This is a genomic window from Nostoc sp., from assembly GCF_036917615.1.
Lineage (GTDB): Bacteria > Cyanobacteriota > Cyanobacteriia > Cyanobacteriales > Nostocaceae > Nostoc.
On the sequence record NZ_JBALCZ010000069.1, the window covers coordinates 1 to 115,343 of the forward strand.

At 42.5% G+C, this 115,343-nt stretch carries 114 protein-coding genes and 5 pseudogenes (1 of these 119 running past the window's edge); 71 read left to right on the forward strand and 48 right to left on the reverse strand.

Going from position 1 to position 115,343, the window contains the following annotated elements; translation table 11 throughout:
• Positions 1-388: 388 nt before the first annotated feature.
• The 3 genes from V7K85_RS24705 to V7K85_RS24715 all read right to left on the reverse strand — a co-directional run bounded on the left by V7K85_RS24705 (position 389) and on the right by V7K85_RS24715 (position 3,257).
• Positions 389-1,144 (reverse strand): Uma2 family endonuclease, encoded by a 756-nt coding sequence (locus V7K85_RS24705; RefSeq protein WP_334817481.1) that lies wholly within the window; start codon positions 1,142-1,144, stop codon positions 389-391.
• A gap of 390 nt (positions 1,145-1,534) precedes the next feature.
• Complete coding sequence (fghA, locus tag V7K85_RS24710) at positions 1,535-2,380, reverse strand: S-formylglutathione hydrolase (protein WP_334817483.1); 846 nt, start codon at positions 2,378-2,380, stop codon at positions 1,535-1,537.
• An 85-nt stretch (positions 2,381-2,465) separates the two neighbouring features.
• Entirely contained in the window at positions 2,466-3,257 is a 792-nt protein-coding gene (locus V7K85_RS24715; RefSeq protein ID WP_334817485.1) for an ion transporter, read from the reverse strand.
• An 87-nt stretch (positions 3,258-3,344) separates the two neighbouring features.
• On the opposite strand from V7K85_RS24715, the gene V7K85_RS24720 reads away from it, so the two are divergent.
• Entirely contained in the window at positions 3,345-3,770 is a 426-nt protein-coding gene (locus tag V7K85_RS24720) for a nucleoside deaminase (protein WP_334817824.1), read from the forward strand.
• A 176-nt stretch (positions 3,771-3,946) separates the two neighbouring features.
• On the opposite strand, the gene V7K85_RS24725 is transcribed toward V7K85_RS24720, so the two are convergent.
• The 3 genes from V7K85_RS24725 to V7K85_RS24735 all read right to left on the reverse strand — a co-directional run bounded on the left by V7K85_RS24725 (position 3,947) and on the right by V7K85_RS24735 (position 6,635).
• Positions 3,947-4,450, reverse strand: a complete 504-nt coding sequence (locus tag V7K85_RS24725) for an O-acetyl-ADP-ribose deacetylase (RefSeq protein ID WP_334817487.1) — start codon at positions 4,448-4,450, stop codon at positions 3,947-3,949.
• A gap of 257 nt (positions 4,451-4,707) precedes the next feature.
• Positions 4,708-5,370 carry a response regulator transcription factor gene (locus tag V7K85_RS24730; RefSeq protein WP_334817489.1) on the reverse strand — a complete coding sequence of 221 codons (663 nt, stop codon included), beginning with the start codon at positions 5,368-5,370 and terminating at the stop codon, positions 4,708-4,710.
• Positions 5,370-6,635, reverse strand: coding sequence for a sensor histidine kinase (locus V7K85_RS24735; protein WP_334817491.1), 1,266 nt, complete (start codon positions 6,633-6,635; stop codon positions 5,370-5,372). The genes V7K85_RS24730 and V7K85_RS24735 overlap by 1 nt, the downstream gene beginning before the upstream one ends.
• 412 nt (positions 6,636-7,047) lie before the next feature.
• Here V7K85_RS24735 and V7K85_RS24740 point away from each other — a divergent pair, with 412 nt between their 5' ends.
• From V7K85_RS24740 to V7K85_RS24755, 4 genes are all read left to right on the forward strand, one after another.
• Complete coding sequence (locus V7K85_RS24740) at positions 7,048-7,566, forward strand: Spy/CpxP family protein refolding chaperone (protein ID WP_334817493.1); 519 nt, start codon at positions 7,048-7,050, stop codon at positions 7,564-7,566.
• Between the two features lie 73 nt (positions 7,567-7,639).
• Positions 7,640-7,795 (forward strand): hypothetical protein, encoded by a 156-nt coding sequence (locus tag V7K85_RS24745; protein WP_334817495.1) that lies wholly within the window; start codon positions 7,640-7,642, stop codon positions 7,793-7,795.
• 178 nt (positions 7,796-7,973) lie between these two features.
• Positions 7,974-8,216, forward strand: a complete 243-nt coding sequence (gene sipA, locus V7K85_RS24750; RefSeq protein ID WP_334817497.1) for a regulatory protein SipA — start codon at positions 7,974-7,976, stop codon at positions 8,214-8,216.
• Positions 8,217-8,273: 57 nt separating this feature from the next.
• The gene (locus V7K85_RS24755) at positions 8,274-8,831 is read left to right on the forward strand and encodes a peroxiredoxin (protein ID WP_334817826.1); all 558 of its coding nucleotides are present in this window, start codon (positions 8,274-8,276) and stop codon (positions 8,829-8,831) included.
• A 243-nt stretch (positions 8,832-9,074) separates the two neighbouring features.
• Here V7K85_RS24755 and V7K85_RS24760 read toward each other — a convergent pair whose 3' ends face one another.
• The 7 genes and pseudogenes from V7K85_RS24760 to V7K85_RS24785 all read right to left on the reverse strand — a co-directional run bounded on the left by V7K85_RS24760 (position 9,075) and on the right by V7K85_RS24785 (position 14,382).
• A complete protein-coding gene (locus V7K85_RS24760) occupies positions 9,075-9,710 on the reverse strand; it encodes a nucleotidyltransferase family protein (RefSeq protein ID WP_334817499.1) in 636 nt (211 codons plus the stop codon).
• Between the two features lie 12 nt (positions 9,711-9,722).
• Positions 9,723-10,880, reverse strand: a complete 1,158-nt coding sequence (locus tag V7K85_RS24765) for an XdhC family protein (protein WP_334817501.1) — start codon at positions 10,878-10,880, stop codon at positions 9,723-9,725.
• 33 nt (positions 10,881-10,913) lie between these two features.
• Entirely contained in the window at positions 10,914-11,063 is a 150-nt protein-coding gene (locus V7K85_RS24770) for a hypothetical protein (protein ID WP_334817503.1), read from the reverse strand.
• Positions 11,064-11,243: 180 nt separating this feature from the next.
• The gene (locus tag V7K85_RS24775; protein ID WP_334817505.1) at positions 11,244-12,074 is read right to left on the reverse strand and encodes a hypothetical protein; all 831 of its coding nucleotides are present in this window, start codon (positions 12,072-12,074) and stop codon (positions 11,244-11,246) included.
• Between the two features lie 48 nt (positions 12,075-12,122).
• Entirely contained in the window at positions 12,123-12,668 is a 546-nt protein-coding gene (locus V7K85_RS24780) for a hypothetical protein (RefSeq protein ID WP_334817507.1), read from the reverse strand.
• A 498-nt stretch (positions 12,669-13,166) separates the two neighbouring features.
• Positions 13,167-13,352 (reverse strand): annotated as a pseudogene (locus V7K85_RS36655) (Tn3 family transposase); the annotation flags it as partial.
• Between the two features lie 46 nt (positions 13,353-13,398).
• On the reverse strand, positions 13,399-14,382 hold the full coding sequence (locus V7K85_RS24785) for an AraC family transcriptional regulator (RefSeq protein ID WP_334817828.1): 984 nt from the start codon (positions 14,380-14,382) through the stop codon (positions 13,399-13,401).
• Between the two features lie 304 nt (positions 14,383-14,686).
• On the opposite strand from V7K85_RS24785, the gene V7K85_RS24790 reads away from it, so the two are divergent.
• From V7K85_RS24790 to V7K85_RS24810, 5 genes are all read left to right on the forward strand, one after another.
• On the forward strand, positions 14,687-15,082 hold the full coding sequence (locus V7K85_RS24790) for a (R)-mandelonitrile lyase (protein ID WP_334817509.1): 396 nt from the start codon (positions 14,687-14,689) through the stop codon (positions 15,080-15,082).
• 161 nt (positions 15,083-15,243) lie between these two features.
• Entirely contained in the window at positions 15,244-15,630 is a 387-nt protein-coding gene (locus tag V7K85_RS24795) for an SDR family oxidoreductase (RefSeq protein WP_334817511.1), read from the forward strand.
• Complete coding sequence (locus tag V7K85_RS24800; protein WP_334817513.1) at positions 15,549-15,788, forward strand: hypothetical protein; 240 nt, start codon at positions 15,549-15,551, stop codon at positions 15,786-15,788. Before V7K85_RS24795 ends, V7K85_RS24800 begins: the two co-directional genes overlap by 82 nt.
• Positions 15,782-16,048, forward strand: coding sequence for a hypothetical protein (locus V7K85_RS24805; RefSeq protein ID WP_334817515.1), 267 nt, complete (start codon positions 15,782-15,784; stop codon positions 16,046-16,048). Before V7K85_RS24800 ends, V7K85_RS24805 begins: the two co-directional genes overlap by 7 nt.
• The gene (locus V7K85_RS24810) at positions 15,979-16,986 is read left to right on the forward strand and encodes an aldo/keto reductase (protein WP_334817517.1); all 1,008 of its coding nucleotides are present in this window, start codon (positions 15,979-15,981) and stop codon (positions 16,984-16,986) included. The genes V7K85_RS24805 and V7K85_RS24810 overlap by 70 nt, the downstream gene beginning before the upstream one ends.
• On the opposite strand, the gene V7K85_RS36660 is transcribed toward V7K85_RS24810, so the two are convergent.
• The 6 genes from V7K85_RS36660 to V7K85_RS24840 form a co-directional block, all read right to left on the reverse strand.
• Positions 16,876-17,274 (reverse strand): MFS transporter, encoded by a 399-nt coding sequence (locus V7K85_RS36660; RefSeq protein WP_442940620.1) that lies wholly within the window; start codon positions 17,272-17,274, stop codon positions 16,876-16,878. The genes V7K85_RS24810 and V7K85_RS36660 overlap by 111 nt on opposite strands.
• A 14-nt stretch (positions 17,275-17,288) precedes the next feature.
• On the reverse strand, positions 17,289-17,570 hold the full coding sequence (locus V7K85_RS24820; protein ID WP_334817521.1) for an MFS transporter: 282 nt from the start codon (positions 17,568-17,570) through the stop codon (positions 17,289-17,291).
• A gap of 33 nt (positions 17,571-17,603) precedes the next feature.
• Positions 17,604-18,920 carry a Gfo/Idh/MocA family protein gene (locus V7K85_RS24825; RefSeq protein WP_334817523.1) on the reverse strand — a complete coding sequence of 439 codons (1,317 nt, stop codon included), beginning with the start codon at positions 18,918-18,920 and terminating at the stop codon, positions 17,604-17,606.
• Positions 18,921-19,286: 366 nt separating this feature from the next.
• Positions 19,287-19,964 carry a DUF4142 domain-containing protein gene (locus V7K85_RS24830; protein ID WP_334817525.1) on the reverse strand — a complete coding sequence of 226 codons (678 nt, stop codon included), beginning with the start codon at positions 19,962-19,964 and terminating at the stop codon, positions 19,287-19,289.
• 150 nt (positions 19,965-20,114) lie between these two features.
• Complete coding sequence (locus V7K85_RS24835; RefSeq protein WP_334817527.1) at positions 20,115-21,002, reverse strand: NAD(P)-dependent oxidoreductase; 888 nt, start codon at positions 21,000-21,002, stop codon at positions 20,115-20,117.
• A 328-nt stretch (positions 21,003-21,330) separates the two neighbouring features.
• Complete coding sequence (locus tag V7K85_RS24840) at positions 21,331-22,398, reverse strand: aldo/keto reductase (protein ID WP_334817529.1); 1,068 nt, start codon at positions 22,396-22,398, stop codon at positions 21,331-21,333.
• 411 nt (positions 22,399-22,809) lie between these two features.
• Here V7K85_RS24840 and V7K85_RS24845 point away from each other — a divergent pair, with 411 nt between their 5' ends.
• Both V7K85_RS24845 and V7K85_RS24850 read left to right on the forward strand, forming a co-directional pair.
• Positions 22,810-22,938: a hypothetical protein gene (locus V7K85_RS24845; RefSeq protein ID WP_334817531.1), complete on the forward strand. Its 129-nt coding sequence runs from the start codon at positions 22,810-22,812 to the stop codon at positions 22,936-22,938.
• A 38-nt stretch (positions 22,939-22,976) separates the two neighbouring features.
• Positions 22,977-24,026: an aldo/keto reductase gene (locus tag V7K85_RS24850; protein ID WP_334817533.1), complete on the forward strand. Its 1,050-nt coding sequence runs from the start codon at positions 22,977-22,979 to the stop codon at positions 24,024-24,026.
• A gap of 34 nt (positions 24,027-24,060) precedes the next feature.
• Here V7K85_RS24850 and V7K85_RS24855 read toward each other — a convergent pair whose 3' ends face one another.
• From V7K85_RS24855 to V7K85_RS24890, 8 genes are all read right to left on the reverse strand, one after another.
• The gene (locus V7K85_RS24855; RefSeq protein ID WP_334817535.1) at positions 24,061-24,957 is read right to left on the reverse strand and encodes an SDR family oxidoreductase; all 897 of its coding nucleotides are present in this window, start codon (positions 24,955-24,957) and stop codon (positions 24,061-24,063) included.
• Positions 24,958-25,336: 379 nt separating this feature from the next.
• Complete coding sequence (locus tag V7K85_RS24860; RefSeq protein ID WP_334817536.1) at positions 25,337-25,903, reverse strand: PEP-CTERM sorting domain-containing protein; 567 nt, start codon at positions 25,901-25,903, stop codon at positions 25,337-25,339.
• 500 nt (positions 25,904-26,403) lie between these two features.
• Complete coding sequence (locus tag V7K85_RS24865) at positions 26,404-27,333, reverse strand: cation diffusion facilitator family transporter (protein ID WP_334817538.1); 930 nt, start codon at positions 27,331-27,333, stop codon at positions 26,404-26,406.
• 190 nt (positions 27,334-27,523) lie between these two features.
• Entirely contained in the window at positions 27,524-29,737 is a 2,214-nt protein-coding gene (locus V7K85_RS24870) for a xanthine dehydrogenase family protein molybdopterin-binding subunit (protein ID WP_334817540.1), read from the reverse strand.
• Entirely contained in the window at positions 29,734-30,717 is a 984-nt protein-coding gene (locus V7K85_RS24875; protein WP_334817543.1) for an FAD binding domain-containing protein, read from the reverse strand. The genes V7K85_RS24870 and V7K85_RS24875 overlap by 4 nt, the downstream gene beginning before the upstream one ends.
• Entirely contained in the window at positions 30,704-31,327 is a 624-nt protein-coding gene (locus V7K85_RS24880; RefSeq protein WP_334817545.1) for a (2Fe-2S)-binding protein, read from the reverse strand. Before V7K85_RS24880 ends, V7K85_RS24875 begins: the two co-directional genes overlap by 14 nt.
• 767 nt (positions 31,328-32,094) lie before the next feature.
• The gene (locus V7K85_RS24885; protein WP_334817547.1) at positions 32,095-33,570 is read right to left on the reverse strand and encodes a pentapeptide repeat-containing protein; all 1,476 of its coding nucleotides are present in this window, start codon (positions 33,568-33,570) and stop codon (positions 32,095-32,097) included.
• Positions 33,571-33,776: 206 nt separating this feature from the next.
• A complete protein-coding gene (locus tag V7K85_RS24890; RefSeq protein ID WP_334817550.1) occupies positions 33,777-34,031 on the reverse strand; it encodes a hypothetical protein in 255 nt (84 codons plus the stop codon).
• A 259-nt stretch (positions 34,032-34,290) separates the two neighbouring features.
• Here V7K85_RS24890 and V7K85_RS24895 point away from each other — a divergent pair, with 259 nt between their 5' ends.
• Positions 34,291-35,529, forward strand: coding sequence for an RNA-guided endonuclease InsQ/TnpB family protein (locus V7K85_RS24895; RefSeq protein ID WP_334817552.1), 1,239 nt, complete (start codon positions 34,291-34,293; stop codon positions 35,527-35,529).
• 5 nt (positions 35,530-35,534) lie between these two features.
• Here V7K85_RS24895 and V7K85_RS24900 read toward each other — a convergent pair whose 3' ends face one another.
• Positions 35,535-36,278: a pentapeptide repeat-containing protein gene (locus tag V7K85_RS24900; protein ID WP_334817554.1), complete on the reverse strand. Its 744-nt coding sequence runs from the start codon at positions 36,276-36,278 to the stop codon at positions 35,535-35,537.
• Positions 36,279-36,534: 256 nt separating this feature from the next.
• Here V7K85_RS24900 and V7K85_RS24905 point away from each other — a divergent pair.
• Positions 36,535-37,119: pseudogene (locus tag V7K85_RS24905) on the forward strand (FAD-dependent oxidoreductase); the annotation flags it as partial.
• A gap of 177 nt (positions 37,120-37,296) precedes the next feature.
• Here the strand turns inward: V7K85_RS24905 and V7K85_RS24910 are convergent.
• Positions 37,297-39,117 (reverse strand): tetratricopeptide repeat protein, encoded by a 1,821-nt coding sequence (locus V7K85_RS24910; RefSeq protein WP_334817557.1) that lies wholly within the window; start codon positions 39,115-39,117, stop codon positions 37,297-37,299.
• Positions 39,118-39,393: 276 nt separating this feature from the next.
• Between V7K85_RS24910 and V7K85_RS24915 the strand changes: the two genes are divergently transcribed.
• The 13 genes and pseudogenes from V7K85_RS24915 (at position 39,394) to V7K85_RS24975 (ending at position 54,273) form a co-directional block, all read left to right on the forward strand.
• Entirely contained in the window at positions 39,394-41,184 is a 1,791-nt protein-coding gene (locus V7K85_RS24915) for a hypothetical protein (protein ID WP_334817559.1), read from the forward strand.
• 27 nt (positions 41,185-41,211) lie between these two features.
• A pseudogene (locus tag V7K85_RS24920) lies at positions 41,212-42,094 on the forward strand (hypothetical protein).
• A gap of 249 nt (positions 42,095-42,343) precedes the next feature.
• Positions 42,344-42,541, forward strand: a complete 198-nt coding sequence (locus V7K85_RS24925) for a SemiSWEET transporter (RefSeq protein WP_334817830.1) — start codon at positions 42,344-42,346, stop codon at positions 42,539-42,541.
• A gap of 128 nt (positions 42,542-42,669) precedes the next feature.
• On the forward strand, positions 42,670-44,316 hold the full coding sequence (locus V7K85_RS24930) for a B12-binding domain-containing radical SAM protein (RefSeq protein ID WP_334817561.1): 1,647 nt from the start codon (positions 42,670-42,672) through the stop codon (positions 44,314-44,316).
• Between the two features lie 11 nt (positions 44,317-44,327).
• Positions 44,328-44,516: a CPXCG motif-containing cysteine-rich protein gene (locus V7K85_RS24935; RefSeq protein ID WP_190728608.1), complete on the forward strand. Its 189-nt coding sequence runs from the start codon at positions 44,328-44,330 to the stop codon at positions 44,514-44,516.
• Between the two features lie 19 nt (positions 44,517-44,535).
• Positions 44,536-44,982: an SRPBCC family protein gene (locus V7K85_RS24940; protein WP_334817564.1), complete on the forward strand. Its 447-nt coding sequence runs from the start codon at positions 44,536-44,538 to the stop codon at positions 44,980-44,982.
• Positions 44,983-45,432: 450 nt separating this feature from the next.
• Positions 45,433-45,566, forward strand: a pseudogene (locus tag V7K85_RS24945) (chlorophyll a/b-binding protein).
• A 343-nt stretch (positions 45,567-45,909) separates the two neighbouring features.
• Positions 45,910-46,671, forward strand: a complete 762-nt coding sequence (crtW, locus tag V7K85_RS24950) for a beta-carotene ketolase CrtW (RefSeq protein WP_334817566.1) — start codon at positions 45,910-45,912, stop codon at positions 46,669-46,671.
• A gap of 300 nt (positions 46,672-46,971) precedes the next feature.
• Complete coding sequence (gene cofG, locus V7K85_RS24955) at positions 46,972-47,943, forward strand: 7,8-didemethyl-8-hydroxy-5-deazariboflavin synthase subunit CofG (protein WP_334817569.1); 972 nt, start codon at positions 46,972-46,974, stop codon at positions 47,941-47,943.
• Between the two features lie 93 nt (positions 47,944-48,036).
• On the forward strand, positions 48,037-48,516 hold the full coding sequence (locus V7K85_RS24960; RefSeq protein ID WP_334817571.1) for a hypothetical protein: 480 nt from the start codon (positions 48,037-48,039) through the stop codon (positions 48,514-48,516).
• On the forward strand, positions 48,509-50,734 hold the full coding sequence (locus V7K85_RS24965) for a Z1 domain-containing protein (protein WP_334817573.1): 2,226 nt from the start codon (positions 48,509-48,511) through the stop codon (positions 50,732-50,734). Before V7K85_RS24960 ends, V7K85_RS24965 begins: the two co-directional genes overlap by 8 nt.
• 238 nt (positions 50,735-50,972) lie before the next feature.
• Complete coding sequence (hflX, locus tag V7K85_RS24970) at positions 50,973-52,718, forward strand: GTPase HflX (protein ID WP_334817833.1); 1,746 nt, start codon at positions 50,973-50,975, stop codon at positions 52,716-52,718.
• A 652-nt stretch (positions 52,719-53,370) separates the two neighbouring features.
• A complete protein-coding gene (locus V7K85_RS24975) occupies positions 53,371-54,273 on the forward strand; it encodes an exosortase-dependent surface protein XDP2 (protein ID WP_334817575.1) in 903 nt (300 codons plus the stop codon).
• Here the strand turns inward: V7K85_RS24975 and V7K85_RS24980 are convergent.
• On the reverse strand, positions 54,270-54,431 hold the full coding sequence (locus tag V7K85_RS24980) for a hypothetical protein (protein WP_334817578.1): 162 nt from the start codon (positions 54,429-54,431) through the stop codon (positions 54,270-54,272). The genes V7K85_RS24975 and V7K85_RS24980 overlap by 4 nt on opposite strands.
• Before the next feature lie 395 nt (positions 54,432-54,826).
• Between V7K85_RS24980 and grxC the strand changes: the two genes are divergently transcribed.
• The 3 genes from grxC to V7K85_RS24995 all read left to right on the forward strand — a co-directional run bounded on the left by grxC (position 54,827) and on the right by V7K85_RS24995 (position 56,653).
• Positions 54,827-55,099 (forward strand): glutaredoxin 3, encoded by a 273-nt coding sequence (gene grxC, locus V7K85_RS24985; RefSeq protein WP_334817580.1) that lies wholly within the window; start codon positions 54,827-54,829, stop codon positions 55,097-55,099.
• A gap of 241 nt (positions 55,100-55,340) precedes the next feature.
• A complete protein-coding gene (gene gshB / locus V7K85_RS24990) occupies positions 55,341-56,315 on the forward strand; it encodes a glutathione synthase (RefSeq protein WP_334817582.1) in 975 nt (324 codons plus the stop codon).
• A 131-nt stretch (positions 56,316-56,446) separates the two neighbouring features.
• Positions 56,447-56,653 carry a hypothetical protein gene (locus V7K85_RS24995; RefSeq protein ID WP_334817584.1) on the forward strand — a complete coding sequence of 69 codons (207 nt, stop codon included), beginning with the start codon at positions 56,447-56,449 and terminating at the stop codon, positions 56,651-56,653.
• Between the two features lie 245 nt (positions 56,654-56,898).
• Here the strand turns inward: V7K85_RS24995 and ftsZ are convergent, their stop codons facing one another.
• The 3 genes from ftsZ to V7K85_RS25010 all read right to left on the reverse strand — a co-directional run bounded on the left by ftsZ (position 56,899) and on the right by V7K85_RS25010 (position 60,115).
• On the reverse strand, positions 56,899-58,209 hold the full coding sequence (gene ftsZ, locus V7K85_RS25000) for a cell division protein FtsZ (RefSeq protein WP_334817586.1): 1,311 nt from the start codon (positions 58,207-58,209) through the stop codon (positions 56,899-56,901).
• A 60-nt stretch (positions 58,210-58,269) separates the two neighbouring features.
• Positions 58,270-58,557 (reverse strand): hypothetical protein, encoded by a 288-nt coding sequence (locus V7K85_RS25005; protein ID WP_334817588.1) that lies wholly within the window; start codon positions 58,555-58,557, stop codon positions 58,270-58,272.
• A 724-nt stretch (positions 58,558-59,281) separates the two neighbouring features.
• A complete protein-coding gene (locus V7K85_RS25010) occupies positions 59,282-60,115 on the reverse strand; it encodes a cell division protein FtsQ/DivIB (protein ID WP_334817590.1) in 834 nt (277 codons plus the stop codon).
• 688 nt (positions 60,116-60,803) lie between these two features.
• On the opposite strand from V7K85_RS25010, the gene V7K85_RS25015 reads away from it, so the two are divergent.
• Both V7K85_RS25015 and V7K85_RS25020 read left to right on the forward strand, forming a co-directional pair.
• Positions 60,804-62,135 (forward strand): P-loop NTPase fold protein, encoded by a 1,332-nt coding sequence (locus V7K85_RS25015; RefSeq protein WP_334817592.1) that lies wholly within the window; start codon positions 60,804-60,806, stop codon positions 62,133-62,135.
• A 106-nt stretch (positions 62,136-62,241) separates the two neighbouring features.
• Positions 62,242-67,284: an nSTAND1 domain-containing NTPase gene (locus V7K85_RS25020; protein WP_334817595.1), complete on the forward strand. Its 5,043-nt coding sequence runs from the start codon at positions 62,242-62,244 to the stop codon at positions 67,282-67,284.
• Between the two features lie 318 nt (positions 67,285-67,602).
• Here the strand turns inward: V7K85_RS25020 and V7K85_RS25025 are convergent, their stop codons facing one another.
• Positions 67,603-67,950 (reverse strand): hypothetical protein, encoded by a 348-nt coding sequence (locus tag V7K85_RS25025; RefSeq protein WP_334817597.1) that lies wholly within the window; start codon positions 67,948-67,950, stop codon positions 67,603-67,605.
• Positions 67,951-69,010: 1,060 nt separating this feature from the next.
• On the opposite strand from V7K85_RS25025, the gene V7K85_RS25030 reads away from it, so the two are divergent.
• The 5 genes and pseudogenes from V7K85_RS25030 to V7K85_RS25050 all read left to right on the forward strand — a co-directional run.
• On the forward strand, positions 69,011-69,844 hold the full coding sequence (locus V7K85_RS25030) for a photosystem II manganese-stabilizing polypeptide (RefSeq protein ID WP_334817599.1): 834 nt from the start codon (positions 69,011-69,013) through the stop codon (positions 69,842-69,844).
• Between the two features lie 766 nt (positions 69,845-70,610).
• Entirely contained in the window at positions 70,611-71,387 is a 777-nt protein-coding gene (locus tag V7K85_RS25035) for an RNA polymerase sigma factor SigF (RefSeq protein WP_334817601.1), read from the forward strand.
• A gap of 166 nt (positions 71,388-71,553) precedes the next feature.
• Positions 71,554-72,450 (forward strand): hypothetical protein, encoded by an 897-nt coding sequence (locus tag V7K85_RS25040; RefSeq protein ID WP_334817603.1) that lies wholly within the window; start codon positions 71,554-71,556, stop codon positions 72,448-72,450.
• 2 nt (positions 72,451-72,452) lie between these two features.
• Positions 72,453-72,698 carry a hypothetical protein gene (locus V7K85_RS25045; RefSeq protein ID WP_334817605.1) on the forward strand — a complete coding sequence of 82 codons (246 nt, stop codon included), beginning with the start codon at positions 72,453-72,455 and terminating at the stop codon, positions 72,696-72,698.
• Between the two features lie 312 nt (positions 72,699-73,010).
• Positions 73,011-73,571, forward strand: a pseudogene (locus V7K85_RS25050) (ATP-binding cassette domain-containing protein); the annotation flags it as partial.
• A 2-nt stretch (positions 73,572-73,573) separates the two neighbouring features.
• Here V7K85_RS25050 and V7K85_RS25055 read toward each other — a convergent pair.
• Complete coding sequence (locus V7K85_RS25055) at positions 73,574-74,254, reverse strand: tetratricopeptide repeat protein (RefSeq protein ID WP_334817607.1); 681 nt, start codon at positions 74,252-74,254, stop codon at positions 73,574-73,576.
• A gap of 501 nt (positions 74,255-74,755) precedes the next feature.
• Between V7K85_RS25055 and V7K85_RS25060 the strand changes: the two genes are divergently transcribed.
• From V7K85_RS25060 to V7K85_RS25070, 3 genes are all read left to right on the forward strand, one after another.
• Entirely contained in the window at positions 74,756-74,926 is a 171-nt protein-coding gene (locus V7K85_RS25060; RefSeq protein ID WP_334817609.1) for a hypothetical protein, read from the forward strand.
• A 40-nt stretch (positions 74,927-74,966) separates the two neighbouring features.
• The gene (locus V7K85_RS25065; protein WP_109009512.1) at positions 74,967-75,293 is read left to right on the forward strand and encodes a YbjQ family protein; all 327 of its coding nucleotides are present in this window, start codon (positions 74,967-74,969) and stop codon (positions 75,291-75,293) included.
• Between the two features lie 518 nt (positions 75,294-75,811).
• Positions 75,812-76,444 (forward strand): hypothetical protein, encoded by a 633-nt coding sequence (locus tag V7K85_RS25070; protein WP_334817611.1) that lies wholly within the window; start codon positions 75,812-75,814, stop codon positions 76,442-76,444.
• 289 nt (positions 76,445-76,733) lie between these two features.
• Here V7K85_RS25070 and V7K85_RS25075 read toward each other — a convergent pair whose 3' ends face one another.
• Both V7K85_RS25075 and sufR read right to left on the reverse strand, forming a co-directional pair.
• Positions 76,734-76,994, reverse strand: coding sequence for a hypothetical protein (locus V7K85_RS25075; protein WP_334724529.1), 261 nt, complete (start codon positions 76,992-76,994; stop codon positions 76,734-76,736).
• Between the two features lie 88 nt (positions 76,995-77,082).
• Entirely contained in the window at positions 77,083-77,781 is a 699-nt protein-coding gene (sufR, locus tag V7K85_RS25080; RefSeq protein ID WP_334817613.1) for an iron-sulfur cluster biosynthesis transcriptional regulator SufR, read from the reverse strand.
• A 238-nt stretch (positions 77,782-78,019) separates the two neighbouring features.
• Here sufR and sufB point away from each other — a divergent pair, with 238 nt between their 5' ends.
• The 4 genes from sufB (at position 78,020) to V7K85_RS25100 (ending at position 83,105) form a co-directional block, all read left to right on the forward strand.
• The gene (sufB, locus tag V7K85_RS25085; RefSeq protein ID WP_334817615.1) at positions 78,020-79,459 is read left to right on the forward strand and encodes a Fe-S cluster assembly protein SufB; all 1,440 of its coding nucleotides are present in this window, start codon (positions 78,020-78,022) and stop codon (positions 79,457-79,459) included.
• 126 nt (positions 79,460-79,585) lie between these two features.
• Positions 79,586-80,374, forward strand: coding sequence for a Fe-S cluster assembly ATPase SufC (gene sufC, locus V7K85_RS25090; RefSeq protein WP_334817835.1), 789 nt, complete (start codon positions 79,586-79,588; stop codon positions 80,372-80,374).
• On the forward strand, positions 80,374-81,747 hold the full coding sequence (gene sufD / locus V7K85_RS25095; protein ID WP_334817617.1) for a Fe-S cluster assembly protein SufD: 1,374 nt from the start codon (positions 80,374-80,376) through the stop codon (positions 81,745-81,747). The genes sufC and sufD overlap by 1 nt, the downstream gene beginning before the upstream one ends.
• Positions 81,748-81,842: 95 nt before the next feature.
• A complete protein-coding gene (locus V7K85_RS25100) occupies positions 81,843-83,105 on the forward strand; it encodes a cysteine desulfurase (RefSeq protein ID WP_334817618.1) in 1,263 nt (420 codons plus the stop codon).
• 69 nt (positions 83,106-83,174) lie between these two features.
• On the opposite strand, the gene V7K85_RS25105 is transcribed toward V7K85_RS25100, so the two are convergent.
• A complete protein-coding gene (locus V7K85_RS25105; protein ID WP_334817620.1) occupies positions 83,175-83,303 on the reverse strand; it encodes a hypothetical protein in 129 nt (42 codons plus the stop codon).
• A 760-nt stretch (positions 83,304-84,063) separates the two neighbouring features.
• On the opposite strand from V7K85_RS25105, the gene V7K85_RS25110 reads away from it, so the two are divergent.
• From V7K85_RS25110 to V7K85_RS25135, 6 genes are all read left to right on the forward strand, one after another.
• Entirely contained in the window at positions 84,064-84,738 is a 675-nt protein-coding gene (locus V7K85_RS25110; protein ID WP_334817623.1) for a PEP-CTERM sorting domain-containing protein, read from the forward strand.
• Positions 84,739-85,089: 351 nt separating this feature from the next.
• A complete protein-coding gene (locus V7K85_RS25115; RefSeq protein WP_334817625.1) occupies positions 85,090-85,728 on the forward strand; it encodes a histidine phosphatase family protein in 639 nt (212 codons plus the stop codon).
• Positions 85,729-85,907: 179 nt separating this feature from the next.
• Positions 85,908-86,165 carry a hypothetical protein gene (locus V7K85_RS25120; protein WP_334817627.1) on the forward strand — a complete coding sequence of 86 codons (258 nt, stop codon included), beginning with the start codon at positions 85,908-85,910 and terminating at the stop codon, positions 86,163-86,165.
• Between the two features lie 966 nt (positions 86,166-87,131).
• Entirely contained in the window at positions 87,132-87,917 is a 786-nt protein-coding gene (locus V7K85_RS25125; protein WP_334817629.1) for a hypothetical protein, read from the forward strand.
• Positions 87,914-88,579, forward strand: coding sequence for a hypothetical protein (locus V7K85_RS25130; RefSeq protein WP_334817631.1), 666 nt, complete (start codon positions 87,914-87,916; stop codon positions 88,577-88,579). Before V7K85_RS25125 ends, V7K85_RS25130 begins: the two co-directional genes overlap by 4 nt.
• A 487-nt stretch (positions 88,580-89,066) precedes the next feature.
• Positions 89,067-90,194, forward strand: coding sequence for a succinylglutamate desuccinylase/aspartoacylase domain-containing protein (locus tag V7K85_RS25135; RefSeq protein ID WP_334817633.1), 1,128 nt, complete (start codon positions 89,067-89,069; stop codon positions 90,192-90,194).
• A gap of 101 nt (positions 90,195-90,295) precedes the next feature.
• Here the strand turns inward: V7K85_RS25135 and V7K85_RS25140 are convergent, their stop codons facing one another.
• Complete coding sequence (locus V7K85_RS25140) at positions 90,296-91,378, reverse strand: ATP-dependent 6-phosphofructokinase (protein WP_334817837.1); 1,083 nt, start codon at positions 91,376-91,378, stop codon at positions 90,296-90,298.
• A 282-nt stretch (positions 91,379-91,660) separates the two neighbouring features.
• Here V7K85_RS25140 and era point away from each other — a divergent pair, with 282 nt between their 5' ends.
• The 4 genes from era to V7K85_RS36665 all read left to right on the forward strand — a co-directional run bounded on the left by era (position 91,661) and on the right by V7K85_RS36665 (position 94,316).
• Positions 91,661-92,635, forward strand: a complete 975-nt coding sequence (era, locus tag V7K85_RS25145) for a GTPase Era (RefSeq protein ID WP_334817634.1) — start codon at positions 91,661-91,663, stop codon at positions 92,633-92,635.
• Between the two features lie 100 nt (positions 92,636-92,735).
• Positions 92,736-93,413 carry a response regulator transcription factor gene (locus tag V7K85_RS25150; RefSeq protein WP_334817636.1) on the forward strand — a complete coding sequence of 226 codons (678 nt, stop codon included), beginning with the start codon at positions 92,736-92,738 and terminating at the stop codon, positions 93,411-93,413.
• Positions 93,414-93,576: 163 nt separating this feature from the next.
• Positions 93,577-93,846 carry a UPF0175 family protein gene (locus V7K85_RS25155; RefSeq protein ID WP_334817638.1) on the forward strand — a complete coding sequence of 90 codons (270 nt, stop codon included), beginning with the start codon at positions 93,577-93,579 and terminating at the stop codon, positions 93,844-93,846.
• 326 nt (positions 93,847-94,172) lie between these two features.
• On the forward strand, positions 94,173-94,316 hold the full coding sequence (locus tag V7K85_RS36665; RefSeq protein WP_442940621.1) for a DUF3368 domain-containing protein: 144 nt from the start codon (positions 94,173-94,175) through the stop codon (positions 94,314-94,316).
• 26 nt (positions 94,317-94,342) lie between these two features.
• On the opposite strand, the gene V7K85_RS25160 is transcribed toward V7K85_RS36665, so the two are convergent.
• Positions 94,343-94,471, reverse strand: coding sequence for a hypothetical protein (locus V7K85_RS25160; protein ID WP_334817640.1), 129 nt, complete (start codon positions 94,469-94,471; stop codon positions 94,343-94,345).
• Positions 94,472-94,715: 244 nt separating this feature from the next.
• Positions 94,716-94,955: a hypothetical protein gene (locus V7K85_RS25165; protein WP_334817642.1), complete on the reverse strand. Its 240-nt coding sequence runs from the start codon at positions 94,953-94,955 to the stop codon at positions 94,716-94,718.
• 349 nt (positions 94,956-95,304) lie between these two features.
• Between V7K85_RS25165 and V7K85_RS25170 the strand changes: the two genes are divergently transcribed.
• On the forward strand, positions 95,305-95,745 hold the full coding sequence (locus V7K85_RS25170; protein ID WP_334817643.1) for a hypothetical protein: 441 nt from the start codon (positions 95,305-95,307) through the stop codon (positions 95,743-95,745).
• A 459-nt stretch (positions 95,746-96,204) separates the two neighbouring features.
• Here V7K85_RS25170 and V7K85_RS25175 read toward each other — a convergent pair whose 3' ends face one another.
• Positions 96,205-96,294 (reverse strand): hypothetical protein, encoded by a 90-nt coding sequence (locus V7K85_RS25175; protein ID WP_334817645.1) that lies wholly within the window; start codon positions 96,292-96,294, stop codon positions 96,205-96,207.
• Between the two features lie 255 nt (positions 96,295-96,549).
• On the opposite strand from V7K85_RS25175, the gene V7K85_RS25180 reads away from it, so the two are divergent.
• A complete protein-coding gene (locus V7K85_RS25180) occupies positions 96,550-97,023 on the forward strand; it encodes a TspO/MBR family protein (protein ID WP_334817647.1) in 474 nt (157 codons plus the stop codon).
• A gap of 89 nt (positions 97,024-97,112) precedes the next feature.
• Positions 97,113-97,586, forward strand: coding sequence for a TspO/MBR family protein (locus tag V7K85_RS25185; RefSeq protein WP_334817649.1), 474 nt, complete (start codon positions 97,113-97,115; stop codon positions 97,584-97,586).
• Between the two features lie 134 nt (positions 97,587-97,720).
• Here the strand turns inward: V7K85_RS25185 and V7K85_RS25190 are convergent, their stop codons facing one another.
• Entirely contained in the window at positions 97,721-98,593 is an 873-nt protein-coding gene (locus V7K85_RS25190) for a glycosyltransferase (RefSeq protein ID WP_334817651.1), read from the reverse strand.
• Between the two features lie 161 nt (positions 98,594-98,754).
• On the reverse strand, positions 98,755-99,477 hold the full coding sequence (locus V7K85_RS25195) for a M15 family metallopeptidase (protein ID WP_334817653.1): 723 nt from the start codon (positions 99,475-99,477) through the stop codon (positions 98,755-98,757).
• A gap of 374 nt (positions 99,478-99,851) precedes the next feature.
• On the opposite strand from V7K85_RS25195, the gene V7K85_RS25200 reads away from it, so the two are divergent.
• The 8 genes from V7K85_RS25200 to V7K85_RS25235 all read left to right on the forward strand — a co-directional run bounded on the left by V7K85_RS25200 (position 99,852) and on the right by V7K85_RS25235 (position 109,888).
• Entirely contained in the window at positions 99,852-100,163 is a 312-nt protein-coding gene (locus tag V7K85_RS25200) for a CU044_2847 family protein (protein ID WP_334817655.1), read from the forward strand.
• 60 nt (positions 100,164-100,223) lie between these two features.
• A complete protein-coding gene (locus tag V7K85_RS25205; RefSeq protein ID WP_334817657.1) occupies positions 100,224-101,630 on the forward strand; it encodes a trypsin-like peptidase domain-containing protein in 1,407 nt (468 codons plus the stop codon).
• Between the two features lie 207 nt (positions 101,631-101,837).
• Positions 101,838-104,813, forward strand: coding sequence for an AAA family ATPase (locus tag V7K85_RS25210; RefSeq protein WP_334817659.1), 2,976 nt, complete (start codon positions 101,838-101,840; stop codon positions 104,811-104,813).
• Between the two features lie 243 nt (positions 104,814-105,056).
• Positions 105,057-106,559 carry an aminotransferase class I/II-fold pyridoxal phosphate-dependent enzyme gene (locus tag V7K85_RS25215; RefSeq protein WP_334817660.1) on the forward strand — a complete coding sequence of 501 codons (1,503 nt, stop codon included), beginning with the start codon at positions 105,057-105,059 and terminating at the stop codon, positions 106,557-106,559.
• Positions 106,560-106,653: 94 nt separating this feature from the next.
• A complete protein-coding gene (locus V7K85_RS25220; protein ID WP_334817661.1) occupies positions 106,654-107,151 on the forward strand; it encodes a DUF2059 domain-containing protein in 498 nt (165 codons plus the stop codon).
• 241 nt (positions 107,152-107,392) lie between these two features.
• Positions 107,393-108,412 carry an ABC transporter ATP-binding protein gene (locus tag V7K85_RS25225; protein ID WP_334817663.1) on the forward strand — a complete coding sequence of 340 codons (1,020 nt, stop codon included), beginning with the start codon at positions 107,393-107,395 and terminating at the stop codon, positions 108,410-108,412.
• 153 nt (positions 108,413-108,565) lie between these two features.
• Positions 108,566-109,456, forward strand: coding sequence for an ABC transporter permease (locus V7K85_RS25230; RefSeq protein WP_334817665.1), 891 nt, complete (start codon positions 108,566-108,568; stop codon positions 109,454-109,456).
• Positions 109,457-109,489: 33 nt separating this feature from the next.
• Positions 109,490-109,888, forward strand: coding sequence for a hypothetical protein (locus V7K85_RS25235; RefSeq protein WP_334817668.1), 399 nt, complete (start codon positions 109,490-109,492; stop codon positions 109,886-109,888).
• A gap of 76 nt (positions 109,889-109,964) precedes the next feature.
• On the opposite strand, the gene V7K85_RS25240 is transcribed toward V7K85_RS25235, so the two are convergent.
• Positions 109,965-110,402: a peroxiredoxin gene (locus V7K85_RS25240; RefSeq protein ID WP_334817670.1), complete on the reverse strand. Its 438-nt coding sequence runs from the start codon at positions 110,400-110,402 to the stop codon at positions 109,965-109,967.
• 194 nt (positions 110,403-110,596) lie between these two features.
• Between V7K85_RS25240 and V7K85_RS25245 the strand changes: the two genes are divergently transcribed.
• The 6 genes from V7K85_RS25245 to V7K85_RS25270 all read left to right on the forward strand — a co-directional run bounded on the left by V7K85_RS25245 (position 110,597) and on the right by V7K85_RS25270 (position 114,205).
• Entirely contained in the window at positions 110,597-111,001 is a 405-nt protein-coding gene (locus tag V7K85_RS25245) for an Npun_F0494 family protein (protein ID WP_334817672.1), read from the forward strand.
• 266 nt (positions 111,002-111,267) lie between these two features.
• A complete protein-coding gene (gene cobQ / locus V7K85_RS25250) occupies positions 111,268-112,746 on the forward strand; it encodes a cobyric acid synthase CobQ (protein ID WP_334817674.1) in 1,479 nt (492 codons plus the stop codon).
• Positions 112,747-112,876: 130 nt separating this feature from the next.
• A complete protein-coding gene (locus V7K85_RS25255) occupies positions 112,877-113,113 on the forward strand; it encodes a 2Fe-2S iron-sulfur cluster-binding protein (RefSeq protein WP_334817676.1) in 237 nt (78 codons plus the stop codon).
• 113 nt (positions 113,114-113,226) lie between these two features.
• On the forward strand, positions 113,227-113,529 hold the full coding sequence (locus tag V7K85_RS25260; RefSeq protein WP_334817678.1) for a type II toxin-antitoxin system RelE/ParE family toxin: 303 nt from the start codon (positions 113,227-113,229) through the stop codon (positions 113,527-113,529).
• Between the two features lie 11 nt (positions 113,530-113,540).
• The gene (locus V7K85_RS25265) at positions 113,541-113,852 is read left to right on the forward strand and encodes a HigA family addiction module antitoxin (protein ID WP_334817680.1); all 312 of its coding nucleotides are present in this window, start codon (positions 113,541-113,543) and stop codon (positions 113,850-113,852) included.
• A gap of 134 nt (positions 113,853-113,986) precedes the next feature.
• Entirely contained in the window at positions 113,987-114,205 is a 219-nt protein-coding gene (locus tag V7K85_RS25270; RefSeq protein WP_334817682.1) for a type II toxin-antitoxin system HicB family antitoxin, read from the forward strand.
• On the opposite strand, the gene V7K85_RS25275 is transcribed toward V7K85_RS25270, so the two are convergent.
• The 3 genes from V7K85_RS25275 to zds all read right to left on the reverse strand — a co-directional run.
• Positions 114,187-114,471 carry a hypothetical protein gene (locus tag V7K85_RS25275; protein ID WP_334817684.1) on the reverse strand — a complete coding sequence of 95 codons (285 nt, stop codon included), beginning with the start codon at positions 114,469-114,471 and terminating at the stop codon, positions 114,187-114,189. The genes V7K85_RS25270 and V7K85_RS25275 overlap by 19 nt on opposite strands.
• A gap of 215 nt (positions 114,472-114,686) precedes the next feature.
• A complete protein-coding gene (locus tag V7K85_RS25280; protein ID WP_334817686.1) occupies positions 114,687-115,130 on the reverse strand; it encodes an SRPBCC family protein in 444 nt (147 codons plus the stop codon).
• Positions 115,131-115,172: 42 nt separating this feature from the next.
• A protein-coding gene (gene zds, locus V7K85_RS25285) for a 9,9'-di-cis-zeta-carotene desaturase (RefSeq protein ID WP_334817688.1) crosses the window boundary here: on the reverse strand, positions 115,173-115,343 show its end. Its footprint extends 1,266 nt past the window's final position; 171 of the gene's 1,437 nt are visible here — the last part of the coding sequence; its start codon lies off the right edge, out of view; its stop codon occupies positions 115,173-115,175.

Genomic DNA, 115,343 nt, shown 5'->3' on the forward strand with positions numbered 1-115,343 from the left:
AAAATAGCGATCGCAGCAAAGCGTCCACTGCTCTTAAGGCATTAATGCCTGTAATCATTATGGAGTATAGGTTAGAGCTTTTCTTAGTGCCATTCAGCTATAGACAAAGGGATTATCGTCAATCACCCGAATCTCAAACAACTCAATCCTACCCGCGATGCAACACGCGCTGAGGTAACTGTGATGGTATACCAAGCTTTGGTAGACGCTGGTCGTCTAGTGGCGATTGACTCAGCTTATATTGTGAGTGCTTGATTGACAAAATAGTTTGTTTTGCAAAATCGGATGATTTTTCTAGAGGCAATTCATGAATTGCCCCTAGAAAAGGATTCTAAATTAGAGTCAGAGCAAATTCATACTTAATTTCAACAAACGCGGTTTTTAGTTTCTACTCGAACGGGGGCAAATTATTCGGGTCAATACCCTGAGATTGCAAATAAGCAATCAGTCGTTCCTTTTGCTGGCGTTCTTGTTCGGCGCGTTGGCGTTCTTGTTCAATCTGTTCCACAGCCCAAGGTAATAAATTACCAGCTTTATCCCACCAGCGCAACCAATAACCAGTGCGAGCTTCTTTTCTTCCTTGCCATGTTCCCAAAAACAAGCCCATAACATCAATCCAATGACGACCATTTTCGTCAGGTTGCTTTAACTCATAGCGTCTATTTTCCAGTTGATAAAATTCCAATAAACCGCCATCTGGTTCAAAAATTATGTAGATGGGAATCTGCAAAATTTGCTCGTAGAAAAACCATTTCCCTGGTGGATAAGTTCGCTTTACCGAATATTCTCCACCCTCAGTGTCGGATAAAAATTCGATAGCGATCGCTGGGATATCTCCTTCTAAATTTGGTGTATAACTTTTACGATTGCCCACAACTTGATTAACCGAGGGCACATAAACCCAGTCAGGTGCTTTGGCAATAAATTGCCCGTTAACTGTCGCACAAAGACCAAAGTTTGAAGCTATCAACATCTGGGGTTGGATGAATCCACTGATTTCTAGGCTTTCACGTAAAGCACCAGCCAAAAGTGGTTGACCCGTATTTTCCACTGGTTCATCCTCTAGTTGAAAATCCTTGGGTAAGGCTTCCCAAGAGATTACCAGTTCAGTTTGGGATTTGGCTTCACTGAGTTGGGTTGCCATAAACACAGCATGAATTTATTTTTGATTTTATCGCTTCTAGGACGGTATGAAGGCGATACCAGTATCAAAAAAAGGGGCAAAAAACCCGCCCCTCTATATACTGCTGCGGGTATTGATGATGTAGAAATATTTATGTAGTTAATTATGGTTGTAAATTATTTTAAAGATTTTTTGCTAAGAGGATGTTTGAAAAGTTCTCTTGTCGGTAGCAAAACGTTCTAAATACCTCTAAATCCACGCCACGTGCTAAAGAGCGGGAACGCTAAGAGCGAATAAGTCGGGAGAGCGCAAGGGCGCAGTGGCTAAGAGATAAATTGGATATTAGATTTGGAGATTGACTAGATTGTCCGGCGGTTAACTGCTATGCACTCAGCAATAATACGGCTAATATCAAGTCAATAAAGCGATCGCATGGTGACGGATATGATCTTCAATAAAACTGGCGATAAAATAATAACTGTGGTCATAGCCTTCTTGGTAACGCAAATTTAGGGGTTGCTTAACATCTGCACAAGCTTGCTCAAACACCTCTGGCAGTAATTGTTCAGCTAAAAATTTATCAGCAGTCCCTTGGTCAATAAGAATTGGACTGTGATATGCTACTTGCTTGACCAATTCACTAGCATCATAAGCACGCCAACTTTCTTGATTGCTGCCAAGATAACCACTGAAAGCCTTTTGACCCCAAGGACAACGCATAGGTGCAGTGATCGGTGCGATCGCTGATACTGATTTGTAGAGTTCTGGGTTTCTCATCGCACAGACTAGCGCCCCGTGTCCCCCCATTGAATGACCGAAAATGCCTTGTTTCTCAGGTTGGGCGGGGAAATTTGCGGTAATTAAAGCAGGTAATTCTTGGATAATATAACTATACATTTGGTAGTGCTGATGCCACGGTTCTTCTGTAGCATCAACATAAAAGCCCGCACCCGTGCCAAAGTCCCAATCATCATCCTCACCAGGAATCCCTGTGTTACGAGGACTAGTATCTGGCACAACCAGCATCAAGCCATACTCAGCCGCGTAGCGCTGCGCCCCCGCCTTCCCCATAAAATTTTCTTCAGTGCAAGTTAAACCAGAGAGGAAATAGAGAACTGGTACTGGCTGTTGAGTTGCTTGTGGTGGTTGATAAACAGCAAAGCGCATTTCACTGTTGCAGGTTGAGGAGAAATGACTGTAAAAGCCGAGTTTACCACCAAAGCTTTTATATTCTGAGATGAGGTTGAGGTTAGACATTGGTTATATTCTCTTTCCTGAGCGGCTGCCGGAGAATGATTATTTTAGCGTGAACTATCCACAATTAGCTTCTAATTGCACCTTCTCAATCAACCCTGCGACTAGGTAACTTAGTCCCGCACCTTTTACAAAACCCAGCATCTAGATCATGGAAAGCCAAACCACAACCTGAACAAACTGTTTCTATCTGATTAGCAGTTTTCACCACTCGCTTAATTAAATCCCCCACTTGCCAAGGAATCAGCGCAATTCCTGTAAAAATCATTAATAATGTTAGCAAGCGACCTAATTCAGAAATTGGAATAACATCGCCAAATCCTACAGTTGTCATTGTGACAACAGAAAAGTAAAAGGCATCCAAAAATGTTCCGTAATTTTGAGGATTAACCGGATGCTCGACTTGATAAATTAAACCAGAGTAAATAAAAACAATTGCAAATAATGTAAATAATATTCGCGCAAAAATCATCCCGTCTTCGGTACTGATACTGGCGAATAAAAATTTTCTATCTATAAATCTGATTAATCGTAAAATCCGAAACCATCGTAGTAGGCGGATAAAGCTAATATCCACCATTCCTAGAAAGAATGGCAAAATCGCCATTAAGTCAATTATCGAATAAAAGCTAAAAATATATTTAATTTTATTTTCCGCACTCCACAGGCGGAGCGAATATTCTACCGCGAAGATGATCACGATCGCAGTATCAGCTACATTCAACTGAAACCGCACGTAATCAGGAATATTATAAGTTTCTGCTACAAAAATTCCTGATGATAGTAGCACCATCGCAGCAAGTGTTAAATTAATTGCTTTACCTAATGGTGTTTCCAGATCTGTTAAGTAAAATTCTGTTTCTTGTCTGCTCAGTAACATATTCGACCATTAACTAATCTTAATTCCCAGTTATAGCATTAGAAATACGATATTATTAATCTTATCCTTATGTTAACCTCAGCTTATATGAACCCAGAATATTTTATGCGTTTAGCATTAGCAGAAGCAAAAGAAGGTGATGCACCTTACGGTGCAGTGATTGTTAAAGATAAGGAAGTCATGGCAGTAGCTCATAATACTGTGAGGAGAGACAAAGATCCATCAGCCCATGCGGAAATCAACGTCATTCGTAGTTTAACAGCTAAACTGAAAAACCCTTCTTTAGAAGGTTATAGCATATATACAACTGGCGAACCTTGTCCGATGTGTGCAACTGCTTGTATTTGGAGTGGTTTATCAGAAATTGTATATGGTGCTTCAATTCAAGATTTAATTTTGTTAAATCAATCACAAATTACTATATCTTGTGAAGAAGTCATTGCTAAGTCATTTAGGCAAATCAAAGTCGCCAAAGGCGTTTTAAAGCACGAATGTTTGGAATTATTTAAATAAGCTATCAAAAAACTTATTTTTAGGAATAGTCCTTTCAAACTAACTCGAAAAATCTCGTTCTTTCTCTCTGTGTCACAGACACTTTGCTCAAGTCGTAAAACCTTCCTAAGTAAGTGTTATCCTCAGTGACTCTGCGGTTTAAAGTAATTTATTTAACCAATATTCATTTACTTATATCAATGCGTAAGTCCTAAAATATTTGTATATATTTCATAGTTTTCTGGGTCATAGCAGCAAAAAATTATTCTTTGTGGACGACCATTCTTTTGTAGCTGTTCGTCACATATTTTCACTGCGACCTCAGCTGCTAAAGCTTTAGGATATTTATAAATGCCTGTACTAATGCAAGGAAATGCCAAACTATTAAACTCTTTCTCGGCGGCAATTTGCATACATTTATAGTAACACTGAGCTAGAAGTTCAGGTTCTCCGTGATTACCTCCTCGCCATACTGGGCCTACGGTATGAATGATAAAGCTTGCAGGTAAGCGATATCCTTTGGTTAGTTTAGCATCGCCAATCTTACATCCTCTAAGTGACCTACACTCATCAACTAGGTCTGATCCAGATGCTTTGTGTATCGCTCCATCTACGCCACCACCTCCAAGCAGACTAGTATTTGCAGCATTGACGATCGCATCAATTTCTAACTTTGTGATATCACCCAAAATTACTTCCATAAAACAATTAAGCCTAATCAAGACTAATTTATATACTACAAGTGTATTATGTAGATGTCCACCATCCAGTTTTAGCTTCAAGCTAAACGCTCAGTCTGCTTAAGGTGATCAGCGATCGCAAATAATGGTAAGTTCGCAATTTCTAGCGATCGCCTGTTTTTTCCTGATTTATTCAATCATTTTTTGTCTACTTTATCAATGGGTAAGTTATGATTTTTTCATTTGTATAAATAGCTCGACAAAGAATTACGAATTATTTAACTTAGCTCATTCAAATAGGATAAATATGTATTTGCCCAAATAGCAGCTTGAGTGCGATCGCGCAAGTTCAACCTGTTTAAAATATTCGTAACATGATTTTTTACTGTCCCCTCAGAAATGTAGAGTTTCTGAGCAATTTCTCGGTTACTAGCGCCTGTAGCAATTAACCGTAAAACCTCTTTTTCTCTAGGAGTAAGTTCAGCTAAACTAGATGGTACAGCCGATGACTGGGTTGGTGTACCATTAGAAAACTGAGTTAACAGCTTTTTAACTATACCTGGGCCTAATTGAGTATATCCTTTATGAACGGCACGAATAGCAACAGCTAATTCTTCTGATGGTGTATCTTTCAATAAATAACCCATTGCTCCATTTTGCAACGCTGCTGATACATATTCATCATCATCAAAAGTCGTCAGTACTAAAATCTTAGTTTTGGCAAAACGTTTTTGAATTTCTTGCGTGGCTGCAACTCCATCCATAATGGGCATTCTGATATCTAGTAATACTACATCTGGCTGAAATTCAGCAACCAAATTAATCGCTTGTTCACCGTTTTCTGCTTCTCCCACTATCTCTAAATCTGATTCTAGTTCTAATAACGCTTTTAATCCTTGACGAATTAAACTTTGGTCATCTACCAGCAACACTTTAATCATTATGTAACCCTTGTTAATGGAATATTAACTGTAATTTTGCAACCGCAACCAAGAGCGCTATTAATATTAAACTCCCCTCCAAGTGCTAAAGTCCGATCGCGCATACTCTGAAGTCCAAAACCAGTAGTATTTTGCCCTAAATCAAAACCTCTACCATTATCTTGAATTATCAATCGTAAATTCCCTCTTGTCGTAGTGAGTTCTAGTTTCACCTCGGTTGCATATGCATATTTAGATATATTAGTCAATGATTCTTGAGTAATCCGGTAAATAGCGGTATTGATTTCAGGTGGTAGAGGATATTCCAGATTTATTTTATAAATTGGTAAAATGCCATTTGAGCGATGAAAATTTTCTGAAAGACTAGCGATCGCCCGTTCTAAAGATTGCTCTTGTAAGGGATTAGAACGCATAGTAGAAACAGATTGACGGACATCTTTTAGCGCTTTTGAGCCTAACTCCTTTGCTGTTGCTAGAAATGTTTCAGCCTTACCTGGGTTAGATTGCCACAATTTTAAAGCAGTTTCTAATTGCAGATTTAAAGCAGTCAGAGAGTGACCTAATGAATCATGAATTTCACGAGCAATGCGGTTACGTTCTTCTAAGGTAGCTTGATTTTCAATTCGCATGGCATATTGACGGAGTTTTTCGTTAGCAATGGCCAACTTCTCTCGACTGTGCCGTTCAGATAATACTGCATTCATCATCAACAATACAAAAACCAAACTTAAGCCAAATACCAGCGAAGAATTCAAAATCAGAAATCGATATCGTTCTTGTGCTTGTGGTGATGTTTGGAAATTGAATAACTGGTATTTGAGTTGCGTAGTAACTAAAAATAAGGTAAATGATAAATTTGTAACGAATAAACGCCCAGGTAACTTAAAAATTAAGCAACTGCGAGTAACTAAAATTATGTATAAAAAAGGAAAAAGCCGAGCAAATCTCTCACCAAAAAATCCAGTTGTTAAAATCAATAAAATTTCAATTGCTGTGTAGATTACCTTAGTTATCTGGTTACTCTTGGGTAATCTTAAGCCCATTAATGCAAAAATAATTAGACTATAAATTGACAGTTCTGGCAAGATGCTACAAACTGACAAATCTGGAAATACACCACAAATTGATAGTTCTGGAGGCTTATGATGATCTCGCCGTAACGGAGGTGGTATAACTGCCGTCAATGCAGTAATCGCTAGTAGTGTCCACTCCAGATAAAGCAGAGATGGAAAAGGATGTTTCTTAATTTGAATTAGAACACTCATTAGTCGCTTCGCTCCAGTTATAAGTTATGAGGTATGAGTTAGAAATTAGGAGTTAAGAGTTATGAGTTAGAATTACCGAAGATTTAAGCGGCCGATTCTGCCGCTCAAATTGATCGCTGAGTGAAGAAGTAAGAGGAAGTACAGAGTACAAAAACGTTAGGCAATAAGCTAAATAAGGATTTATAAATTAATCATAATCAAAATCTTCATTATTCATAACTCCTAACTTCTGAGAGACGCGATTAATCGCGTCTTGACTCCTAACTCCTAATTATTTATTGTCAATCATCTTTGTCAAAATTCAATCATGACTAAAGTCATGGGCAGAACCATGACTTTCTCCTCATGTGACTACTGAAGATAAGTTCTTATGATAGTGGCATCCAACCAAGAAAAAACAACGAGACAAGTAATGAAACTCAAAGCATTATCACTAGTCGCTGGAGCGATCGCCTTAACTTTAACTGCAACCTCCTTTGCTGTTGACGCCCAAACAGCCTCTCCTTCACGCGTGCTACTTGCACAAACTCCACAAAAAGAAAGGGGTCCTTGGAAAGAATTGGGTCTAACAGATGCCCAAAAAACCCAAATTCAAGCAATTCGCCGCGATAGCCGCACCAAAATGGAAGCAGTTTTCACCCCAGAACAAAAGGCAAAATTAGACGCAGCAAAACAAGCACGTCGAGCTGAATGGCAAGCGCGTAAGGCTCAGGGGCAAACAGGTCAACGGCAACCAGGTCAGCATAACGGTCGCGGAAAAGGTGATTTTGCTGACTTAAATCTGAGTGAAGTACAGAAAACCGAAATCCGACAAATTCGGGAGTCTGAAAAACAACAGATTCAAGCAGTCTTAACCCCCGAACAGCGTCAAAAAGTAGAGCAATTCCGTCAAAATGCTCCTTCACGCCGTCAACAAGGCAATCCCCAATAATCTATCTTTTAAGAAATAGTTAATAAATCTGGGGTGGGCAGTGCTGCCCATCTCATCCCAAGATAGATAGATTATGATGCAACCCTTTGCCGCTTCCCCAAATCCCGCTTTTGGCTTGCAACAGGTTTTAGGTTTACTCGATGGCATCGCTAAAGCACAGGGGCGAGATGTTCCCCAAATTGTGGAAATACAGAGATTGCGTTTCCTCCCTACTGGCACTTACCTTTGACTGATGTCCAGGCATTGTTTTCTATAGTCAAAAATTAATAGACTTCTTGCAGAAGATGCGGAAAGGGGAAAAACTTCATCCCCTTTCCCTTTCCCTATTTATTGCCAATGCCCCATTTTGTAGACTTTCAAGCTAGTTATGAGTTATGAGTTAATTCAAAACTCCTAGCTTGATTAAGATGTCCAAAGAATTCGCAATTGGTAGTAAAGTCCGTGTTGTGGCACTACCAGCCTACGTCAAAACTGCTGAACCTATGCCGATGCTGCGCCCACCCGATGTAATTCACATTGGCGAAGAGGGTATAGTTATTGACCGCAGACCCGGTGGATATTGGGGTATTCGCTTTGCGAAGGGGGCCTTTCTCCTAGATAGTCAATACATTGAAAGCACAGAGATTCCTCCCGAATCACATTTAAAGTGAGATTAATAGTAACCAGGAATTGTAAACTTGTGTAAAGTTGTGATTCTGGTTTGCACCATGATTTCCCGCCGCACTTTTTTAAGCATATTATTTGCCAGCTGTATTTCTGTGATCAGCTGGCTGAATTTTACCTCTGCTGCTGATGCTCTTGGTGGTAAACTTCCTGCAATTAATCAACCCGCACCAGAGTTTACTTTGCCAACTAACACAGGTGATGGCAAAATTTCCCTCTCTGACTTGCGCGGTAAGTGGTTAATCCTCTACTTTTATCCTAAAGACTTCACCTCTGGTTGTACTATAGAAGCTCGTCGTTTTCAACAAGACTTACCCCAATACCTCGAAAAAAACACTCAGATTATTGGCGTCAGTGCTGATGACATTGATTCCCATGCCAAATTCTGTGATTCAGAGGGACTAAAATTTCCGCTGTTGGCTGACACTGATGGTTCAGTGAGTAAAGCTTACGGTTCGTGGCTCGGTTTCTTATCGATGCGCCACAGTTTTATCATCGATCCTCAGGGCGTCTTGCGCGAGACTTTTGTCAAAGTCAACCCAACCATTCATAGTTCAGAAGTGCTGGCACAACTAGAAAAATTACAGTCGGCAGCTTCTTAGACGATTAGCCTAAGTTAGGGATTTGCCTCCTTGGCTGAGGCTAAAGCGTATAATTTGCTCTATTTAGCTATTAACGCCCAATAAACCCCCTGCCTATCTAATAATCAGTATTTAGGAGTTTGAGGCTCAAGCACAGTACGAAGTTCCTGAGTAAGAGAGTGGCGGGTTTGAATCCCCCACTTTCTTGTTCTGAATTATTCTTCAACTAGCGGCAAGCCAGAAATATCATAGCAGTGCAATAAATTAGTTCCGCGTGGTAATTGATAACAATTGTTCGTAATCCTTTGGTGTATCAATATCGATATCCCCTAGTGGAAACGGAATGGAAAACACTTCCTTGAGGTTATTATTAATAACTTTTTTTGCTCCTGAAGTCTCTTTCAAAGCAGCAAGTTCTGAAAAAAATCTCTGACTAAATAGAGCGGGGACACCTAATGTACCCCCATATTCACAAGCAATAATCGGTTTATTTGCCGAATAATATGCATCAACAAGTTGATTAATAATTTGGTGAGAAACAAATGGCTGGTCGCAAAGTGTAATAACTACTGCTTCTATTTTTTGAGGAAGATTATTTAACAATTCAATACCGCTTTTAATTGAAGCACTCATTCCACAAGCCCAATCCGAGTTCTTAACTACTGTAACGGGAAGTTGCTTAATTTGAGGATGAATCTGTTCTGCATTTGCTCCAAGTACTACTACTACAGGTTGACAAACTGAAGCGATCGCCATTTCTGTTATGTATTGCAAAAAACTACGTCCTTGATAAAGCAATAGTTGTTTAGGTGTACCCATACGAGTAGATGCACCAGCAGCAAGAATCATAATGGCTATGGTTGATTTTTCCTTGTCTATTTGCTCAGTGTTAAATACCATAACAGATAAAAACTATGTGGGAAGTAGCAAGTTTAAGTTGCTTTCATAGCTTTGGTGAATTGGTTGATTGCGATTTCTTAAAAAATTCCCACTGCGGTTTGTTAGCACTGCTTGAATTTCAGCAATAATGGCGATCGCTATTCCTTCAGGTGTATCTGCTCCGATGTCAATTCCAATAGGGCCATGCAATCTTTTTAATTGTTCAGTAGTATAAACTATTCCTTGCGAACGTAAATCTTCAAGTAATCTTTCAGTCCGCGGCTTTGGACCTAAAACCCCTATGTAGCGTGCAGGAGATGGCAGCAACATTTTCAAAATTTCTAGGTCGTCAAGGTAATTATGCGTCATCACGACAGCAACTGTGTAGGCATCTATAAACACCTGTTTATGTACAATTTCTCGCCGACTAAGAATCACATCACAAGGCATAGGAAATCGCGCTCTAGTTGCCTCATTAGCTCGACAATCTACTACAGTAACCTGCCAACCTAATGCTTGAGCAAACTGGGCTACGGGTACAGCGTCATAACCTGCACCAAATATTACTAAAGGCGTGGGTGGTTGGATGACTTCGATAAAAACTTCTACACTACCTAAAGGTAACTGATAGTTGTTTACGCTCGACTTTTGATTAGCCAAGGCTGCTTGAGTATCTGTAATCAGAGATTGAATTAAATTTGGATCTTTGATGTCAGTGATTATTTTACCATTTGGATACAGCAGTAAGCGCGACCCTAGTTTGACCTTGACTGCGCCTTCAAAGGCAAAAACTGTAGCAATAATACCCAAATGTTTTTTATCAAAGCACTCTTGTATAAAAGCGATCGCATTCGGTGAACTTTCTCTCTCAAGACGTTCGATGAGAACTTGCACTGTCCCATTGCACCCCAGACCAAAGCCCCAAAGAATATCTTCAGAGGCGGTGTTATCGTAAGTAACAACAATTGGTTTGCCGTCTGACATTCGTTGTTGAGTATGCTCAAATACGTCGTTCTCCAAGCAACCAGCGCTGATTGTGCCGATCATCCGACCTGTATTTGTGATCAACATTTTGGCACCCGATCGGCGATAGGTTGAACCTTGAGTTTTGACTACAGTGGCAAGGAAAGTGATTTCACCACTTTTTTGACTTGATTCAAAGCCTTCTAAAATTGCTTGTAATTCGTTCATTTGATTGCTTATTTTTCTGTTTCTAGCAGTTTGTTAGCTTGAATAGGCAGTCCCAATGAAAACAATGTGATGACTGTGCCATTGTGCATCGCTGCTATTGTCAAACACTCCTTCGATTTGCCGCCCGTTAACGATTACAGTATATGCATTAGATTGAGGTGCGTTGTTTACCGCCGCAGGCATCGCGATGTTGTGTTATCCAAGATAAGCGAAAATACCGCTGAAATCATGCCTCCCAGGATAGTTGCCAACTTGAGTTATTTATCTATCATGAGAGTTAGCACGGAATACTGATTTTCTGTAACTTACAGTTTTAGCAGAGTACTTTAATAGCTTTTAAAACATCCTTGAAAATTATTTTTATTAAAGCTTACCTGCTGTCTCAGGGCGAGGAGCATTGTAAAGATGAGTGATAGTACTAATAATCACTATTAAGACTATAGCAGTAACTAACACCCATGGTATGATTGATGCTATCTGCTCCGGCAAATATTGAGATAGCAGGCTTCTAAGGAACTCCCGACCAAAGCTCAAGAGCAACATAACCATCCACAACACATAGAGCAAAGATAAACAACCGTACAGCAACTCTACTCTATGACGTTTGAGCTGATTGGGTTGCTTTAATGCATCAATTGCCTGCCACCGCAGAAAGCTTAGTGCTTCTTCTCGGAGATTAGGACGTTCTATGTAGTCTGTTAGCACATAGTAGCCATCGTACTTGAGTAATGGGTTTAAATTCAATACCACCCCGACGTATCGTAGAAGCGCAAATGACCACAGCATTGCTGATATCAGAGGACTTGCCATAAACCAGGCTGTAAGTGCAGCGATGCCAGCTATAATCAAATCTGTATAAGGTCCTGCCAGACTCACAGCAATCTGTTGCCAGCGTTCAGCTAGCCACATATCTGAAGTATCTACGAAGAATACTGGTCCGAACCAGTACCAACCTACTCCACCTCTATGCAGATCACGACCAAAGCTTTTAGTAGTGAAGGCATGTCCTAACTCGTGAAAAAGAGTGGCAAACTGAGAAGATATTATTATGAACGGTAAAAATATTGCAGTTTTTTGTACAACTGCAACATTTGCTACGATGTGAGTACTAATAATCATAAAACTCAACAGTCCAGCTATGGCGATCGCTGCTAGGACAATCTGACTCTGACAAGTGTAAAGGTAATGTACCACCTTGCGATAAAGATAGGTGAGAAATGAGTCTAGCTGATGAAGATAAATCTATGATTCAGCCAACTTAGAAACTTGTTTGCTTGGATATTGCAACCAATAAAGGTGAGATTTCCACTGTAGCTGAGATAGAGTTTTGAGAATGTCAGGATGCACTTCTCGTCTTTCCAAAAAGCCAGATATTGCCAAGCGCTCCACAATTTTGGCAATTTTTTGAGGTGCGAAAGATTTGAGAATGCTGAAATAGGTAAAAGTCAAATCCTGTAAATTATGCTGTCCATCTAAGTGTTGCCACACTAACCAACCTTCAGGGGAAAGACGGAAATATAAGCCACATTGCGGATTTTTAAGAACTGTAAATATTTTACCAGTAGTTGTGGTGCGGTGATGAACAAGAATACCTTCACGCTGTCCTGGGCGATCGCAAAAGTGCATCATCCCAACTACTTTAAGATATACCTTATTGTCTACTGCCAATATTGTGAGCAAGTCGGCATAGTATAGACAGAATAATTGGCAGGGTTCAAGGGTTTGCACCGTCATCTCATGGGGTGCTTGCGTCAGGAGAGCTACCTCACCCACTAAAACATTTGGCAAGAGCGTAGTTTGGCGCTGCTCTAAATGGCTAAAATCATCTTTTTTACCTTAAAATCTTACGTAGTAAAGATTAATGTTTTATTCTCTGGTGAGAGTGATGAAAGAGCGTTAGGTTGAGTCACGAAACCCGACACCAAGAATCCTTGCTTTTATTGGGTTTCACTTTGTTCAACCCAACCTACAAATATTTTATTTTTTCAGAGTAATATAAAGAGCGTTAAGCAACGAAAGAGCGATCGCAATTCATAGGAGGTCTTTTCTAAGCTCGTGTTTATTGATATTGGTGAGGATAAATCATGTGAGAAATAACCGGGGGATCATCGCCTTGATGAAAGGCAAAAACCCTTTCGCAAATCTCTCAATCTGCTACTGTAAATGTGATTTGAATTATCAAATAAACTTTTACCTTAAGATATGCTTCAAAAAGAGTTAACCATTTTATACTTCAAAAACCAGAATCAAAGTAGAATACATCTTCCATGTAATACACGCTTAGGGCTAAACTAACGGTGTATTACATAGGAAGGTTGATCCTGAAACGGGATATTCAAGGGAAGTTTGCGCTTCCCCTTTGTTGAACTGGCGATTCAGCGTGCGGTGATTGGTCTCATCGGCATACCAACGCAGAATATGAACTGTCTTGATCAATCTGCCGTATTTCTGAAGTGCCCGCGTTAAAGGATGTTTGCGTGGAAACGATTTCTGGCAAGATTAGGACGTCTTGAGGAGATCATATTGAACTAGCAGTCTCCCTAGCAGCTTCTCGCAGCCGCTCTACATCACGCATCGGTGGTGCACCAAAGAGCCGCTTGTACTCCCGGTTGAAGTGCGAGGCATCGTCATAACCCACACGGTAGGCAGCACTGGTAGCGTCAAGGCTTTCCCCTAGCATCAGACGTCGAGCCTCCTGGAGCCGCAGTTGCTTCTGGAACTGCAAGGGACTCATTGCAGTAACAGATTTGAAGTGATGGTGGAAGCCTGAGACACTCATTCCAATATCTCGTGCGATGCTTTCAATACAAAGCGGCTCCTTAAAGTCTTTATGAAGTCGCGCGACGGCCCTGGCGATGTGGTGGGTGTAGCCACCCAGAACTACAATATGACGGAGCCGACTACCTTGCTCTCCCATCAGGAGTCGGTAAATGATTTCCCGTGTGACCAGAGGCATCAGAACCCGAGCTTCGGCGGGGGCACAAAGAAGCCTAACGAGCCGTAGTACGGCATCTAGCAGAGGCGCATCCAATGGACTCACGTCTATCGCTTTTACATTGGCACGGCTTTGTGGTGAGGGATAGCCCGCCTCGACCATGACTGAACCGACAAGGATGGGGTCGAAATCGAGGCGAAGGCTAAGGTACGGTTGGGCCTGGGACGCTTCCAGAATTTGGCTGACAATCGGCAGTTCGACCGTCGCCAGCAGATAATGCATCGGGTCGTACTGATAGCGATCGCTGCCCAGAAGGACTTCTTTACTGCCTTGGGCAATTACACAAAAGGCAGGGACAGAGATACTATGAACGCATTCCGCAGGCGAGGAGGAGCGGTTGAGGTGTAATCCTTTCAGTGGCTCAATCGTCCCATCGTTACGGATAGCCTGTGAGATGCGCTCAGTCAGTTCGTCTCTGTTGGCTTGCGCTCTGGAAGCCTCGCGCTTTGCCTGCTGGTCGTTCATTAAATCCATATCGGACTTTTCACTCCTTTTGGCAGCGTTCATTTCTAATTTTGCAGGATTGTACAACGATCTTAGACGATCGTCATATTGCTTGCCCTTGAGAATCCTTAGAATGAAGCTAAAGCAATGAAAAATGATTCCGGCTTCTTATAAGCGTCTGGATTTTTATCCAAGAGAAAACTCAGTTTTGATTGGGCAAGAGACTCGCCTACTGACAACCAAAATGTCATCAAGGCTAACCTTGTTTGTTAAAAAAATCCATCCCTACAGATAGAGCAAGCATAAATGCTCAATCTCTATGATTGGGCTAGCAACCCAAATGGCATCAAGTGAAGGAATAAAGCAAATGGACATCAAAAGAAGTGGCTCACAGCCTTCCGCCAAAGGGCCGGCTGAGTATTTTACCGGCACTGTCCGCATTGACCCCCTGTTCGAGGCGCACGATCCAGCACGCGCGATCGGCGCCAGTGTCACGTTCGAGCCTGGCGCTCGGACAGCATGGCACACTCACCCGTTAGGCCAGACCCTGATCGTGACGGCAGGTTGCGGCTGGGTGCAGCGATGGGGTACTCCAAGGGAGGAAATACGAACAGGTGACGTGATCTGGATCTCGCCGGATGAGAAGCATTGGCACGGTGCTACAGCAACCACAGCCATGACGCACATCGCCATTCAGGAACAGCTCGACGGCAAGCCCGTGGACTGGATGGAACAGGTCAGCGACGAACAGTATCAAAAGTGATCGCCGTATCCGAAATTTTTGGGAGTTGAGATGCACGTCCTTGGGTCCACCACACGGCAATAGATCATGGAAATTCTGATAAAGACTTTCCGAATAAGCAACACAAGGAGTAAAAAATAACACCGAACGATAACGGAAACTACACAGGAAAGGTTGCGTTTGTGACCGGAGCAGCGAACGGCATCGGTCGAGCTACGGCGCTGGCATTTGCACGTGAGGGCGCTAATGTGGTGGTCGCTGACATTTCAGAACAGGGCAATCAAGAAACGGCTCGTATGATCGAAGAACTCGGCAAACGAGTGCTCACCGTCACGTGCGACGTGGCGCAAGCTAAGGATGTGAAGGCGGCTCTGGACAAGACCATCGAGACCTTTGGGCGGCTGGACTTTGCCTTTAACAACGCCGGTGTGGTGCGATCTATGGTGGGACGAAATGGTTTGTACGCGATTTCATGGAAGTTCTACGCATGGAGTCTGCCCAAGAAGGGACTAACATTCGTACTGCGACAATTTACCCTGCCGCAATTAACACTGAGTTGTTGGATATGATTACTGACCAAGATGTGGCTGAAAAAATGACAAAGTTGTATGAGCAATATGGCATCTCACCAGATCGAGTAACCAGTGTTGTGGCGTTTGCGATTGACCAGCCAGAAGACACAAACGTGAACGAATTTACGATTGGCCCAACCACGCAGCCTTGGTAAGGATTGTGCTGGCGGTGCTGCTCTTCATCCTCCTCAACGTCTTCTATCTTTGGCCTCGATGGGGTCACACAAGTGCTTCGTTCCGCATCAACGACCTTCCCTGTGAGCAGCGATCGCAGCGAAGGCGACTGACAACGGCGGGAGCGATCAACGGCGAACAATATCAGTTCCACATCAACGGAGAAAAACAATGCAAAACCGCAAACTTGGCAATAGTAATCTGGAAGTCTCGGCGATCGGGTTGGGCTGCATGGGAATGAGCTTTTCTTATGGCCCGCCCAAAGACACGCAGGAGATGACCGCTCTTCTGGGGGCCGCCGTCGATCGCGGCGTTACCTTCTTTGACACCGCCGAGGTCTACGGCCCGTTCACAAACGAAGAGCTTGTGGGCGAAGCCCTCGCTCCCTTCCGCAAGCAAGTGGTCATCGCCACCAAATTCGGGTTCGACGTGAGTCCTAATTTCGATCCCCGCGGGATGAAGGGTTCGCCCGGACTGAATAGCCGGCCGGAGCACATCAAGCAGGCTGTCGAGGGATCGCTCAAGCGACTCAAGGTCGAGACAATCGACCTGCTCTATCAGCACCGGGTTGACCCAAACGTGCCGATCGAAGACGTGGCAGGAGCGGTGAAGGAACTGATTCAGTCAGGTAAGGTGAAGCACTTCGGACTTTCTGAAGCAGGAGTGCAAACGATCCGTCGCGCGCACGCTGTTCAGCCAGTCACTGCTCTCCAGAGCGAATACTCACTGTGGACGAGGACGCCGGAGAAGGAAGTGATACCGACCCTTGAGGAACTCGGAATCGCCTTTATCCCGTACAGCCCACTGGGCAAGGGCTTTCTCACTGGCAAGATGGACGAAAACGCAACCTTCGACAGCTCCGACTTCCGCAGCACCCTGCCTCGTTTCACGCCGGAGGCTCTCAAAGCGAATCAGTCCCTGATTAATCTGCTCGGCAGCATCGCAGAGCGGAAGCAGGCGACACCTGCTCAGATCGCGCTCGCCTGGCTGCTTGCTCAGAAGCCGTGGATTGTTCCGATCCCAGGCACCACGAAGATGCATCGCTTGGACGAAAACATCGGGGCAGTCTCAGTCGATCTCACGCCCGACGATCTGCATGACATCAATGATGCGGCCTCCAAGATCACGGTGCAAGGGGCTCGGTATCCCGAAAACCTGGAGCAAATGACCGGTCGCTAAACGGCAAAAAATGTTTTCTCTGGTTGTGATATTCAAGCTGGATATCATACTTGTCCAGGCAATCCCAGCTGCTAGCAAAGCCAGCAACACCATAGGTACATTGTGAATGAATGCCAAAATTAATGTGGCGATCGCAAACACAAAAGTTCCTGCAATCACAACTCCATCGGCTGTGAGATGTTGCCGCAGTCGTGGCATCAAAATCGCACCGACAATCGCCCCAAATCCAAAGCAACCTAGTAGTAAACCATACCCACCTGCTCCCTGTCGCAAATCCTGTTGTGCCACCAAAGGCAGCAAGGCTAACAAAGCACTCGTGCAACTATAGTTAAAACAGCCGCTCGAATTAACACGGCTTGCAGGGCGGGAGAAAAGCGGACATAGGGAATACCAGCCCGCATAGAACCTAATACTCGCTCTGCGGGCAGGGCGCTTTCATAAAGCGGTTTGCGCTGCCAACGGTAAAGGATAATAATCACCCCGACAAACGAGAGGGCATCAGTCAAAAAGACGACTCCTGCATTTGCCGCCACCAGTATAAAACCTGCGATCGCCAAACAAAGATTTATCGAGCATAACTCCAAGCAGAGCTTGTGATGATTGCGGTATGCACGTATTTACTTCAGCATTCGAGGAGCGGGGCCACGAGTGGTATCTAGTCCTGACACACGAGGTAGAGTAATTGTTTTGCCTGTTTGTGCCGCTTCGTAAATCAACGCTATCAGTTTTTGGTCTTGCAAACCTTCTTCACCAGGCGTATGGGGTTGCTTATTTTGAATCACACAATCCGCCATATGATCAATTTCTAAGGCGAACTGGTTCTTCTCGCCTATCCGCACTTCGCTGACATTTTCTGCCATGCTGTTTGTTGGTGATTTGCGTGAAATCATCATCCGCAAACCGTTGTAGGAGAACGCCGGATCGATTTGTCCCCAAGCATCAGAGCCGAAGACGCGAAACCGACGCGCTTCGTGAAAGCCGTAGCTGGTGGAGCAAATTGCTACTATCCCACTGGGAAACCGCAATTGGAAGGTAACACTTTCTTCTACTTCTTTGAAGCGCGGATCACCGGGAGTACTGAAGGTTTGGGCGCTAATTGCGATCGGTTCCTCTCCCGTCAAATAGCGAGTTGCATTCAGGCAATAAACTCCCACATCTGGTAAACAGCCACCTCCAGCTAAAGCGCGTTTCAACCGCCACTGGTTTAAGTCACCACCCTGGTTTTGTCCGTTATCTGCCTGAATCACCTTCACAGTTCCTAATTCTTTGCTGCGGATCATCTGAATCATGGCGCGATGGTGCGGCTCGTATTGGCAGCGATAAGCAATCATCAGCTTGCGATCGGCTTGTTTGCACGCATCGATCATCTGTTGAGCATCTTCGACTGTGGTTGCCATTGGCTTCTCACACAGAATGTGCTTCCCTGCTTTCGCACCACGCACCGTATATTCTCGGTGCATACTGTTAGGCAGTACAATATAAATCACATCAACGTCTGAATTGTTGCGGAGATTGTCGTAATTCTGATAATTGTAAACGTTCTGCGATTTGATGCCATACTGCTGGGCAACTTGATTGGCTTTGGCAGCATCGCCACTAACTAATGCAGTTGGCTTTGCTAGTTTACATTCTGCAAACGCAGGCATGATTTCTTCCAATGTCAGTCTGCCCAATCCGACGATCGCAAACCCCAAGCGTTGCTCTGGGGGTAATGCTGTTGGCGGCCCCCCTGTTTCAACTTCGGTTGATGCCGAAATCGGCGGAAACTCTATCTGAGGCGGCAAGGAACCTCCGCGTGGGGTGGCTTGCTGAGTTGGCTGTTGGGCAGCAACTTCTTCGCCCATACTACCAATTGCGGCGGCTGAAATGGCTCCTAACCCAGCAGTAGTCATAATCTGACGACGAGAAAATTTTCCTTTAAACAATTCAGACATCGTGGTTCCTTAATGATGAAATTTTGGATTTAGTAGAGCATTTCATTAATTCGTAGCGAATGAAATTTGGCAATACCCTGCAATGCCAATGCGTCGGCTGACAATGCCAATGCGCCGACTGACAATGCTAATGCGTTCCCCTGCAATTAAAAACGCTACGCATAGCTTGCTTCTTTGCAGGAGTACGCGCAGCAGATGCATCACAATAACGCAAAAAAGAGGCAGCGCAGTCTTTTTTACGAGACGCTACGCGTTAGCGAGTCTGCGAACGCGAACAGCGTCTCGTAGAGGGCGTCAGCGGGTTTCCTCCAGGAGCGACTGCCATCGTCAAGAGAAGGAAGAAATACTTAACTGAACTGTATTACTTTACGGGGTACTAGTTGAAGTTGGGGTACTAGTTGGAGTTGGGGTGCTAGTTGAACTTCCAGGATTAACAATGGAACCAGCCTGTTGCAGGTGTGCTCGGAGGGTTGGTAGCTTTTGAGCCGCAAATGCTTTCACATCTGGATCTTGTCCCTGTTTAGCTTCAGTTTCAAATGCGGAGACATCATTTTGATGATCTTCAAGCATCTGATTCATATATTTGCGGTCAAAGGTAGCACCAGTAAGTTTGGATAAGCGTTTTTTGACTTGCTGATTTGTGCTGTCGAGACTAGTTGGCGGCGTTACACCTTTTTTTTTCGCCAACTTTTCGAGTTGAGTGTTCACCGGGTTGTGATCTTTAATCATGCGCTGTGCAAACCGTTTTACCGCATTGCTAGTTCCACGTTTTAATGCCAGTTGTGCTAGTTGGACTTCTGCTAAACCACCTTGAGCGGCTTCAGTTATGAACTGTATGTCTGAAGAACTGAGAGTATTTTGCCCTGGTGTAGTTGGTGACGCAGTAGGTGATGCCGTAGGTGATGGACTCTCAGTCGTTTGCACAGACTGAGCAAGTGGAGCTTCAGATGTAGTCTGGTCATGCGGAGTAGTTGGTGTGCAACCAGTCGCCAAAGATAAGGCGATCGCTACTATACCAGTAGAGAATATTTTAAAGTTGGACATAATCAATGCTCTCCTTAGATAAAGCTATATCTTGCAACGTAAAATGAAAAACAAGCGCGATCGCACAATTGAGTACGACCACTAATGCTGAAGATGACGAGTTGAAATTGTGAATTACAAACAGAGTCGATTAATTTCAGTAATTTGCAGTTATGATTCAACGGTCACTCCTGCTTCTAACTCCAAAGCTTTGATTAATGCCGATGCATTTTCTTCCCCCCATCCTTGATTAACTGCTGTTTTAATGGTTTCTTTGACAATTGCCGCAGCAGGCATTGGAGAATTTAAATCTTGGGCAAATCGAGCGATCAAATTGGCATCTTTGAGCAAATGCTTTAACGCAAAACTTGGCGTGAAATCACGATTCACCAACATCTTGCCTATGCCGTCAAAAATCGGAGAGCGAAAATCCACCACATGCAGCACATCAAGAACATCTTGTGAATTCAGTCCGGCTTTAGTTGCCAGAATCAGCGCTTCTCCTAACGCTTCGATTTGGGTTGCCACAATCGAGTTACCGATCAGTTTCATCGACGCGCCTTTGCCAGTGTCGCCCAGATAATGAATCGTTTCGCTTAACGACTCCAAAATTGGTTTGACTTGCTCAAATACCTGCCGTTTGCCACCAACGACAATCCACAATCCTCCAGCTGCGGATTCGTTTTTACTGCCGAAAACAGGTGCATCAAGAAATTCAACTTGCTTTTCGGCATAGGCTGCGGCTTCTTTGCGGGAAGTGTCAGGATGAACTGTACTCATGTCGATCGCAATTTGTCCTGAGCGCACGTTCGATAAAATGCCATCCTGCCCAAAGACAACCTCTTCAACCACATTGTCATTCGAGAGCGAGTAGATAATCGCCTCGGCATTTTCTACAGCTTGTGCTGCTGTTTGTGCTTGTGTTGCACCTTGTTCAACTAAAGGCTTACAAGACTCTGGGCTGCGATTCCAAACCGTGACCTCGTAGCCCGCTTTGAGCAAGTTGGTTGCCATACCACTGCCCATGATGCCAAGTCCTAAATACGCAATGCGTTTCATGATGATGTTCTAGATGGTGTCTTACTTCAAGAAAATAGTGATACTTTTAGCACACATGAAGTGTGTCGAAGTCAATCAATTTTGGATTTCAGATTTGGGATTGACTTTTGACTTTTGCTGACCCCGACCACGTTAGAGTGGTGGGACGTTCGCGTTAGCGTCTCGCAAAGAAGTACTGATACTGATCTGTGATAGCGCAGCGTTAGGGACGTAGGAGCGTCGGATTTTGGATTTCTTTCAACCACGCTTGGACGGGGCATGAACCAAAAAAATCTAAAATCTAAAATCTAAAATCTAAAATTGACACGGTTGAACATAGTATTAATCTTTACCCCAGATAAGCTGGATTCATCGCTGTACTGTCATTTTGGTTTGTGGTCTTATATCGTTCGTACAGCCCTTTAGCCGCTGCCTCACGGGTACGGGCTAACAGTGCTGTAACTCGTGCCTGATCCATTGGCTCAAACGTGCGGACTGCCTCAAACGCCTGGTCTAAAATTCTCATGCTATCGATGCCTGTAATTACAACTGACGTTGGCAAATTCATTGCGTAGTGCAGGCACTCGATCGCACTAACGGTGTTGCTTCTGAGAATGTAAGACTCCCCGATTGATTTCATTCCCAGCACACCAATGTTGTTTTTCACTAACACAGGTAAAACCTGATGTTCAAAACTTCTAAAATGGGCATCCATCACATTCAATGGCATCTGCACGGTGTCGAAGCGGAAACCGTTTTGTGTGGCAGTTTCCAGCATCTGAAGGTGAATTAGGGGATTTTTGTGTCCTGTGAAACCGATATAGCGAATTTTGCCCGCCTTCTGCGCCTCGACGACTGCCTCCATCGAACCGCCAGGAGCAAAGACGCGATCGGGGTCTTCAAAGCGCAGTATTTCATGATGCTGCACTAAATCAATGTGATCGACCTGCAAATCTTTGAGCGATTCATCAATCTGCATCTTCGCAGCGCCTTTAGTGCGACCATCGATTTTCGTCATTAGGAAGACCTTTTGGCGATAACCATTTTTAAGAGCATTTCCCATCCACCGATGGCTACGTCCGTTGTGATAGTCCCAAGAGTTATCCATAAAGTTGATGCCGCGATCAATGGCACTGCGGATCAGCTTGATACTTTCTTGCTCCTCTTCAATTTTTCCAATGTGAAACCCACCCAAGCCAATCACAGATACTTTTTCTCCGGTGCGTCCGAGGGTACGATACAACATTTCGCCGCGTCGAGTTGGAGTGGGTGTTTGGGCTAGCAGTTGAGTATTTTCATTAACAGGTTCTGTTTGGGCTAGGAGCGGCTGCAAAAATCCTTCCGAAACTGCAAGTCCTGCCGCCACTAATCCCGAAGCAGAAGCAGTTTTCAACAAGCTGCGTCTACTGATCTCCATAATTGTCTCCTACAAGCAACAACAGGAATGAGCCGAATCGTAGCACGACAATCTGGCACAGAGAATCTAACTAAGGTGTGCTTTGAAACATACACCGGAAGATGCATTCACAATACAAGTCGATGCATTAGTAACCCATACGCTTCAATCCCTTATCAATTCTTAAATTTAGAATTGCTGTAAGATAATACACGCTTCTTTTTGCTATCAGGCAAAAAACTGAGCTGGTAAAATCCTCTATGGTTTTAGTGGAAGTAATTTTGACTATCCTGTACGTCTGGGTAAGGATTCTACCTTTTGCCTAATACTTAAGCAAACGCAAGTCTATTGGCTGTTTCGGCAAAAGTTAAACTACCTCTGTTTTGGGCAAAGGTATTGCAATTAGTAATATATTATCTTAAGTAGGGTTCCGTGGGGCTGTGGGCACATAGCACCCGCAGACTTGAGGCGATCGCTAAAGGCGTCTTTTATGCTGTATCTCAGCTAGATGATGTCGATGTCAACGAAGTGATTGTCCGCCCGACAGCTAGCGCAGTCTAGACAACGGATCGTATTGTTCCAGTCAGAGAAAAACCCCCATGAACCTCACCGCCTTCCACACCCTCGGTCGCTCCGGCTTAATCGTCAGCCCGCTTGCCCTCGGCACTATGACCTTCGGCACCCCGCGATGGGGTGCGCCTGATGAGGTTTCGGAGTCTATCTTCCACACCTATGTCGAGGCGGGCGGCAACTTCATCGACACTGCCGACGTGTATGCCAAGGGTCGCAGCGAAGAACTAATCGGTAGCTATATTGCCGATCGCAGCCTGCGCGACCAACTGGTACTTGCAACCAAATTCACCTTTCACAGCGGCGAACTGGGCAACCCGAATGCGGGCGGCAACGGACGCAAGAACATGTACCGGGCGATAGAGCGATCGCTGCGTCGGCTACGCACCGACTACATTGACCTCTATTGGATGCACGCCTGGGATCTGGTCACGCCCGTCGAAGAGGTGCTACAGTCGCTCGGCGATCTGGTGCGCGCTGGCAAGATCCGCTATTTCGGATTCTCAGACGTGCCCGCTTGGTACACTGCCAAGGCAGCTGCGCTTGCTACAGCGCACAGTATTCCCGCACCGATTGCCTTGCAGCTTGAATACTCCCTCACCGAGCGCAGCATCGAGCGCGAACATCTGCCCGCTGCCCGTGACTGTGGACTCGGCATCTGTCCCTGGAGTCCGCTTGCTGGCGGCTTTCTTGCTGGCAAGTACCAGCGCGAGGGTGAAGGAGCTACCGGACAGGGACGCCTCAGCGGCAGCAATCCCTTTGGCAATCAGAAGTTTACTGATCGTAACTGGCGCGTCCTCGACACCCTCCGAACAGTCGCCGCGCAAGTTGAGCGCCCCCTGGCGCAGGTCGCCCTCGCCTGGGTTTCGGCGCAGTCCGGCATTACCTCGCCCATTCTGGGTGCCAGCAAGCTCGAACAACTGCACGACAACCTGGACTCGCTGGACATCCGCCTCACCCCGGAACAGTTCCAGATGCTAAAGGAAAGCAGTGCGCTTGATCCCGCCTTCCCCTACGGCATCTTCACAAGCGAGGTGAACCGCAGCATCTTCGGCGGTACAACCGTTCAGGGCTGGTGATAGCTGCTTCGGTTCATCAGCAGCACAACAGACATTACGCAATACCGACACCACCCGTTATGCCATAAACCTCTCCTGTGATGTAGCTTGCCTCCTGTGAAGCAAGGAGTACGTATACAGGAGCGATCTCTACCGGCTGTCCGGGTCGTCCTATCGGAACCGTGGAGCCAAATTTCTCAATCTTTTCCTGAGTTTGACCGCCACTGGGCTGTAGCGGCGTCCAGAAGGGGCCGGGCGCTACAACGTTGACACGCACACCTTTCTCAATCATTTGTTTAGAGAGTGCTTTGCTGAAAGTAACAATGCCTGCTTTGGTGAGCGCATAGTCAATGAGTGCCTCTGAAGGTTCATAGGCCTGAATGGAAGCTGTATTAATGATGGCTGCGCCCGGTTTTAGGTGCGGCACTGCCGACTGTATAATCCAAAATAACGCGTAGAGGTTAGTCTTGAGCACCTTATCGAACTGCTCGGTGGTGATATCGCCAATGGAAGGACTAGTACTCTGTGCGCCAGCATTGTTGACGAGAATATCTAAACCGCCCAGAGATTCTACTGCATCTGTCACGAGTTTTCGGCAAAAATTCTCATCCGTAATGTCACCCGGAAGAGCGACGGCTTTACGTCCCGCTTGTTCGATCAGTTCTATAACTTCTCGTGTATCCGACTCTTCGCTGGGGAGATAGGAGATTGCCACATCAGCCCCTTCACGCGCGAACGCGATCGCTACAGCACGTCCTATACCGGAATCTCCTCCAGTGATCAACGCCTTTCGGTTTGTAAGCTTTCCACATCCTGTATAGCTCTTTTCACCGTGATCCGGCTGAGGGTCCATCTGTTGAGCTAGTCCCGGTGCAGGCTGGGGCTGACGAGGGAAGGGCGGCCCTGGATATTGCTGACGTGGATCTTGCATCTTCAAGCGATCGTTTGTCATCTGTTGCTCTCACGAATGTGATGTATTCAATTAATGTAGCGATCGCTTTTGTTTCGCACCTACCCACTTGGTACAACAAAGCCATTGTAATTAGTAACAGCTTTAAGACTCTGATGCATCTCTTCGACTCTACCTTTCGGCAGACCCCCAACAAAGCTCTCCTCATGGATAGCAAGACATTTGGGAGATTATTAGCAGCACAGTTAATCAACTTAATTGAGTTTGGAAATTAGCGATCGCCGAGCGTGTGATTGAGCTTTGATCGTTTCGGCGATCGCGACCGCCTGTAGCTGCCATTAACCAGATATCCGATTGCTTGATGTGGATCGTCCCTAGAATCGGGGTTGCAACTCAGAAGTCAGATATCTCGTTTCACTGTTTACTTTGCGGCTTGCTGTTTGCGCCGACGGATGTAGGCACAAGCGACACCTGCGATCGCTAGACCTGGAATTGTCGTCGGTTCAGGAACAGCACGCGTGTTCGTTTCATTTGCGGTAGATAATCTCAAGGTAAAATCAACAGGCGAACCATCGCTGACCGTGCGCTGAATGCGGAACACTTCACCAGGGTTGACGCGCGCGCCTGTGAATGTTGCAACGGAGTTGTTTTCAGATAGCGTCACCTTGTAAAGGTTTGAAGTAACAGTGCCAAACTGAGCATCAGGGCTTAACAGACGATACACAATATCACCGACAGAGACATCCAAGTTATTCAGGTTATTGTTAATCCTTAGTGCAGGTCCCGATCCCGTCGTGAGAATAGGACTAACAAATGGCAGGGACGTAGTTCCTAGCTGGGTGAAACTGAAGACTGGTTCACGCAAGGGAGGCGCTGGGAGAACGTCTAAGGCTTGATTGACGAGCGAGACTGCTTGTGCAGCCGTTGCAGTGCTAACTAAGGTAGCTAGCGCTACAATAGTCCAGAGTGCGAACTTTTCGGTTTTCACGATTTTGAATCAACTCCTAATAAGAAAGAACTACAATCATCAAAGCTAGCCAATTGAACTTGAAGATGCACAGGATGGAAGGGAGGGATTTAATTGGCGCTCATCAGCACAAAATTTCCTACTCAAGGCAGCTGGAAAACTGAGCGATCGCTTAAGAAAACCAGATTGATTTTGTAGAGATAACTAGATATCTATGGTTTTCCTCCTAATTTACTCTCACCACAGCATCCTTAAAAATCACTAGTATCATAGTAGATTCACTAAGCTTTTTCTTGTCTTGTTTACTGGCTTCACAAAAACTTTAAAGTAGTTGATCGCCCTCTTAAGTCATCTTCAGTAGACCGAAAAATGAGTGCGATCGCCAATCGTGTGATTCAGCTTTCATCGTTTTTGTGATGCCTACGGCTGGCTACACCTACGCATTTGCAGTATTCGGCGTTGCAGTTGATGAGAGATGGGATCAGGCGATTCCTTAAAGCTCAACGGCAGCAATTAATCTCTTATTTCATATTTTGTATCTGTTGATTGCTCGGACGCTCCAACTCCAAATCTTCCCAAGAAACTGGATCTTCTACAGGTTCCAGATGAGTTGTAACGTGGGTTGAAGGCAGCACCCGAAGAATAGCAAGCTCAATTGCCTCGCACAAATCATGCCCTTGTTGCACTGTCCAAGATCCAGGCACAAGAACATGAAAGGAAACAAAGCGGCGGGTTCCAGCAGTGCGGGTTCGCAAGGCATGGAACTGGATCTCCTGATGTTTGTACTCGTTAAGGATGCTCTTGATTGCGTCAATTTCTTTTTTAGGCAAAGCTGCATCCAGTAACGCGCTACCGGTTTCGCGCAGCAAACGAAATCCTGTCCAAGTAATATTTGCTGCTACTATCAGTGCGACAATTGGATCGAGCACGAGAGCGCCTGTTACCTTGACGAGTAAGATTCCAATTACCACACCACCCGAAGTCACCACATCGGTAAACAGGTGGTGAGCATCAGCCCTCAGTGTAATGGAACGCAACCGTCGCCCTGCCCGTAGCAAGATAAAGGCAACAACACCATTGATTGCCGTTGCTAATAGGGAGAGTGTCAACCCCAATCCCAGCTGTGCTAACGGTTCTGGATGCAATAACCGTCCCCAAGCTTCAACAGCAATGCTAATGGCTGCCACTACAATCAACGCACCTTCAGCACCACTGGAGAAGTATTCGGCTTTAGAATGCCCAAAGGCGTGTTCGGCATCGGCTGGTTTATCAGCATAGGTCAATGCCCATAGAGCTACCAATGCTGCCACGAGATTTACAATTGACTCAATAGCATCTGAAAGCAAACCTACTGACCCGGTTAGCAGGTAAGCGCCAAACTTTAGGGCAATAGTGACGATTGCCGCCGCAATCGACAAGAAAGCGTAGGAGCGGGCTGATCGACTACTCATCTCGGTCACGGAGGTAACTACAGTGATTCCGAGCTAACAGTACCAAATTTGACTTTAATCGTCATCAGCCCTGAGACTTCTACTGATTGGTAAAAGAAACTACAAGATATCATTGCGATCGCCAATCGGATGATTGAGCTTTCATCGTTTCGGCGATGGCTACGGCTGGCTACGCCTACGCATTTTCTATCTACAGCAGCTTATCTAATGTAATTGGCAAATCGCGGATGCGCTTACCTGTGGCATGATAGACAGCGTTAGCGATCGCCGCCGCACTTCCGGTAATCCCAATTTCACCAATTCCCTTGACACCAAGCGGGTTGATATGTGGATCGTGTTCATCAACAAACAACACCTGAATATCAGGAACGTCTGCATTCACTGGTACGTGATATTCAGCTAAATCATGGTTGACAACACGCCCCCGATGAGGGTCTGTTACCGTCTGTTCCATCAGTGCCATACCGATACCATAGATAATCCCACCAATGAGTTGACTGTTGGCTGTTTTAGCATTGAGTATGCGTCCCACACCAAAAGTTCCCACCCAGCGTGTTACTCGCACTTCGCCCAAGTCAGGCTCAACGCGCACTTCGGCAAACTGCGCTCCAAATGCGTGCATTGAGAACTTCTTTTGTTCGTCTCCCAGCTTGGCATCTGCACGTGCTTCGATCATTTTCATTCCATGCCGTGCCAAGATTGCCGCATAAGTTTCGGTTGCAGACGATTTATTTTTTAAGAAAAAGCTGCCATTTTCGGCAATCACATCCTCAACATTTGAACTATAAAGCGGCGATTTTTGATCGGCAAGTGCTAGTTCCAAAAGCTGACTGCGAGCTTGATTTCCGGCTAAATGCACGGACGAGCTGACACTGGCGGCAGTTTGCGAACCACCGGAAACGGGGGTTTCTGGCATCTTAGTATCGCCCAGTTCAAAGCGAACTTTCTCAACTGGTAGACCAAGCGCCTCAGCAGCAACTTGAGTCATGACAGTGTAAGTTCCCGTACCAATATCTTGCGAACCACTTTCGACAACGGCTGTACCGTCTGCCATAATTCGAGCGATCGCTGATGCTGGGGAACGGTTGGTAGGATAAGTCGCTGTCGCCATACCCCAACCAATCAAATAATTGCCGTCTCGCATCGAACGGGGTTTAGGATTGCGCTTTTGCCAGCCAAACTTTTCTGCTCCTAATCTATAGCACTGGATGAGTGACTTGCTCGACCAAGGCAGTCCTTTACTAGGATCGACATCAGCATGGTTACGCAGACGCAGTTCCACCGGATCGATATTCAGCGCATAAGCTAATTCGTCCATTGCCGATTCTAAGGCGAACGACCCAGAAGCTTCTCCAGGCGCACGCATAAAAGTTGGTGTACCCTCATCCAGCTGAACTAGATGATGGCTGGTTTCGATATTCGGGCAAGCGTAAATCATGCGGGCGCTTTTACCAACTGGTTCGATAAATTCATCGAAAGTTGAAGTCTGGGAAATGCCACCGTGTCGCAGAGCGGTTAATTTGCCCTCGCGGGTTGCACCTAGAGAAACCTGTTGAATTGTCTCTGGTCGAAAGCCGACAGGCCCATACATTTGTATCCGTCCCAGTACCAGTTTCACTGGGCGATTAACCCGCCGTGCCGCCATCGCCGCTAGAGGCACATGCGACCAAGCCGACCCTTTGCAGCCGAAGCCACCGCCAACAAAGTAAGACATAACGCGGACTTTCTCTGGCTCAATTCCTAATACCCCCGCAACTTTTTGTTGAGCCTGAAAGATTCCCTGAGTTGCGTCATACAGCAGCAGTTGATCGCCCTGCCAAACTGCTGTTGTGGCATGAGGCTCCATCGGATTGTGATTTTCAATCGGTGTTGTATAAGTTTGCTCGATGCGGACAGCAGCAGCCGCTAGTCCCTGTTTGACATTGCCGTGAGCGGAATCGGGCGGCTCCTCTTTGGGGATTTTTCCCTTAGGCAAGTATGCTTTAGCGAGGTTGTCCCGCATATTGATCGTCGGTTTCTCTTCGTCATAGCGAACTTGCACCAGCGAGGCAGCATACATAGCTCGTTCAAAGGTATCGGCAACGACGACACCGATGTGCTGACCGCTATAAAGCACAACGTTATCTTGCAGCACTTGCAGCTTGCGGCCGCCGCCCTTTTCTCCAGAAGCTTTGGGCGCGTTCAGGTGGGTAATAACTGCTAATACACCCGGTACTTGCTCCGCCGCCTTTGTATCGATTTGGGCAATCTTACCTTTGGCGATCGTGCTTTGAATTGTGACTCCATAAGTCATTTTTGCTACCGGAAACTCTGCCGAATAGCGGGCGCCACCCGTCACCTTCAGGTGTCCATCGACTCGATTTAGCGGTTTGCCGATAACTGTATTTGTATCCCTTGTATTCATGCCATCCCTCCTACCGTTGCCAGCGCCTTAACAATTGTGCGTTTAGCCAGTTCGACCTTAAAGCCGTTATATTTTTGAGGTTTAGCTCCGGCGATCGCTGCGGACGCTGCTGCTTGGAATGCTGCCTGATTTGCGGGCTTGTTCAAAAGTGCTTTTTCAGCTTCGTAGGCACGCCAGGGCTTTGTTCCCACCCCACCGAGGGCAATACGTGCCGAGCGAATAATCCCATTTTCAATATCTAATGCAGCCGCAACCGATGCCATTGCAAAAGCATATGAGGCGCGATCGCGGACTTTTAGATAGTGCGATCGCGCTGCAAACGGTGAAGCAGGTAAGTCAACGGCAACAATTAACTCTCCGTGTTGTAAAACTGTCTCTGTTTCTGGTGTATTACCCGGTACAAGATGAAAATCGACCAGCGGAATACTGCGCTCTCCATTTGGTCCGCGTGTTTGCACAACTGCATCGAGTGCTACCATTGCCACCGCCATATCAGAGGGATGGGTGGCAATACAGCGATCGCTACCGCCAAGAATTGCGTGGATGCGATTGTAGCCCTCGATTGCCGCACAACCTGAACCTGGAACGCGCTTGTTACAAGGCATCGAAGTGTCGCGGAAGTAATAGCACCGGGTGCGTTGCAGCAAATTTCCACCCACCGTCGCCATGTTTCGCAGTTGCGGCGATGCCCCAGACAGCAACGCCTCCGACAGCACAGGGTAACGCTCCTGAATTGTCGCATCATAGGCAACATCGCTATTGCGTGCCATTGCTCCAATCCGCACACTGTTGCCCTGCATTTCTATCTTGGTTAGCGGTAGTGGGTTAATGTCAACTAACTCTCTTGGCGTCTGGACATTCAGCTTCATCAAATCGATTAGGCTGGTACCACCAGCAAGATACGAGGCTTCGCCATCTGAAGCCACCAATGCCACGGCATTTTCCGCTTGTCCCGCTTTTTTATAGTTAAACGGCTGCATCTTTTTTTCCCCCTAAGACATCGCGGACAGCAGCCACGATATTTGGATAAGCGCCACAACGGCAGATATTGCCGCTCATCAGTTCACGAATGTCGGCATCCGACTTAGCGTGTCCCTCGTTCACCAAACCCACCGCGGAACAAATCTGTCCAGGTGTGCAGTAGCCGCACTGAAACGCATCGTGGGCAACAAATGCGGCTTGCATCGGGTGCAGATTGTTTCCTTGCTCCAGTCCTTCAATAGTTGTGATCGCAGCGTCGGTGTGCATAATCGCAAATGTCAAGCAGGAATTAATCCGCTGCCCATCAACCAGCACCGTGCAAGCACCACACTGACCGTGATCACAACCTTTTTTAGTACCAATTAGACCGATGTATTCCCGAAGTGCATCAAGTAAGGTAACACGCGGATCAATCTGTAAACTATGTGCTGTTCCGTTCACTTGCAGCGCCACCTTCATCGTCTCAGGTGTCGGAGTTACCAGCTTTGGCGTAGTTTTTCTGACTTGAGTTTGTGCTATACCTTTCACTACAAAATTATTAATTGTAGCCGCTACTGTGCTGAGAATCATCAATTGACCCAGCCTGCGGCGTCTTAGGACAAACCTCATCTGTTTACTCCACTCTGTTTTTGTTGGTAATAATATTGAGTAATTCTCTTGACTTCAATTCTTTATAGAAAACCACTCTTCCTTCCAAGAATTTTCCTAAAAATGACATTGTTAACAGAATACAATTTCATTTTGTTATCGTCTCTCTATCAGAAGATTTATGCCATAAGTATCATCTATATCTATCATTATGCTTTACAATAAAGATAGTTTATATTCAATAAGAAAGTTAAAATTGATAGTAATTATTCAATCATCATCTCTACTAATTATTAAAAATTACTGTTAGAAGAATCTAGGGCGATCGCATCTAAATTACTCTTGCTCACAACCAAAGTTAAGAAGCAACCAAAAAATCAGCATTTCTCTTTTGATTTATTTTTCCTTACTCAAACCGATGCCTGTCTGGAGTGAAGCTCCTGCGTCGCTAACTTGCGCTATTCATCAACGAAATAATCTGTTCTTGAAGAGCATTAATAGGTGTTATGAAAATGGTAAAATTAGGGAGAAAGTAGAGGGTTATATTACAAAAAGCCTTAAGCATTTGCTCGGCAGATGGGCGGTTGGTTTTTCGTTTTTGATTACCATTATCGCTAATTTGTTCAGAGCAGTAAGAGCTGTATTGATGCGTGCGTCTGTGTTGTTATCAGACATAAATTAAGTTTATTCCTCATCTCCCAAATATTTACGGAGACTTTTGGTAAAAACTATAGCATTAAGTGAAAACGGTAGAATGCGCCCAAATAACTAACTGATGCTTCGATAACTTAACCAGATTGTCGCCAATGTGTCGGTGCTTCGATATAATCAGGTAGGCGAGTGGTGCGATCGCCTAGTGCCTTTCTAATCTGGTGCAACTCTAAGTTTTTAGCTCCTGTCAAAATTGTCCCTTCCAGTTTGACATCACTGAGGTTAGCTTCTGAGAAGTTAGCTCCCATGAGGTTTGCCTGAGTTAGGTTAGCTTGAAAAAAGGTTGCCCTATATAGATTTGCTCCGATGAGGTTTGCTTGATGCAGGTCAGCTTCCGTTAAGCTGGCTTCTGAGAGGTTGGCAAAATAGACTTCTGTTTGGTGGAGTTTGGCTGCATTCAAGTTAGCCCCAGAAAGGTTGGCCCCATTTAAGTTAGCCCCTGAGAGGTTGGCTCCAATCAAACCCGTCATGTGCAGGTTGGCTTTCCCCAGTTTTGCTCCTTGCAAGTTAGCTAAAAACAGCTTTGCCCCAGAAAGATTGGCGACTTTCAAGGTCGCTTGTTGCAAGTTAGCTTTATAGAGATTTGCTCCTTGCAGATTAGCTATACGCAGACTCGCTCCAAAGAGGTTGGCTGAACGCATATTCGCCCCAGAGAGGTTGGCGCGGTTGAGATTAGCCCAACAGAGGTTAGCTCCACATAAGCTGGCTTTTAGCAATTTGGTTTCATAAAGAATAGACCTGACGAGTTTAGCGCCGTTGAGGTCAGCCTCACTCAAGTCAGCTTCACGCAAGTCAGCCCCACTTAGGTCAGCCCCACGGAGGTCTGCTTGTTGCAGGTTAGCTTTGAGCAGGTCTGCCCCTCTAATGTCGGTATTACGTAAATCAAGTTTCTGCTCTTTTGGGTCTTCGAGTAAATTACGCCTTGCGATGACAGTTAGGGCTGCTTGAATATCGGTGCGTATTTTTGGCAATTCTTCATGGAGGTTTTGCTCCAACTGCTGTGTCGGACGTGACCCACCTCTAGGCTTATTTGAGTAACCTGCTCCTTGACATTCCGCCTTTTCTTGCTCTGCTTTTAGCTGCTCTTTTGGTGCATTCTCTCGCACAAAGGCAGTGAGAATTTCCATAATTGTCCAGTGTTCTTGGGGAAAATCCTGAGCAACTCTTTCTAATGCATAAATTGCGCCTGTCCGGGTTTCAACCTTTTCATGACCAAGCTGGGCAATTGCCCCCATAAAGCGCTCTGCAATCAATCTGTCTTGATTGAGTTTTGCATTTTGAATGCCAATTTCGAGGTTTTTCTCAGCTGCGATCGCATTTTTCTGCATCGCTTGGGCACGCCTGGCTGCATAATAAGTATTAAACATTGCTGCCGATGCTAGAAAAACTATTGCAGTAGTTGTTAATGCTTGGTTTCTATACTGGATTTTTTCCGAAATTGACAATTCCTTAACACTGGACAAGGCGAAGAAAATTACAGTCAATGAGAAGCCAAATATAACTGTTATACTTATCAACCAATTCAATAGAGCGTCTGTCTTTTTAGAAGACATGGTAAAGATTTTCCTTACAACCTAGAATTATTACTTAGATGTTGGGGAAAAATAGTATAGCATTTAGCAGAAAATTATAATAGGTGTCAAGACACTCATTGAACTAGGGAATGACATCGAATATACTTGTACGTTACGACAAAAATAAACCACTCATTCCAAAACAATGAAACGCTTGCGGTACAAGAATTACGAATTCCGGCTTCTCATAGAGAAGTCGTACTAGTAAACTGTGCCAGAAGTTTGCCTACCTTTAATAAGGGGATTTTGCCCCAAGTCTTGTGAATTGAGATAGTAAGTAGATTTACCCCTTGCAATACTAGTACAGCGCGGCGGAAATAAACAACCCATTTCAAATCAATGAAACGTTTACGCTGTATTTCTTTTGACTTTTGAATGAGTGACTTTTGACTTCCGCCTTGCGGTACTAGTGTTTTACCTGTAACGGCAAGAAGGCTCACACTGTACCTGTACGACTGTCAGTGTTGAGACGGCAGTCGCTACAAGTCGGGAAACCCGCCCAAAGCGCTGCCTTATGAATTGCGAGTGAGGACAGGAGTGTAGTCTGACCACATTTGAGCGCAGCGAAAACCGGGAAGACTACCACGACGAAACGAGCAAAATATTCTGTTTTAGCCACCAGAAATAGCAAAATACGTGTTACCATGAAAATCTAAACACGGTAAGGTCGATGCCACTTGTGTTGAGCAAAGCCGAAACATGTACAGAGCGCTGTTAGTCAGAATTTATCCTACAGAAGAGCAAGAATCACATTTAGCTCAATGTTTTGGTAATACTCGTTGGTTGTGGAACTACATGCTTAATGCCACAACTAGCGCATATAAAGAAACAGGTAAAGGTCTTTCTAAAGCTGCAATGGATAAATTGCTTCCCGGTTTGAAAAAAGAATATGAATGGTTGGGGCTTGCTTATAGCCAAGTTTTGCAAAGAGTAACATTCAACCTTTCAAGCGCGTTTGTCAATTTCTTTGAAGGACGTGCTAAATATCCTAATTTCAAATCTAAACATGGCAAGCAATCGATTCAATATCCCCAGAATGTCAAATTAATTCTGCAGGATTCTGTAATCAAGTTTCCTGGTAATTTGGGGATGATGAAAACCGTGTTTCACTTCCTTCTGCCAGACGCGAAATTCACGACTGTAACAATATCGAGAAATGCCGACGGCATGTACTACGCATCTATCCTTTTCAACCAAACAGATACTCCAGTAGTTGCAGTCAGAGACGCTATTGGAGTTGACCTGGGTTTAAAGAATTTTGCTATAACTTCCGAGGGGTCAAAATATGATTTGCCTAAGAACAAGCTCGCAAAGCTGGAAAAGAATAGAAAGCGCAAGCAACGTAAATTAGCTAAAAAAACAGATAAAACTTCAAATAAGCGGCGTAAGGCTAAACGGCTACTTGCAAGAGTTACGAGCAAAATAGCTAGAATTAGAGTTGATTTTCTACACAAGCTATCTCGCAAAATAGCATACGAAAACCAAGTGATTTGTGTAGAAGACTTGGCAGTTAAAAACATGGTTAAAAATCCAAGTCTTGCAAAAGCTATCAGTGACCAAGGATGGGGAATATTTCTAACCATGCTTAAGTACAAAGCCGAGAAATTTGGTCATACATACCAAGAGATAGGACGTTTCTTCCCGTCTTCTCAACTTTGTAGTGAGACTCTACTACCAATCCCGATGTTGCAAAATGGTTATGATGCATTGGGTGTAAGGTTTGTAGACTGTCCTCATTGCAAAAAGCAGCATGACCGTGACATTAATGCCGCGATCAATATTAAAAATGAAGGATTGCGATTATGGGCGTTAGGAACTAGCGCTTCTGCCCTTGGAGGGGATGTAAGACCAAAGTCTTCAGGACGTAAAAAATCTATGAAGACTGAGGCAATTCCTAATGAATTGGGAAGCCTACACTATACCGCAAGGTCAGTGTAGGTAGTTCACTCAGAAAATTTGGCTTCCCTGAGATTTGCGCCATCCAGTATGACATCATTGAGAATTGCCCCATGCAACCCAGCTAGATATAAACTTGCACGATGCAGGTTAGCTCCAGAGAGGTTAGCTCTTTCTAGGTTGGCTGCACTGAGGATTGTCCCTTCTAGGTTGGCTAGATATAAGTTAGCTCCTTCTAGGTTAGCTGCACTGAGGATTGCTCCCGCTAGATTAGCTTCTCTGAGGTTAGCCCCAGCAAGATTAGCTTGATAGAGATTTGTTTGTTTTAGGTTCGCCCCATTTAGGTTTGCTCCCCTCATGTCCGTATGACTTAAATCAAGTTGCTCATTTTCTGGGTCTTTGCTTACATCTCTTCTAGCGATAACGGTAAGGGCTGCTTGAATATCTGCACGAACTTTTGCTCTGAGGTTGCTCATTGCTTCCTCTTGGGGCATGTAAACAGCATTTTCTCGGACAAAAGTAGTAAGAATATCCATGATTATCCAGTGGTACTGTGGATGATTTTGGGCAATTTGCTCTAAATCATTAATTACAGCTAGACTGGTTTCTATTGTCTTATTTCCTAGTTGTTCAATTGCTATTCTTAAACGTTGTTTTGGCGACTGATGCTGATTTTGTTTAACTTTTTCTGGGAAAGCATGTATCCTCAGATATATTTTTGATAATTGACTGTTATTTATCGGTAAAATATTTTTCATGGCATGAAAAGCATCAATAATTACTGTCAACATTTTCAAGTAATCACAGGAGGTTTAAAAAATTTAGTCGCGTCTGCTATTGTTTGATACAAGGTCAAGATTTGAATATGTTAATGCAACCAACAAGATAGAGAATATAACTGTTGAGGAAGTAGACATTAACATATATGCTGCCTGCCATACTCAATTATTAGTTGTACTCACTACTATTCATTCTTGACTATCAATTAACCCTGATAATGATGATTTTGATTGATGCCTAATCAGTGATAGAACAAATCACTCGAAGTTGATATTACACCCGATAGTTAGAGATTTAGTGCTGAATGGTGGCGGTCACAGCCATGCGATTGTCCTGAGAATGTTTGGGATAAAGCCTTTATCTGGAGTCCGTTTGACGTTGATTACCGCAGCCAAAAAGACAGCTGACTCTGGAATATTACCAGGACATATTGCCGGATTTTACAACCACGATGAATGTCATATTGACTTGCGACCTTTAGCAAACTTTGCTCAAGCACAGTTGTATATTGACAGAGTAGTTGCCCTAGACTTGAAAAATAACAAAGTTCTCTGTGCTAACGGACTTGTGGTAGATTTTGATGTGCTGTCTATTGATATTGGCAGCACTCCGGCCACAGTGTCTGTATCAGGTGCAGCAGAATATGCGATCGCAGCTAAACCAGTATCGCAGTTATTGGAACATTGGTATGAACTAATTGAAGCTGTAGGTAAAAATCCTCAATAAGCAATTAGCATTGCGATCGCAGGCGGTGGTGCTGGCAGTGTAGAATTGGCGCTGTCGATGCAATCTCATTTAGCTCAGATTTTACGTCAAACTCAACAACCAATTCAAAATCTGGAAATTCATTTATAGCGGTTCTCAATTGCATAGAATACAGACCTAACCCCCAGCCCCTTCCCTACTAAGGAAGGGGAGTAAGATTCAAAGCCTCTCTCCTTTTAGGAGAGAGGTCAGAGTGTATTGCATCCAAACGAGAAGCGCTATATTCCAGCGTGACACGGAACTGATGCCCAATGTCCAATATCTTCATTGAAGCTGTTCAATTAGCTCAATAATTTGTTGGTAATACTGGATATTTCCTTCTTGGTAATACAAGTCTGCGGATTTCTGGAAATCGCCAATTGCTCCTTGAGAGTCTCCCAGATTTTGGTAGACATCTGCCCGAAGGATGTAAGCTGAAGCCCAATTAGGCTGACGCTGTAAAGCTTGGTTTAAGTCTGCAAGCGCTCCTTGTAAGTCTTTTAATAAAGAACGGCTACGACCCCGATTGTACCAGTCTTCTGCAAAGCTGGGGTCGATCGCAATTGCCCGACTGTAATCTTCTATTGCCCCTTGATAATCTTCTAGGGCATAGCGAGCATTAGCGCGATCGCTGTAAAATGCAGCAGATTGGGGATTAATTTCCAAAGCTTGGGTGTAATCTTCTATTGCCCCTTCATATTCTTCTAAAGCATAGTGGGTTGAACCTCTGTTGTAATATGCTTCAATTAAATCGGGATTAATTTCTAATGCTTGATTATAATCTGCGATCGCTCCGTGTTCATCCCCCAAAAGACGACGAGCATTTCCTCGATTGCAGTACGCTTGAGAAAATTCCGGAACAAGCTCTATTGCTTGGGTGTTATCATCAATTGCTCCCTGTAAATCTTGCAGAGCTTCACGGGCAATCCCCCGACCATAATAAGCTGCGGCTAAGTTATCATTAATCTCTAATGCCCGATCATAATCTTTAATTGCTCCTTTATGATCTCCTAAAGAACGACGAGCCGCCGCGCGATCGCAATATCCTTCAGCTAAACTAGGATTGAGTTGTAATAGGCGATTGCTATCTTCAATTGCACCTTGATAGTCTCCCAATCGGCGACGAGCATTCGCCCGAAAGCCGTATACTAAACCTAGAGTCGGATTTTCTTGTAAGGCTTGGTCATAATCGGCGATCGCACCCTCATAGTCCTCAAGAGTACTACGGACAAGACCCCGCTCACAATAGGCTTGCACATCATCAGGATTCAACTTTAATGCTTGGTTAAAATCTTCAATTGCTCGGTGATATTCTTTAAGATGAGCAAGAACCAAACCCCGATTGTAATATGCTCCAGCAAAACTGGGATTGATTTCTAGGGCGCGGTTGTAAGAAGCGATCGCACTTTGATAATCTGTTAAAGCGTAGTGGGCATTACCTCGGTTATGATAAGCCTCCGCCAAGTTAGGATCTAATTGTAATGCCCGGTCGTGGTCAGCGATCGCTTCGTGATAATTTCCTAAGATATGGTGAATATTACCCCGATTGCTGTAAGCTGCGGCAAAATGGGGATGCCATTGTAAAGCTTGCTGAAAATCGGCAATCGCTCCTTGATGATTACCCTTTTCAAAACAGGCTACACCCCGATTATGATAGGCATTGGCAATATCAATATTGATATTATCAGCTAACTGGGTACTAGTTTCTATTGTTTGGATATAATCAGCGATCGCTTTGTCGTAGTCTTCTAAGGCAAAGTAAGCATTACCCCGACTGTGGTAAGATTGGGCGAGATTGGGATCGATTTGTAATGCTTGGTTATGATCAGCGATCGCTCCTTCATAATCGCCTAAAAAGTAACGTGCATTAGCTCGATGACAGTAGGCTGTGGCAAAATTAGGATTGATTTCTATGGCGCGATTAAAATCTGCGATCGCACCGCGATAATCTTTGAGTTGACCATTGAGAATAATTCCTCGATTATGGTAAGCTTCAGCATAGTTAGGGTTGAGCTTGATTGCTTGGGTGTAAGCTGCGTTCGCTCCTTGATAATCCCCTTGCGAACTGTGGTTTAATCCTTGATTTAAGAAGTCTTCAGCATTCATGTAATTTTTTTAGATTTCGACATTCCCTAGCTTTCAGGCAACGGGATTTTTAACGATATGTTTTGAAAATCGTTTCAGCTACTATTGTGCCTCTTGCTAAGATTTTAATTCCTGATTTTCTGTTAGCCCAGCTCAGTGCGACGTATTTCAGGTGACTTAAATAGCAGCAAGCACCACAAATTAAGAACGGTGGGTGTCTGACTCGCCGTTTTTTACTAGTATTGCTATAGTAGCGGATAACACATTTAGCTAAGTGCGATCGCATCTACTATCAATATGGCTAAAGAGTCTCAAAATCGGTTAAAATATTTTGCTGCTTTAAAGTCCAAATATCAAGCAACTCAATATCAAGATTCATCACCCGCTAGTCTACTGTATCTTATACTACGAAAAGTTGATATAGGAATTGAACTCCTTGACTTAGAATTTAATTGGTTACAAGAACATGAGCTTTTTGAAACCCTTGAAATTATCTGGCTACAACAATTTAGGATGGGAGAATCAAAAAGACTAGAAGATGAATTTTCTCATCTTAAAGCTAAGTATAAAGTTGCCAAAAATTGGGAATCATCAGTAGGTAGTGTTTTGTATCCGATACTTTGGAAACTTGAATCAGAAAAGAGTTTGACTGATTCAGAAATCAAATTATTGCAAGATAATAATCTTATTCAAATAGTTACAATTGCTCAAGATATAAAACGTTTTGCACAACTAAAGGAGAAATATCAAGCCACCAAGTATCAAGATTCACATCCTGATAGCCGACTGTATAGAATACTAAAAAAGCTAGACACAGAAGCAAGTTTAAATGATAATGAATACGAGTGGCTGTTAAATAATGAACTTTTTGAAGCTATAGAAATTTTTGAAAAACAAGAGTTTGCAAGACAAGCTAAAGTTAGCCAACTAAAGAGTAAGTATCAAGCAAGCCAATATCCAGACATATCCTTATCAAGTCAACTATATCAAATACTGCAAAAAATTGATGCAGACGAAAAATTAATTTATTCAGAAATTTACTGGCTAGAACAGCAAGGACTTACCGAAACAATTGCTATTGCTGAGGAACTCGAACAGAAACAAGAATTTATTGCATTGAAGGCAAAGTATAAAGCTAGCCAATATGAAGATTTATTATCTGATAATTATTTATATGTAATTCTGAAAAAACTTGATTCAGAAAATTATTTAAATGAGCAAGATATTAATTTTTTAAGACATTATAAATTGCCTAAAACCATTGAAATTGCTAATGATAAATATGCTTCTATTTTGAAGTCAAAGATAATGTCATTAATGGTTATGAGCGATTTAGAAATTGACTGGCTAAGAAATAATGAATATGAAGACATTATTATTTTAGCCCAACACAAGCACTTTGCTGCGCTCAAAAGAAAATATGGATTGGTAGATCCTTTACTTCCGCTAAAGCCATTTTACGCGATCATGATCAAACTAGAGAAAAAAGAACGGTTAGATCCTAAGTTTGTTTTTCAGCTTATGGAAGAGGGACTATTATCTAATGATGGAAAAATTGCTCTAGCCTATTACAAACTAGAAGCAGAGTTTTATGAACAAGAACTTGGCCGTACTGGACACAAGTGGAATATCCCCACAGCTAGCGGTTATTGGCGCAAAGCAAATGAACCTGAACAGGCTTTAAAGCTTACTAACTTGGACTTAAATAGAGTCAACGATAGTAATCTCAAATCAGCTATTTTAGTCACTAGAGGAGCAGCATTTAGAGATGTGGATAAATTAGATGATGCGGAAGGTTGTGCGAAGAAAGCTATGGAGTATCAGCCTGATAGTCATCAACCTTACACCTTAATGGGTGCTATATGTTATGACAAATATAACTATGAGCAAGGTAATTATTGGTTTGAACAAGCGATTCAGCGTGGGGCTGAAACTAAAGATATAGATGCTGAAATAAAACGAGTAATCAGGAGTACAAAAGATGAGAAGAAACGACATGAAGCAGCAGAATATTTACTAAAAAAAGATTCACAACGCTACTCTTGGGCTAAGTCTTATCTCAAAAAGTCGCAAGATAATGGTAAATAAACTGGCTTGCATCACCAAACTACCAACATGACCAGATTTATTCACGACCAATTTGCCAAAGACTACCTCGAACAATTACTCACTCCTTACGGCGAAGTCCAAGCAGCTAGACGAGTTGCAGGAGAAGTTAGACAAATTGACGTTTATTTCATCCCTAAACCACAACCAAGTAACATACCACAAACACTCGGATTATTAGGTCAACTTGTCTCTACCCCTTCTCTATTTGAACCCTTTCGTAACGCAGCGTCAGCTACAGAAATTTGCGATTGTCTATTAAAATTATTAGAGGTACGTGGCGATTTACAACGACAAGCCAATCGAAATAAAACACGCATTCTAGAATCTGATTTACCAAAATTATGGATTTTTACCCCCACAGCTTCAGCGCAACTATTATCAGGATTTGGTGCTAACCCAAAAGATGACTACCTGCCTGGAATACACTTTATGTCAGAATATTTACGTACTGCAATAGTAGCAATTCATCAGTTGCCTTCTATCTCAGAAACCTTGTGGCTGAGAATCATCGGTAAAGGAAATGTTCAAAAAGCAAGCAATTGACGAACTAGAAGCACTTACTCCTGATAATCCATTCCGAAAAGCAGCGTTAGAATTGCTATACAACTTGCAACAAAACTTACAAGTTACTCAAAATCAAGATGAGGAAGATAGGGAATTACTTATGCGATTAGCACCACTTTACCAATAAGACCGAGAACAGGCTAAACAACAAGGAATTCAGCAGGGAGAACGCTTGGTGGTGGAAAACTTGCTGAAAGTTCGTTTTGGTGAAATAGATAATGAGCTTCAAGAAATTATTGAACCTTTATTAGCTTTACCACCAGAAGAGTTTACGCCTTTACTATTGCAGTTATCCCGTGAAGAATTAATTAATCGGTTTTACTAGTGTTAATAACATATCTTTTAATGATTAAAATAAAGCTTAAAAAAGAATGAAAAAAGTTAAACTATCTACCCTTTTTGTTTTATTCACTTTCTACCTCGTGTTAACAGGCAAAGGTGAAGACATTAATCCAGTATTATAAAAATTGGTTTCTAAATTTTTAACCAAAAAAAATTATTTTATAGGTTTGTATAAATGGATTTTCTGACAATTCTCGGATTAGCAGCTGCTACACTAACCACCACTGCATTTTTGCCACAGATGTTTAAAACTTGGCAAACAAAATCGGCTAAAGATGTTTCTTTGATTGCGCTGATTACATTCATTACTGGTGTTTTTTTATGGTTAATTTATGGAATATATCTACAATCCTTACCAATTATTCTTGCTAATAGTGTGACATTATTTTTTAACTTGATAATTCTATGGCTTAAAATTAAATATAGATAAAGAAGACCTAAGTACACAAACTATCGTCCGCCTCCCTAGACTCAAATGAAACCCATAAAGGTGAGTTTTGCTTCTGTAAGCGTGAATTCTATGAGACTACATTATTCAAACCTTCCTAAAAAACACCTGTGACATCATCTGTATTTGACTCTGAACGCCTCCTTTTCACCCCCACCACCCCAGATACCAACGCTATCCCCATAATCTTCGCCTTTCCTAATGAGTACAGCGTAGGTATCACTAGCCTCGGCTATCAGGTAGTTTGGGCAACTTTGGCAATGCGTGATGATGTGCAGGTGAGTCGCCTGTTTACAGATACTCACGAACAACTCCCCAGAACACCGGAAATTGTGGGATTTTCGATTTCCTGGGAACTGGATTATGTGAATATTTTAAATTTGCTGGAATCTTTAGAAATTCCCATTTTGGCAACTTCTCGCGATGATTCTCATCCAATAATTTTTGGTGGTGGGCCAGTTCTCACAGCTAATCCCGAACCTTTTGCAGATTTTTTTGATGTAATTTTACTGGGGGATGGCGAAAACCTGTTAGGGAATTTCATTGAAGCGTACAAAGAAGTAAGAAATGCTTCTAGACAAACTCAACTAAAAAGACTTGCACAAGTCCCAGGAATTTATATTCCTAGTTTGTATGAAGTCGAATATCACACAAGAGATGGTGCAGTCAAGTCAATTCAACCAATTTCTCCTGAAATTCCCGCAGTGGTGCAAAAGCAGACTTATCGCGGAAATACTCTATCAGCTTCGACTGTAGTCACCGAAAAAGCCGCATGGGAAAATATTTACATGGTGGAAGTAGTGAGAAGTTGTCCAGAAATGTGCCGCTTTTGTTTGGCGAGTTATCTCACACTGCCTTTTAGGACAGCCAGTCTTGAAGGTTCATTAATTCCAGCGATCGCAAAAGGTTTAGAAGTTACAAATCGGCTAGGATTATTGGGGGCTTCAGTAACTCAACATCCAGAATTTGAGACTTTGCTAGATTATATTAGTCAGCCAAAGTACGATGATGTCCGTCTCAGTATTGCTTCTGTGCGAACCAATACCGTAACAGTGCAGTTAGCAGAAACTTTGACGAAACGAGACACGCGATCGCTTACCATTGCTGTAGAAAGTGGTTCCGAGAAAATCCGGCAAATCATCAACAAAAAGCTGCATAACGACGAAATCATCCAAGCAGCGGTAAATGCCAAAGCTGGTGGATTGAAAAGCTTGAAACTCTACGGAATGGCAGGAATTCCTGGTGAGGAACCAGAGGATTTAGAGCAAACCGTGGCGATGATGCGTAGTATCAAGAAAGCTGCACCGGGATTGCGCTTAACATTTGGATGCAGCACCTTTGTACCTAAAGCACACACACCATTTCAATGGTTTGGGGTGAATCGCCAAGCAGAAAAGCGGTTGCAGTTTTTGCAAAAACAGCTAAAACCGCAGGGGATAGAGTTTCGCCCAGAAAGCTATAATTGGTCGATTATACAGGCTTTGTTATCGAGAGGCGATCGCAGAGTGTCCCAACTCCTCCAACTTACTCGTGACTTTGGCGACTCCTTGGGTAGCTACAAACGGGCTTTCAAACAACTCAAAGGACAAATCCCCGATTTAGATTTCTACGTCCACGCCGAGTGGTCAACAGAGCAAGTATTACCCTGGAGCCACTTGCAAGGGCCTCTGCCACAGTCTACACTACTAAAGCATTTGGCTGATGCTAAGAGTTATATCAACCCATCCCCAAAGGAATTACAGCCATTGAATTCATAGCTGAAAACTTGATGCAAAACACAGCTGAGTATTACTGCGCCTATTGCGGCGAACCAAATTTAACTTTTATTGATTTGAGTGCTGGAGGACAACAATCTTATATTGAAGATTGTCAAGTTTGCTGTAACCCAAATATTTTGTATGTCCGGGTTGATGAAGATACTCTAGATATCGAGATTGATACCGAATCCGAAAGTTGAATTTTAGGTTTTTCTTTCCATGCTGCACTTTAAACATTCCTCAGTAATTAATGTCCCACCAGAAGTAGTTTGGAAATTTCACGAAAGGCCAGATATTTTGCAACTGCTGAATCCACCTTGGCAGCCAGTCCAAGTGGTTCGTCGTGAGGGGGGGCTGAACGTGGGCGCTATCACAGAATTTCGCCTATTTCTGGGCCCATTACCCTTAACTTGGTTAGCGCGTCATACTGAATGTGAAAAATATCGCCTGTTTACCGACGAACAGATATCTGGCCCTTTTGAATCTTGGGTACATCGACATGAATTTGAACCAGAAGATGGCAAAACTAGGCTGACTGATGCTATCTCCTTCTCTATGCCTGGTGGAGGAACAGTTGAATTGGTCAGTGGTTGGTTAGTGCAAGTGCAACTAGAAGCAATGTTTCGCTATCGGCACTATGTGACTAAACGGGAGTGCGAGTCCTGACAAGCCAATAATCCTTCCTTTTTTCAGGATGATTCACTTTTTGTAAGCGGCTTCAGCCCTTTAACCTATCTGGCAAAAATTAATTATCCTGATTATTCAAACCTTGCAGCGAAACCCACTTTATCAAACTAGGAAATAACCGATACAAAGCCTGGGAGAAATTCGCCGAACCAACCATTTTCAAAGTATTTCCTGACAATCTCAAAAATCTCATCCTTTAGACCTGTTTACACTTTAGTACTACAGACAGATAGCTCTAATTTATTGGTTAAATAGGATGAAAAATATACAGCAGATTGCAACTTCTCTACGAGAGACTACGCCAAGGTGAGGTACAGATAATCGTAGGGGCACAACATGTTGTGCCCCTACCCGTGTACTTCATTTATCTGAAATACGCTGTAATTTAATTCTTCAAGAAAATCAACAATGGGACTTTAGCCAAATGACATAACAGAAAACGCATATAATGTCAAGGATTGGGATTTACTCCTGAGTTTGAACTTTGGAACGGTCGTTTAGCTATGGTCGGTTTTCTCGCTTACTTACTTTGGGATCTCAACGGCTACAGCGTAATACGGTAATTACTCAACTTGATACCCTATTCCCGCTAATGATGTTACCGTGCTTTTCGCCAGCTTCGGCTGTTTAGCAACTACTAGATTAAAAAAATTAGTTTTTATAAATACTAAAATTATCAGTATTATTATTTAGGTATCGCAACCTCTCAACCGAAAATACTTGTTGGTATCGACTTGGATGTGTAATAATATTTAAGGTATCTTAATATTTTTAAACATTTTCAAGTATTGGCACTGTCCAATGCTAAACACTGACCACTAAAAGAGTTTTATGGCTGGTGGTTAGTACTTTTTGTGGTGACTATATTTTAGGAATTATCACCTGAATACTAGGCGGAGTAAAAGCGTGATTCAATTAGAACAACCACCCAGTCATCAAACAAAACTGACCTCAGTAGTGAAAAGTAAATCTCAGTTTAAGGGACTTTTCATTGCTATTGTCATTCTAAGCGTATGGAGCATTAGCCTGAGTTTATTACTTTCCCTTGACATCTCCAAGCTAAAATTGTGGATATTATTGCCTATTGTACTATGGCAAACATTTTTATATACGGGATTATTTATTACATCTCATGATGCCATGCATGGGGTAGTGTTTCCCCAGAATACTAAGATTAATCATCTTATGGGGACATTAACTCTATCTCTTTATGGTCTTTTACCCTATAAAAAATTATTGCAAAAACATTGGGTGCATCACCACAATCCAGCAAGTGAAATAGACCCAGATTTTCATAATGGGAAACACAAAAATTTCTTTGCTTGGTATTTTCATTTTATGAAGGGTTACTGGAGTTGGGGACAAATAATTGCTCTAACTATTATCTATCAATTTGCTAATCACATCCTTCATATACCTCATACTAATCTAATAACCTTTTGGGTAATTCCCTCGCTTTTAAGTTCATTCCAATTATTTTATTTTGGTACTTTTTTACCCCATAGCGAACCCATAGGAGGTTATATTCAGCCTCATTGTGCCCAAACGATTCCCCGTCCAATTTGGTGGTCATTTATCACCTGCTATCATTTTGGCTATCATGAAGAACATCACGAATATCCTCATCTTTCTTGGTGGCAACTACCAGAAATTTACAAAGCAAAATAGTTATTAGTTTATCTGATATCATGGCAACAAGAGTCAAAATAATTCGTAATTTATAATGACGCTCTCTACGAGACGCTGCGCTAACGTAATTCGTAATTATTACCTTATGACTAAAGTCGCTTGCTTTGAAATAAGGAATAAAATTATTTGTCTCCATAACTAAAGCCAGGGGTTTGTACCTTTAATTACGAATTACGTAGCTTGCTTCTCGCCGGAGGCGAGTATTACGAATTAGTAATTATTTGGTCACACGGTAATCTATATAGTTTGAGCAAGGCATTCTTTTAGATTATCCTGCTTATGCCAATTAATAATTCTCGTCTTGTTACTTATAGCCCTGCTTATACAATCGTTCCTACTTACGAGTGCTTTAATCGCTGTAGTTACTGCAACTTTCGCAGCGAACCAGGTAAAAGTCCCTGGATGAGTCTTTCAGATGCAGACAGTATTTTAAAACTACTTCAAAGCGAAAAAGTCTGTGAAATTCTCATACTTAGCGGTGAAGTACATCCTCATTCGCCAAAGCGTCAGGCGTGGTTTGAACGGATTTATGATTTGTGTGAATTAGCGCTTTCAATGGGGTTTTTACCTCATACAAACGCCGGGCCACTGAGTTTTGAAGAAATGCAAAAGCTCAAGCGTGTGAATGTTTCGATGGGGCTGATGTTGGAACAGTTAACGCCAACATTGTTAAATAGTGTACATCGACACGCACCGAGTAAATTACCAGAAGTTCGTTTACAGCAATTGCAATGGGCGGGAGAGTTGCAGATTCCCTTTACAACTGGTTTACTGTTGGGAATTGGGGAAACAGTTGATGATTGGTGGGAAACATTAACAGCTATATCTCAACTGCATCAACGTTATCACCATATTCAAGAAGTTATCCTGCAACCTCATAGTCCAGGACATCAGCAAACTTTTGATGCACTACCTTTTGACCCCCATCAGTTACCAGAAGTCATTTTCAGGGCGCGTCAGATTTTACCACCAGATATTACTATTCAAATTCCGCCGAATTTAGTTAAAGATGACCGATGGTTACTTGCTTGTATTGAAGCTGGTGCGCGAGATTTGGGTGGAATAGGGCCAAAAGATGAGGTGAATCCCGATTATCCTCATATACAGGAACAGGTATTAAGAGAAATTTTACAGCCTGCGGGGTGGGAGTTGATGGCGCGTTTACCAGTTTATCCACAATTTGATAACTGGTTGTCAGAAGAATTACAAACAGCAGTGAAGCGATCGCGGAATGCTATGTTATTGGTTTAACAGATCATAGTGCGATCGCTAACCAAGAGCGATTACCTTACTACTGATTAACTAGAACGTATACATCTCCCTTGACTTTGCCCAGATTTGACGATGATCAATGATCAGGAATTCCTTCATGGTGCTGCGTTTTTGCGGCTAATTGATCATGGAGAACGCCTCACAATAACTCACGCATCTTCAATACATTCATCCATTTATCAAGTTGAAACTGAGAGCAGGAAATCGGCTATTCTTTTTAAGGTTTCTAAAAAGCCCAAATCTGCATGGTCTTTTACCTTCAGTAGTCAAGAAGAATTAGCCTTAGATACTCTACATAATAAATATCGTAGTATTTCAGTATTTTTGGCATTTATCTGTCATAAAGACGGTATCTGTTGCATTGCTCAAGAAAGGCTTTGGAGTATATTGGACAAAGATATTAGCATTGCTGGCCAACATATATCTGTGTCTCGAAAAACACATGGTAGTTATCATGTTAGTGGCCCAGGTAGGCAGCATCTGGATCAGACAGTGCCTCAAAATGACTGGCCTCGTGTACTTTTTTCCAACCAGGACAATACTGATGAGTAAGATAGATATCGTAACAGATGGATATTGTATTAATAAGGTTATTGACAAAGTTAAAAGCAAAATTGGGGATACAGCAGCAGAGCAATTAAAACAAACTGCTGTTGAGGTAGTCCAAAATTGCGTTGATGTCTACTCCACAACTTTTGGTTCTGGTGATGTTGGTGCTACAGGTACAGGTATTGTTAGTCAGCCTCACAAGGGAAAAATAGCTGATGGTACTACCGGATTAATTTATGGCAAAGTCCAAAGCGGTAAGACCAATACTACCATTGCTACACTGGCACTTGCTCAGGCTAATCATTTCCGTTGTTTCATTGTGTTGACTTCTGATAATACCTGTCTAGGCGAACAAACTGCTGATCGTTTTGCCGAGCAACTTAAAGGTGGGCCTCGTATTTGTAATTGGAAAGAATGGAGAAATGATCCAGAAGACTTTGCAACTAATCAATTACTTGATTATATGAAAGATACTGGTGTTGTCTTAGTATCTACAAAGAATAAAAGTCATCTAGATAACTTGTTGAAAGTTCTTAAGTATTCTAAAGCCAGTAGTGTGCCTACTCTCATATTTGATGATGAAGCTGATAATGCTAGCCCAAATACTAACGAAGCAAAACAGGCTAAAAAAGGTAAGGAGACAGTTCCAGATAGTGCAATTTTTGAAAAAATTGGCAATATTCGTAAAGAGGTAGCGAATCATATATATTTGCAGATTACTGCAACTCCTCAAAGTCTTCTATTACAAAATATTAATCATCCCTGTAAACCAGTTTTCTGTGCTGCTCTCCCTCAACCTGGTAATAGTTATATTGGAGGAAATTTATTTTTTTCAGACAATAGCAAATATTGCTGTACAAAAATTGATTTAGAAGAGCTAGATCAATTAAAAAAACAGGGAGGCAAGATAAACCCTGGCAATAATTGGGATATACCTCCCGGATTAAGGCTATCTCTATGCTGTTTCTTCTTAGGTTCAATATATAAAATAGAATCTGCAAAAAATTCAGAAGCTAAATACTCTTTCCTGGCTCATATTGACCACAAACGTATCACTCATAGCACTTTGGAAAAGGTCATTCGCGGCTTTATTGCGGAGCTTGATAAGGCGCTTCGAGGAAAACTATCTGCTGCAAAACGTGAAGAAGCAATGAAGTGGCTGAATCAAGCCTATACAGAGTTAAGTGAAACAGCAAAAAATCTCCCACCACTAAATGATTTAGTTATAGAGCTAGAGCATGAGCTACGGAATGCTATCCCAAAGGTTATTGATGCGAGTAATCCAGATAAAGGACTAAAATATAGCTCAGGAATGAACATTATTATAGGGGGTAACAGACTTGGGCGAGGTGTCACAATTGAGGGATTAATGATTACTTATTACGGACGTGATGCCAAGCAAAAAACGATGGATACAGTGCATCAGCACGCACGAATGTTTGGTTATCGTCAGGAACTACTTGATGTGACTCGCCTTTTTTTGCCTCAGCATATCTTAGAAGATTTTCGAGCGATTCATGAAGCTGATGAGGGAATGCGTCAAGCGATTGGAGACGATCCTAATAATATTCAGATTACGCCAGTCTGGGTAGGGTCAAAATTGAAAGCAACTCATTCTAATGTATTAAATCCGGCAGAAATTAATGCTTTTACACCTGGGAAAGCTATTTTCCCCCCTGCTCCACTCTGGAAAGCTTCGGAAATTAAGGAGCATACAGAGGATTTAACCAAGCTTTTAGAACCGTATAGCGATGAAGATATGTTATATGAAGTAAATATTGACTTTTTACTACAGATTTTATCATATATGCCAAGTCGCCCTGCTGGTAATTATCCTTGGGAGGATAAACGAGTTCAAGAGGTACTCAAGGCAATGAAGAATATGGCAGGTATTCAGCAGGGACGACTCAATGTTCGTCGAGGAAAAGAAACAAAAGGCAAGGGACTGAGATTAAAAAATAGACCTGCAAAAGATGGGTTAGGAACATGGAGAGGAACTTCTGGTTTTACTAGTCCTGAATGGGTAAATAATGCAAAACAAGAATATCCTAATATTCCTACACTTATTGTCATTTTGGAACAAGGTAGAAAAGAAGATTACTGGGATAATCAACCGCTTTATCTTCCAACATTGATCCTACCTAAAAACAAATTTGTCTTCATGTTCAATTACTCAGAAGCTGCTGAAGAAATAGAAGATGATATAGACTTGCAAGATTAAAAAATAACTGCGTGATGTAGCGATCGCACAATTAATCCAATTTTTTTATAACCGATCGCTTTCACAATCTCACTTGTAGTAGCAACTGAAGCCAGTACCACCAAAATAGCCTCAAATAAATACCCACCGTGAACTAATTACTAACGCATCCCTCAAAGGAGAGAGATAGGAGCCGAAACCCTGTTGTAAAATAGACCTATAAGGATTCGGGGGGCCATTTAACTGGTCATAAACGCCTATAGAAACTATTTTTGGAAATCTCCAAGGTCTGAAGTCCAGCCAGCTGAAGCAACTACAGCGGCTGTATCACCAGCGCATACCAGGCGATCGCATCACCACGCCTGAGTTTTCCCAGCGTCTGGCAGCAATTAGCACAGAAGTCAATCAGCCTGTGTGCGCCTATATCAACCGTCGTGGACAAGTGATTCGCGTCGGCGTAGGCACACCGCGTCAAACGCAAATACCACCACTGGAATTGCCCCGTTATGGTGCAGAACGACTCAGCGGTATTCGTTGTATTGCCACACATCTGAAGCCAGAACCGCCAAATGAGGCGGCGCTCACGGCTATGGCACTGCAACGCTTAGATGCCCTAGTTGTCCTAAACATTACTGGAACAGGATTTACACGGCGGGGAGGCGGTTCGACTGGGTACGTCAAAGAAGCTTATCTAGCTCATCTGACACCCCAAGAATCTCGCACCCTGATTACTAGTCCTGCTGCTCTCAAAATAGAGGAGAGCCAAATCCAATCTCCAAGTTGGAATATATCGCCACCTCTGGACTTGGATGATCTGGCAGACCAGGATTTAGTAGATTTGGTAGAAAATCTGGAAGCAGAATTCCAGCGGGAATTTGTCGCCCAGGAAGTAGATGCTGACCACGATCGCGTGCTGATTGTGGGGCTAATGACCAGTGAGGTGACTCCCCTACAATTCCAGGATACCCTAGTGGAATTGGCACGTTTAGTTGATACCGCTGGGGGAGATGTATTGCAGACAATACAACAAAAGCGATCGCGCATTCATCCCCAGACAGTAGTTGGCGAAGGTAAGGTGCAAGAAATTGCCCTAACTGCCCAAACACTAGGAGTCAATCTCGTCGTCTTCGACCGCGACCTCTCACCCTCCCAAGTCCGTAACTTAGAAATGCAAATTGGTATCCGGGTGGTTGACCGCACCGAAGTTATTTTAGATATCTTTGCCCAACGCGCTCAGTCCCGTGCTGGTAAATTGCAAGTAGAATTAGCACAGCTAGAATACATGCAGCCGCGACTGGCTGGTAGAGGCCGCACCATGTCCCGATTAGGTGGTGGTATTGGGACTCGTGGCCCTGGTGAAACAAAACTGGAAACTGAACGCCGTGCCATTGGGCAGCGCATTTCCCGACTGCAAAAAGAAGTCGATCAGTTGCAGGCTCATCGTTCGCGGTTACGGCAGCGACGGCAGCATCGGGAAGTTCCCTCAGTGGCTTTGGTTGGATATACCAACGCTGGGAAGTCCACTTTGCTGAATGCTCTTACAAATGCAGAAGTTTATACAGCCGACCAGCTATTTGCTACTCTCGATCCCACCACGCGCCGTCTGGTAATTCCTCATGGCGAAGCTGATGAACATCAGGAAATTCTGATTACAGATACAGTAGGGTTTATACACGAACTGCCTGCATCGTTAATGGATGCCTTCCGCGCCACCTTGGAGGAAGTCACAGAAGCCGATGCCCTACTACATTTGGTGGATTTGTCTCACCCGGCTTGGTTGCGTCATATTCGCTCAGTTAGGGAAATCCTGGCGCAAATGCCAATAACTCCTGGCCCGGCGCTGGTTGTTTTTAACAAGATTGATCAAGCCGATAGTGAGACACTGGCTCTAGCTAGGGAAGAATTTCCCTTAGCAGTGTTTATTTCTGCGAGTCAGCGCTTGGGATTAGAAACCCTACGTCACCGCCTTGCCCAGCTAATTGAATATGCCGTTGACTGTGGGTAAATACTGAAATTAAAGTTTTGTATTTCAGTTAAAAATGCCGTAGTTCTATTGACTACGGCATTTGCTATTTAAAGATAAAGAATATTTCTACTCCACTAAGCTGAAGTTACCCATACAAATAGACTAAATATACTGAAAAAGCTTTTACCGTACTAGTTTGAGCGATTGTGATCAAAACTGTATACCTTTATAGACTCCTTCTGTGTGCTTGCGATCGCACTCCTGCGATACCACAAAGTATGAAATAAATTCAATTATATTTTATTAAAGATATTTTTAAATTAGAAAATAGTTCATTTAATAGTCCAGTTTTTTAGTGGAATATTCCAAATATAGTTACTCCGTGTAATTACTCTTTCGTAGATACATACCTAGAAAGTTACAACTTTGACCTCCTAAATTAAATTTTTAATAAACATGTAAATAAAAGATGGACTATGCAGAATTGTCTATGGCAAGTTAGAGCTATCAATTCCTAATCAATAAATCCAATAGTCATTGAGTAAATCCGAATTTGGACTATCAAGCTACAACAAATTGCAGCTACCCAATATCAGCTAATCCTTGCTGGAACTAAATTTCAAAATCCATATGCTTTTCTTTTGAAGAAAGAGCATAAAAATTTGACTACTAAAACATTATAGCCAAACCAATGAAATTTCACCGCATCTCAACTTTTGTTTTGATCTACTTTGGAACAGCTTTAGCGTTTTCTCCATTCGCTAATGCTGCCACCTTTGAGACTAATTTCACTCAATCTCTTACAGGAACGGACGCTTCTAAAGGTGATATTTGGCTAAATTCTATTACTCAGAATAAAACCAAATTTAATAATTTCTCTTTCATTAAGAAAGCAGATATCTTATATAACACACCAATCACAAACGTTCAAGCAGGAAGTACGAGTACACCAGGGAACAAAAACAATAATACCGGGGCAGCGAGTACAGATAAAGGTGATAAAGCTTCTGCTCCTTTACCTGTTTCTGGTCTGAAAAACCCAACTGGTGCTGAAATTGCTGCCTTCCTGGGTAATAAAAACTTAAACAACATTATTGATACAGAAGACGACGGGTCTTTTCAAATCAACCTCTTCTTCGACAGTTCCATTCAGAAAGATAATAGTGAATTAGACAATCTGTTCTTTTGGGAACGGGGTATGAACAGTAACTTGGGCATTCAAGCCATTGATAGCACTGGCAAGTTAATAGGTAATTCCTTACAACTGAATAGCCAAGACCAAAAATATGCAGGTTATAGCATTGACACTACAGAAATTGATGGCGCTCAAAAAGTGGGTTCATGGGGAGTTCAACTGAAGCAATTGGGAGTAACCTCTCTTAGTGGTATTCAAATAACAACGAATGCAAAGAACAACGGACCTGATTTCAAAGTAATAGCGAGAAATGGTCCAGCATATTATCAGACCCCGCAACCTGCGCCTAAAAAAGTGCCTGAACCTAATACAGCCGCCGCCCTTGGCCTATTTGCTGTCGGTGCGCTGAGAGTGGTGAAGAAAAAGTCTTTAATGACAGCTACACTCCCTAGAGGTTAACGGTACGATACAAGGTTTTGAAACCCACGTTCGCGTAGCCTCTCGTTGGCGTAGCCCAAAGTAGAGAAGAGAAGGAAATGTGGGTTTTGTTTTGCCTGTGTAGCCAAGCCAGTGCGGTCTTCTCCCAAAGGGAGCCACTGCATTATGGGGGTTCCCATGCCACTTGCTCATGGGAGAAACCCCGATGAACAAGTGGCGTGCGATTTCTAATCGCCCAGGCGAGTCATCAATTAGACTTTACAAACATCCTCTAAAAATTGACCTAGTACAGTACGGCGTAAAAATAGACTAACTTACCCCTACTCTAAGCAAGCTAGACAATCGCTAAAAAGCCTAGAAAACAAGCTTTTTAGCGATTTTGATTTTTGAATGCGTACTCCTCCAAAGAAGCAAGCTACGCGTAGCATGTCTCCAAGGGACTCAGCTGTACTAGTAACTTAATGTGGCAAATTTAGTTAGCCACTTCTGAGGATAAAGTCAAAACGACATAGAGCCGCTACAGCCAGTGGCAAAGTTCTAAAATTAAGAAGTATTAAATCAAGTTGAGGATATTATGGCTACAAAAGTAGAAATTTACACTTGGAGGACTTGCCCGTTTTGCATTCGGGCCAAAAGTTTGCTGAAGAACAAGGGAGTTGAATTTATCGAATACAGCATTGATGGAGATGAGGTCGCCAGAAATAAAATGGCTCAAAGAGCAAATGGAAGGCGCTCTTTACCACAAATTTTCATCAATGATGATCATATTGGTGGTTGTGATGATATCCACGCTTTAGACAGTCAAGGCAAGCTGGATGAACTACTAACTTCTAGCAATAGCGTTTAGGTTGAGAAGGTTTTGTGATCGCTAGCGACAAGCCGCTGCAAATTACACGGCAGTCGCTACAACTCTGGAAAAACAAAGCGCTGCCTTGTCTACGGGCTTTTATCCCCACAAAACCAATGTCTATCTACAAGATTTTACCTTCAGGTTCTACTCAGCAGTACAGATGTACGTCAATTGGTAAAATCATCAAGAGATAATAATTGAATAACCATTTAATTTCTTGGCGATTGAGGTATAAAGGGTGAAACTGGCTTTTATCATTGATCCCATCCATCAGCTTGACCCGTGTCATGATACCAGTATTGCCCTGATTGAAGCAGCGCAAATCCTGGGACACGAAGTTTGGGTAACTCAGGCAAATTTGCTGAGTGTGGTGAAGGGCAAAGCTTGGGCTGTCCTACAGCGAGTCGAACTTGTACCAGTGCAGTTGGTGGAGGAACGCTGGGTAGCGGCGAATCCTTGGTATAAGTTGAGCGATTCCTCCTTAACTTCTTTAGAGACAATGGACGCCGTATTTATGCGGACAGATCCACCAGTCAATGATTCCTACCTCTATGCCACCTACATTCTGGATTACATTGACCAAAATAAAACCCTGGTGATTAACAGTCCCAGTGGCATCCGAGGAGCAAATGAAAAAATGTATGCCCTCCAGTTTACTAAAGCGATTCCAGAAACGATTGTCAGTGCTGATAAGCAGTTTATTCGGCAATTTTTAGAAGTAAAAGGAGCTGCGGTTCTCAAACCACTGGGTAACAAAGCTGGGGAAGGAATTTTGTTTTTGCAATCAGGCGATCGCAATTTTAACTCCATTGTCGAACTCAGTACCCTCCAAGGTCGAGTACCTGTAATGGTGCAAACCTATTTACCAGAAGCAAAAGAGGGAGATAAGCGAATTATCTTGCTCAATGGCGAACCGATTGGTGCGCTCAATCGCCTCTCTAGCGGAACTGATTTTCGCAATAATATGGCAACTGGTGGCACAGTCGCTCAAACGGAAATTACCCCAAGAGAGTATGAGATTTGTACCCTAGTAGCCGAACGCTTACGCCAAGACGGCTTAATTTTTGTGGGTATCGACGTTATCGGTGGCTACTTAACTGAAGTTAACGTCACCAGTCCTACCGGAATTCGTGAAATTGACCGATTAGATGGCACTCGTCTTGGTCATCAGGTAATTCAATGGATTGAACAGACACTAAAAATCAAAAAATAATTTACATTTATTTTTTGATTTTTAGTGTCCTATTCTCCAAGAAACAAACTTTATTCGGACACTTACGTGGTCAAGTTTCCCACGCCACTTGCTTTAAGTAAATATATTTACTTCTACCGAATATGAGTTTAATGGATGGATCGCAAGGGGTAGATGTAGCGATGTTTACGACGGGCTGTGACGCTCGTTCGCCTTTGGCGTCTCCCCTTGGGAGAAGACTCGAAGAGGCTGCGGCATCGTCTCCCCAACTCTTGGAGACGCTCCTTCGCGTTGGGAGAAGACTCGGCTTTACTTCTCTACAAGACGCTGCACCAACGCTATCGGTGACGCATCCGTAGTTGGGCAGGTCTTCCTGTTTTTTTGTAACATAAAGCATAGCCGGATATGCGAGCTAGTAGACTCCTGCCCAAGTTCCTTCTATAAAATAGCGTTGACGAGTTTTTTTACCAATTGGCAAAATCGGGCATGGCAACAGATTGCTTACCCCTGCCCTTGGTAAAACCCTGAAACTAGCAGATTTTATACAGCACTCAGCCTGACCTAAGACTGCTAAGTTAATCTAAAATCTCAAATCCAAAATCTTTTAATTCCTTGGTGTTCGTCGGTTTCTCAGAAAATCAGGTATATCCAATCCAGGTTTTTCTTTTGGTTCCGGAGTTGGAGTTGGAGTTGGAGTTGGGGTTGAGGTTGGGGGATTAACTGTGGGTTGCTGTGTTGTTGGTCGCTTCGGAGTATTAGGTGCTACCCGAACGTTAGCCACGCTTTGTTGGGGCACCGCTTGCACTTCACCTGTGAACCCGGTGGCAATTACAGTAATTCTTACCTCACCTTGGAGTCTGTCATCAATTACGGCCCCAAAAATAATATTGGCGTTGGGATCAACTACTTCATAAATTGCTTCTGCGGCAGCATTCACTTCATGCAAAGTGAGGTCAGTACCACCAGTAATATTAAATACAACTCCTCTAGCGCCTTCAATAGAACATTCTAGTAACGGCGAAGAAATAGCTGCGATCGCTGCTTCTCTGGCTCTAGATTTTCCAGAACTCACTCCAATTCCCATCAATGCCGAACCCGCATCTGCCATCACAGCTCGGACATCAGCAAAGTCAACATTTACCAAACCAGGGATTGTGATGATATCAGAAATACCTTGCACCCCTTGACGCAGCACATCGTCTGCATAGCGAAAAGCTTCTTGTACAGGCGTTTGTTCGGGGATCACTTCCAGCAGTTTGTTGTTGGGGATAATGATCAGTGTATCTACTCTACTTTTTAGTCCTTCAATACCTTGTTCCGCTTGGCTGGTGCGGCGGCGTCCCTCAAACACAAATGGACGTGTGACGACACCAACAGTGAGAGCGCCCATTTCTTTGGCTACTTCTGCCACGATTGGAGCTGCACCTGTCCCAGTACCACCGCCCATACCAGCAGTGATAAATACTAAGTCTGCCCCCTCTAAAGCTGTAGCAATTTCGTCCCGTGATTCCTCAGCTGCCTTTTGACCGATGGCAGGATTACCACCTGCTCCTAAACCCCGCGTTAGCTTCTGTCCAATTTGCAATCTACTTGGAGCACCAGCTAAGGTAAGAGCTTGGGCATCAGTGTTAATTGACCAAAACTCTACCCCAGAGACATCAGACTCGATCATGCGGTTAACAGCATTGCCACCACCACCACCGACACCAATCACTTTGATGTTGGCGACCCGACCAGGAACAATCTCCCCAATTCGGCTATTTTCAGTGGAAATCTTCTTATTATCGTGATTTGGTCCGAAGTTCAGCCCAGAGTTATTAAAGGGATTGGTCGAGTTAACTGCCAGAGAGAACCCCGGCTGTCCCGTAGATTGGGAATTTTTATAGGTAAGTCCTTGGTTATTATCAAGTGTCATTGGATTTGTGAAAGGGTAGATAAACGACTTTTTCAGGTGTTATTCACCTCAGAGTCAACTTTAGTTTGACAGTGCCACAATACTATGGCACTGTTCTTTATTGTTTTCACTACTGCCAAGCCTAACAGAATTGCCAGTGCGAAAATTTGCTATGGGATAAGCTTTTAAGGCAGCCGATCGCACAGCCAATTCTAGAGAAGTATACCTACATATATCTAAAAGTGACGTGTATAACTTCAACCAGACATTAATCTTTTGATTATTCTCAGCGGAAGGCATAACTTGTAAAGACACACTATAGCGCCTCTTCTCTGTCTCAACAATAATATTGTTAATAGGTTTCACCATTGGGAATGATTGCAACTTTAGACACAAAACTTACGTTATACTTACTTATCCTTTAGGTGAAAGTAAGCAAGAATTTACTTGTCAGACTATACCTGATTGACTTGTTGTTTGGGGGGTCTTAATGGACACTTTGTTGAAGCAATAGTCTATGCTGCGAGAACCCTCACTAGTGCGGTCAACAAATCAAGATTTCCTAAGAGGTTTCGTCACCCAATAGGAATTACGGCACAGAGTAGTCCAAACTTATTGCCCAGAAGCAATGCTTACGCAACTTTGGGCGGTATCGTTACATATTGAAACTTTGGTAAACTGTCTTTGGAAGTGTCCTCAACAGACCAAAGCCAGAGTGTTTTTGGTTCTGCACTTGGATGGCGGCGTAAATCGTTCTCATCAGTGCCCCTGTTCGCAAGTCTGATCTTAATGAAAAACTCAAGCATTTTTCTCTTTTCCGCACTGGATTTAGTCAAAAAATGTATGGGCAGAAGGCATTTTGCACGCCATAGACCATCATTAGATTGTCCGACATCTTGCACCCTACTATTAGATGTTAGGGTAACAATTGAGAGTGTTTTACTCGCAATTGAGATTTTATGATTGATCTTCTCATTTTAATTAGAAGTTAATGCCGATTTTCGTGAGGTTTGCCGGAAAACTGAAAATAATAAATATATTTATCAGCATAAAGCTTCTTAATTTACTAAGAACGCTCAATATATTAAACACGCTAGATATTTTTAGGGATTTTGGGAGTTAATTTTTGGTATTTTTGGTTCATTTGTACTATTGGAGATTCGGGATTTTTCAGATCAATATACTCTATTTGACCAGAATTAAGTTTTGCTGCTAAATGGCGCATTTGGGCGAGTACCTTAATTTGTTCAGACAACTGGGAGCCTGGAACGCCGAGATGCACATTTCCTAATTCTGTTTTCAAAATTAAATTCGTTGGATTTTGGCAATCAATTTCCATCACTTTTACGGGACTTTGGCTGACAGCTTGATGAAGTTGAGTCCAGTAGAGGCAGTATTGTTTTGGCGATCCAATTACTCTGAGATTGGGTAATTTCCTGGTGGGATTCAGTGATGTGTATTTTTCTAAAGGCATCCAGACCCCACTTGCATCTAGTAAGCCGATTATTACTTTTTTGTTGCCAGGTGTTTGAGTCACCGCTACAGGTACTCGTTCTTGGATTTCAATGATTAACCCAGGAGGAAACAGACGGCGTTTCACGATCGCTTGGGCAATAGTTGGTTGTTTCTTCAAAGAGTTAGCGATCGCCGACGGTTCAATTCGCCACAAAGACTGTGGATAAGATAGCACCAACAGTGACTGAGCTGTCTCATCCGACAATAATTTATTGCCTGATTTCATCACTATTTGTTTGGGAGCTTTTAGCATCCACACTGGTTGGACTGCCACCCACAGCAATCCACCTGCCAAACTAGTAATGGCAAAGGTTCGCCAAATAGCCTGAATAATTCTCATCTGCCGCTGCCGACGTAATTTCTGACGACGCTGGGCTAGATCCGTGCGGGAAACTGATATTATGCCAGCCATTCAAACCCCTTTCTGGTTGCAATCCAAATTTCTTGACGCCCTCGGATCATTATTAATTTCAGTAAACAGTCTTGGCATCTGTTAGCCGCTCTCCTCTAGACTTTTTTATTTTTAGTAATACTTTACAGTAACTACACAAGGATGATCGCGCTAGTGATCATTTCGATTAAAGTTTTCGGTGTCACTTTTTAACTGAATGTAGCCTTTTTGACAAGTTAGTTTGGAAGATTTTTTCCTAAAGATTACAAAATATTAATTTAGATGTTTAGGATTTTGTTCTCTTGACAAATAGAATTTGAAATGATATACCAGTATTCCTGAATCTCTGTGTATCTTGCTATAATTCATACCAGTCCTCCCTCATCAGCTATACAAACTGAGAACGATGTAATCTAGTAGCTTTTTTTACTGATTCACTAAGTCCTAAAAGTTTGTGCCAGGTCAAGTAAAAGCTACAGATTGTCAAAACCTCAATAGCAGGTGTAAAAAGGACAGATATGTTTAGGGTTATTAGGATCAATTAAATCTCTACCATTTTACTGACAGTTACTGACAGTGATCCTGCACCAAGTGCTGTCCCTTGCAAGACACTACCAACTTGCGAGTTATGCGTATGCCTACATTCAGTCTAGAGATTCTTTGTATAAAAAGTACAAGCTAAAATGCATCTACACACACATCTACATACATGAAAACGACATTAAATTTGTCACGTTTTTATAAAGCATGTAACCCAAGTTACACGCTAAATATAAGTAACGTGCTAGATCGTCAGTATTACATAGATTTTGCTGATGTACGTGGTTGCAAGATTGTCGAAGAATTGCAACGGACTATCATTCGGATTTCTCCTGATGAGCCAACCTGTCAGTTATTTACGGGTCACATTGGCTGCGGTAAGTCAACGGAATTGCAGCGTCTGAAGACAGAATTAGAAATGGCGGGATTTCATGTGGTTTATTTTGAGTCTAGTCAAGACTTAGATATGGCAGATATTGATATCAGCGATATTTTGCTAAGTGTAGCTCGTCAAGTCAGTGCCAGTTTAGAAGGCATTAACATCAAACTCAAACCTGGTTATTTTACCAATTTGTTTAAAGAAGTAGGCGATTTTTTGCAAAGTCCCATAGAGCTTTCTGGACAAGCAGAGTTGTCGTTGGGTATTGCCAAAATTACCGCTAAAACCAAAGATAGCACTCAGATGCGGAATCAACTGAGGCAATATTTAGAACCACGTACCAATAGTATTTTGCAAGCGATTAACGAAGAAATTTTAGAAAAGGCTGTTGAACAGCTAAAGCTGCGGGGTCAAAAAGGGCTGGTAGTGATTGTAGATAATTTGGATCGAGTGGATATGCGTCCCTTAGCATCCGGGCGATCGCAACCAGAATATCTGTTCATCGACCGAGGCGAACAGTTACGCCGACTCAAATGCCACGTAGTTTACACAATTCCCCTAACGTTAATTTTCTCCAATGAGTATGAGACACTGAAAAATCGCCTGGGGGGAGGGATTGCGCCAAAAGTACTGCCGATGGTATTAGTGCGGCAAAGAGATGGCAGTGACTACGAACCAGGGATGTCACTAGTGCGCCAGTTAGTTCTAGCAAGAGCTTTTCCAGAAGTTCCTTTGAATGGCAGGCTTTTATTAATTACAGAATTATTCGATCACTCCCAAACTTTGGATCGTATCTGTCGCGTTAGTGGTGGTCACATTCGTAACTTATTAGGTTTACTTTATAGCTGCCTGCAACGACAAGATCCGCCTTTTTCTAAGGACTGCTTAGAAGCCGTGATTAAGGACTACCGCGACGATCTTCTATTAGCTATTGATGAATCCCAGTGGGAATTATTGTTTGAAGTAGTGCAGCAGCAAAGAGTTAAAGGTGAGTCTGATTACCAGAACTTACTAAGAAGCATGTATCTGTTTGAATATCGCGATCCTCTGGGGCGCTGGTTTGGCATCAGTCCAGCCTTGGCAGAAACAGAAAAAGTTTTGGCTTGGCAACAAAACAAGTAACAGTGCTGGGTAAGTCAATTGTCATTAGTCAATTGTTCTTTGTTATTGAACTTTTGACTAATGACTAATAAATAACTAATAACTAATGGCTAATCACCAATAACCAATGACTAATGACAAGCAGCTACGCATCTACACCAAAGAAAATCAGCATACTTTGCAAAGACTGATTAGAGCGATCGCGCTTTCTGAAGGTCAATTTGCCCTGATTTTGGTTCGATGTAACTATGGGCGATTACGTGAGCAAATGTTAGAGAATATTCGCTCCATCACCAAAGACATCAACTTTAGAGAAATCGTTCTCAATCCATCAACGACTTCCTTACACAACACAATAATCTCAGAACTATCTTTAGATAATCCTGCCGTCCTTACAGACTCTTTGCCATCTGCTGTGATGGTTTTCGGTATTGAGTCAATTATCGACCTGGAAAACTTACTTACAGGCATCAATCAAGCACGAGATATCTATGCCGCAACTTTTCCATTTCCAGTGGTGTTGTGGCTACAAGATGAAGTGGCATCATTGCTGTCCAGGTTAGCGCCTGATTTCAAAAGCTGGGCTGCAACCACTATTAAATTTGAAATGGCAAAAGCAGATTTAATTGCTTTGATCCATCAAGAGGCAGAATCTCTATTTACCAAAGTTTTAGAAGCAGGTGCTGATACATTTTTATCTAATGCCTCCCTAGATTTAGATCCCAAGTCTCAACACCGCCACGAAATAGAATCAGCCCGTAATGATTTGCTGCGCCTGTATGGCGTTCAATTAACACCAGGATTAGAAGCTAGTTTAGAATTTGTGTTGGGGCGAGATAAATACGCCAACGATCAAATTAATGGTGCTTTAGCCAATTATCAAAGAAGCCTAGCATTGTGGCAGCAAGAAGCAAGCAGAGTGGCAGAGTGGCAGAGTAATTCTTCTTTGCCCCTTTCACGTCCACACCCTACCCCTCCCTCATCTTTACTCAAGCAAGCAATAGTACTATTCCACTTGGGGCTGTGTTATCACCGAATGGCAGACTTATACCAGAATACTAGTAACTATTGCGAACATGCTCTCTTGTGGTTTAAACAATGCTTGCAGCTATTGGAGCAGGTACAAAGAGAAGATTTAGTTGCTAAATTTATTTTGCCTGCTTGTGAAATGCTGCAACGCTTACAAGCTTGGGATGACTTAAAAGAATTAGCTCAAAAGTCATTACATCTACATAGAACTTATGGAACTCCCGCACAAGTTGCTCAAAATTATGGTTTTTTGGCAAATGTGGCGGCTTCTGAGTCGAATTGGGTACTGGCTCATGAATTAGCAAATACAGCACTTTCTATCTCCGAAGAAGCAACAGAAGTTTCTCTGCGAGACGCTTTGCGAACACGACGACAAGAAAGTTGGTATCTTCTCTTGCTAGCACGTACACAGCGGCATCTGGGTGAGTCGGAAGAGGCTATCAATAATCTGGAATGGGCGAGGGTAGTTTGTGAACTACAACATCAGCCATCACTTTACTTAGAGATTTTAGAGGAACTGCGATCGCTTTACTTTTTTGAGCGTCATGACTATACAGAAGCCTTTAAGCTGAAACAAGAAAAAATTCAAATAGAACATCAGTATGGCTTTCGTGCCTTCATTGGGGCAAGTCAATTGCAGCCACAACGCCCCAGAATTAACCCAGTACTGGAACCTCACAAAATACCGTTTATTCCTGAAGAAATTGCCCTAGAAATATCTGCTTCTGGACGGCAGCAAGATGTCAATCGCTTAATTGAAAGAATTACGCGTGCTGATTACAAACTCACAGTAATTTATGGGCCATCAGGTGTAGGTAAAAGTTCAATTATCAAAGCTGGTTTAGTTCCAGCACTTCAGGGAAAAGTTATCGGTGAACGCATTCCTATACCTATTGTTTTATCTGTTTACACTGATTGGATTACAATCTTGATCAGCAGTATAAACCAAGCGCTGGCATACGCAGGAATATCGGTTAATCTTGACTCTACACCCACAATACTGCTAGAAAAAATTCGGTTAGCATCTGAGCGTAATTGTACAATAATTATTATATTAGATCAGTTTGAAGAATTTTTCTTTGTTAGTAATCCTCCCACGCAAAGAAGAGAATTTTATAAATTTTTTAGTGAGTGTTTAAATATTTCATTTCTGAAGATTATTCTTTCATTAAGAGAAGATTATTTACATCATCTATTAGAGTTTGAACGTTTTAGCCAGAAAAATAGTACTGGATTATATGATTTAGGAGTAATTAATAAAAACATTCTCGATAAGGACATTCGCTACTATTTAGGAAAATTCTCTAACCAGGATGCTAAAGCCATAATTCACAGTCTTACTCAACGTTCACATTATGAACTGAGTGATGAATTAATTAACCGATTAGTCCAGGATTTGACAGGAGAACTAGATGAAGTACATCCAATTGAATTACAAATAGTTGGTGCTCAACTACAAATAGAAAACATTACCACACTTGCAGAATATAAGCTTTGCGGCGGCTCGGCAAAATTGGTGGAACGCTGGCTTGGGGAAGTTATCAAAGACTGCGGTCAGGAAAACGAAGAGTTAAGTTGGAAATTATTGTTTGAGTTAACTGATGAAAAGGGGACGCGACCATTAAAAACTAAAGCTGATTTAGCCACGACATTAGTTAATAATCATGATCTAGACACAATATCAAGCTTTGACACCGTTGGGGAACTGATTTTAGAAATATTAGTGGGTTCATGTTTGATGTTGCGAGTCAGAGAAGAGTTAGGCGATCGCTACCAGCTAGTTCATGATTATTTAGTTGAACCAATTCGCCAAAAAAACAATTATGGCATGGTCGCCGAATTAGAAAAAGTCAAACTAGAGAAAACTAGAGCTGAAGTGGCCCAAAAACTTAGTCAAAAACAACTTAATTTTGTATTGCAACAGCGACTACGGGAAGCACGGATAGCAGGCGCGATCCTGGCAATTATGGGGGGAACAATCGCAGCATTATGGTGGCAAGCTGACTTGCAAAAAAGAGCAGCAATTCGCCAAACTCTACGAGCTGAACGCAGTGAAACTAACTTTAAAATTAGTGCGATCACTGCTGCTAGTGAAGCTTTATTTGCGTCTAATAAAGAGTTTGATGCCCTATTAGAAAGTTTGCGGGCTTGGAGAGGACTTAAACAGGGAGATGGAGTGCAACCAGATACCCGAATGCGGGTGGTGACAGCCCTGCAACAGGCAGTTTATGGGGTAACGGAGGTTAACCGCCTGGAAGGGCACACTGATGTTGTCTGGGGAGTAACTTTCAGCCCTGATGGTCAGTTGCTAGCATCAGGCAGCAAAGATAAAACAGTGAAACTTTGGCGTCCTGACGGTACCTTACTCCAAACCCTCAAAGGTCACATTGATGCTGTTACCTGTGTAAGTTTCAGCCCTGATGGTCAAACCCTAGCGTCCGCCAGCCTCGACAAAACAGTGCAAATCTGGCACAAAAACCCGGTTAAAGGTGAATTTGACCCTAAGCCATATAAAACCCTCAAAGGATACGGTGATTCGGTTTATAGCGTTAATTTCAGTCCTGATGGTGAATTGTTAGCTACTGGCAGTAAGGATACAACCGTAAAACTCTGGCGCAAAGACGGTAGCTTAGTAAAAATACTGAGAGGACATCGAGGGTCGGTTAACTGGGTAAACTTCAGTCCTGATGGTCAATTCATCGCCTCCGCCAGCGACGACAAAACAGTGAAAATCTGGCGACGGGACGGTAGCCTCGTTACAACTTTACAGGGACATCAACAGGCTGTGATGATAGCTGTTTTCAGCCCGGACGGTAAATTCTTGGCGTCAACAGGTCGAGATAAGACAGTGAAACTTTGGCTTAGGGAAAGTAACAGCACTAAAGACGGTTTTTACTTTCGTCCTTACAAAACTTTACGGCAGCATACTAAGACAGTATGGAGTTTAAGCTTTAGTTCTGATAGTAAAAAGTTAGCTTCCGCAGGTGAAGACAATACTATAAACCTCTGGAGTATCACTGGTACTTTACTCAAAACCTTCAAAGGACACAGCGATGATGTTGTCAGCTTAGCTTTCAGTCCAAATAACAAATTGCTGGCTTCAGGAAGTTTCGACAAAAGTGTGAAACTATGGAGTTTAAATGCCCCAAGACCGTCTATTCTTCAAGGGCATCAGAAGCGAGTTTTGAGCGTTGCTTGGAGTCCCGACGGTCAGATGCTAGCTTCTGGTAGTAGGGATCGCACTGTTAAACTTTGGCAACGATACACCAGTAATGGCGAGGTCAAAACCCGACTTTACAAAACTTTGGTGGGGCACACAAATGAAGTTCCTAGTGTCAGTTTTGACCCAAAAGGTGAAATGCTGGCCTCAGGAAGTTATGACAAAACTGTGAAACTTTGGCGGCTTGACGGTACTTTAATTATGACTCTCCACGGGCATACTGATAGTGTGATGAGCGTGAGTTTCAGCCCTAATGGTCAGTTTTTGGCATCAGCTAGCAAAGATAAAACAGTGAAACTTTGGAACCGTGAGGGCAAGTTGCTCAAAACCTTAGTGGGGCATCAAGATTGGGTAAATAGCGTGAACTTCAGCCCTGATAGTCAGATTTTAGCCTCTGCAAGTAATGACCAAACTGTCAAACTTTGGCAGCGGAATGGTACTTTGCTCAAAACTTTTTCACCCCATGACAGCTGGGTGATGGGTGTCAGCTTTAGTCCGACTGACGAGTTGCTGGCTTCTGCCAGCTGGGATAACACTGTGAAACTGTGGCAACGGGATGGGACGTTGTTAAAAACTTTATTAAAGGGTTACAGCGATAGCGTTAATGCTGTGACTTTCAGCCCCAATGGTGAATTGCTCGCCGCCGCCAGTTGGGACAATACAGTGAAACTTTGGAGCCGTGAAGGCAAATTAATTAAAAGTCTCAATGGGCATCGCGCTGGGGTATTAAGTGTCAGTTTTAGCCCAGATGGTCAAACACTAGCATCAGCTAGTGATGACAACACGATAATTCTGTGGAATTTACATCTTGATGATCTACTTGTTCGTGGTTGCGACTGGGTGGGCGATTACCTCAAGCACAATCGCAATCTTGAGGAGCGCGATCGCCTTCTTTGTGATGCCATAACCCGTAGACCCTAGCGTAGTTACGCAAAATTCAAAATCACGCCCTGTTTAGTATCCCGTTGGAGATGGCAAAGCCAGACGTTCTCTACCTTGGGTTGCGCTATCGGCAAAAGCCCCGCCTCGACTTCTCTGAAGGCAAAACGTCTCTGACTTTGCTAAAAATTCAAAATATGACGTACTAGATTAAACAGTTATTAGTTTCTTGGAAACTATGAATTATAAATTAAGAATTATGAAATACGTTGAAGCCTCAATGAGCAACCGCTCTTGGTTTAGCGGTTGATGAGGCGCTTAGAGTTGTTAATTCAGAGATCGAAATAATTTTCTAGCTAATCAGCTGCATGAGCGATCGCTCTCCAAAATCTCGTGGCTATTTTCTTCGGGAGTCTCTTGTAGCAAATTCGCTAAAAATGCTTGTAGTCTTATACGCTCAATGTAAGGCCAGCCTCCTTCAGACTCAATATCTTTCAGTAGTGAGTAGAGTTGCCGACGGTTAACAGGCAAACTCTCTTGAAAAACCCCATCCCGGATTTCTCGGTGTAACTGCTCCAATTGCCGCAGCAAAGCCAAAAGAGCTACACTATCGCCTTGAGAAACCTGAACTGCATCATACACCACGGTTGCGATCGCTTGCAGTTTACAGGACAACTTCTCTGATTCAATATTTTTGTTATTGTTCATTCCACCCTTTCCGTATAAATGAGGCCAACTCAAATTTACCGAAGATTTTTAATTTTCCCTAGCTTGCCAGCCTAGATTCATTAGCTGTCATTCTAGACAAGCAGTAAAGGAAATAAACATTCTGTAGGCTTCTAGATGGTTTTTTTGAACTCACCCTCTAAGAGCGTCCCTCCGAAGTTCTGTACCCTTCTCCTGACAAAGACCAAGGCAACGGATGGCAAAGCCAGACGCAAAGAGTGCGAACGCGCAAGGGACGCAAACTCGTTGGCGCAGCCCAAGATAGAGAAGAGGCAGCGCTATCGCCAAAAGCCCGCGCACCCTGTGGGATCTTGCTACAGCCGACTTTTCTTTTTGTCTCCGCATCCCCTCACTTGCCCTAGTAAGGGGTGAATATAACTAGATTTGTATCTTTATCAAAAGCAATTGCGATCGCTCCTAAAAGGGAGCGGTAAAGTTTAACATAGCCGACAACAGCAGCTAGATGTGATCAAAACGAGACTTTCTTGGATTTTGAGTACTTTGATTTTGAGTTAAAAAAAATCGTATGATCTGGCTGATTTCCCCATCAAACAATGGGCTGTATGTAGTGGCGTCACATACATAATACAAAAAGACTTGGGCGATGCCGCTTTTGCCATAGGCAAGAGCAAAGTGCGAAGCAGACTCCTCTGTTGGCACTCTTCTAGGCAAGCATTTATGCCGCTCTGTGTGGGGCTTACTCATCCACGCGCCCAAATCTAACAAATGCCACCAACAGTAAAACTGCTGGTTTTTTGCTCCCCTAGTTACACACATCCAAAATAGATGCAGTGTGCTACTTAATCTGGGGTTTACAACCCAAACTCAAGAGAGCGACACGTTTAACTACGTTTAGCAACAGAAAAGTTTGAGCAGCGGCTGACAACCTAGACGCCCGGACACTTGCTTCAACTGTCTTAATCAGAGCAAAGCCGTGTCCGACCAAAGGTAGCTTTTCGCAGAGTAGCGGCTTCTCATCAGAGATCAAAGCTTCGATGCAGTTTTACAACTTAGATATTAATTTTTGAGATTGAGGTTGACCATGAGGTATCGCGCTTTAATTGTTGCATTCTTGGCTTTGTGCCTGGGGCTAATAACTGCTTGTAGTGATGCTCCTGCTAGTAGCAGTAGAGATGTACTCACTTACGATCAAATTCGCGGGACTGGCTTGGCTAACAAATGCCCCCAACTAGCAGAAACACGCCGTGGCTCTATTCCCCTTGATTCTAGCCAGTCCTATGCCATCAAAGAACTTTGCTTGGAACCAACTAGCTTCTTCATCAAAGAAGAACCTGCTAATAAACGCCAAGAAGCAGAATTTGTTGCTGGCAAATTGTTGACCAGATACACTTCCACCATTGATCAGGTGCAAGGCAACCTAAAAATCAACTCAGATAATAGCTTGACCTTTGTGGAAACTGATGGTCTTGACTTCCAAGCCATCACTGTGCAACTTCCTGGTGGTGAGCGAGTACCTTTCCTGTTCACCATCAAAAACTTGGTTGCTCAAACCCAACCCAGTTTGAGCAGTATTAACACCTCCACGGACTTTGAAGGCACTTTCAAAGTTCCTTCCTATCGTGGTGCTGCCTTCCTCGATCCTAAAGGTCGTGGTGTCGTCAGTGGCTACGATAATGCCGTGGCTCTCCCCGCCCAAGCAGATGATGAAGAACTTACCCGGACTAACGTCAAGCGTGCTGAAAATCTTAATGGCAAGATTTCTCTGCAAATCGCTAAGATAGATGGTTCTAGTGGTGAAATTGCTGGTACTTTCGAGAGCGAACAGCCATCTGATACAGATTTAGGTGCTGGCGAACCTAAAGAAGTCAAGATTCGCGGTCTATTTTATGGACGGGTTGAACCAAGTCGTGGCTAAATCCTCTTAAATAACGCAACTGACTGGCACTCAGAACGATAATTCTGTAAGTATCAGATTTGATCACAAAAGTTAACTTATTTACCCTCTTTTTTCAGGAGGGTAGATAGGTTTTTTACAAAGATGGGGAAAAGTGAAAGCCAAGCAAGATTGTGGGCGAAATAACCCTTGCTATTGGGAATATTCTGATACCTCGGTCTTGTGGGTGACTTGATTCATCCTTTTAACCTTTTCCCTTTCATTAAAAGATTATAGACTTAAGTACAAAAAAGGGTGAGATGCCCTTTTTTTATTGGCTTACATAAATATACTTAGTATTTTTTAAAGATTATTAGTAATTTTTAAAGATTGGATAAATCCCAGTTGAATGGACAAGTAATTTTACTGTAAATTCAACTTTTGCTGATCCAACAAAATCCTGACTACTGTTGTTTTATTTTTCTAAATTAACTTGATCATTAATTAATTCAAATTAAGTACAATCTCGGTTTGATATTTAGTAATTAATTTTATATTTTATTTGTATGTAGTTCTCAAAAAAGCTACAGATCATACCAAAGATAAATAACAAACTTAATCCCGATTTCACCCATTTAAATTTTGCTCGATTGTCAAGCAACTTATAGAATTCTTTCTATAAAAACCTTGTTATCTACCATAGTATTTGCTATGAAATATAGCGCGATATTGTCTTTGATATCGTGCGATCACAGCTAAGTTTAAAAGTGAGTAATTAATTGTTGATTTGCTCAATAAACACGGTGCTATGCCTACCACAGTCACCAATGAACTAAAACACGAAATTTGGCAGTTGTTGCGAGAATATCAGCAATCTCCGTCAGAAAATGTCCGCAATCAACTAGTAACACTCAATTTTGGGCTTGTGAGAAAAGAAGCTCACTACTGGACTAATCAATGTCATGAAACTTATGATGATTTGCTCCAGGTTGGATGTTTGGGTTTAATCAGAGCTATTGAAAGATTTGAACTTTCCAAGGGACATGCCTTCAGTTCCTATGCTCTTCCCTATATTCGGGGTGAAATTCAACACTATCTCCGAGATAAAAGTGTCACCGTGCGAATTCCTCGGAGGTGGTTAGCGCTACAACAGCAAGCAATAGGAGTTTCACGTTCTTGGCGTGAAAAACATAATCGCCAACCAACCGACTTGGAATTAGCAGCAGCACTGGAAATTTCTCCAAACGAATGGCAAGAAATTAAATTAGCATGGATCAATCGCGCTCCCTTGAGTCTCGATGTGCCAGTCCAAGACGGAGAAGAAGGCTCTACCTGTTTGGGAGAATTGGTTCCAGATCCTCACTATCGCAGCTTTCAACTAGCACAAGAAGACCAACTTCGCTTACAACAAGCATTGGTTCAGGTAGAAAAACGCACCCGCGATGTGTTGGAATGTGTGTTTTTGCAAGATTTGACACAAAAACAAGTTGCAGAACATCTAGGGATCAGTGTAGTAACGGTTTCCCGTAGAGTCAAGAAAGGCCTGGATTTGATGAAAGAGCTTATGGGTGTGGCACAAGATTGACTGCAAATAAACACCAAGCCGCAGTTATGCTGGGGAGGCAGTGCTAAAAATAACCCTTGAAATGTAAAAAATTAGGTTATAAAGGGAACATACTTTGCCTTTGATACAAATTTCAGGCGTGTTGATTTCTACTTTTCAATTTTCCAATGGCTTTTGAGAACAGCTCATGGGCAGAAATTCCAAAATTACAATTGCAGCTATTTTAACTTTAGCGATCGCTGGATGTGCTTCGGAAGATACACAACAAGCCATCAATCCGGCGCCGATTCCCAAAATAGCTGCAAAGTCGCCACCAGCAGCTCAATCCTTTAAAAATCCAGTGATAGCTGCCAAACAGGTTTCACAATTTAATCCTGCATCTGTTAACTTGATTCAATCCACTAATGCTACAGAGCGGGCACGGTTAGTTGTGCTATCAAAAAATCGAAGTGACCCGTTTGCACAACTTTTCGGGCAGACGGTTACCGAAATGCCTAAAACATCTGGAAGACCTGTTCCCGTCTTGCCTAAGCTACCTACTGCATCACTAGCAGGACGAAAACTTCCAACACGCAGCATAGCTTTAAACAGACCTGTTCCCCTATCGCCTAAGCTACCTACTGCATCACTAGCAGGACGAAAACTTCCAACACGCAGCATAGCTAAAAAAGTCAATCCTACCTTGACTTCAGTCTTGCCTAAGGTTTTGCCTCAAGTTGTCCCCAACCCTACTTTAGTATCTGTATTGCCACCGCCAGCACAACCTGAGTTAGCAAGGGCAGTGCTTGTGACTGGTGTAGTTCTAATTAGTAAGGAACCACAGGCAATTATCAAAGTACCGAATGAGCCGACGAGTCGCTATGTGCAGGCAGGACAGCGATTAGCAAATGGCGTACTGGTTAAACGTATTGAAATGAATCAGGGCTACAACCCCATCGTGATTCTGGAACAATATGGTATTGAAGTTGCCAAAATGGTAGGGGAAGGGGCTGTCAATTCAACGCCGTCGGCTGCATCTGCTACCGGCAATCCTATTTCAGTGACAACGCCCTCCTCAAATCCTTCTAATCTGGGAGCTTCATAAAGATGGAGATTAAGGAAAAAATTGAATTTCCTGGTTTGCCTTTAGCTGTCTATAGAGAGATAGCAGCTCATTTACGTCAAGTCGAAGGGGTGGAAGTGGATTTAATTCCCCAGTCATCCCAACAGTTTGATTACAATCAAAGTCAAATTGGTGGCTTGTCCATCTCGTGGACAGCAAACTCTGGTTCAGAAAGTCGGCAACGAGTTAACCAAATTTTGGTTTACTATCAAAATCGCTATAGTCTTTAACGACTTGAGTTTATATCAAGTTCGGAACACGGGTTTGGGTAGTGGAAATTTCAGGCATTTTTCAGGTAAGGAATCGCCCCTCTCGGCAAGGAGTATCAATATCCACTCTGACTTACACAAAAGGTTATGTTATTTTAAGAGCAGCAGATGGTTTACGATTAAGTATCATCCTTTTAAAGGAGTAAACTACTCACCGTTATATTTCTTGGAGGATGACTGTGGTCATCCTAGTTAAGAATTAAAATAAACTTCACAGACTAGTACCGTTTCGTGGGCATCCTGCCCGCCCGGAAATACAATGGATGAGCTTTACTAATTAATCAATGGCTAGAGTATGTTGAGCTAGCAGAAAAACGTGATGATTTGGTAAAATCCCTGTCTGGGGGTATGAAACGACGGTTGCAGATTGCAAGAGCTTTATTGCATCAACCGCAAATCTTGTTTTTGGACGAACCAACGGTAGGACTAGACCCCTAAACCAGGCGACGCCTCTGGGAAATTATTCGAGATTTGAATAAGCAGAGGATGACGATGCTACTGACGACCCATTATATGGATGAGGTCGAATTTTTCGGCGATGCTTTCGGTTCTACCAAGCCAGGAGGCATCGGTATTATGGATAGCGGTAAGCTGATTTCTTTTGGAACTTTACAATAGCTCCGTTCAGTTCACAGTGAAGGTTTGGTGATGAAGGAATTGGGTGTGTCTGAAGTGGGAAGTGATGCCGCTCGTTGCTGGGAATATTTATTTTTCCCATCCCTGGAAGTAGCAAATCTCTACTTGAATGAACAGCCCGATGAAACCGGAATGATGGTGCGTCCCTGTAACCTGGAAGATATTTTTGTGGAATTAACGGGACGCCAGTTAGATTAACCTCATCCTCCTAACTGTCGCAGCATGGCATCTACCCTGTTGACGCCATCTAAGTCATTGCGCCGCTTGTACAAGTCACGGGCTTTCTGAAGCAAGCTGTTCGCTTGTTTGGTTTGTCGTCGCTGTTTATACATCGAACCCATCAACTCATAAGTCTGGGCATTGTTCTTATCCAAGCTGATTGCTTGCTCGTATGCCCAGGTAGCAGCACTATAGTCTCCCATACGAGATTGCGTCACAGCCAATCCTAAATAGGCGTTAACGTTGTTACGGTTGAGCTGTATGGCACGACGGTAACCTTCCTTTGCCCCAGCTGTGTCGCCCAAATTCGCTTTGATGTAACCCACAGCGTAGTAAAAATCACTATTGTTAGGGTTGATGGCGATCGCACGACGATAAGCTGTTAATGCCGCCTGGTAATTTCCCTGTTGAGCATATAAGTAGCCAATACCTGAATGAATTTTGGCATTTTTGGGATCTAGGCTAGCTGCTTGCTGATAAACAGCGATCGCACCACCATAATCGCCCGTATCAACTAATCTCCGTCCATCTTCTAGTAGTTGCTTTAACTGGGGGTTTTTGGCTTGTGCCACTAATACCTGAGCCTGAGCCACTGAAGGTATGCTGAAGGCAAAACATCCTAATAACACCACACTAAACACAAATGATGTTGGCTTGTACACAGTAAAATTCCTGAAACTTTAGAGGACTTTTTTTCTTGTACATTAAAACAAAAATATGGACTTTTGAAAACTGTATTTCTTCGTATTAATTAAGATGTCAATAGTTCATTCACTATTTCCTCTACAATCAGTGGTATATCACAGAGTTTTTACTGAAAGATGAGGTGCGAGGTATAAATAATGAAATGAGGTGACTCTACATATAAATTGGGAGAATATCAAAATTACACTCTTTTTTCTCAGTAGTTATACGTGTCATTCCCAAAAACCCAATAGGTATCTCACTTAATCCTCAATAGACGTGACAATACTATAACTCATTGAACATTAATAATTACTATTGAGTATTTCACTTAACAACTTGCTAAAGGTGTATCCAATTTTTTGTTCTTTATACTACCTTTGGTGAAGCCGGATACTTTTTGTACAGCAGCTTTCTATCTATCGATTGTCTACATCTTTTTTTGGTAATTACACGATAAGATAAATCCAAAAAGCAAAATGCTCCTTCAGATTATGATTTTTCAGACAATACTACAAGTGCGATCGCACTTCATGCCCGATGTTAGCGATCGCAATCTAAAATTGTATGAGAATATGTTTATCAAACCTATCTCAACGCAGTCTAATTATATATCTCTAAATAAATTTACATTTGTTAGAGTATTTTAATCATAAATATCAACATACATGCTATTTTGGAGGCTAATTTGTGATTATAACTACCACTGATGTGATTCAAGGAGCCGTTATTGAGTCATATTTAGGCATTGTGACAGCAGAAGTAGTCTACGGCAGCAATTTCTTGCGGGATTTTTTGGCGGGTATTCGAGATATTATCGGTGGACGCACTGGTAGCTATGAGCGTCTATTTGAGCAGGGTCAACGTAAGGCATTAGAAGAATTAGAGCAACGAGCACAACGTTTAGGAGCAAATGCTGTGATTGGGATTGAAATTGATACTGGGACAATCAATATTGACCAGTCAGGAGTTCTTTTGCTGATTACTGCTACAGGCACTGCTGTAAAGATGCGTTAATCTTTTATCGTAAATTAAAGGATTTAAGGCCCGCAACGTCAACAGATAGCTTTAGTTTCAGTCAGGGTTTAAATCCACTTATGTAACTCTCTTCTCTACAAGACGCTGCACATAGCTTGCTTCTTCGTAGGAGTACAATTTTGAATTTTGAATTTTGAATTGTTAATGGCTGTCTAATTACTTTGTTAGAATTTTTTAATAAGAGTTACAAAGTTTTGTATTAAATCTAATTTTTTTATCAAATATCAGACTGAATAGATTATTATAGTAGTTAATATTAATAACTGTATTTAACTTAACAATTTATAGGAAAAATATCTAAAAAGTCATTAAATAAAGAAATTTTAAATTATCTTAAAAATTATTAAAGACGTTTGTTTTTTCTCACTAAAGATACATTTATTAAATATTTCTATTGATAGATATAAAAGCAGATGATTTAGCTATTTAATTTTAAGCATAAACATGAATATACCTAAGTAGCAACTTTGCTCAAACAGCACTGGAGAACATAAGCTATGTCATACGTAAATCGGACAGGTGATGAGACTATTCCTACTGGGACTGTGGTAGCAGGCCGAGTAGCTGAATATCATGATCTTGTTCGCTGGGGGCCGATTATTTCTGGATTGTTGGTTTCCTTAGCTACCCAATTAATTTTGAGCGCTATAATTGGTGCGGTTGCGGCAGGCACAGTTGAAGGTTCAGGTGCACCCAGATCAATTGCCCCTAACGCTGCGGGTAATGCAGGACTTTGGTCAACTATTGCTTTACTAATTTCCCTATTTACTGGTGGTTGGGTTACAGCCCGTGCTTGTGGCCCGATGAACCGCAATACAGCTCTTCTTAACGGCGCGATTCTTTGGGCAACGACTTTGGCTGTTAGCTCGTGGCTGTTAGCAAGTGGAGTATCTGGTGCTTTTGGTGTTGCTGCTTCCAACGCTGGGGCAGTCATAAACCAGGTACAACAGCAAGGTGGTGTTAATGTACCACAAGCAAACATAAGTGCCCAACAAGCTCGTGATGCGGCAGCTAATTTACGTTCGGGATTGTGGTGGTTTGTGTTTGGTTCTTTGTTGGGTTTAATAGCCTCAATGATTGGAGCCGTAACTGGAACTCGTAGTCCTCGGGTTAACAATTACAATCCTTAAAGAATTGTTTGACAAACAAAATCTTATCAACTTTAAAAGCACCTTGAAAAAGGTGCTTTTTATTTATTATTTAAGACTGGTTTAGATTGATCACTACTACTAGGGGTAAATAGACTCATCGTCTGGGACTTAAAAGGTTCTTGCTTTAATATTGGGTTTTAGGCAAAATTGCCAACATATCTGATCTGTTAATATCCCGCTTCTAAGCAACATAAATTTTTATTAGAAGCGGGATATTTTGTGTGGTTATTTTTCTAAGTCAATGAAATTAAAACTTTACCACCACAGTTCACCATTTCAGGTATGAAGCTTCAATCCCTTGTTCACGTCGAATTTTGCCATCTTTTTCAAACCAAGAAATTAGTTGCTGTGCTGTCAAATCTTCAATAGCAACGCCGTACTCTTGAGCGATATACTTCAAAAGCTTAAGTGATGAAATTGTCAATCTTGTTAAAAATTTTTCTGGAGAAGACAATAAAGCCGCGTCTACTTTTGCTGACTCTTCCAGTGTTAAAAATTGTGCTGATGGTTGCTGTGGTAATACGTCCATAAACGCTATCTCAAACTTAGTTGATTATTGATAATGGGTAGTTGCTATTCAGCTATTATCCATTACCGAGATAAATGTAAAACCGAATTTATCTATCAGAATTTTGCAGGCGAGCTTGTACCAAATAGCCACAACGATGTTCGCCGTTGATAATCCAGTGGGTGCGTTCTACGGTACAATCAGGTAAGACGGCAGCAAACATTTCTAATTCGTGACCACAGATGCTGGGGAAAGACTCGGCAACGTTGGAAATAGCGCAGTTATGTTCCATTAAAATAAAGCGATCGCTCTCAAAGCAGTCATTCACATCAACAGGGTGATATTCCGCCATGAAGCCTTCCGCTTTTCTGAACTCTACTAAGTTGGCTACACGTTCCCGCAGTGAACCGCTACCCACGCGATCACGGTACTCTAGTGCTTTGCGCTCCCACTGTTTCTGTAAAATCCATTTAAATTGGTCGTGTCCTACCGTTTCGGCTAAGGTGTCTAGCAGCGAAACCGCAAAATGACCGTGGCCATCACCAAAGCGATCGCTCATTGTTCGGTGCAAGCGATCGCGTCCCTGATGACTCAGTTGATAAACGTGCTGCGGACGCCCCATCCCCGCCGCCTGCACTGTCGATGAATACAAAACTAGCTCCTCCGTCTCCAAATCTTTGAGATGACGACGAATCGCTTGAGGGGTAACTTCTAAAACTTCAGCTAACTCAAAAGCCGTTGCTTTTTCATGTTTGTGCAGATATTCTAGGATATCTTGCTTGGTTGAGGACTGGTGGGTAGTCGCCATCTTCTGCTGCGAGACGTTGAGCTAACGTCCCAAAAATTTCTGGGAAAATTTGACTTTGACAACATTGTTGTTGTTAATCTAGCGTAAAATGAAGATAGGTTAAACAACAATGAAGTTGTTTTAGTCTCCACCCCTATTCTAGCAGCCGTGTAACCATTCCGTAACGTGATATGGGAATCGGTTAGCCACAGCCCGTCTCCCATCCTAAAAGAGTTCTGAATACGAGAGATTATTACTGATGAGTGCCACTGTCAAAACCTTAGTCAACCAACCCTACAAGTACGGCTTTGTTACCGATATTGAAGCCGACACTATTCCGCGTGGACTAGACGAGGACGTTGTTCGCTTAATCTCCTCTAAGAAGAACGAGCCGCAGTTCATGCTGGACTTTCGCCTCCGGGCTTATCGCCAGTGGCAAAAAATGACGGAACCAACTTGGCCGAATGTCAAGTATCCGCCAATTAATTATCAGGATATCATTTACTACTCAGCGCCGAAACGCAAGAAAGAAAAACTAAACAGTTTGGACGAAGTTGATCCAACCCTTTTAGAAACCTTCGAGAAGTTAGGCATTTCCCTATCTGAACAGAAACGACTGGCAAATGTCGCCGTCGATGCGATTTTCGATAGCGTCTCTGTCGCCACTACATTTAAAGAGAAGCTAGCGGAAGACGGCGTTATTTTCTGCTCGATTTCGGAAGCGTTGCAGGAACACCCAGAACTGATCAAAAAATACCTGGGTAGCGTTGTTCCTATAGCTGACAATTACTTTGCCGCCTTGAACGCCGCCGTATTTAGCGATGGTTCCTTTGTCTATATTCCTAAAGGCGTGAAATGCCCAATGGAACTGTCTACCTACTTCCGCATCAACTCTGGTGACACGGGACAATTTGAGCGGACTTTGATTGTCGCCGAAGAAGGTAGTTATGTTTCTTACCTCGAAGGTTGTACCGCACCGATGTATGATAGCAACCAGTTGCACGCCGCCGTTGTGGAACTCGTCGCCCTTGACAATGCTGAAATTAAATACTCCACCGTGCAAAACTGGTACGCTGGAGATGCCAACGGTAAAGGCGGTATTTACAACTTTGTCACCAAACGCGGTTTGTGTCAGGGCGTAAATTCCAAGATTTCCTGGACTCAAGTAGAAACAGGTTCGGCAATTACTTGGAAATATCCCAGCTGTGTGTTGGTGGGTGATAACTCTATAGGTGAATTCTACTCGGTGGCGCTGACAAATCATATGCAGCAAGCCGATACTGGCAGTAAGATGATTCACGTAGGTAAGAATACTCGCAGTACAATTATTTCAAAAGGAATCTCCGCAGGTAAATCCAGCAATAGCTACCGGGGTTTGGTGAAAGTCAACCCGACGGCGATTGGAGCGAGAAATTATTCCCAGTGCGACTCGATGCTGATTGGGGATAATGCCCATGCGAACACTTTCCCCTACATTCAGGTGCAAAATAACGCTGCGAAGGTGGAGCATGAAGCTTCTACTTCCAAGATTGGGGAAGATCAGTTATTTTACTTCGCTCAACGGGGTATTTCCTCAGAAGATGCAATTTCGATGATGATTAGCGGCTTCTGTAAGGATGTTTTTAATCAGCTACCAATGGAGTTTGCTGTAGAAGCTGATAAGTTGTTGAGTTTGAAGTTGGAAGGCAGTGTTGGATAGGGCTTGTAGTCAGCATAGTGCTGGAAAATCGCTACGAACTGAAAAGATTAACGCTTGTAGTCGGCGCTTTAGCGTTGTTAAAAAGCGCTAAACGCCGACTACGAACCAAAAAAGATGAGAGACAACATGATTATTGAAAATAGTGAAATTGTGCTGTCAGTAAGGGATCTGACGGCTAATATTGATGGGACACCAATTTTGAAAGGTGTAAATCTTGAGGTGCGATCGGGTGAAATCCATGCGATTATGGGGCCGAATGGTTCTGGTAAGAGTACCTTTTCTAAGGTGTTGGCTGGACATCCAGCCTATGAGGTGACTGGCGGGGAGGTAATTTTCCAGGGGCAAAATCTCCTGGAATTGGAACCAGAGGAACGAGCAAGAAGTGGTGTATTTTTAGCGTTTCAGTATCCGTTAGAAATTCCAGGTGTGAGCAATTTGGATTTCTTGCGGGTGGCGTACAATTCCCGTCGCAAAGCGCAAGGTTTAGAGGAAATAGACGCCTTTGATTTTGACGATTTGATTGAGGAAAAGCTGGATGTGGTGAAGATGAATTCCAGTTTTCTCAGTCGGAGTTTGAATGAAGGGTTTTCTGGTGGTGAAAAAAAGCGGAATGAAATTCTGCAAATGGCGCTGTTAGAACCAAAGTTGGGAATTTTGGATGAGACAGATTCGGGTTTGGATATTGACGCGCTGAGGATTGTGGCGAATGGGGTAAATCAACTGGCAAGTCCGGAAAATGCCACAATTTTGATTACCCACTACCAACGGTTACTCGATTATATTGTGCCAGATTTTGTGCATGTGATGGCAAATGGGCGGATTATTACGAGTGGTGGTAAGGAACTGGCACTAAAATTGGAGTCTCGCGGTTATGACTGGGTGCTGGAAGAATTTGCCGTTGAGGTGGGTGTGTAATGAGTATTCAAGTGTCTCCCAGTCCAATTCCTAACTCAAATGCAGTTAGTTTGACATCGATGTTAGATAGAGATGATTATCTGACTGGGTTATTAAATCAAGTAACGGCAACGAAAACAGAAGGTTGGTTGCAGGAATTACGCCAAAGTGCTGCTAATTGGGTACGCCACTCGATTATTCCCACTACCCGCGAGGAAGAATGGCGATTTACTGATTTGTCGTCTTTGCGAAAGGTGCAATTTAATCTAGAGATGGGAAATTTCCCGTCTTTAGAATTTGATATTTTGCCAGAAGCGCCTAATAGTCGTTTGGTATTTGTTAATGGCGTTTTTGTGCCGGAGTTATCAGCAGTTTCAGATTTACCATCTGGAATTGTGGTGAGTAATTTGGCTGGTTTGTCTGTGGTTGAGCAGGAGGGTGTACGGCAGTATTTAGCTCAAACTGAGGGAGCGCAGGAAGTTTTTACTGCTCTCAATACGGCTGGGATAACTGATGCAGCTGTGGTGTGGGTGAAGAAGAATGTGGTGGTTGAAACGCCCATTCATTTGGTGTTTATTTCGGTTGGGGGGGGGATACCGACGATTTCGCAGCCGCGTTGTTTGGTGGTGGCGGAAGGTGGTTCGCAGGTGACGTTGGTTGAAGAGTATACGAACCGCAGAGGCGCAGAGAGCGCAGAGGAAGAGGGAGTATATTTTACTAATGCGGTTACGGAAATTTGGGTTGGTGACAATGCTGAGGTGAATCACACTAGGGTTGAGCGAGAAGGTGCAGAGGCTTTTCATATTGGGAAGACTGCGATCGCACAAGCTCGTGATAGTCGATATACTTGTCATGCCATAACTTTAGGCGCGAAGTTGTCACGGCACAATTTAGAAATTTTGCAAACTGGTGAGCAGACAGAAACTACTCTCAATGGGTTGACAATGATTTATGGTAAGCAGTTGTCTGATACTCATAGTGCGATCGCACTCAACTATCCTCACAGTACGAGTAAGCAGTTGCATAAGTGTATTGTAGGCGATCGCGCTCATGCAGTATTCAATGGCAAAGTTTTTGTTCCTAAACTGGCACAGTTGACAGATGCAGCCCAGTTGAATCGGAATTTACTGTTATCATCGAAAGCCAGGGTTGATACTAAACCCCAATTGGAAATTACTGCTGATAATGTAAAATGTGCTCACGGTGCTACCGTTAGCCAATTGGAAGATGATGAAATATTCTATCTGCAAAGTCGAGGAATTGATGAAAACGATGCTCGGAAGTTGTTAATTAACGCTTTCGCTGCTGAAGTTATTAACCAAATACCAGTTACCTCTCTGCGAGAAATCCTTTTAAACACAGTCAATAATCTTAAGTCCCTGACTAATGACTAATACTTCTCTACGAGAGGCTGCGCCAACGGCTTCTCTACGAGACGCTCTTGCGTTCGCTCAGTACAAGTGACTAATGACTAATAACTAATCTACCAATGAGTTTCACCCCTACCAAAACTATTGCTGATCAAGTTCGCGCTGACTTCCCGATATTGCATCAGGAAGTTAATGAGAAAACCTTAGTTTATCTCGATAATGCTGCGACATCACAAAAGCCTTTGTTCGTATTAAATACCCTGCGGGATTATTACGAGCAATATAATGCTAACGTGCATCGAGGTGCTCATATCCTGAGTGCTAAAGCTACTGATGCTTATGAAGGTGCTAGAGATAAAGTTGCCAAATTCATCAATGCTGCATCACGTCAGGAAATCATCTACACCCGCAACGCAAGTGAGGCAATTAATCTAGTAGCCTACAGCTGGGGAATGAACAATTTGCAACCGGAGGATGAGATTATTCTCTCGGTGATGGAACACCACAGTAATATTGTGCCTTGGCAGTTTGTGGCGCAAAAAACGGGTGCAGTACTGAAATTTGTAGAACTAACACCAGAAGAAACGTTTGATTTGGAACAGTTTAAAAAGCTGATTTCTAACAAAACAAAATTGGTGTCAGTGGTGCATATTTCTAATGCTTTGGGTTGTATTAATCCAGTGGAAGAAATTGGTGCGATCGCTCACAAATCCGGTGCTAAATTCTTAGTTGATGCTTGTCAAAGTGTTCCTCACTTCCCCATTGATGTGCAGCAGATAGATTGTGATTGGTTGGTAGCTTCCGGTCACAAAATGTGCGCTCCAACTGGGATAGGATTTCTGTATGGTAAGTTGGAGTTATTAGAATCAATGCCACCATTTTTTGGTGGTGGTGAGATGATTGCAGAGGTATATTTAGACCATTCTACTTATGCAGAATTACCGCATAAATTTGAAGCTGGTACACCTGCAATTGGAGAAGCGATCGCACTTGGTGCTGCGATAGATTATCTTAGCAGTATCGGCATGGATAAAATCCACGCTTACGAAGCAGAATTAACAGCTTATTTGTTCCAACAATTAGAGCAAATTCCCCAAATTAGAATTTACGGCCCCAAACCAAATGCTAAAGGGGAAGGTAGAGCTGCTCTTGCGTCATTCACAGCTGGAGAAGTCCACGCCAACGACTTATCTACATTATTAGATCAAGAAGGTGTTGCAATTCGTTCTGGACACCACTGCACTCAACCATTACACCGTTACTTAGGTCTTGCTGCAACCGCACGAGCAAGTCTATCTTTCTACAACACCCGCGAGGAAATTGATATTTTCATCAAAGCACTTAAAGAAACTCTGGACTTTTTTGCAGGTTTCCTTGCTTAAAGTTACAAAATATTCAGACACTGATTGTGCCAAATATCAGCAACATATCTTGCTAATAGTTGGCACAATTTAATTATCTGGATTTTTTACAGGAGTAACTAAAGTGTCATCCAATGACTTTACAGGAAGATGGCAATAAAGCCGATTCCTTTTAGGTATGGGATTCTTCGCCGCTCGCCGACAAGCGTCATTAGTCATTGGTCAATAGTCATTATTATTACTGAACTTTTAGGAATTGGGTATAACTACTAATGACTTATGACTTCGATTTCCCCACCTTTATTTTTTAACTATCACAATAGATATTAAGACTTACGCATCATACATATGTAACATACGAATATTTGGGCTTTTGAGCCATATCTAACAACCAACACAATAAATAAGCTAAAAATCTTTTAATTTGCATCCTCCAAAAAATAAATCTCTTGTGGGGTAGATCGAAAAGCCCGCCTTAGTTGTGCAAATTAAAGCAAGGGCAGCTTATGCGACCTGTGATCAGCACCGGAAAAGGACATTTTGTGCAATATACATGATGGTTAATTTGTACAGTACAGAATTTTTAAAATTCTGTATAAAATATATCGTCTAAATATTTTTAGCAAAATTAAATTCACATAAATTTTATATATAGATATCCATTAAAGCACATTAAAACCTGGTGTTTGCTAGCTTTTAGCAGTATTTTACCAGGTTGATGTAAAATATATACTTTAAAGTTTTCATAAAGCCAGGTAATGATTTATTGAAAATACTTGCTTGTTCAGTGATATTAACCTTGATACTTACGAAAAAACACGTAATTATTCCTAGGTATTAAATATGGAAGCGATATTGAAGACTGAAGCCGTGTTCCGTTTTTAGGTGTGACAGAGTGAGCGCTCATCCCTCTGTTGCGCGTGCTTTCATTGAGTGCTAGCAAATATTACCCATTTACCTTTTGAGAGGAGTTAGTTTAATGACCATATTAGCTGTCAGAAAAGAGTTGCTGAAGGTTTGTAGCATAGCAGCATTTACTGCTATTGCAGCAGGAACACTTGGCACAGGACAGGCGCAGGCGCTTGTTTTGACGTTTGATGATCTTCCCGCGCCTAAATTTGATTATGGCAGTGCAATTCCAAACGGCTATGGCGGATTGAATTGGGATAACTTTAATTATAAGACTGCTCAAACTTCTAACCCATCTGGTTATATCTATGGAACAGTTTCATCACCAAATGTTGGGTACAATGTATATGGAAATCCTGCCACGGTAAGTACTGTAAATATTGGCGGTGGTCAGTTTGACTTCAACAGTGCTGATCTCACAGCAGCTTGGAATAATGGCTTAGATATTCTGGTAGAAGGCTTCTCAGGTGGAATAACTAAGTATGCAACGACAGTAACTGTAGATACTACATCCCCTACACTGTTTAACTTTGACTTCCTTGACATTGACAGTTTAAAATTTACTTCCTTTGGTGGCGTCAATGTAGGTTATGGTGGCTCTGGCACACAAATAGTGTTAGATAACTTCACCTATGAGCGTGTCCCTGAACCTACAACTATCTTGAGTTTATTGACAGTCGCTAGTTTTGGTGTAGCTTTGAGCCGCAAGCAAAAGCAGCAACAAAAAGTTACTAGCAAAGTCTAGGCTAACAAACTCAACTAATACATAATTCTGTTCAGGTAAATAGAGTGTATTAAGTGTGGAGTTAAAAATTGATAACTCTACACTTAATACCCTGTCTAATATAGCCTTTGGTAAAAGATGGTATTGCCTGAAACATTGTATGGCGATCGCCTTTAAAATTGATTTAATATCTTGCGCTGCACTAATGCCTACTCTTTGAATATCTACGACGGGCGTAACTGCGGGAACTTTGCTCAATCTGAAAATTATTCCAAATCTCAAAAAAACGTAGTAGTATAGCACGGGCATTAACTATCTTCAGCTACATCTGATTGTTAGCGCTCTTAAATTTACAATCTATGAGAATATAGCGTGAGCCTAACTATTTATTTCCTTCGTCATGGACAAACAGAATGCAGTCGCAATAATTCCTTTTGCGGTTCCATAGACTCACAACTTACCCCAGAAGGCTTGGAGATGGCTAAGGCTTTTGCAGACGCATATAGTTCTATGGATTGGACAGCAATATTTTGTAGTCCAATGCGGCGAACTGTATTGACAGCAAAACCTTTATGTGAAGCAATAGGGATGGAACCACAACTCAGAGATGGTTTGAAGGAAATTAACTATGGCTTGTGGGAAGGAAAAACGCCAGAAGTAATTAGCCGTGAATATCACGATGATTATATTCGCTGGTCAGCCGATCCAGCTTGGTATGCGCCAAATGGTGGAGAAATGGCAGTTACAATTGCTTCTCGCGCTATACAGGTAATTGAAGAAATCAAGAGTCTTTACAGCAGTGGTAATGTGTTAGTGGTTTCCCACAAGGCAACTATCAGAATTATTCTGTGTAGTTTACTCGGTATTGATGTGGGACGCTTCCGTTTTCGTTTGGGATGCCCTGTTGCCTCGGTCAGTATTGTAGAATTTTCTTCACACGGGCCGCTGTTGAAGGCTTTGGCAGAGCGGACTCATTTGGATGAGCGGTTGCGAAATTTACCGGGAACGTGAGGGGAGTTAGGATTTGGGAGTTGGGAGTTGGGAGTTAGGAGTTAGGAGTTATTATTTTTCCCTTGCTCCTGCTCACTCGCTGGCTCAATGTATTTGCAGAAAACGTTTATTCCAATTTTCAAAATATATAACACGACAATTGTTCCGATGTCTACGACGGGCTGAATAACCACCTTGTCGTGACCAAAACGATCGCTTTAGTGATGAAAACGATCACTTTGGTGATGAAAATGATCGTTTTGGTGATGAAAACGATCGCTTTGGTGATGAAAATGATCGTTTTGGTGATGAAAATGATCGCTTTGGTGATGAAAACGATCATTTTTGTGGCAATGCTTATGCGATCGCTACCAATGCTTAAACAAAACTTATTTGAAGGGCTGCGAGATCCTCAACTTCTTGAAGAAGTCGGGGAGCTGAATAAACCTACCATTTAAAACAGCCAGAAAGCCTAAAATTAAAGCATTTTGAATGCGTGAATGCGTGACTTTTGCCTTGCGGTACTAGCCCATCCTGCACTAAACTCTCATCAACTATGTCAAACCCTTATTGCTACGTTAATTGAAGACATATTATAGTCCGCCGTGAAAAGCCTTCTATTGACTGAGTTGTAAATTTATGGCTAAGTATAAAGATATATATTTTATATATCTAAAGATAGATTGTATGAAATGCTGAACTAGTGGTAATTATACTGAGGTCACTGAGCTTCTTGTACTGACTTGTGGCGCAATGCCCTGAGCGTAGCCGTAAAGCCTGCGGCATAGCTTCGCTTAAGGCGCAGCCTCTCGTAGAGAAGAGAGCATCTCGACTACGCTCGATGGAGCCAAAGCCGAGGTAGCGCAGTCGAAGTATGTCGGGCGTTGCATAAATGCAGGATGAATTGGCGCTTGAAACCATTGATAATTCGTTCCAAATTGGGCGAAATCATCCGATGATTCAGCAACGCCGGATCTCGTACCACTTCCCTACGGGACGCTGCGCGAACGTGGAAGCAAGCTACGCGCAGCGTCTGGTAGAGAAGTGCGGACTACGCCTACGCATCTACTGTTGGGTGGGTTTAATGCCCTGAAATTCTGATTATTTTGTTGGAACAAGATTGATTTAACAGACTTCTCCAAAAGCTATTCAATGATTGAATAGCCGTTGGAGAAAGGATTCTGGGAATTTGTTTGAGAAACTGGTCATTTGAATCAGCTTTCGCTACCGTACTAACTTAAATTGAGAGGATTTTGCTCATGCCTAGACTAAGCGTTCCACCTAATTTCATCGGCACGGGGGTGCAGATACTTTAATCGGAGAACAGTTAAGTGCATCACCGGCAATTGGTATTGATATTTTAACTGGAGGTTACATTCGTACACTTTCAGGAATAGACACGATCACTGGCATCGCTACTGGCGATGACGGCCCTGAACAGAGCAGCAACGGTGCTTCTGGGACAGGCATCGCTAACAGTGGCAGTATTAATGCAGGAGATGGAAACGACGCGATCGCTGGCACAGGCAACGGCGGCAGTGGCAGTGGCGGCCTCAATAACAGCGGCAATGGTGCTTTTGGGACAGGCATCGCTAACAGTGGCAGTATTAATGCAGGAAATGGAAACGACACGATCACTGGCACCGCTACTGGCGGCGGCGGTGGTAGTGGTTACCAGGGCGGCAATGGTGGTACTGGAATCGGCATCGCTAACAGTGGCAGTATTAATGCAGGAGATGGAAACGACGCGATCGCTGGCACAGGCAACGGCGGCGGCAGTGGTGGGGGTTACGTGGGCGGTAGCGGCGCTACTGGAATCGGCATCTCTAACAGTAGCAGTATTAATACAGGCTCAGCAAAAGACACGATCACTGGCACAGGGAAGGGCAGCGCCGCCGGCAACGGCGGCGGCGGCGGCGCTACTGGAATCGGCATCGCTAACAGTGGCAGTATTAATACAGGCTCAGGAAAAGACACGATTACTGGCACAGGTACTGGCGGCAAGGGCGCTAGTGGGTTTTTCAACGGCGGCGGTGGCGGTACTGGAACTGGTATCACTAACAGTAATAAACTGGATACCGGAGACGGAGAAGACACGATCACTGGCACAGGTACTGGCGGCAGCGGTGGCAATAAGGACAGCACAGACCAAAACGGCAAGGGCGCCAACGGTGCTACTGGGACAGGCATCGCCAATAGTGGCAGTTTGAATACAGGAGACGCAAACGACACGATCACCGGCACAGGGAACGGCGGCAATAGTGGCACCAGTACTGGCGGCATCGGCGATGGCGGTGCTGGAATCGGCATCCAAAACACTAAAGACGCCACCATTACTACAGGGTGGGGCAACGACACGATTATCGGTTATGGGAACAGTTCTGAAAAAAACGCCACCAGCTATGGCATTTTCAACGATGGAGTCATTGATACGGGCAATGGTTCTGACAAACTTACCGGACAGGCATCTTCAACAATTAGTGGTACTGTTTATGGCATTTATGGACAAGGAATCATCAAGACTGGCGATGGGAATGACTCTCTTATCGCCACCAGTATCCTAGATGGAGTTCAACAAAAAGTCTCTATCGGTGGCGGGATCAAGATTGATCTGGGCACTGGGGATGACTACTTGAAAGGATTTGGGGGAGCGACTGTTGATGGTGGTAAAGGTTTTGACACCCTGGATTTGGGCGCTTTCAAACGCTCCCAAGTGATTGTATCTGGTGTTATTTCTGGCAATACCCTTGAAAGTGCCAACATCAGTTTCAACAACAATGGAAACACCATTAGTTTCTCTACGACTGGCTTTGAGAAATTTATCTTTGCAGATAGCTCTTTCTCATACAGCACTTTGGCAAACGGGGCATGAGTTTGTTAATTCCTTTATAGCGGTTCTCGTTTGTATGCAATACACTTTGACCTCTCTCCTAAAAGGAGAGAGGCTTTGAATCTTACCCCCCTTCCCTTGTAGGCTGAACTTTCTGACTTTTTGCTTGGCTTGTCGTTCTTTATATCTCAATTTCTCTTGTTTGACTAACAAGAGAAATTGAGCATAGCTAATTCTCAATATTTGTTTAGTACGGTGTGGATATTTGTAAATATAGGGTGGATTACACCTTCGTCGTAACCCACCATTGCTATCAAACCCTGTCAGCATAGATAATTTGGTGCATTAGCCTACCCTTCTTTTATCGGAGATGCTACGCGTAGCTTGCTTAAGAACAGGGGTGCGGGAACGCTAAAAGCGAACGGCATAACACACTCTACATAGATACTTGGTATGATTTGGGTTTACATGGCTTTTAATTCGGTACAGATACAGCCATAATTTACTCAAATTATCACTGAATTCTCTTATGCTGCCAGTTATTGAAAGTATTGTATTACGTCAAATGGCTTCTGGCGATCGCTTGTCTCTACAAGTTTACAAATTCATCGGCGCTCAACCTGGTAAAAAGGTTTACATTCAATCTAATCTGCATGGTGCAGAAATTGCTGGGAATGCCGTTATTCATCAACTAATTGAGTTTTTTTTAACAATAAATGCTCCAGATTTAGCTGGAGAAATTTGGCTAGTTCCCGTTTGTAATCCAATGGGGACGAATGAACGCGCTCACCATTTTTCCCCTGGAAGATACTGCGTTTACGAAGCCAAAGACTGGAATCGGATATTTTGGGATTACGAGAAAGAAGCTGATGATTTAGTAGCTTTTACTAAATCTCAACTTCATATCGATCTAGAGGTCGTTCGACAAAATTATCTAACTATAATTAAGCAACAATTCGCCAAAATTTTAGAAAAAATTAATTCTCCTAGTACAGTGCCCTACACTGAGCTTTTTGGCTACAAGCTACAAAATCTCAGTTTAGATGCAGATTACTTAATTGACTTACATAGTTCTACTAATCAAGCTTTAGACTACCTTTATTACTTCCGACATCGAGAAGACAGTGCAAAATACTTCCTACTTGATTTCGGAATCCTACTTGATAAATACGATGGTGATGCTTTTGATGAAGCTTTTATCAAACCTTGGTTAGCACTGGAAGCTTCTTTTAAAGAGTTGGGTAGAGAAATCAAGTTTGATGTGGAAGCTTGGACACTGGAATTAGGAACAGGAATGCAAATGAACCCTGATTCAGTCGCTAAAGGTGTACGGGGTGTAAAAAACTATTTAGCACAAAAAGGTGTACTGCAAATTCCTGATTTATCGGATGACACAAAAACCCATGAAATGAATTTTACATCTAGCAGCAACCGGAAAAAATATTATGCGATCGCAGGTGGTATGATTCAATCCAGAATAAAATTGGGTAGTCACATAAAAACTGGGGAAAAACTGTATCAAATTCTCAGTTTTAATAAAGAAGGTAAGTTACCCAGTGTAATTGATGTCTGCGCTCAACAGGATGGATTGGTTTATGATGTTGCAACCAATCAAGCTGTGAATGAAGGGGAATTTGTATTGGGAGTTATTAGTTAGGAGTTAGGAGTTAGGAGTTATAAGTTATGAATTATGAATTATGAGTTATGAGTTATGAGTTTTTTAACTCCTCACTTTTCACTCCTCACTCCTCACTCACTTTAGTCGCCTAAATAAATACCCATACCACGAGCGGTTTTAACTAAAGTACCATTCGGATCGACGGCGCTATATTGAGCGATCGCTTCTGTAATTGGTACACTTAATACTTGGCGATTTTGCCAAGTCACCATGCGATCGTATTTACTCTCGGCAATTAGATTAACTGCCGCAACGCCAAAAACAGTTGCAACTAATCTATCTAGTGGTGAAGCAGTTCCACCCCGTTGAATGTGTCCTAAAACTGTAACTCGCGTTTCTACACCAATGTGCTGAATAATTTTATCGGCTAAATATTCGCCAATTCCACCGTATCGAGATTGACCTAAGCGATTTGTGATCGTCACATTTTCCCCATCTTGGGTACGAACCGCTTCGGAAACAATAATCAAACAATAGTTTTTGCCTTTATCTTGGCGTTCTTTGATTTTATGGCAAATGTGGTCAACTGTGTAAGGGATTTCCGGAATTAAAATTACATTTGCTCCCCCCGCAATTCCCGCAGCTATTGCTATGTGTCCGGCATCACGCCCCATTACTTCTAAAATCATGACTCGGCTATGACTTGCAGCAGTAAAATGTAACCGATCTAGTGCTTCTGTAGCAATATTGACTGCTGTATCAAAACCAATGGCATGTTCAGTAACGCCAATATCGTTATCAATTGTTTTAGGAATACCAACTAAATTAATCCCGCCTTGTTGAGCGAGGCGACGCAGAATTGCCAAGCTACCATCGCCACCAATACCAATCAAAGCGTCTAAACCTAGTTGATGATAACCTGCAATAATTTCTTCGGAGCGATCGCATAAACTTCCATCCGCCATTGGAAACGCAAAAGGGTCGCCCTTATTAGTTGTCCCCAACATTGTGCCACCCGCAGTTAATAGCGAGTCAACTTGATCAATTTCCAGCTTTGTGAATTGTGGCGGACGCGCCATTAATCCTAGAGTCGCTTGACGAATTCCCAAAACCTCCCAACCGTAAGTACTCACAGCACAATTTACTACAGCCCTAATCACAGCATTTAAGCCAGAACAATCACCTCCACTGGTAAGAATTCCTATGAGTTTGCGTTCTCCCATATCTTTTATTGACATTTTGATCCAAATATATTAACTAGTCGATGAAACTTAAGCCAAAGTTAGCAGCAGATTAAACCGTTTCAAAAATCTTCCCTGTAAATACCAAAGTAATTTTATGTTTGTTTTGTATCTAAAAAAAAAACAAAGTTATCTCAGCTGTAAAATATAAGTGTAGAGCCAGTAGTAGATTAAACCTCGGCAAAAGCAATCCTTAAAAATGCCAGGTTAATTTTATGCTTGTTTTGTGTCTAAGAAAAAATCAAGTTATCCCAGCTGTAAAATATGAGGGTGGAGCCAAAGGTGACTAGTATTGAAAATTACACTTTCTCTTTTTCAGGAGAAGTAACAATTCCCCAGGCTCCTGCTGAATTTAAATCAGGTTTTATCGGCATTGTTGGTCGTCCTAATGTCGGTAAATCTACTTTAATGAATCAATTGGTAGGACAAAAAATTGCCATTACATCACCAGTAGCGCAAACAACACGTAACCGTTTGCGCGGCATTTTAACTACACCAGAGGCGCAGTTAATTTTTGTAGATACGCCAGGAATTCATAAGCCCCATCATCAATTGGGGGAAGTTTTGGTGCAAAATGCCAAAATTGCGATTGAATCGGTAGATGTAGTGCTGTTTGTGGTAGATGGAGCGGTGGCTTGTGGTGCAGGCGATCGCTATATTGCCGATTTGCTCAGTCGCAGCAAAACACCGGTAATTGTGGGTGCGAACAAAATTGACCAACAACCCACTGATTCTCAGTTTCTGGATGATAGTTACGCCCAGATGGCCAAGTCCCATGAATGGGAAATCGTAAAATTTTCTGCCAAAACTAGTGCAGGATTACCGCAACTTCAAGAATTATTAATTGAACATTTAGAAATTGGGCCATTATACTATCCCCCAGACTTGGTAACTGATCAGCCAGAGCGCTTTATTATGGGTGAATTGATCCGAGAACAAATTTTATTATTGACTCGTGAAGAAGTACCCCATTCAGTAGCGATCGCCATTGATCTAGTAGAAGAAACTCCCAGCATTACCCGTGTACTTGCTACCATCAACGTCGAGCGCGATTCTCAAAAAGGCATACTCATTGGCAAAGGCGGAGCGATGCTCAAAGCGATTGGTAGCGAAGCTCGCGAACAAATTCAAAAGTTAATCGCTGGTAAAGTTTACCTAGAATTGTTTGTGAAAGTCCAGCCAAAATGGCGACAGTCGCGGGTGAGTTTAGCAGAGTTAGGCTATCGCGTGGAAGAATAATAATTTGGTCATTTGTCATTAGTCATTAGTCATTGGCAAACAAAAAAAGCAAAGGACAAATGACAAAGGACAAATGACAGATGACTCCTAATTAATAAAAATGTCTTTAGATACTCGCTATCCCTTAAATTTACCGAGCAATGCTCCGCCGTTGCGTGTGTTAATTGTCGAAGATGATCCGATGATGCAACTGGGATTAGAGCAATCGTTAATGGCTCATCCTCAGTTGGAGATAGTTGGACAAGCAGAAGATGGTTATTTGGGAGTCCAAGCTGCACTGAAATTGAAACCTGATTTGGTAGTTATGGATATTGGATTGCCGCGATTGGATGGCATTGCAGCGACACAACAAATTAAGGCGGCGCTGCCAGCAACTCATGTGGTGATGCTGACATCTCATCAAACGGAGACAGAAATTATTGCTGCCCTGTCTAGCGGTGCAGATGCATATTGCATCAAAGGTGCAAGTGTGGAACGATTGTTAAGTGCGATCGCAGCCGCAGTTGATGGCGCAGCCTATCTCGATCCTCAAATTGCGCGGCGAGTAATTGATAATCTGAAACCGCCCTCACCCACCACTAATACTGCCAACTTATCTGGGCGCGAGTTAGAAGTATTGAAACTCATGGTAGACGGGTTGAGTAACCCAGAGATTGCCGAAAAACTCTATCTTAGTCCCAACACCATCAAAACTCACGTCCGGGGGATTATGAATAAATTAGCAGTAGACGATCGCGTGCAAGCAGCAGTTGTAGCACTGCGTTCTGGGTTGGTTTGATTACGATACGATAGCTAAAGGCTGTGGAAGAGTTTAGCAGCAACAAAAAAAACTATGAAAATTCTCTGCGGCCTCCTGCTGAAATACCTATTAAAATAGCAAGTCGTATATACGAAGTTGTGCAAGAACATTATCGTCAACTGTGAACCAAGGAAAATAACCAATGCACATTTTAATAGAACTCCCTGACAACGTTGCTAATCAACTGCAACTCCAACCCGCCAACATTTCCCGTCGGATTTTGGAACTTATCGCAGCTGACAACTATCGCCAAGGTAACATTGGAGCAGCTGAAGTTCGCCGAATGCTCAACTTTTCTTCCCGTTGGGAAACCTATGAATTTCTCAAGCGTGAAAAAGCCTACTTGCCTTACACTGAAGATGATCTTGAACAAGATGTTCAAAGCATCCGCAGCGTTTTAGGCGCACAATGATTATTGTTTGCAATACTTTTCCAATCAACTACTTAATCCTGATTGGGCACATTAATCTTTTGCCCGAATTGTTCTGGCAAATCATCATTCCCTAGGCAGTCTATAGTGAACTATCCGATGCATCCGCTCCACTACCTGTCCAAGCCTGGATTGCGACTCCACCCACTTGGCTCAAAATTCAACTTGTCAGTCAACCTTCAGATGAAATCGTCGAACTACTCGATCCCGGAGAACGTGAAGCGATTCTTTTAGCCCAAGAACTGAATGCAGATTTACTCCTGCTAGACGAAATGAAGGCGCGTCGCACCGCTAAAGAAAGAGGGTTTATGATCACGGGCATCCTCGGAATTCTGGATCAAGCTGCGACTATGAAACTCATTGATCTACCTATTGTTGTTCAAAGCCTTCAATCTACATCCTTTTGGGTCTCTGACAGTTTGTATCAGAAGTTGTTAGATAAGCACTCCTAAAAACTCTTGATATTCTTGGTTTCGCATCACTTGCAGCTACAAGGCAATACGCTTGGGTTAAGGATTAATAGTAGGTTGGGTTGAACGTAGACGCCGGAGGCGGCTTCCCGCAGGGTAGTGAAACCCAACAAACCGCCAAAAATGTTGGGTTTCATTCCTCAACCCAATCTACGCAGTTTAAGGTTTTTGGCTTTAACCCAAGCGTATTGGGCTACAAGGTACTTTGACACCTGCGCTATAGAAATTTGATAAACTCGCCCATCTGCCGCACCTTTGGCTTTCAAGTTCGCACAAATTTTTAATCCCATTTACAAGTAGAGGCGTACATATATATGTACGCCTCTCTAGCCGATTCATTTGTTGCCAAGATTTTTGAAAAATAGTCTACCTCAATGCATTTTAGTTAAAAGAGTTTGAGAATTCATTCGGGTCTAGATTAGCAGGAAATAATAAAATTTCCTTGCCTTCTAGCTTTGCCTTCTGGTGAAGCAAAATTGCCTTTCCCAAAGAACAATATTTAATTGGAACCCACCCATCGCAATAAAAGTAGACAGTCACTCGGCTCATTGCATACTCTTTCAACGGCAGTGGAACGTACCAGGACGAGTCCACAATTTGAACTTTACCTGTCCAGTCCATGCTTTGAACCTCAGTTAGTAAGTATATTTACTCGAACTCATCACTCTCACTACTTTTACTCATCCAGGTGAGTTTTAGTAACTATCATAAGTAATAAGCTAATCAGCCTTGAAGTTAGATATTTAGGTAGAAGTTCAGGAGTCAACCAGTTTTTAGTTGGGATTAAGCTTTAATAGTTGGTAAAGAATTTTCAGGCAATGTTTGACAGGTTGTCTTTTGACACAACTATTCTTTTAAAATTATCGTTCCTAAATACTGGTGGAAAAATAGCATCAAAAATCTGGGAATTTTCCTTTAATTGCCTTTCCCCAGTCAACCTGGTCTACTTCGCTTACTCTTTAGAAACTCTATGTTCCACTTTACCTTAGAGAAGAATTTGGGATGGCTATTACTAATTTCGGTTCTGATTGCTACACCAGTTAATGCCCACACCGAAAAGGTGTCTGGAGATGTAGGCGGGATGCTGCATATTGAACCCAATGACAATCCTCAAGCTGGCAAAACCGCTCATGCTTGGATTGTCCTCACCCGTAAAGGCGGGCGACTAATCCCCCTGACACAATGTAACTGTCAGTTGGCTGTCTACCCTCAACCTCACAGCGAAACTGATACCCCATTGCTGAAGCCCAGTTTACATAATGTATCAACTAAGCAATATAAAAGCATTCCCGGAGCCGAGATCGTATTTCCCAAAGTAGGAGCTTATGAATTGGAGTTAAGCGGTACTCCAAAATCTGGAGCTAGTTTCAAGCCCTTTGTGTTGTCTTATACCGTCACTGTCGGCTCATAAAAGCTGAACTGTGCAAAATGTCATGCTGTAGCAAGATCCCGTAGGGTTCAGAAACCGCTGTGCGATCGCATCCATTGCGGTAGCGATCGTATAATCTAGTTTTATCAAGATATCTCTTCTGTCCTTGGGAATCGCCTGTAAAGGTTGGAATGCTGTCGTCTCACCTCTCTTTTTGAGATTTTAATCATTGTTCACGAGTATCAAAGACTGATTAATGGAGTTCAAAAGACATCTCCAGAAATTAAATATGCGTTATCCAGAACCCTTGTAGAGACGCGAAATTTCGCGTCTCTACTCTCTTTTTCGGAGATGTCTAAAGACTCGTTAACGGAGCTAAAAGACTGATTAATGGAGTTAAAACACTCATGACAATTTACTCAGGAATCAAAATTTACTACTCAGTATAAGCTTTTTTCCCTTTTGGCTTCTGCCTTTTGTCCATCTACTTACCTTCTGGCACTAGTTTTGATGCACTCGCTCCAGCAACCAGAACAAAGCGACAGTACCCACAAAGTGAGCAGCAATCCCAGTGATGTCTGCCACAGCCACAAAAACTAATCACTTCAACATTGTGGAGAATAAATCAGGAGTGGGGGACAAGGGGGACAAGGAGAATAATCAATGCCCAATGCCCAATGCCCAATGAATAATGACTAATGACTAATGCCCATAAATTAAAATCCTGCCAAACGATCTGAAGGTATCAAACTCAGGGATGATGAGTAATTAGCAATTAAATTGACAAAATCACACTATAAAGAGTGATATTAAGCGATAGATAGCGCTTGTAAAGGACTAACGGGCATGATTAAATCTTGGATGGTGATTGGGGGTGTGGCTTTCTTAGTTGCCCTAGCAGCTAACCTGATTACGCCTAGCGATCGCCAATGGTTCAAGCGCTTACAACGACCGAGATGGCTAACTTTTGAGGGTGCGATTCCAATTATCTGGACTGTAATCTTTATTTGCGGTGCTTGGTCGGCTTATATTATCTGGGAAAAAGACCCAGGAAGCACCTCAACCTGGTTAATCATGGGTTTATACTTGCTTTTAGAAATTATTACCATTGCCTATACGCCTGTAATGTTTAGGCTTCGCAGTCTGAAAGTGGGTACAATTATTGGTGGCACAGGTTTTCTCATTTGTGTTTTGTTGATACTTGCAGTCTTAGGTTTTTCTGGTTGGGCAGCATTGCTACTAGTTCCTTATTTACTCTGGAGTCCCATTGGTACTTATACCACTTGGCAGATGGCTAGTCTCAACCCTCAAGATGTTTAAGATTCGCACCAGCGAATGATTTAAACTACGCCCTAAATTGTCAAACTTGCAGTGTATGACTTGACAAAATACACAAGCAGGAGTGCATTATGATTCCATCTTGGATAATAATTGGGGCTGTAACTTTCTTCATTGCCCTTGGTAGTTTCTTAATCACGCCGCGCGATGTTAAATGGTTTGCACGGTTAAGTCGCCCTCGCTGGCTAGTTTTTGAGCCGCTGATTCCGCTGATCTGGACTGTGATTTTTATTAGCGGTGCAGCTTCAGCTTATATTGTCTGGGAAAAAAATCCCGGAAGCCTAATTACTTGGCTACTAATGGCTTTGTACGTCTTGGTGGAAATTATCACCGTCGCCTACATACCTGTAATGCTGAGGTTTCACAGTCTCAAAGCTGGGGAAATTCTTGGGCTAATCGGTTTGATTTGTGCCGTTGTCCTAGCAATCTGCGTTTTGCCGATTTCTGGACTAGCGACGCTGTTACTCCTTCCCTATCTAGTTTGGACTCCTATTGGTACTTACACTACTGACGAATTAAAGCAACTGAATCCTCAAGATGCCTAGTTAACTAAATACAGCATTTCATTAATTCGCAGCAAATCAAATCTGGCAAAGCTCTGCGTCCCTCTGCGTTGAAAAAAGTAGTGTTTTTAAACGCTCCAAAAGCGCAAAGGTTGGCGCAGAGAAACACAGAGAGCTTATTCTTCATCATTAGCAATAGACTTAATAATTCCATCTACAATTTGTCTATAATTCCGCCAACTACCTATTTGGAAACTGCCTGAATGTATCCGATGATAATACTTTAGATTATTCAGAATATATAATGCATATCCTTGTTGCAACCATGAATAGTTAAAAACTATAACGTCGGCAGCAGGTACAGAATTAAACTCGTTGATTTTACTACACTCTATATATTTTTTCACATTAAGGAAATAATTTCCATCATTAAGGAGATTACGCAATAATTTTATATTTTCATTTTTTAAGATAAGTTTTTTGACTTTATATAAAGTAAGTTCTGTGTTTGTGAATTGTCGAAAATCAAAGTTCGGTTCGGAAAAACTGGGGCAATATATAAGGTTAGTATTCCATGTGGATATTTGGTAAAGTCTATCGACATAATTTCTGCTCAGTGCATTATCAAAGTCAAAAATAATTGGCCATTCATTTTTACAGTTTGATATTGCTGTCACCTTACTATTGAATGGCCCTAGATTTTTTTTGCCTCTATAAATAGAAATTTTATTAGACATTTTTTTAGTAATAGCTTGCATTTTAGAAAATTCTTCCATGCTAGAGCAATCATCATAAATTATAATGTCATTAATTCTATCATCCATCAAAACATTTCTCAATGCACCTGCTATTAAATTAGACCTGTTATAATGTGTAATAGCTAAAGATATTTTTCTTTCATTTGCTGTAGCATTTCTTCTAATCGATAAGAAACGAACTCCAAGAGGGGAGGTGAGAATTTCGGCAGTCAGATTATATGAATAATTATAAATTTTTTGCCTGATGCCTAAACTTTTAATTTTGCGGTTAATTTTGCCTAAAATCTCCATCAGATAACTCCTGTTTTATTTTGGAAAAAACGCACTCCTCATCTACCTCTCTTCTTTTCCTGTTGTCGGTTGCCTGCCTCTATAAGTAAGTACACTAATTAATTAGGACGGCTAGATGACAGCAGCATACTCAATTTCCATTCTTGGGAGCAATCCCTAATTTAGATAACTTTGAGCCTTGCAAGACGCCCATAACGTGCTGTGACCGGATTTGCTGGATTAGATTGATTATTCAGCCAAGCCCACATTTGATCGCCAACAGAAAAATGCCACCACTCTCTGGGATTGCGCTGAAAGCCGGCTTTTAACATTACATCCCGCAATAGCTGACGGTGAGCATGATACTTTTGCGCTTGTGGGTGGTCACTATTGGCATAATAATCGGGATGCGATCGCTCTGACATTTCATCAATTGGCGAACCCATATTCACTATTTGCCCTGCATCATCTAGCAGCGTCACATCCACCGCCGCACCTGTACTGTGAGGAGGGGGAGTTTTTTCATCCAAACTTGGTACAGCCCAAATTTCATAAACTGCTTCCCAAATCTCTTGGCGCTGGTTTGATGATAACTCCACCTCAGTCAGTGCCCTGTCCTGTAATGCTTGGACGAAGCTGTAATCTACCATAAACTGCTGGACTGCGATCGGGCGATAAGCATCAAAGATTTGGATACGCCAGTTAGGATGCAGAACATCAAGGTAATTTTGCGCTTGTAGCAAATTTTCAATAACGCTTTGACGGAGATAATAGGGGGAGTGTTTGCCATAGGGCGCACCCAACTTTTCATAAGGATGGGGAGATTCCACCGCAAACAATTCTAAAGGAATCTCCACTAACGGTTCACCACACTCGAAAATTGGGATTTGACGATAAGGCCTCATCTAGTTAGCCACGCAGGACTTACGAATTTTAACGCAAGCATAGTATTCTGTGTAACGAGTCTCTTCTTCCTCTGTGTCCTGCGCCTCTGCGTGCAATACCAATTTTCCTCAATGCTGAACAGTAAACCAAAAACTTTTTTTCTAAAGGGCGATCGCTAATAATCTGCTAGGTATACAAAGTCATATAAATTATTTAGGATATGACTACTGCTTATAACGTTCTGAAAACTTTCAATAATGAAAGTAACGTGTAGCATATTAAGAATCGTTGCCAGACTCAAATTAATCGCGCCCGAAAATTGTAACAATACCATATACCTTCTTCCTATTATTCAGGAAGATACTTGTATGGAAAATTATATAAAAAATTAAGTATGGCAGATAAAACCAAAATTATTTCCTTTCAACTTTTGGACGGCAAAATAATTAAAGTAGAAGTTACGCCTATAGGGGAACAACCTGTTTCTGCTGAAACCAGAGTCTTTAAACAAGCCACAGAAATTATTAAATCCATTGCTGAAGATGTCGCAGGTACATTAAAAGATATTAGCCAGACAGTCAAACCAGATAAATTTAGTGTCAAACTAGGTTTACAAATTGGAGTTGAGTCAGGACAACTAACCGCTTTAATTGTGAAAGGAACAGGCACAGCTAACCTAGAAATTACGATGGAATGGAATAAATAACAGTTGATTACTTTACAGTTGTGATAATCTTTTTACAAAGATATTAGGTGAGAGCAATTAATGGGTAACGAAGACGATTTACAACGCTGTACAGTGCGTTTAAATGTTGCCAGTAGTCAGGGAACAGGTTTTTTTGTTGCACCGAATTGGATTCTCACCTGCGCCCATGTAGTCGAATCTGCGGAAGATAAACCTGTGCAAGTATTCTGGAAAGCAGGAAACCAGAATTACACAGCTAAAGTTACGCAATTATGCAAATATCCCCTTGATTTAGCCCTTTTACGACTGGACGAGGATTGTTTGGATCATCCCTGTGTTGAATTGGATGACACAAAACCTAATACCAACGATGATTTATATATTTTCGGTTATCCCAAGAATAGCGAAGTTGATTATTCGCAGGGAGATTCAGCAAGCTTTAAATATGAAGGAATAAGTTTTAAACAGGATATTATTCTCTATAAGTTAAAGCAAGGGCAAGTTATCTCAGGCTTTAGTGGATCGCCTTTGCTAAATTTACTAACAGGTAAAGTTTGTGGAATTGTGCATCTTTCCCGTGATGAGGGTAACGATTTAGGGGGGCGGGCAGTTTCGGCTCAAGTTATTATGCAACAGTTTCCCAAAATTGCCTCACTTAATAAACAACTTTATCAGCCAAAACCCGAAGGTGAAAATCCATTTGAATATGGTCTTCCTGTTCCTCCAGAACGTTTTTATGGACGGAGAAGAGAGATTTTAGAGATTAAAAACCGTATTGGCGCAATTAGTCCTCAATGTATCAATTTGATAGGCTTGCGACGCAATGGAAAAACCTCTCTATTGCGATATATCAAAGAAAGAATCAGCGAATTTTGTTCGCCAGAACAAAAGCCTTTAGTTGTGTTCTTAGATTTAACAAATGGGAATTTTCATACTCCAGGGGGTATTATTGAAGGCTTAAGGCGAGGAATTCAAAAACTAACAGGGAATTTTCCTTGGTCAAAGGAAGATAATGAAGATGGCTTTGCAGTAGAAGATGGCTTACAGGTGTTAGTAGATGAAGGGTATCGTTTAATTATTTTATTGGATGAGTTTGAAGCCATTGCGAGTAAAAAAGATAGATTGGAATTGTTTCAGGATTGGGGAGAAGATTGGCGTTCTAAGGCTTCTGCGGGTTTATTAACAATGGTAATTGCCAGCAAACGCCCTCTTAATGAAGTTTACGAAACTTTGAGTCTGGGTTCTCCCTTTGCCAATATTTTTAGTACGACTATTTTAGGGGCATTAGAGGAGGAAGCTTGGCAAAGCATCATGCAGAAAGGATTTCTGCTGCCTAATTCTGTGGTATTACAATGGGTGGATGAGTTAGCAGGAGGGTTGCCCTATTATGTGCAGATGGCGGGGGCGATGCTGTGGCAAAATAGGAATCAAGAAATAGCTAAAAATGAGTTTAATTTTCAAGCAAAGCCTCGTTTTGAAGAACTTTGAAAAGATTTAACCGAAGTTGAACGTTTAGCATTACGTTATGAGTTGGGAGAGAGTAATTTACCTATTCCGGATCTGGCAATTGTAGATAGGCTTCAGCGTCATGGGTTATTACGGAAGAATCGGGGTTTATTTAGCAGTGTTTTTGCAAAGTTTGTGAAAGGTCAAAGATAAAGTAATAAGCTAAAAATCAGACATTAAATAGAAAAAATGCTGCTGTTTTTGCGAGAAACTTGGGAACTATTTTGGTGGGCAATGTTTTGTCCTTCAAGGCTTCAACAACGAATGAATGAATGGTTGCCTCAAGAAGAAAAAGATGGACGCAGACGAGATACAAATTTCCATGATATTTTAGTTTTAGGAAACTTCCGATTTCTTAGTGAGTATCTATTATTATTAGTTATTTCTAATATCATTTTTATTTTAAAGCTAATTGAGCGTAACCAATTGTTGGATTGGTTACAGTTACCTTGTGTAATGTTAATTGCTTATACGACAGGAGTTTTATTTTTACCTTTAGGACTGGTTATTCCTTTGTTGTGGTTGATAGTTGTATTCAATCAGTCTGATAGCTGGTTAAAGGGCTTAAGAGAAGCTATTAAAATTTTACCTTCTTCATCTCAAATAGAGATAGGTTTTGCAGTTTTTGGAGTATCCATATCATTAACTATTTGGTTAATATTGCAACTATTAAAAAAAGAACATTTTTACCTCGCTCGTAATGTGATGGTGGTAGGAGGAACAATCAGTGTGATGTTAGGAGTGTGGTTAGCAACTCAAAACTGGTTATTTCTGTTATTAGTAAGTGGAATGACAGGCATTTTCCTATTTCTAGCAAGAGAAAATATAAAAAATAGTGATAATGCCGGAGGAGTGGCGGTCATGGTGGCGGGAGGACTGGCGGTCGTCGTGGCGGGAGTCGTAGCGGGAGGAGTGGCTGTCATCGTGGCGGGAGGACTGGCGGTTGTCGTGGCGGGAGTCGCGGCGGGAGGAGTCGCGGGAGGAGTCGCGGTCGTCGTGGCGGGAGGACTGGCGGTCGTCGTGGCGAGAGGACTGGCGGAAGTTGTGGTGGGAGTCGTGGCGGGAGTTGTGGCGGGAGGAGTCGCAGGAGGAGTCGCAGGAGGAGTCGCGGGAGGAGTCGCGGGAGGAGTCGCGGTCGTCGTGGCGGTCGTTGTAGCGGAAGGAGTGGCGGGAGTTGCTACTTTATCGCTTACTTGGTTTTCGGTTGTTGCAAGTTTAATCGCTTTTGCTCTTGCACCAGCAAAAGACAACAGAGTTTTTATCACTATTACAGTGATTTTAATAGCTCTTTCTGCCCAAAGTTTAGGATGGCTTTCAGCATTAATTATCCCTGTAACCTTAGTCAGCTATTACAGAATATTTCCTCAGTATTGCTTTTTTAATTATAACTTTTTAGGTGATTATTATAGATTTCCTTATTATTTACTAAAATTTTTCAGATTTTCAGATTCAACAATTAGGCGGTTACGTCCCCAAACAGCAAAAATACTTTTTCAATTACCTCCTTACACTAGCGAACTCCTGTGGATACCTTTACCTAATCATGCTCAACTTCTTGTTTCTGAATTTCGTGAAAGACCTCAACAAGCCTTAACAATCTTTCAATATACCCAAACTTTTTCCTTACCAGGATTTCAAATAACTCTGCAAAATGCCTTACCACAAATTGTCGCCGACCAACTCAAGCAAATTCAAAGTATTCCAGAACTAATCTTTACTGCCAACTCAGACCATCCTATATTACCCTTCCTGATTTCTCCCTTTTATCACCTCGATTCTGATAGCGATACCCCCACTCCAGAAACACCTTTACCAAAAGTTAAACCTGAACTTTCTATCCTTCTTCCTCGCTTGCAAACTATTATTCAAGATATTCAATCTGCATTTGAAAATAAAAATATATATCTACGAGAACGAGGATTAGAAAAAATTAATAACAAGCTTGTTCGATTACAATCCCAATTATCCTCTCTCGGACTTAAAGGCGAAGCCATCAAACGCTGGACACCTGTACTGGAACATTGGCAAAGGGTTATTGAACTGGAACAAAATGAACAACATCAATTCTCTCAAGGCGAACTAATCAACCCGTTCCAATATGGAAATCCGGTGCGACTTGAGCAAAAAAACTTATTTAAAGGTCGTCAGAGATTTGCCAATGAAGTTGTCCGTCGAGTTTTAGACCGCGACCGACCTACCCTTGTGCTGCACGGCCCCCGTCGCTGTGGTAAAACTTCCTTTTTGTATAACTTTCCCCGCCTGCTTCCCAGTGATATCCTCCCTGTATTTGTGGATATGCAAAGTTCCGCCATTACCACCAGCGAATCTGACTTTTGCTTTGGCTTAGTCCGTGCAATTCATAAAGACTGCAAAAGTCAAGGCGTTCAATTATCAAACATTCCTAAACGCCCCGATTTTCAACCTAGTCCCTATACCGCCTTAGAAGATTGGTTGGATGAAGCACTTGCCAAAATCGGAGAACGGCGCATCCTTCTCAACATAGATGAATTTGAAAAAATCGGTGCCGCCATCCAAAAGGGACAGATAACTTTACGTTTATTTGACGAACTGCGCCACTTAATTCAACATTATGAACAACTCGGTTTTCTCTTTTCTGGGGTGCAGACTTTAGAGGAATTAGGTCCAAATTGGAGTAGCTACTTTATCAGCGTTGTCCCGATAGAAATGCTTTATCTGGAACCTAGCGAAGCGGAAGAATTACTCCTTAATCCAGATCCAGCTTTTAAACTGCGTTACGCTCCAAGCATTGTAGAGAAAGTATTAATACTGACCAATTGTCACCCTTATTGCCTACAATTATTAGGCGCATCAATGGTGAATCAAGCTAACTTTAACCATACTGATTTTATTACTTCTAAACTCTTGCAAGCTTCTATTAATGACGGATTTACTTCCGGTCAACCTTATTTTACAAATATTTGGACAGAATTTACAGGAACTACACCAGAAGAAATGGTAATTGGTCAAGAATTATTATTACAAGTTGCCAAGACAGATATTTTATTACCTATAACTACAGAAATTGCTGAAAAGGTATTAACTCGCTTGTTGCGTTATCATATTTTACACAAAATCAATGGAGGATATGATTTTGAAATTCCTCTGTTAAAACAATGGGTGAGAGAGCGTGCAGTAAGAAGCTAATTATTTAAAGTCAGGAATTATATCATGTCCGCTTGATTACTTATTAAACCCGCAGAACCCCACCCCGCCAAAGCTACGCTTCGTTTCCCCTCCTCGCAGTCCTACGATGTACATACAAGTCGAATTACCCCCCTTATAAAGGGGGGAAACAAGAAATCTAGTTCCCTCCCCTTTATAAGGGGAGGGTTAGGGTGGGTAAAACCTTGGTTAATCAGCTTTTATCATTAACGGTTTGTTTTTTTAATGCTCAATCAAAACCAAACACCCTTATTAGATGCCTTAAAAGCCAATGCAGCAAGACTCCATGCACCTTTTTACACCCCAGGACATAAACAAGGTGAGGGAATTTCTCAATCCTTGGCTGACTTATTTGGTAAAGCCGTCTTTCGTGCTGATTTAACCGAATTAGCAGATTTAGATAATCTCTTTGCACCCCAAGGCGTTATTCGAGAAGCACAACAACTAGCGGCTGAGGCGTTCGGCGCTTCACAAACATGGTTCCTTGTCAATGGTTCTACCTGTGGGATTGAAGCAGCAATTCTCGCTACCTGTAGCACAGGCGATAAAATTATTTTGCCTCGCAATGTGCATTCATCTGCGATCGCTGGTTTAATTCTCTCCGGTGCAATACCTATTTTTCTCAATCCTGAATACGATCCAGTTTTAGATATTGCCCACAGCATCACGCCTAATGCTATAGAATTTGCACTCCAACAACATCCAGACGCTAAAGCAGTGTTGACAGTTTACCCAACATATTACGGCGTTTGTGGAGATTTGAGTGCGATCGCCAACATCACACATCAATACAATATTCCTCTAATCGTAGATGAAGCACACGGCGCCCACTTTGCCTTTCATCCCGAATTACCCACTCCAGCCTTAGCCGCAGATGCCGATTTAACTGTACAATCTATCCACAAAGTACTTGGTGCAATGACACAAGCATCAATGCTGCACATTCAAGGTAATAGGATAGATGGCGATCGCATCAGTAAAGCTTTGCAACTTCTACAGTCCACCAGTCCTAGTTATTTACTTTTAGCTTCCTTAGATGCAGGGCGTCAGCAAATGGCACTCCACGGAAAAATGCTGATGTCTCGCACTTTGCAACTTGCTGATCAAGCTAGAACAAAAATCAGTCAAATTCCTGGATTATCTGTCTTAGAGATTCCTAGCCCCCCTTATCAAGGGGGGTTGGGGGGATCTTCCGGCTTTATGGCTTTAGACAAAACGCGATTAACTGTGACTGTTTCTGGTTTAGGCTTAACCGGATTTGCGGCAGATGAAATTCTCAATGAAAAATTTGCTGTCACTGCCGAATTCGCCTCACTGCAACATCTCACCTTTATTATTAGTTTGGGCAACACCCCAGCCGATATTAAGCAATTAGTCCAAGGTTTCACTACCCTTGCTAAAGAATATCGTCAAACCAACTTGACTTTAAAGAGCCAAACTTGGGATAATATAGTCAGTACTGTGAGCCATACTTTACATTTTTCTCCGCGTGAAGCCTTTTTTGCTGTCAGTGAAACATTACCCTTAGCAGAAACAAGCGATCGCATTTGTGCCGAAATAGTCTGTCCCTATCCCCCAGGAATTCCCATGTTAATGCCGGGAGAAGTCATCACAAAACTTGTTCTTGACTATCTGCAACAAATTCAGGCGATGGGAGGATTTATTAGCGGTTGTGCTGATACTACTTTACGCACCATCAAGGTAGTAAAAGAAGGACTTATATGGTAAATTTAACAAGAATAATTTGAGGGAATTGCTCAGAATGGTTGTTCGTTTGTAAAATTTACCTGAAGAATACTCTATTAAAAATAAATTTAAATCAATGAAGATAAAATTTTGCTTCATAGTAACAGTTGTACTTTCGCTGGTAATGACCTTTGATAGAGCCGCTTTTGCTCAAACTACAACTAATACTATTGCACCAATTAGTAACGCTGAAGAAATAGATAAAACTAATAATATCAAGAAATTGTTAGAGATAAGTGTTACGAAAAATCTTTTTCGATCCTTGATTACTCAATTATCAAATGAATTCAAGTCCGAATACCCTCAAGTTCCTCAAAAATTTTGGGAGACTTTTGCAGCTGAACTAAATCCAGATGATCTGATAAAGGAGATGATTCCTATTTATAATAAATACTTCACTAATGAAGAAATAAAACAACTCATTGCATTTTATCAAACACCTGTAGGACAAAAAACACTTAACCCGCAAATTTTGCAAGAAGCTACTTCTATTGGTATAAGATATGGAAAAGAAGTAGCCCAAAGAGCCTTAAACAAATTGGAAGCAGAAGGATATATGCGCCCTAGTAAATAAAGCAGTGTCTAATGTTAACTTGAATTTAGAAATGGGTAATTTTTAGGTTCTGCTCAATTACTAATCCTGTCAATAAGAAGCAAAGGGGCAAAGGAGAAAGATTATTTTTGCTCTACTGCTCTCGGTGTACCTATTTTAACTTGCTTGATAAAGCAACTTTAAACCCAGATCAACTTTGCTCCCTACCTTATACAATAAAGATAGACTTTATTGAGATTTGTATAGTTGGGGATAAGCTGTCATGGCTCCCGCCGTTTTAATTCAAAATCTGCAAAAACGCTACGGTACAGTTGTCGCCGTCCAAGATGTTTCCTTTCAGGTAGAATCAGGAGAAATCTTTGGTTTACTTGGCCCCAACGGTGCTGGGAAAACTACTACCTTGCGTGCCTTGTGTACACTTACCACACCGGATGCTGGCAAAATCGAAGTATCTGGCATCTCTGTGTTAGACAATCCGAGAGTGGCAAGACAACGACTAGGCTATGTTGCTCAGGAAGTTGCTATAGATAAGGTGCTGACTGGAAGAGAACTGCTGCAATTGCAAGCAGCACTTTATCACCTCCCAGGCGCAGTAGCCAAACAGCGCATTGAGACGGTATTAGATTTACTCGGTTTGCAAGAATACGCCAATAAAAAAACAGGAACCTACTCTGGCGGTTTACGCAAGCGCCTAGACTTGGCTGCTGGGTTGCTCCATGCACCGGATGTTCTGGTATTAGATGAGCCAACTGCGGGACTTGACATAGAAACCCGTTTTGTGGTATGGGATTTCCTACGTAAATTACGTGCCTCTGGAACGACGGTAGTAATTACCAGCCATTACCTAGAAGAAATTGACGCCCTAGCCGATCGCGTGGCAATTATAGATCGGGGCGTTGTGATTGCCTCTGGCACACCTTCACAATTGAAAGATCAAGTCGGGGGCGATCGCATCACCTTGCGAATCCGCGAGTTTTCCCCCATTCAGGAAGCAGAAATTGCCAAAAACCTCTTGCAACCTTTGCCGTTTGTGCAAGAAGTGATTATCAACAGCGCTCAAGGTAATTCCCTCAACTTGGTGGTGACACCTCAGAATGATGTTCTGATTAACATACAGCAAGCGCTAAATACCGCTGGCTTACCCATTTTTGGCATCGCCCAATCTCGCCCCAGTCTCGATGATGTTTACCTCGCCGCCACAGGACGCACCTTGTTGGATGCAGAACTCGCAGCCGTTGCCACTCGCGATCCCAAGGCTGAGAAAAAGCAGAATATGAGATAGGGGCAGGGGGAGCAGGGAGCAGGGAGCAGGGAGCAGGGAGCAGGGAGCAGGGGGAGAAGAGTTTTCCCCTCTGCCCCCTGCACCCCGCCCCTCTGCCTCTTTCCAACCCCCAATTCTCAATCTAAAATTCAAAATCCAAAATCCAAAATTGCTATGAGTGTTACTCCTAAATCTGATATTAATTGGCAGCCCCTAGCATCGCCGCAAGCAGATGCGAATGCTGCACCTAACTTTTTCGGTGAATTGGTACAAGAGACGTTGGCTTTAACTCGTCGCTTGTTTATTCAGTTGCAACGCCGTCCCTCCACATTGGTTGCTGGAATTATTCAGCCAGTAATGTGGTTATTGCTATTTGGTGCTTTGTTCCAAAATGCTCCCAAAGGTATATTTGGCAATACAACAACAAATTACGGACAATTTTTGGCTGCCGGCATAATTGTGTTTACAGCCTTTGCCGGAGCGCTGAATGCTGGTTTGCCAGTAATGTTTGACCGCGAGTTCGGCTTTTTGAATCGTTTGCTGGTGGCACCGTTAGCATCAAGGTTTTCCATTGTCTTTGCTTCGGCAATCTTCATCATCAGCCAAAGTTTGCTGCAAGCAGCGGTGATTGTAGCGGCGGCGGCGTTCTTGGGGGCTGGACTACCAGATGCAGCGGGTTTAAGTGCGATCGCTCTAATTGTCTTCCTCTTAGCTTTGGGCGTGACAGCCATCTCCCTTGGTTTAGCTTTTGCTCTACCCGGACATATTGAATTGATTGCAGTGATTTTCGTTACTAACCTGCCATTATTGTTTGCTAGTACTGCTTTGGCTCCTCTATCCTTCATGCCTCAGTGGTTGCAGGTTGTGGCTACCCTGAATCCTCTCAGCTATGCGATCGAACCAATTCGCTATCTCTATCTCCACAGTAATTGGGGACTAGGTAGTGTAGTAATGCAGGCTCCTTGGGGTGATGTTACCTTTGGGGGGGCGTTGCTGGTGTTGTTTGGTTTTGCCCTAGTCGCCTTAGTGAGTATTCAGCCCCAACTGCGTCGGACTCTTGCTTAAGATAAAATAGAGAAATTTTAGGGTCAAAATCCCATGAAAAAACCATTTTTACAAATTACTAGACTCTTTGTAGCTACGGCGGCAGGAATTAGCTTTGCTTCCTTACTCATAGCTCAACCCAGTTCGGCTCAAATCAGTAGCCCAACAGATGCTTTTCCCAGTAATAGTACAACAGACCAAAATACCGATCCGTTCTCCCGTTCAAACTCAGACAATTTCAACATGTTTGACCTGATTCATCGGGCAAATTTTGGGACTCTCAACTGGGATTCTAACCAACAGAACGACCAACTAAACTCAGCAGCAGCAGCTTTTAAAGCAAGGCAACGAAAATTAATTCAAGGTGAACAACTGCAACCAACTCCCAGTTTGCCATCGGTTACACCATCAGTGGTTACACCACGCTCAATTACACCACCATCAGGTAACTGAATTCAAACAAAGAACCCCAAGCCTCTAGGGCTTGGGGCTGAGACTATTTAAAAAATCCTTGGTTATCAGGTAAAAACTACAGCCCAAGTGCAGCTAAAATATCGCTAGCATGGCTAGTGGTATTTACATTAGCGTCAACATGGGTAATTTTGCCGCTAGGGTCAATTACGTAGGTGACGCGCTTGGCATAACCGCCGCCATCCACATCGAAAGCTTTGATGAGGGATTTGTCGCTGTCAGCCAGTAGGGGAAAATTCAAATTATATTTTTGGGTGAATGCCTGATGGGAAACTTCATCATCTGCACTGACTCCCAAGATTACAACATCTTTGCCTTGATATTGAGACTGGGCATCCCGAAAACTACAGGCTTGTTTGGTGCAGCCTGGCGTGTCATCTTTGGGGTAAAAATATAAAACGACCGTCTTGCCGACGAAATCAGATGACGAGACTGTGTTGCCGTTTGTATCTTTGGCGGTAAATGCAGGTGCATCCGTACCAACTGCTAGAGGCATAATTAACCTTTCCTGTTTCAGATTGTTGATGCACTTGAAATTTTACATTAATTTATAATGATTAAATATAATTACTAAAAAATAGCATAGTTATACTTGAGGTCACTAATTTTGGTTAAATCAGGTAGCTGGTACAAGAAAAAATATATTCTTAAATTAATCTTTCTTAGAATAAAAATTTCTACCCATACACAATGCCTGCTGTTGATTCCCAAAACCCAAATATCTTTGTCTATCCTCGGAGCACAGTAGAAAGAGCCGAGCGATCGCTAGTCTGTTCACCCTTTAATCTATCTTTATTTGAAGTGATGGGACACCAAAGTGTGTCAGTAACTGCGATCGCCCTGGAAAATGGACTCAAGCAGGGCTATACTAAGCGCCCTTTGTCAGAATTAGCCTGTGACGATGCCTTAGGCTGGTTGATCCAAGTAGGTGTATTGCGGCGAGAAGTCGATGGTCAGGGAATTACGGATAGTTTTCGCCTCACTCCCTTGGGACGCCAGTTAGTAGAACAATACCAAGGAAAAAATTGGCGGACTCCTTCATGGCGCGATCATTTATCCGATGCTGTGATTCGTTGGTTACGGATACCTTTTTAGAATAAAAAACCAAAGAGTTAGGATTAGGGAATCAAAGGGAACAATATATACGGAAACATCACATCTATTCATGAAGTCTTTACCATAATCATCTAATTGAATTTTGTGATCGTGCTGGTAGGGAGTAAAAAAGGGAGACAGAGAGAGGAAGAAACGGTCTGACGCGGAGAAATTATCAAATCCTCTCTCCGTGTCCGCGTTTTCCCGTGTCTTTCTTGCCTCCTAAAATTTCACCCTGTATCTTGAAAAACTAAGTGATAGCAACTATGAAATCAATTATGGTGGTGGGGACAACATCCCATGCAGGGAAATCACTTTTAACTACAGCTATTTGTCGCATTCTGTCGCGGCGTGGCTGGCGGGTGGCTCCCTTTAAAGGTCAAAATATGGCTTTAAATGCTTATGTCACTGCCAATGGTGGAGAAATTGGCTATGCCCAAGCAGTGCAAGCTTGGGCTGCGGGAGTCGTGCCTTGGGTAGAAATGAACCCAATTTTACTCAAACCCCAAGGGGATATGACTTCCCAAGTAATTATCAAAGGTAGGTCTGTGGGTAAAGTGAGTGCCTCAGATTACTACGAGCAATATTTTGACCTGGGCTGGCGGACAATTGAAGAATCGCTACAGCATTTAGGAACAGAATTTGACTTGCTAGTTTGTGAAGGTGCCGGTAGTCCAGCGGAGATTAACCTCAAGCACCGCGACTTAACTAATATGCGGGTGGCAAAATATTTGAATGCGCCGACGATGTTAGTGGTTGATATTGATCGGGGTGGTGCTTTTGCCCATGTCGTTGGAACCTTAGAGTTATTGGAACCAGATGAACGCGCCTTAATTAAGGGTGTAGTAATTAATAAGTTCCGAGGACAGCGATCGCTCTTAGATCCGGGAATAAAATGGTTAGAAGAACGTACAGGTATCCCCGTTATCGGTGTTATACCTTACTTACAAGAAGTGTTTCCAGCGGAGGACTCCCTTGATTTGCTGGAACGGGAATCGCATAAAGCCCAAGCTGACCTCAACATTGCCGTCATCCGCTTACCCAGAATTGCCAATTTCACCGACTTTGACCCACTGGAATCAGAAAGCACAGTTTCAGTAAAATACTTAAGTCCTAAGCAAGATTTAGGACATCCTGATGCCGTTATTATTCCAGGGACAAAAACTACAATTGCTGATTTGCTACTGCTGCAAAAGAGCGGTATGGCAGAAGCTATCCAACACTATGCTGCCTCTGGAGGAACGGTTTTAGGTATCTGCGGCGGCTATCAAATGCTCGGTCAAATCATCGCCGATCCAGAAGGGATAGAGGGACAAGCTGGCAGATTTCAAGGGTTAAATCTTTTACCAATCAGAACTGTAATTACAGGACAAAAAATTGCTCGCCAGCGCCAAGTTAGCTCAAATTATCCGCAACAGGGCTTGCCAGTCACTGGCTTTGAAATCCACCAAGGGCGATCGCGCATCGAACAGCAAGGAATAGATCCCCAATCCTACCATGCCCTATTTGACGATATTAATTTAGGGTTAGTGGATAGTTGTCAATCAGTCTGGGGTAGTTATCTCCACGGACTTTTTGACAATGGCCCTTGGCGACGGGCTTGGTTAAATCGCCTCCGTCAACAGCGGGGTTTAAAATCTTTGCCCACCGGTGTTGCTAACTATCGGGAACAGCGAGAGCAGATTTTGGATTTTTTAGCCACTCAAGTAGAAAGCCATTTAGACTTAAGTCTGTTTTTGTCTTAAGCTAAAGTGCATAAAAATCGCACATTTTTTCGTTCAAACTGTCATTGGTCATTAGTCATTTGTTTTTACAAAGGACTAATGACAAAGGACAACCCTTATGAGTCAATATTAAATTAAATGCGTAACATTGATGATTGTTCGTGTCCGCTTTTTACCAGATGATGTCACAGTAGATGCTGAGGTGGGAGAAGCCCTCTTAGATGTAGCAGACCGGGCTGGGGTATTTATTCCCACCGGTTGTCTCATAGGGTCTTGTCACGCTTGCACTGTCGAATTAGAGGATGGAGATATCATCCGTGCTTGTATCACCGCAGTACCGCCACGTGAGGAATTGACGATTAATTTATTTAGCGATCCAACTTGGTAATGTCGCCCCTGCTATTGAGAAGGACTGATATGCTATGCGGATATTAATTGTGCTATCGTAAATAGAGTAAATTATGAGTTACGTAACGCATAATATCTACCATTACTAATTTTATGTCTCCGTCAGACAAATATCCCAAGTTTAAAGATAAAAGGACGGAGCGATTTGCTTTAGGTGAGAGAGTAAAAGAGTTTCAGGCTTTTACAGATCAAGCATATAAACGACTTGATATATTAGAAGCCGCTACTAACAAAGAATCTCTTATGAAACTACCGAGCAACCATTTTGAATCTTTAGAGGGTGATCGAAAAGGTCAATATAGCATTCGGATAAATAAGCAATGGCGAATTTGTTTCAATTGGCCAGACGAAGAATCTAAACCTTTCAACATCGAAATTACAGATTATCATTCTTAAAGGAGAAAAACATGGCACGGCCACCCATCCATCCTGGAAAAATTCTTGCTGATGAGCTTCATGAATTGCAAATGAGCGCAAGTGAGTTAGCACGTATTCTTCATGTACCAACAAATCGTATTACTGAAATAATTAATGGTGAACGGGCAATTACTGCTGATACAGCATTACGATTAGGGCAATGGTTTGGTACTGGTGCTGAGTTATGGATGAATTTACAAAAGAATTATGAACTTAGACTAGCTAAAGAAAAAATGGGTGAAGAAATTCAGGCAACTATTTCTCCCCGGATATTACCTGAGTTAAAACAAGTCAAGGCATAAAAAAATCGGAGATTCGATTTTTTTGGATAGATAGCAAAAAAATTTGACACATTGTTTATTACTGTGGCGATCGCATCTGTTGAGAAAATTAATGCCAAAGAAAGTTAGGGATCTGAAGCAAATGCTTCGTCAACATGAATAAACTCAAGTACCAAATGATAATTCAGTGGTCGGAGGAAGATGATTGCTTCTTAGTAGGATTCCCTGATTTTCCAGGACAACGCTGGCGGACTCATGCGGATACTTACGAGTTGGCTGTGGCAAATGGAATTGAAGCCTTAGAGTCTTTAGTTATTGCCTACGAAGCTGTCGGTGATCCACTTCCAGAACCATCTTATGAGGCTGGATTATAAAAAATCGAGCTACCAAAAAGACTTTCAGGAAAAAGATAGACCAAATTCACAGTTTCTATATCGCCATTATCAAACTGAACATCAACGTCATGAGATAAACTCTCTTTCAGAATTGTTCCAATCCTACCGGATGGAAAAATTCTGCATTTACCACCAATATAAAAATCGTAAGTTCCTGTATCAGTTTTAGAGCAAGGTACTCCTTTAGAAAAAAGTGTCTTTATACCGGATTCATCAATGTACTTCAAACTAATGTGACGATGCATTTAATTCTCACTTGTTTTTACAATAAAGAAAATTTTAACATTTTCTAATAAGTGTCATAGTCTAAACAAGATTTTTGTATATTAAACTTAATCCCTAACGAGCAATAGAGATGTGCAATCGCACCTCCTCCAACCCTTAAAAAATCCATATTTCCCCATCAGACAGCAAGAAACTTTTAAAGTTTGTTTCCTACTGCCTGTTTTTGGTATCTATATCAATTAGCTTTAACATTCAGCGCGTATTCTTTAAACCTTTCCAAATCAGCTTGAATTGTCGATTCAACTATCCGCCCCAAAAACAAGTTATCCATAATTTTGCCAATAATGCCGGGGATGGCGTAGGAAATGGTCATTTTGACAATGCTACTATTGTTGCGATCGTAAAAGCGAATCGCTCCCTGATTGGGCAAACCATCAATCGATTCCCATTGGATAATTTGGTTGGGAATAACTTTGAGAATTCGGGATTTCCAATTAAATTCTAGACTGCCCGTTTTTAATTTCCAAAGAGATATATCTGGATTATCTGGCGGAATTTTCACCGAATCAATCCACTTCATCCACCGGGGCATTTGCTCCAAATCAGACCAGAGGCTCCATACTAAATCTATGGGAACTTCTACTTCTACCTGTACAGTATGCTCTAACCAATCTGACATTCTCTTTTCTTCCTTTGCGTCCTTTGCGCCCTTTGCGGTTAGTTATCTCTTCAAACTTTCCAAAATCACTTTTGCCGCCCGCCGTCCAGAAATAGTCGCACCTTCCATGCTGTCGATGTAATCTTGCTGAGTATAACTCCCTGCAAGGAAGAAATTATCTACTGGTGTTTTTTGGTTAGGACGGTACGCGTCCATCCCTGGCGCTTCTCGGTA

Excerpts from the sequence above, each read along its gene's own strand:
- V7K85_RS24705 (WP_334817481.1), bottom strand. The coding sequence starts at position 1,144 with ATGGCAACCCAACTCAGTGAAGCCAAATCCCAAACTGAACTGGTAATC.
- fghA (WP_334817483.1), bottom strand. The coding sequence starts at position 2,380 with ATGTCTAACCTCAACCTCATCTCAGAATATAAAAGCTTTGGTGGTAAA.
- V7K85_RS24715 (WP_334817485.1), bottom strand. The coding sequence starts at position 3,257 with ATGTTACTGAGCAGACAAGAAACAGAATTTTACTTAACAGATCTGGAA.
- V7K85_RS24720 (WP_334817824.1), top strand. The coding sequence starts at position 3,345 with ATGAACCCAGAATATTTTATGCGTTTAGCATTAGCAGAAGCAAAAGAA.
- V7K85_RS24725 (WP_334817487.1), bottom strand. The coding sequence starts at position 4,450 with ATGGAAGTAATTTTGGGTGATATCACAAAGTTAGAAATTGATGCGATC.
- V7K85_RS24730 (WP_334817489.1), bottom strand. The coding sequence starts at position 5,370 with ATGATTAAAGTGTTGCTGGTAGATGACCAAAGTTTAATTCGTCAAGGA.
- V7K85_RS24735 (WP_334817491.1), bottom strand. The coding sequence starts at position 6,635 with ATGAGTGTTCTAATTCAAATTAAGAAACATCCTTTTCCATCTCTGCTT.
- V7K85_RS24740 (WP_334817493.1), top strand. The coding sequence starts at position 7,048 with ATGAAACTCAAAGCATTATCACTAGTCGCTGGAGCGATCGCCTTAACT.
- V7K85_RS24745 (WP_334817495.1), top strand. The coding sequence starts at position 7,640 with ATGATGCAACCCTTTGCCGCTTCCCCAAATCCCGCTTTTGGCTTGCAA.
- sipA (WP_334817497.1), top strand. The coding sequence starts at position 7,974 with ATGTCCAAAGAATTCGCAATTGGTAGTAAAGTCCGTGTTGTGGCACTA.
- V7K85_RS24755 (WP_334817826.1), top strand. The coding sequence starts at position 8,274 with ATGATTTCCCGCCGCACTTTTTTAAGCATATTATTTGCCAGCTGTATT.
- V7K85_RS24760 (WP_334817499.1), bottom strand. The coding sequence starts at position 9,710 with ATGGTATTTAACACTGAGCAAATAGACAAGGAAAAATCAACCATAGCC.
- V7K85_RS24765 (WP_334817501.1), bottom strand. The coding sequence starts at position 10,880 with ATGAACGAATTACAAGCAATTTTAGAAGGCTTTGAATCAAGTCAAAAA.
- V7K85_RS24770 (WP_334817503.1), bottom strand. The coding sequence starts at position 11,063 with ATGCCTGCGGCGGTAAACAACGCACCTCAATCTAATGCATATACTGTA.
- V7K85_RS24785 (WP_334817828.1), bottom strand. The coding sequence starts at position 14,382 with ATGAACGCTGCCAAAAGGAGTGAAAAGTCCGATATGGATTTAATGAAC.
- V7K85_RS24790 (WP_334817509.1), top strand. The coding sequence starts at position 14,687 with ATGGACATCAAAAGAAGTGGCTCACAGCCTTCCGCCAAAGGGCCGGCT.
- V7K85_RS24800 (WP_334817513.1), top strand. The coding sequence starts at position 15,549 with ATGGAGTCTGCCCAAGAAGGGACTAACATTCGTACTGCGACAATTTAC.
- V7K85_RS24810 (WP_334817517.1), top strand. The coding sequence starts at position 15,979 with ATGCAAAACCGCAAACTTGGCAATAGTAATCTGGAAGTCTCGGCGATC.
- V7K85_RS24825 (WP_334817523.1), bottom strand. The coding sequence starts at position 18,920 with ATGTCTGAATTGTTTAAAGGAAAATTTTCTCGTCGTCAGATTATGACT.
- V7K85_RS24830 (WP_334817525.1), bottom strand. The coding sequence starts at position 19,964 with ATGTCCAACTTTAAAATATTCTCTACTGGTATAGTAGCGATCGCCTTA.
- V7K85_RS24835 (WP_334817527.1), bottom strand. The coding sequence starts at position 21,002 with ATGAAACGCATTGCGTATTTAGGACTTGGCATCATGGGCAGTGGTATG.
- V7K85_RS24840 (WP_334817529.1), bottom strand. The coding sequence starts at position 22,398 with ATGGAGATCAGTAGACGCAGCTTGTTGAAAACTGCTTCTGCTTCGGGA.
- V7K85_RS24850 (WP_334817533.1), top strand. The coding sequence starts at position 22,977 with ATGAACCTCACCGCCTTCCACACCCTCGGTCGCTCCGGCTTAATCGTC.
- V7K85_RS24855 (WP_334817535.1), bottom strand. The coding sequence starts at position 24,957 with ATGACAAACGATCGCTTGAAGATGCAAGATCCACGTCAGCAATATCCA.
- V7K85_RS24865 (WP_334817538.1), bottom strand. The coding sequence starts at position 27,333 with ATGAGTAGTCGATCAGCCCGCTCCTACGCTTTCTTGTCGATTGCGGCG.
- V7K85_RS24870 (WP_334817540.1), bottom strand. The coding sequence starts at position 29,737 with ATGAATACAAGGGATACAAATACAGTTATCGGCAAACCGCTAAATCGA.
- V7K85_RS24875 (WP_334817543.1), bottom strand. The coding sequence starts at position 30,717 with ATGCAGCCGTTTAACTATAAAAAAGCGGGACAAGCGGAAAATGCCGTG.
- V7K85_RS24880 (WP_334817545.1), bottom strand. The coding sequence starts at position 31,327 with ATGAGGTTTGTCCTAAGACGCCGCAGGCTGGGTCAATTGATGATTCTC.
- V7K85_RS24885 (WP_334817547.1), bottom strand. The coding sequence starts at position 33,570 with ATGTCTTCTAAAAAGACAGACGCTCTATTGAATTGGTTGATAAGTATA.
- V7K85_RS24895 (WP_334817552.1), top strand. The coding sequence starts at position 34,291 with ATGTACAGAGCGCTGTTAGTCAGAATTTATCCTACAGAAGAGCAAGAA.
- V7K85_RS24900 (WP_334817554.1), bottom strand. The coding sequence starts at position 36,278 with ATGTTGACAGTAATTATTGATGCTTTTCATGCCATGAAAAATATTTTA.
- V7K85_RS24910 (WP_334817557.1), bottom strand. The coding sequence starts at position 39,117 with ATGAATGCTGAAGACTTCTTAAATCAAGGATTAAACCACAGTTCGCAA.
- V7K85_RS24915 (WP_334817559.1), top strand. The coding sequence starts at position 39,394 with ATGGCTAAAGAGTCTCAAAATCGGTTAAAATATTTTGCTGCTTTAAAG.
- V7K85_RS24935 (WP_190728608.1), top strand. The coding sequence starts at position 44,328 with ATGCAAAACACAGCTGAGTATTACTGCGCCTATTGCGGCGAACCAAAT.
- V7K85_RS24940 (WP_334817564.1), top strand. The coding sequence starts at position 44,536 with ATGCTGCACTTTAAACATTCCTCAGTAATTAATGTCCCACCAGAAGTA.
- cofG (WP_334817569.1), top strand. The coding sequence starts at position 46,972 with ATGCCAATTAATAATTCTCGTCTTGTTACTTATAGCCCTGCTTATACA.
- V7K85_RS24960 (WP_334817571.1), top strand. The coding sequence starts at position 48,037 with ATGATCAATGATCAGGAATTCCTTCATGGTGCTGCGTTTTTGCGGCTA.
- V7K85_RS24965 (WP_334817573.1), top strand. The coding sequence starts at position 48,509 with ATGAGTAAGATAGATATCGTAACAGATGGATATTGTATTAATAAGGTT.
- V7K85_RS24975 (WP_334817575.1), top strand. The coding sequence starts at position 53,371 with ATGAAATTTCACCGCATCTCAACTTTTGTTTTGATCTACTTTGGAACA.
- V7K85_RS24980 (WP_334817578.1), bottom strand. The coding sequence starts at position 54,431 with ATGGGAACCCCCATAATGCAGTGGCTCCCTTTGGGAGAAGACCGCACT.
- grxC (WP_334817580.1), top strand. The coding sequence starts at position 54,827 with ATGGCTACAAAAGTAGAAATTTACACTTGGAGGACTTGCCCGTTTTGC.
- V7K85_RS24995 (WP_334817584.1), top strand. The coding sequence starts at position 56,447 with ATGGATGGATCGCAAGGGGTAGATGTAGCGATGTTTACGACGGGCTGT.
- ftsZ (WP_334817586.1), bottom strand. The coding sequence starts at position 58,209 with ATGACACTTGATAATAACCAAGGACTTACCTATAAAAATTCCCAATCT.
- V7K85_RS25005 (WP_334817588.1), bottom strand. The coding sequence starts at position 58,557 with ATGGTGAAACCTATTAACAATATTATTGTTGAGACAGAGAAGAGGCGC.
- V7K85_RS25010 (WP_334817590.1), bottom strand. The coding sequence starts at position 60,115 with ATGGCTGGCATAATATCAGTTTCCCGCACGGATCTAGCCCAGCGTCGT.
- V7K85_RS25015 (WP_334817592.1), top strand. The coding sequence starts at position 60,804 with ATGAAAACGACATTAAATTTGTCACGTTTTTATAAAGCATGTAACCCA.
- V7K85_RS25020 (WP_334817595.1), top strand. The coding sequence starts at position 62,242 with ATGACTAATGACAAGCAGCTACGCATCTACACCAAAGAAAATCAGCAT.
- V7K85_RS25025 (WP_334817597.1), bottom strand. The coding sequence starts at position 67,950 with ATGAACAATAACAAAAATATTGAATCAGAGAAGTTGTCCTGTAAACTG.
- V7K85_RS25030 (WP_334817599.1), top strand. The coding sequence starts at position 69,011 with ATGAGGTATCGCGCTTTAATTGTTGCATTCTTGGCTTTGTGCCTGGGG.
- V7K85_RS25035 (WP_334817601.1), top strand. The coding sequence starts at position 70,611 with ATGCCTACCACAGTCACCAATGAACTAAAACACGAAATTTGGCAGTTG.
- V7K85_RS25040 (WP_334817603.1), top strand. The coding sequence starts at position 71,554 with ATGGGCAGAAATTCCAAAATTACAATTGCAGCTATTTTAACTTTAGCG.
- V7K85_RS25045 (WP_334817605.1), top strand. The coding sequence starts at position 72,453 with ATGGAGATTAAGGAAAAAATTGAATTTCCTGGTTTGCCTTTAGCTGTC.
- V7K85_RS25060 (WP_334817609.1), top strand. The coding sequence starts at position 74,756 with ATGCTCCTTCAGATTATGATTTTTCAGACAATACTACAAGTGCGATCG.
- V7K85_RS25070 (WP_334817611.1), top strand. The coding sequence starts at position 75,812 with ATGTCATACGTAAATCGGACAGGTGATGAGACTATTCCTACTGGGACT.
- V7K85_RS25075 (WP_334724529.1), bottom strand. The coding sequence starts at position 76,994 with ATGGACGTATTACCACAGCAACCATCAGCACAATTTTTAACACTGGAA.
- sufR (WP_334817613.1), bottom strand. The coding sequence starts at position 77,781 with ATGGCGACTACCCACCAGTCCTCAACCAAGCAAGATATCCTAGAATAT.
- sufB (WP_334817615.1), top strand. The coding sequence starts at position 78,020 with ATGAGTGCCACTGTCAAAACCTTAGTCAACCAACCCTACAAGTACGGC.
- sufC (WP_334817835.1), top strand. The coding sequence starts at position 79,586 with ATGATTATTGAAAATAGTGAAATTGTGCTGTCAGTAAGGGATCTGACG.
- sufD (WP_334817617.1), top strand. The coding sequence starts at position 80,374 with ATGAGTATTCAAGTGTCTCCCAGTCCAATTCCTAACTCAAATGCAGTT.
- V7K85_RS25100 (WP_334817618.1), top strand. The coding sequence starts at position 81,843 with ATGAGTTTCACCCCTACCAAAACTATTGCTGATCAAGTTCGCGCTGAC.
- V7K85_RS25105 (WP_334817620.1), bottom strand. The coding sequence starts at position 83,303 with ATGACTAATGACGCTTGTCGGCGAGCGGCGAAGAATCCCATACCTAAA.
- V7K85_RS25110 (WP_334817623.1), top strand. The coding sequence starts at position 84,064 with ATGACCATATTAGCTGTCAGAAAAGAGTTGCTGAAGGTTTGTAGCATA.
- V7K85_RS25125 (WP_334817629.1), top strand. The coding sequence starts at position 87,132 with ATGACGGCCCTGAACAGAGCAGCAACGGTGCTTCTGGGACAGGCATCG.
- V7K85_RS25135 (WP_334817633.1), top strand. The coding sequence starts at position 89,067 with ATGCTGCCAGTTATTGAAAGTATTGTATTACGTCAAATGGCTTCTGGC.
- V7K85_RS25140 (WP_334817837.1), bottom strand. The coding sequence starts at position 91,378 with ATGGGAGAACGCAAACTCATAGGAATTCTTACCAGTGGAGGTGATTGT.
- era (WP_334817634.1), top strand. The coding sequence starts at position 91,661 with ATGAGGGTGGAGCCAAAGGTGACTAGTATTGAAAATTACACTTTCTCT.
- V7K85_RS25150 (WP_334817636.1), top strand. The coding sequence starts at position 92,736 with ATGTCTTTAGATACTCGCTATCCCTTAAATTTACCGAGCAATGCTCCG.
- V7K85_RS25155 (WP_334817638.1), top strand. The coding sequence starts at position 93,577 with ATGCACATTTTAATAGAACTCCCTGACAACGTTGCTAATCAACTGCAA.
- V7K85_RS36665 (WP_442940621.1), top strand. The coding sequence starts at position 94,173 with ATGATCACGGGCATCCTCGGAATTCTGGATCAAGCTGCGACTATGAAA.
- V7K85_RS25160 (WP_334817640.1), bottom strand. The coding sequence starts at position 94,471 with ATGAAACCCAACATTTTTGGCGGTTTGTTGGGTTTCACTACCCTGCGG.
- V7K85_RS25165 (WP_334817642.1), bottom strand. The coding sequence starts at position 94,955 with ATGGACTGGACAGGTAAAGTTCAAATTGTGGACTCGTCCTGGTACGTT.
- V7K85_RS25170 (WP_334817643.1), top strand. The coding sequence starts at position 95,305 with ATGTTCCACTTTACCTTAGAGAAGAATTTGGGATGGCTATTACTAATT.
- V7K85_RS25180 (WP_334817647.1), top strand. The coding sequence starts at position 96,550 with ATGATTAAATCTTGGATGGTGATTGGGGGTGTGGCTTTCTTAGTTGCC.
- V7K85_RS25185 (WP_334817649.1), top strand. The coding sequence starts at position 97,113 with ATGATTCCATCTTGGATAATAATTGGGGCTGTAACTTTCTTCATTGCC.
- V7K85_RS25190 (WP_334817651.1), bottom strand. The coding sequence starts at position 98,593 with ATGGAGATTTTAGGCAAAATTAACCGCAAAATTAAAAGTTTAGGCATC.
- V7K85_RS25195 (WP_334817653.1), bottom strand. The coding sequence starts at position 99,477 with ATGAGGCCTTATCGTCAAATCCCAATTTTCGAGTGTGGTGAACCGTTA.
- V7K85_RS25200 (WP_334817655.1), top strand. The coding sequence starts at position 99,852 with ATGGCAGATAAAACCAAAATTATTTCCTTTCAACTTTTGGACGGCAAA.
- V7K85_RS25205 (WP_334817657.1), top strand. The coding sequence starts at position 100,224 with ATGGGTAACGAAGACGATTTACAACGCTGTACAGTGCGTTTAAATGTT.
- V7K85_RS25210 (WP_334817659.1), top strand. The coding sequence starts at position 101,838 with ATGCTGCTGTTTTTGCGAGAAACTTGGGAACTATTTTGGTGGGCAATG.
- V7K85_RS25215 (WP_334817660.1), top strand. The coding sequence starts at position 105,057 with ATGCTCAATCAAAACCAAACACCCTTATTAGATGCCTTAAAAGCCAAT.
- V7K85_RS25220 (WP_334817661.1), top strand. The coding sequence starts at position 106,654 with ATGAAGATAAAATTTTGCTTCATAGTAACAGTTGTACTTTCGCTGGTA.
- V7K85_RS25225 (WP_334817663.1), top strand. The coding sequence starts at position 107,393 with ATGGCTCCCGCCGTTTTAATTCAAAATCTGCAAAAACGCTACGGTACA.
- V7K85_RS25230 (WP_334817665.1), top strand. The coding sequence starts at position 108,566 with ATGAGTGTTACTCCTAAATCTGATATTAATTGGCAGCCCCTAGCATCG.
- V7K85_RS25235 (WP_334817668.1), top strand. The coding sequence starts at position 109,490 with ATGAAAAAACCATTTTTACAAATTACTAGACTCTTTGTAGCTACGGCG.
- V7K85_RS25240 (WP_334817670.1), bottom strand. The coding sequence starts at position 110,402 with ATGCCTCTAGCAGTTGGTACGGATGCACCTGCATTTACCGCCAAAGAT.
- V7K85_RS25245 (WP_334817672.1), top strand. The coding sequence starts at position 110,597 with ATGCCTGCTGTTGATTCCCAAAACCCAAATATCTTTGTCTATCCTCGG.
- cobQ (WP_334817674.1), top strand. The coding sequence starts at position 111,268 with ATGAAATCAATTATGGTGGTGGGGACAACATCCCATGCAGGGAAATCA.
- V7K85_RS25255 (WP_334817676.1), top strand. The coding sequence starts at position 112,877 with ATGATTGTTCGTGTCCGCTTTTTACCAGATGATGTCACAGTAGATGCT.
- V7K85_RS25260 (WP_334817678.1), top strand. The coding sequence starts at position 113,227 with ATGTCTCCGTCAGACAAATATCCCAAGTTTAAAGATAAAAGGACGGAG.
- V7K85_RS25265 (WP_334817680.1), top strand. The coding sequence starts at position 113,541 with ATGGCACGGCCACCCATCCATCCTGGAAAAATTCTTGCTGATGAGCTT.
- V7K85_RS25270 (WP_334817682.1), top strand. The coding sequence starts at position 113,987 with ATGAATAAACTCAAGTACCAAATGATAATTCAGTGGTCGGAGGAAGAT.
- V7K85_RS25275 (WP_334817684.1), bottom strand. The coding sequence starts at position 114,471 with ATGCATCGTCACATTAGTTTGAAGTACATTGATGAATCCGGTATAAAG.
- V7K85_RS25280 (WP_334817686.1), bottom strand. The coding sequence starts at position 115,130 with ATGTCAGATTGGTTAGAGCATACTGTACAGGTAGAAGTAGAAGTTCCC.